The 115343-nt window shown below is 38.4% G+C and carries 121 protein-coding genes (2 of these 121 only partly in view); 53 read left to right on the plus strand and 68 right to left on the minus strand.

Annotated features, from left to right (window positions below):
- From tgtA to CRG89_RS05740, 13 genes are all read left to right on the plus strand, one after another.
- Positions 1 to 903, plus strand: partial view of a tRNA guanosine(15) transglycosylase TgtA gene (gene tgtA, locus CRG89_RS05680; RefSeq protein ID WP_103287328.1) — the 3' portion only. 714 nt of this gene lie to the left of the window's left edge; the window shows 903 of its 1617 coding nt (coding positions 715-1617); the start codon falls outside the window, past its left edge; its stop codon occupies positions 901 to 903.
- 124 nt (positions 904 to 1027) lie between these two features.
- Positions 1028 to 1327: a hypothetical protein gene (locus tag CRG89_RS05685; protein ID WP_103287329.1), complete on the plus strand. Its 300-nt coding sequence runs from the start codon at positions 1028 to 1030 to the stop codon at positions 1325 to 1327.
- A 211-nt stretch (positions 1328 to 1538) separates the two neighbouring features.
- Entirely contained in the window at positions 1539 to 1805 is a 267-nt protein-coding gene (locus CRG89_RS08780; protein WP_148695161.1) for a hypothetical protein, read from the plus strand.
- 15 nt (positions 1806 to 1820) lie between these two features.
- Positions 1821 to 2378: a hypothetical protein gene (locus CRG89_RS05690; RefSeq protein ID WP_103287330.1), complete on the plus strand. Its 558-nt coding sequence runs from the start codon at positions 1821 to 1823 to the stop codon at positions 2376 to 2378.
- A 121-nt stretch (positions 2379 to 2499) separates the two neighbouring features.
- A complete protein-coding gene (locus CRG89_RS05695) occupies positions 2500 to 3009 on the plus strand; it encodes a hypothetical protein (protein WP_148695160.1) in 510 nt (169 codons plus the stop codon).
- Positions 3010 to 3448: 439 nt separating this feature from the next.
- Positions 3449 to 4957: a hypothetical protein gene (locus tag CRG89_RS05705; protein WP_148695159.1), complete on the plus strand. Its 1509-nt coding sequence runs from the start codon at positions 3449 to 3451 to the stop codon at positions 4955 to 4957.
- A gap of 90 nt (positions 4958 to 5047) precedes the next feature.
- Positions 5048 to 5419 carry a hypothetical protein gene (locus tag CRG89_RS05710; protein ID WP_103287334.1) on the plus strand — a complete coding sequence of 124 codons (372 nt, stop codon included), beginning with the start codon at positions 5048 to 5050 and terminating at the stop codon, positions 5417 to 5419.
- An 8-nt stretch (positions 5420 to 5427) separates the two neighbouring features.
- Positions 5428 to 6471 (plus strand): hypothetical protein, encoded by a 1044-nt coding sequence (locus CRG89_RS05715; protein WP_103287335.1) that lies wholly within the window; start codon positions 5428 to 5430, stop codon positions 6469 to 6471.
- 18 nt (positions 6472 to 6489) lie between these two features.
- On the plus strand, positions 6490 to 7842 hold the full coding sequence (locus tag CRG89_RS05720; protein ID WP_103287336.1) for an AAA family ATPase: 1353 nt from the start codon (positions 6490 to 6492) through the stop codon (positions 7840 to 7842).
- A gap of 55 nt (positions 7843 to 7897) precedes the next feature.
- Positions 7898 to 8137, plus strand: coding sequence for a hypothetical protein (locus tag CRG89_RS05725; RefSeq protein ID WP_148695158.1), 240 nt, complete (start codon positions 7898 to 7900; stop codon positions 8135 to 8137).
- 14 nt (positions 8138 to 8151) lie between these two features.
- Entirely contained in the window at positions 8152 to 8559 is a 408-nt protein-coding gene (locus CRG89_RS05730; protein ID WP_103287338.1) for a hypothetical protein, read from the plus strand.
- Between the two features lie 30 nt (positions 8560 to 8589).
- Positions 8590 to 9462, plus strand: coding sequence for a hypothetical protein (locus CRG89_RS05735; protein ID WP_103287339.1), 873 nt, complete (start codon positions 8590 to 8592; stop codon positions 9460 to 9462).
- 19 nt (positions 9463 to 9481) lie between these two features.
- Positions 9482 to 9700, plus strand: a complete 219-nt coding sequence (locus tag CRG89_RS05740) for a hypothetical protein (protein ID WP_103287340.1) — start codon at positions 9482 to 9484, stop codon at positions 9698 to 9700.
- Positions 9701 to 9705: 5 nt separating this feature from the next.
- Here the strand turns inward: CRG89_RS05740 and CRG89_RS05745 are convergent, their stop codons facing one another.
- Positions 9706 to 10935, minus strand: coding sequence for a phage terminase large subunit (locus tag CRG89_RS05745; RefSeq protein ID WP_103287341.1), 1230 nt, complete (start codon positions 10933 to 10935; stop codon positions 9706 to 9708).
- On the opposite strand from CRG89_RS05745, the gene CRG89_RS05750 reads away from it, so the two are divergent.
- The gene (locus tag CRG89_RS05750; RefSeq protein ID WP_103287342.1) at positions 10934 to 11383 is read left to right on the plus strand and encodes a hypothetical protein; all 450 of its coding nucleotides are present in this window, start codon (positions 10934 to 10936) and stop codon (positions 11381 to 11383) included. The two genes, CRG89_RS05745 and CRG89_RS05750, sit on opposite strands and share 2 nt — an antisense overlap.
- Here the strand turns inward: CRG89_RS05750 and CRG89_RS05755 are convergent.
- Entirely contained in the window at positions 11352 to 11570 is a 219-nt protein-coding gene (locus CRG89_RS05755; protein ID WP_103287343.1) for a hypothetical protein, read from the minus strand. The genes CRG89_RS05750 and CRG89_RS05755 overlap by 32 nt on opposite strands.
- Before the next feature lie 61 nt (positions 11571 to 11631).
- Positions 11632 to 11871 (minus strand): hypothetical protein, encoded by a 240-nt coding sequence (locus tag CRG89_RS05760; RefSeq protein ID WP_148695157.1) that lies wholly within the window; start codon positions 11869 to 11871, stop codon positions 11632 to 11634.
- A gap of 49 nt (positions 11872 to 11920) precedes the next feature.
- On the opposite strand from CRG89_RS05760, the gene CRG89_RS05765 reads away from it, so the two are divergent.
- From CRG89_RS05765 to CRG89_RS05775, 3 genes are read left to right on the plus strand one after another with little or no spacing between them, the layout of a single operon-like run.
- A complete protein-coding gene (locus CRG89_RS05765; RefSeq protein WP_103287345.1) occupies positions 11921 to 12937 on the plus strand; it encodes a hypothetical protein in 1017 nt (338 codons plus the stop codon).
- 33 nt (positions 12938 to 12970) lie between these two features.
- Positions 12971 to 13837 (plus strand): hypothetical protein, encoded by an 867-nt coding sequence (locus CRG89_RS05770; protein WP_103287346.1) that lies wholly within the window; start codon positions 12971 to 12973, stop codon positions 13835 to 13837.
- An 11-nt stretch (positions 13838 to 13848) separates the two neighbouring features.
- Positions 13849 to 14253: a hypothetical protein gene (locus tag CRG89_RS05775; protein ID WP_103287347.1), complete on the plus strand. Its 405-nt coding sequence runs from the start codon at positions 13849 to 13851 to the stop codon at positions 14251 to 14253.
- Between the two features lie 79 nt (positions 14254 to 14332).
- On the opposite strand, the gene CRG89_RS05780 is transcribed toward CRG89_RS05775, so the two are convergent.
- Both CRG89_RS05780 and CRG89_RS05785 read right to left on the minus strand, forming a co-directional pair.
- Positions 14333 to 14626 carry a 4Fe-4S dicluster domain-containing protein gene (locus CRG89_RS05780; protein ID WP_103287348.1) on the minus strand — a complete coding sequence of 98 codons (294 nt, stop codon included), beginning with the start codon at positions 14624 to 14626 and terminating at the stop codon, positions 14333 to 14335.
- A gap of 92 nt (positions 14627 to 14718) precedes the next feature.
- Positions 14719 to 14943 carry a hypothetical protein gene (locus CRG89_RS05785; RefSeq protein ID WP_103287349.1) on the minus strand — a complete coding sequence of 75 codons (225 nt, stop codon included), beginning with the start codon at positions 14941 to 14943 and terminating at the stop codon, positions 14719 to 14721.
- Between the two features lie 133 nt (positions 14944 to 15076).
- Here CRG89_RS05785 and CRG89_RS05790 point away from each other — a divergent pair, with 133 nt between their 5' ends.
- Positions 15077 to 16333: an MBL fold metallo-hydrolase gene (locus tag CRG89_RS05790; protein WP_103287350.1), complete on the plus strand. Its 1257-nt coding sequence runs from the start codon at positions 15077 to 15079 to the stop codon at positions 16331 to 16333.
- 75 nt (positions 16334 to 16408) lie between these two features.
- On the opposite strand, the gene CRG89_RS05795 is transcribed toward CRG89_RS05790, so the two are convergent.
- From CRG89_RS05795 to CRG89_RS05840, 11 genes are all read right to left on the minus strand, one after another.
- Positions 16409 to 17101, minus strand: a complete 693-nt coding sequence (locus CRG89_RS05795) for a class II aldolase/adducin family protein (RefSeq protein WP_158648748.1) — start codon at positions 17099 to 17101, stop codon at positions 16409 to 16411.
- Positions 17085 to 17750 (minus strand): class II aldolase/adducin family protein, encoded by a 666-nt coding sequence (locus tag CRG89_RS05800; protein WP_103287352.1) that lies wholly within the window; start codon positions 17748 to 17750, stop codon positions 17085 to 17087. Before CRG89_RS05800 ends, CRG89_RS05795 begins: the two co-directional genes overlap by 17 nt.
- Before the next feature lie 4 nt (positions 17751 to 17754).
- Positions 17755 to 18939, minus strand: a complete 1185-nt coding sequence (hypD, locus tag CRG89_RS05805; RefSeq protein WP_217349405.1) for a hydrogenase formation protein HypD — start codon at positions 18937 to 18939, stop codon at positions 17755 to 17757.
- Between the two features lie 12 nt (positions 18940 to 18951).
- Positions 18952 to 19287, minus strand: a complete 336-nt coding sequence (locus CRG89_RS05810) for a HypC/HybG/HupF family hydrogenase formation chaperone (RefSeq protein WP_103287353.1) — start codon at positions 19285 to 19287, stop codon at positions 18952 to 18954.
- A gap of 106 nt (positions 19288 to 19393) precedes the next feature.
- Positions 19394 to 19732, minus strand: coding sequence for a hypothetical protein (locus CRG89_RS05815; protein WP_103287354.1), 339 nt, complete (start codon positions 19730 to 19732; stop codon positions 19394 to 19396).
- A gap of 9 nt (positions 19733 to 19741) precedes the next feature.
- Complete coding sequence (locus CRG89_RS05820) at positions 19742 to 19942, minus strand: hypothetical protein (RefSeq protein ID WP_158648749.1); 201 nt, start codon at positions 19940 to 19942, stop codon at positions 19742 to 19744.
- 75 nt (positions 19943 to 20017) lie between these two features.
- On the minus strand, positions 20018 to 21070 hold the full coding sequence (gene hypE, locus CRG89_RS05825) for a hydrogenase expression/formation protein HypE (protein ID WP_197706711.1): 1053 nt from the start codon (positions 21068 to 21070) through the stop codon (positions 20018 to 20020).
- On the minus strand, positions 21071 to 21310 hold the full coding sequence (locus tag CRG89_RS05830; protein WP_103287356.1) for a HypC/HybG/HupF family hydrogenase formation chaperone: 240 nt from the start codon (positions 21308 to 21310) through the stop codon (positions 21071 to 21073).
- A gap of 408 nt (positions 21311 to 21718) precedes the next feature.
- Positions 21719 to 23125, minus strand: a complete 1407-nt coding sequence (locus tag CRG89_RS05835; protein ID WP_103287357.1) for a glycerate kinase type-2 family protein — start codon at positions 23123 to 23125, stop codon at positions 21719 to 21721.
- A 1023-nt stretch (positions 23126 to 24148) separates the two neighbouring features.
- A complete protein-coding gene (locus tag CRG89_RS08785) occupies positions 24149 to 24301 on the minus strand; it encodes a hypothetical protein (RefSeq protein WP_158648750.1) in 153 nt (50 codons plus the stop codon).
- A 52-nt stretch (positions 24302 to 24353) separates the two neighbouring features.
- Positions 24354 to 24575: a hypothetical protein gene (locus CRG89_RS05840; RefSeq protein ID WP_103287358.1), complete on the minus strand. Its 222-nt coding sequence runs from the start codon at positions 24573 to 24575 to the stop codon at positions 24354 to 24356.
- A 154-nt stretch (positions 24576 to 24729) separates the two neighbouring features.
- Here CRG89_RS05840 and CRG89_RS05845 point away from each other — a divergent pair, with 154 nt between their 5' ends.
- The 6 genes from CRG89_RS05845 (at position 24730) to CRG89_RS05870 (ending at position 29178) form a co-directional block, all read left to right on the plus strand.
- Positions 24730 to 25491 carry a CRISPR-associated protein Cas4 gene (locus tag CRG89_RS05845; protein WP_103287359.1) on the plus strand — a complete coding sequence of 254 codons (762 nt, stop codon included), beginning with the start codon at positions 24730 to 24732 and terminating at the stop codon, positions 25489 to 25491.
- Positions 25492 to 25550: 59 nt separating this feature from the next.
- On the plus strand, positions 25551 to 26291 hold the full coding sequence (locus CRG89_RS05850; protein WP_158648751.1) for a hypothetical protein: 741 nt from the start codon (positions 25551 to 25553) through the stop codon (positions 26289 to 26291).
- A gap of 132 nt (positions 26292 to 26423) precedes the next feature.
- Positions 26424 to 27851: an ammonium transporter gene (locus CRG89_RS05855; protein WP_103287361.1), complete on the plus strand. Its 1428-nt coding sequence runs from the start codon at positions 26424 to 26426 to the stop codon at positions 27849 to 27851.
- A gap of 143 nt (positions 27852 to 27994) precedes the next feature.
- Positions 27995 to 28228: a hypothetical protein gene (locus CRG89_RS05860; protein ID WP_103287362.1), complete on the plus strand. Its 234-nt coding sequence runs from the start codon at positions 27995 to 27997 to the stop codon at positions 28226 to 28228.
- A 161-nt stretch (positions 28229 to 28389) separates the two neighbouring features.
- The gene (locus CRG89_RS05865; protein WP_103287363.1) at positions 28390 to 28587 is read left to right on the plus strand and encodes a hypothetical protein; all 198 of its coding nucleotides are present in this window, start codon (positions 28390 to 28392) and stop codon (positions 28585 to 28587) included.
- 60 nt (positions 28588 to 28647) lie between these two features.
- Positions 28648 to 29178 (plus strand): hypothetical protein, encoded by a 531-nt coding sequence (locus tag CRG89_RS05870; RefSeq protein WP_103287364.1) that lies wholly within the window; start codon positions 28648 to 28650, stop codon positions 29176 to 29178.
- 56 nt (positions 29179 to 29234) lie between these two features.
- On the opposite strand, the gene CRG89_RS05875 is transcribed toward CRG89_RS05870, so the two are convergent.
- Both CRG89_RS05875 and CRG89_RS05880 read right to left on the minus strand, forming a co-directional pair.
- Positions 29235 to 29966 carry a hypothetical protein gene (locus tag CRG89_RS05875; RefSeq protein WP_103287365.1) on the minus strand — a complete coding sequence of 244 codons (732 nt, stop codon included), beginning with the start codon at positions 29964 to 29966 and terminating at the stop codon, positions 29235 to 29237.
- Positions 29967 to 30304: 338 nt separating this feature from the next.
- Complete coding sequence (locus tag CRG89_RS05880; protein WP_103287366.1) at positions 30305 to 31480, minus strand: acyl-CoA dehydrogenase family protein; 1176 nt, start codon at positions 31478 to 31480, stop codon at positions 30305 to 30307.
- A 33-nt stretch (positions 31481 to 31513) separates the two neighbouring features.
- Between CRG89_RS05880 and CRG89_RS05885 the strand changes: the two genes are divergently transcribed.
- Positions 31514 to 31951, plus strand: coding sequence for an SRPBCC family protein (locus CRG89_RS05885; RefSeq protein WP_158648752.1), 438 nt, complete (start codon positions 31514 to 31516; stop codon positions 31949 to 31951).
- A gap of 310 nt (positions 31952 to 32261) precedes the next feature.
- Here CRG89_RS05885 and CRG89_RS05890 read toward each other — a convergent pair whose 3' ends face one another.
- Positions 32262 to 33464, minus strand: a complete 1203-nt coding sequence (locus CRG89_RS05890; RefSeq protein ID WP_103287368.1) for an acyl-CoA dehydrogenase family protein — start codon at positions 33462 to 33464, stop codon at positions 32262 to 32264.
- Between the two features lie 233 nt (positions 33465 to 33697).
- Between CRG89_RS05890 and CRG89_RS05895 the strand changes: the two genes are divergently transcribed.
- From CRG89_RS05895 to CRG89_RS05925, 7 genes are all read left to right on the plus strand, one after another.
- On the plus strand, positions 33698 to 36055 hold the full coding sequence (locus CRG89_RS05895; protein ID WP_103287369.1) for a thiamine pyrophosphate-dependent enzyme: 2358 nt from the start codon (positions 33698 to 33700) through the stop codon (positions 36053 to 36055).
- 11 nt (positions 36056 to 36066) lie between these two features.
- A complete protein-coding gene (locus CRG89_RS05900) occupies positions 36067 to 37896 on the plus strand; it encodes a DUF6537 domain-containing protein (protein ID WP_103287370.1) in 1830 nt (609 codons plus the stop codon).
- A 77-nt stretch (positions 37897 to 37973) separates the two neighbouring features.
- Entirely contained in the window at positions 37974 to 39242 is a 1269-nt protein-coding gene (locus CRG89_RS05905; protein WP_174672474.1) for a thiolase C-terminal domain-containing protein, read from the plus strand.
- Positions 39243 to 39249: 7 nt separating this feature from the next.
- Complete coding sequence (locus tag CRG89_RS05910) at positions 39250 to 40434, plus strand: thiolase domain-containing protein (RefSeq protein ID WP_103287949.1); 1185 nt, start codon at positions 39250 to 39252, stop codon at positions 40432 to 40434.
- Positions 40435 to 40504: 70 nt separating this feature from the next.
- Positions 40505 to 41077, plus strand: a complete 573-nt coding sequence (locus CRG89_RS05915; RefSeq protein WP_197706710.1) for a Zn-ribbon domain-containing OB-fold protein — start codon at positions 40505 to 40507, stop codon at positions 41075 to 41077.
- A gap of 4 nt (positions 41078 to 41081) precedes the next feature.
- Positions 41082 to 41534: a Zn-ribbon domain-containing OB-fold protein gene (locus CRG89_RS05920; protein WP_148695153.1), complete on the plus strand. Its 453-nt coding sequence runs from the start codon at positions 41082 to 41084 to the stop codon at positions 41532 to 41534.
- A 66-nt stretch (positions 41535 to 41600) separates the two neighbouring features.
- On the plus strand, positions 41601 to 42485 hold the full coding sequence (locus CRG89_RS05925; RefSeq protein WP_148695152.1) for a metallophosphoesterase: 885 nt from the start codon (positions 41601 to 41603) through the stop codon (positions 42483 to 42485).
- 185 nt (positions 42486 to 42670) lie between these two features.
- Here the strand turns inward: CRG89_RS05925 and carB are convergent, their stop codons facing one another.
- Together carB and carA are read right to left on the minus strand one after the other, a co-directional pair.
- Positions 42671 to 45964 (minus strand): carbamoyl-phosphate synthase (glutamine-hydrolyzing) large subunit, encoded by a 3294-nt coding sequence (gene carB, locus CRG89_RS05930; protein WP_103287373.1) that lies wholly within the window; start codon positions 45962 to 45964, stop codon positions 42671 to 42673.
- A 5-nt stretch (positions 45965 to 45969) separates the two neighbouring features.
- Complete coding sequence (carA, locus tag CRG89_RS05935; protein ID WP_103287374.1) at positions 45970 to 47130, minus strand: glutamine-hydrolyzing carbamoyl-phosphate synthase small subunit; 1161 nt, start codon at positions 47128 to 47130, stop codon at positions 45970 to 45972.
- Between the two features lie 85 nt (positions 47131 to 47215).
- Here carA and CRG89_RS05940 point away from each other — a divergent pair, with 85 nt between their 5' ends.
- Positions 47216 to 47722: a hypothetical protein gene (locus CRG89_RS05940; protein ID WP_103287375.1), complete on the plus strand. Its 507-nt coding sequence runs from the start codon at positions 47216 to 47218 to the stop codon at positions 47720 to 47722.
- A 430-nt stretch (positions 47723 to 48152) separates the two neighbouring features.
- Here the strand turns inward: CRG89_RS05940 and CRG89_RS05945 are convergent, their stop codons facing one another.
- Together CRG89_RS05945 and CRG89_RS05950 are read right to left on the minus strand one after the other, a co-directional pair.
- Positions 48153 to 48884 carry a hypothetical protein gene (locus tag CRG89_RS05945; RefSeq protein WP_148695151.1) on the minus strand — a complete coding sequence of 244 codons (732 nt, stop codon included), beginning with the start codon at positions 48882 to 48884 and terminating at the stop codon, positions 48153 to 48155.
- Positions 48885 to 48897: 13 nt separating this feature from the next.
- Entirely contained in the window at positions 48898 to 49530 is a 633-nt protein-coding gene (locus tag CRG89_RS05950; protein WP_103287377.1) for a hypothetical protein, read from the minus strand.
- 298 nt (positions 49531 to 49828) lie between these two features.
- Here CRG89_RS05950 and CRG89_RS05955 point away from each other — a divergent pair, with 298 nt between their 5' ends.
- A complete protein-coding gene (locus CRG89_RS05955) occupies positions 49829 to 51070 on the plus strand; it encodes a nicotinate phosphoribosyltransferase (protein ID WP_158648753.1) in 1242 nt (413 codons plus the stop codon).
- On the opposite strand, the gene CRG89_RS05960 is transcribed toward CRG89_RS05955, so the two are convergent.
- Positions 51067 to 51441 carry a hypothetical protein gene (locus CRG89_RS05960; protein WP_148695150.1) on the minus strand — a complete coding sequence of 125 codons (375 nt, stop codon included), beginning with the start codon at positions 51439 to 51441 and terminating at the stop codon, positions 51067 to 51069. The two genes, CRG89_RS05955 and CRG89_RS05960, sit on opposite strands and share 4 nt — an antisense overlap.
- Before the next feature lie 725 nt (positions 51442 to 52166).
- A complete protein-coding gene (locus tag CRG89_RS05965; protein WP_103287380.1) occupies positions 52167 to 52472 on the minus strand; it encodes a Rieske (2Fe-2S) protein in 306 nt (101 codons plus the stop codon).
- A 37-nt stretch (positions 52473 to 52509) separates the two neighbouring features.
- On the opposite strand from CRG89_RS05965, the gene CRG89_RS05970 reads away from it, so the two are divergent.
- From CRG89_RS05970 to metG, 3 genes are all read left to right on the plus strand, one after another.
- Positions 52510 to 53751 (plus strand): adenosylhomocysteinase, encoded by a 1242-nt coding sequence (locus CRG89_RS05970; protein ID WP_103287381.1) that lies wholly within the window; start codon positions 52510 to 52512, stop codon positions 53749 to 53751.
- A gap of 149 nt (positions 53752 to 53900) precedes the next feature.
- Positions 53901 to 54833 carry an MBL fold metallo-hydrolase gene (locus CRG89_RS05975; RefSeq protein ID WP_103287382.1) on the plus strand — a complete coding sequence of 311 codons (933 nt, stop codon included), beginning with the start codon at positions 53901 to 53903 and terminating at the stop codon, positions 54831 to 54833.
- Positions 54834 to 54871: 38 nt separating this feature from the next.
- A complete protein-coding gene (gene metG, locus CRG89_RS05980; protein ID WP_103287383.1) occupies positions 54872 to 56587 on the plus strand; it encodes a methionine--tRNA ligase in 1716 nt (571 codons plus the stop codon).
- A gap of 26 nt (positions 56588 to 56613) precedes the next feature.
- Here the strand turns inward: metG and CRG89_RS08790 are convergent, their stop codons facing one another.
- The gene (locus CRG89_RS08790; RefSeq protein WP_158648754.1) at positions 56614 to 56775 is read right to left on the minus strand and encodes a hypothetical protein; all 162 of its coding nucleotides are present in this window, start codon (positions 56773 to 56775) and stop codon (positions 56614 to 56616) included.
- Positions 56776 to 56828: 53 nt separating this feature from the next.
- Here CRG89_RS08790 and CRG89_RS05985 point away from each other — a divergent pair, with 53 nt between their 5' ends.
- Entirely contained in the window at positions 56829 to 57377 is a 549-nt protein-coding gene (locus CRG89_RS05985) for a nicotinamide-nucleotide adenylyltransferase (RefSeq protein WP_103287384.1), read from the plus strand.
- 30 nt (positions 57378 to 57407) lie between these two features.
- Entirely contained in the window at positions 57408 to 57545 is a 138-nt protein-coding gene (locus CRG89_RS08795) for a hypothetical protein (RefSeq protein ID WP_158648755.1), read from the plus strand.
- Positions 57546 to 57943: 398 nt separating this feature from the next.
- On the opposite strand, the gene CRG89_RS08800 is transcribed toward CRG89_RS08795, so the two are convergent.
- Both CRG89_RS08800 and CRG89_RS08805 read right to left on the minus strand, forming a co-directional pair.
- The gene (locus CRG89_RS08800; RefSeq protein ID WP_158648756.1) at positions 57944 to 58084 is read right to left on the minus strand and encodes a hypothetical protein; all 141 of its coding nucleotides are present in this window, start codon (positions 58082 to 58084) and stop codon (positions 57944 to 57946) included.
- A 78-nt stretch (positions 58085 to 58162) separates the two neighbouring features.
- Complete coding sequence (locus tag CRG89_RS08805) at positions 58163 to 58276, minus strand: ATP-binding protein (protein WP_231911527.1); 114 nt, start codon at positions 58274 to 58276, stop codon at positions 58163 to 58165.
- Between the two features lie 993 nt (positions 58277 to 59269).
- Between CRG89_RS08805 and ilvC the strand changes: the two genes are divergently transcribed.
- Positions 59270 to 60289: a ketol-acid reductoisomerase gene (ilvC, locus tag CRG89_RS05990; protein ID WP_103287951.1), complete on the plus strand. Its 1020-nt coding sequence runs from the start codon at positions 59270 to 59272 to the stop codon at positions 60287 to 60289.
- 95 nt (positions 60290 to 60384) lie between these two features.
- Here the strand turns inward: ilvC and CRG89_RS05995 are convergent, their stop codons facing one another.
- From CRG89_RS05995 to CRG89_RS06005, 3 genes are all read right to left on the minus strand, one after another.
- Complete coding sequence (locus CRG89_RS05995; RefSeq protein ID WP_103287385.1) at positions 60385 to 60723, minus strand: hypothetical protein; 339 nt, start codon at positions 60721 to 60723, stop codon at positions 60385 to 60387.
- Positions 60724 to 60905: 182 nt separating this feature from the next.
- Entirely contained in the window at positions 60906 to 61109 is a 204-nt protein-coding gene (locus tag CRG89_RS06000; protein WP_103287386.1) for a hypothetical protein, read from the minus strand.
- A gap of 132 nt (positions 61110 to 61241) precedes the next feature.
- Positions 61242 to 61676, minus strand: coding sequence for a cobalamin B12-binding domain-containing protein (locus CRG89_RS06005; protein WP_103287952.1), 435 nt, complete (start codon positions 61674 to 61676; stop codon positions 61242 to 61244).
- A gap of 102 nt (positions 61677 to 61778) precedes the next feature.
- Here CRG89_RS06005 and CRG89_RS06010 point away from each other — a divergent pair, with 102 nt between their 5' ends.
- On the plus strand, positions 61779 to 62117 hold the full coding sequence (locus CRG89_RS06010) for a muconolactone Delta-isomerase (RefSeq protein ID WP_103287387.1): 339 nt from the start codon (positions 61779 to 61781) through the stop codon (positions 62115 to 62117).
- 137 nt (positions 62118 to 62254) lie between these two features.
- Here the strand turns inward: CRG89_RS06010 and CRG89_RS06015 are convergent, their stop codons facing one another.
- The 5 genes from CRG89_RS06015 to CRG89_RS06040 form a co-directional block, all read right to left on the minus strand.
- Entirely contained in the window at positions 62255 to 62665 is a 411-nt protein-coding gene (locus tag CRG89_RS06015; RefSeq protein WP_148695148.1) for a hypothetical protein, read from the minus strand.
- Positions 62666 to 63000: 335 nt separating this feature from the next.
- Positions 63001 to 63189 carry a hypothetical protein gene (locus CRG89_RS06020; protein ID WP_103287389.1) on the minus strand — a complete coding sequence of 63 codons (189 nt, stop codon included), beginning with the start codon at positions 63187 to 63189 and terminating at the stop codon, positions 63001 to 63003.
- A 19-nt stretch (positions 63190 to 63208) separates the two neighbouring features.
- On the minus strand, positions 63209 to 63442 hold the full coding sequence (locus tag CRG89_RS06025; protein WP_148695147.1) for a hypothetical protein: 234 nt from the start codon (positions 63440 to 63442) through the stop codon (positions 63209 to 63211).
- Between the two features lie 77 nt (positions 63443 to 63519).
- Positions 63520 to 63723, minus strand: coding sequence for a hypothetical protein (locus tag CRG89_RS06030; protein WP_103287391.1), 204 nt, complete (start codon positions 63721 to 63723; stop codon positions 63520 to 63522).
- An 854-nt stretch (positions 63724 to 64577) separates the two neighbouring features.
- Entirely contained in the window at positions 64578 to 65585 is a 1008-nt protein-coding gene (locus tag CRG89_RS06040) for a uroporphyrinogen decarboxylase/cobalamine-independent methonine synthase family protein (RefSeq protein WP_103287953.1), read from the minus strand.
- A gap of 48 nt (positions 65586 to 65633) precedes the next feature.
- Between CRG89_RS06040 and CRG89_RS06045 the strand changes: the two genes are divergently transcribed.
- Positions 65634 to 67016, plus strand: coding sequence for a hypothetical protein (locus CRG89_RS06045; RefSeq protein ID WP_103287393.1), 1383 nt, complete (start codon positions 65634 to 65636; stop codon positions 67014 to 67016).
- 23 nt (positions 67017 to 67039) lie between these two features.
- On the opposite strand, the gene CRG89_RS06050 is transcribed toward CRG89_RS06045, so the two are convergent.
- Complete coding sequence (locus CRG89_RS06050) at positions 67040 to 68050, minus strand: uroporphyrinogen decarboxylase/cobalamine-independent methonine synthase family protein (RefSeq protein WP_103287394.1); 1011 nt, start codon at positions 68048 to 68050, stop codon at positions 67040 to 67042.
- A 65-nt stretch (positions 68051 to 68115) separates the two neighbouring features.
- The gene (locus CRG89_RS06055) at positions 68116 to 69021 is read right to left on the minus strand and encodes a methylenetetrahydrofolate reductase (RefSeq protein ID WP_103287395.1); all 906 of its coding nucleotides are present in this window, start codon (positions 69019 to 69021) and stop codon (positions 68116 to 68118) included.
- A 1010-nt stretch (positions 69022 to 70031) separates the two neighbouring features.
- Between CRG89_RS06055 and CRG89_RS06060 the strand changes: the two genes are divergently transcribed.
- From CRG89_RS06060 to CRG89_RS06080, 5 genes are all read left to right on the plus strand, one after another.
- Positions 70032 to 70220, plus strand: coding sequence for a ribbon-helix-helix domain-containing protein (locus CRG89_RS06060; protein ID WP_103287396.1), 189 nt, complete (start codon positions 70032 to 70034; stop codon positions 70218 to 70220).
- A gap of 321 nt (positions 70221 to 70541) precedes the next feature.
- Entirely contained in the window at positions 70542 to 70823 is a 282-nt protein-coding gene (locus CRG89_RS06065) for a hypothetical protein (RefSeq protein WP_103287397.1), read from the plus strand.
- Positions 70817 to 71041, plus strand: a complete 225-nt coding sequence (locus CRG89_RS06070; RefSeq protein ID WP_103287398.1) for a hypothetical protein — start codon at positions 70817 to 70819, stop codon at positions 71039 to 71041. The genes CRG89_RS06065 and CRG89_RS06070 overlap by 7 nt, the downstream gene beginning before the upstream one ends.
- A gap of 183 nt (positions 71042 to 71224) precedes the next feature.
- A complete protein-coding gene (locus CRG89_RS06075; RefSeq protein WP_103287399.1) occupies positions 71225 to 72082 on the plus strand; it encodes a hypothetical protein in 858 nt (285 codons plus the stop codon).
- 70 nt (positions 72083 to 72152) lie between these two features.
- Complete coding sequence (locus tag CRG89_RS06080; RefSeq protein ID WP_103287400.1) at positions 72153 to 73670, plus strand: ATP-binding cassette domain-containing protein; 1518 nt, start codon at positions 72153 to 72155, stop codon at positions 73668 to 73670.
- A gap of 55 nt (positions 73671 to 73725) precedes the next feature.
- On the opposite strand, the gene CRG89_RS09000 is transcribed toward CRG89_RS06080, so the two are convergent.
- From CRG89_RS09000 to CRG89_RS06105, 5 genes are read right to left on the minus strand one after another with little or no spacing between them, the layout of a single operon-like run.
- On the minus strand, positions 73726 to 74472 hold the full coding sequence (locus CRG89_RS09000; RefSeq protein ID WP_197706709.1) for a DUF1616 domain-containing protein: 747 nt from the start codon (positions 74470 to 74472) through the stop codon (positions 73726 to 73728).
- Positions 74454 to 75107, minus strand: coding sequence for a hypothetical protein (locus CRG89_RS06090; RefSeq protein WP_103287401.1), 654 nt, complete (start codon positions 75105 to 75107; stop codon positions 74454 to 74456). The genes CRG89_RS09000 and CRG89_RS06090 overlap by 19 nt, the downstream gene beginning before the upstream one ends.
- A gap of 5 nt (positions 75108 to 75112) precedes the next feature.
- A complete protein-coding gene (locus CRG89_RS06095; protein WP_103287402.1) occupies positions 75113 to 75796 on the minus strand; it encodes a hypothetical protein in 684 nt (227 codons plus the stop codon).
- Positions 75797 to 75802: 6 nt separating this feature from the next.
- Positions 75803 to 76012 carry a hypothetical protein gene (locus CRG89_RS06100; protein WP_103287403.1) on the minus strand — a complete coding sequence of 70 codons (210 nt, stop codon included), beginning with the start codon at positions 76010 to 76012 and terminating at the stop codon, positions 75803 to 75805.
- A 59-nt stretch (positions 76013 to 76071) separates the two neighbouring features.
- Entirely contained in the window at positions 76072 to 76995 is a 924-nt protein-coding gene (locus CRG89_RS06105; protein ID WP_103287404.1) for a hypothetical protein, read from the minus strand.
- Positions 76996 to 77099: 104 nt separating this feature from the next.
- Between CRG89_RS06105 and CRG89_RS06110 the strand changes: the two genes are divergently transcribed.
- Positions 77100 to 77672 carry a hypothetical protein gene (locus tag CRG89_RS06110; protein ID WP_103287405.1) on the plus strand — a complete coding sequence of 191 codons (573 nt, stop codon included), beginning with the start codon at positions 77100 to 77102 and terminating at the stop codon, positions 77670 to 77672.
- Positions 77673 to 77906: 234 nt separating this feature from the next.
- On the opposite strand, the gene CRG89_RS06115 is transcribed toward CRG89_RS06110, so the two are convergent.
- The 7 genes from CRG89_RS06115 to CRG89_RS06145 form a co-directional block, all read right to left on the minus strand.
- Positions 77907 to 79820, minus strand: coding sequence for a PQQ-dependent sugar dehydrogenase (locus CRG89_RS06115; RefSeq protein ID WP_103287406.1), 1914 nt, complete (start codon positions 79818 to 79820; stop codon positions 77907 to 77909).
- 1358 nt (positions 79821 to 81178) lie between these two features.
- Positions 81179 to 81862, minus strand: coding sequence for an IS5 family transposase (locus CRG89_RS06125; RefSeq protein WP_103287408.1), 684 nt, complete (start codon positions 81860 to 81862; stop codon positions 81179 to 81181).
- Positions 81852 to 82049, minus strand: coding sequence for a transposase (locus tag CRG89_RS08810; protein WP_158648758.1), 198 nt, complete (start codon positions 82047 to 82049; stop codon positions 81852 to 81854). The genes CRG89_RS06125 and CRG89_RS08810 overlap by 11 nt, the downstream gene beginning before the upstream one ends.
- Positions 82050 to 82118: 69 nt before the next feature.
- On the minus strand, positions 82119 to 82901 hold the full coding sequence (locus CRG89_RS06130) for a CDP-alcohol phosphatidyltransferase family protein (RefSeq protein ID WP_103287409.1): 783 nt from the start codon (positions 82899 to 82901) through the stop codon (positions 82119 to 82121).
- Positions 82882 to 83652: a phosphocholine cytidylyltransferase family protein gene (locus CRG89_RS06135; protein ID WP_103287410.1), complete on the minus strand. Its 771-nt coding sequence runs from the start codon at positions 83650 to 83652 to the stop codon at positions 82882 to 82884. The genes CRG89_RS06130 and CRG89_RS06135 overlap by 20 nt, the downstream gene beginning before the upstream one ends.
- 20 nt (positions 83653 to 83672) lie before the next feature.
- Positions 83673 to 84791, minus strand: coding sequence for an iron-containing alcohol dehydrogenase family protein (locus tag CRG89_RS06140; RefSeq protein WP_103287411.1), 1119 nt, complete (start codon positions 84789 to 84791; stop codon positions 83673 to 83675).
- A 6-nt stretch (positions 84792 to 84797) separates the two neighbouring features.
- Entirely contained in the window at positions 84798 to 86300 is a 1503-nt protein-coding gene (locus CRG89_RS06145; RefSeq protein WP_103287412.1) for an oligosaccharide flippase family protein, read from the minus strand.
- Between the two features lie 498 nt (positions 86301 to 86798).
- On the opposite strand from CRG89_RS06145, the gene CRG89_RS06155 reads away from it, so the two are divergent.
- The 3 genes from CRG89_RS06155 to CRG89_RS06165 all read left to right on the plus strand — a co-directional run bounded on the left by CRG89_RS06155 (position 86799) and on the right by CRG89_RS06165 (position 91611).
- Positions 86799 to 88208: an alkaline phosphatase family protein gene (locus CRG89_RS06155; RefSeq protein ID WP_103287414.1), complete on the plus strand. Its 1410-nt coding sequence runs from the start codon at positions 86799 to 86801 to the stop codon at positions 88206 to 88208.
- Between the two features lie 30 nt (positions 88209 to 88238).
- Positions 88239 to 89810 carry an alkaline phosphatase family protein gene (locus tag CRG89_RS06160; protein WP_103287415.1) on the plus strand — a complete coding sequence of 524 codons (1572 nt, stop codon included), beginning with the start codon at positions 88239 to 88241 and terminating at the stop codon, positions 89808 to 89810.
- Between the two features lie 142 nt (positions 89811 to 89952).
- Entirely contained in the window at positions 89953 to 91611 is a 1659-nt protein-coding gene (locus tag CRG89_RS06165) for a phospholipase D-like domain-containing protein (protein ID WP_103287416.1), read from the plus strand.
- A gap of 6 nt (positions 91612 to 91617) precedes the next feature.
- Here CRG89_RS06165 and CRG89_RS06170 read toward each other — a convergent pair whose 3' ends face one another.
- Both CRG89_RS06170 and CRG89_RS06175 read right to left on the minus strand, forming a co-directional pair.
- Positions 91618 to 98259: a LamG-like jellyroll fold domain-containing protein gene (locus tag CRG89_RS06170; protein WP_103287417.1), complete on the minus strand. Its 6642-nt coding sequence runs from the start codon at positions 98257 to 98259 to the stop codon at positions 91618 to 91620.
- Between the two features lie 148 nt (positions 98260 to 98407).
- A complete protein-coding gene (locus CRG89_RS06175; protein WP_103287418.1) occupies positions 98408 to 98932 on the minus strand; it encodes a hypothetical protein in 525 nt (174 codons plus the stop codon).
- Positions 98933 to 99004: 72 nt separating this feature from the next.
- On the opposite strand from CRG89_RS06175, the gene CRG89_RS06180 reads away from it, so the two are divergent.
- Positions 99005 to 99235 carry a CopG family transcriptional regulator gene (locus CRG89_RS06180; RefSeq protein ID WP_103287419.1) on the plus strand — a complete coding sequence of 77 codons (231 nt, stop codon included), beginning with the start codon at positions 99005 to 99007 and terminating at the stop codon, positions 99233 to 99235.
- 37 nt (positions 99236 to 99272) lie between these two features.
- Here the strand turns inward: CRG89_RS06180 and CRG89_RS06185 are convergent, their stop codons facing one another.
- Both CRG89_RS06185 and cysC read right to left on the minus strand, forming a co-directional pair.
- A complete protein-coding gene (locus CRG89_RS06185) occupies positions 99273 to 99704 on the minus strand; it encodes a hypothetical protein (RefSeq protein ID WP_148695141.1) in 432 nt (143 codons plus the stop codon).
- A 32-nt stretch (positions 99705 to 99736) separates the two neighbouring features.
- Positions 99737 to 100303, minus strand: a complete 567-nt coding sequence (gene cysC, locus CRG89_RS06190; RefSeq protein WP_103287421.1) for an adenylyl-sulfate kinase — start codon at positions 100301 to 100303, stop codon at positions 99737 to 99739.
- 133 nt (positions 100304 to 100436) lie between these two features.
- Here cysC and CRG89_RS06195 point away from each other — a divergent pair, with 133 nt between their 5' ends.
- Positions 100437 to 101750 (plus strand): cellulase family glycosylhydrolase, encoded by a 1314-nt coding sequence (locus CRG89_RS06195; protein ID WP_103287422.1) that lies wholly within the window; start codon positions 100437 to 100439, stop codon positions 101748 to 101750.
- A gap of 672 nt (positions 101751 to 102422) precedes the next feature.
- On the opposite strand, the gene CRG89_RS06205 is transcribed toward CRG89_RS06195, so the two are convergent.
- From CRG89_RS06205 to CRG89_RS06265, 14 genes are all read right to left on the minus strand, one after another.
- The gene (locus CRG89_RS06205; RefSeq protein ID WP_103287424.1) at positions 102423 to 102746 is read right to left on the minus strand and encodes a hypothetical protein; all 324 of its coding nucleotides are present in this window, start codon (positions 102744 to 102746) and stop codon (positions 102423 to 102425) included.
- Positions 102747 to 102879: 133 nt separating this feature from the next.
- Complete coding sequence (locus CRG89_RS08815; RefSeq protein WP_158648759.1) at positions 102880 to 103056, minus strand: hypothetical protein; 177 nt, start codon at positions 103054 to 103056, stop codon at positions 102880 to 102882.
- A 1426-nt stretch (positions 103057 to 104482) separates the two neighbouring features.
- Positions 104483 to 106111, minus strand: coding sequence for a hypothetical protein (locus CRG89_RS06210; RefSeq protein ID WP_148695140.1), 1629 nt, complete (start codon positions 106109 to 106111; stop codon positions 104483 to 104485).
- Between the two features lie 242 nt (positions 106112 to 106353).
- Complete coding sequence (locus CRG89_RS06215) at positions 106354 to 107025, minus strand: nucleoside/nucleotide kinase family protein (protein ID WP_103287426.1); 672 nt, start codon at positions 107023 to 107025, stop codon at positions 106354 to 106356.
- Entirely contained in the window at positions 107012 to 107995 is a 984-nt protein-coding gene (locus CRG89_RS06220; RefSeq protein ID WP_158648760.1) for a glycosyltransferase family 4 protein, read from the minus strand. The genes CRG89_RS06215 and CRG89_RS06220 overlap by 14 nt, the downstream gene beginning before the upstream one ends.
- A 235-nt stretch (positions 107996 to 108230) precedes the next feature.
- Positions 108231 to 109205 (minus strand): nucleotidyltransferase family protein, encoded by a 975-nt coding sequence (locus tag CRG89_RS06225; RefSeq protein ID WP_103287428.1) that lies wholly within the window; start codon positions 109203 to 109205, stop codon positions 108231 to 108233.
- Between the two features lie 16 nt (positions 109206 to 109221).
- A complete protein-coding gene (locus CRG89_RS06230; protein ID WP_103287429.1) occupies positions 109222 to 110427 on the minus strand; it encodes a glycosyltransferase family 4 protein in 1206 nt (401 codons plus the stop codon).
- 25 nt (positions 110428 to 110452) lie between these two features.
- Positions 110453 to 111577 (minus strand): glycosyltransferase family 4 protein, encoded by a 1125-nt coding sequence (locus CRG89_RS06235; protein WP_103287430.1) that lies wholly within the window; start codon positions 111575 to 111577, stop codon positions 110453 to 110455.
- A gap of 34 nt (positions 111578 to 111611) precedes the next feature.
- Positions 111612 to 112673, minus strand: a complete 1062-nt coding sequence (locus CRG89_RS06240; protein ID WP_158648761.1) for a glycosyltransferase — start codon at positions 112671 to 112673, stop codon at positions 111612 to 111614.
- 109 nt (positions 112674 to 112782) lie between these two features.
- Positions 112783 to 113073, minus strand: coding sequence for a Rossmann-fold NAD(P)-binding domain-containing protein (locus tag CRG89_RS09005; protein WP_197706708.1), 291 nt, complete (start codon positions 113071 to 113073; stop codon positions 112783 to 112785).
- Positions 113074 to 113118: 45 nt separating this feature from the next.
- Positions 113119 to 113319 carry an NAD-dependent epimerase/dehydratase family protein gene (locus CRG89_RS09180; RefSeq protein ID WP_197706707.1) on the minus strand — a complete coding sequence of 67 codons (201 nt, stop codon included), beginning with the start codon at positions 113317 to 113319 and terminating at the stop codon, positions 113119 to 113121.
- Between the two features lie 71 nt (positions 113320 to 113390).
- Positions 113391 to 113678 (minus strand): GDP-mannose 4,6-dehydratase, encoded by a 288-nt coding sequence (locus CRG89_RS09185; RefSeq protein ID WP_103287434.1) that lies wholly within the window; start codon positions 113676 to 113678, stop codon positions 113391 to 113393.
- A gap of 13 nt (positions 113679 to 113691) precedes the next feature.
- On the minus strand, positions 113692 to 114588 hold the full coding sequence (locus CRG89_RS06260; RefSeq protein WP_103287435.1) for an aldo-keto reductase family protein: 897 nt from the start codon (positions 114586 to 114588) through the stop codon (positions 113692 to 113694).
- A protein-coding gene (locus CRG89_RS06265) for a Gfo/Idh/MocA family protein (RefSeq protein WP_103287436.1) crosses the window boundary here: on the minus strand, positions 114581 to 115343 show its 3' portion. 338 nt of this gene lie beyond the right edge of the window; only the last 763 of its 1101 coding nucleotides appear in the window; the start codon falls outside the window, past its right edge — the gene reads right to left on this strand; the stop codon is at positions 114581 to 114583. Before CRG89_RS06265 ends, CRG89_RS06260 begins: the two co-directional genes overlap by 8 nt.

Here is a 115343-nt window from a genome sequence, read left to right on the forward strand (position 1 = left end):
GCAGTTGCTCTTGGTTGTGACACATTCGACTCTGCATCCTATATCCTCTATGCTAAGGATGGGAGGTATATACTTCCAAATGGTACAGTAAACATTGATGAACTTGAGTATCTGCCATGTATATGTCCTATATGCTCAAGCATAGGTGTAAAGGAGTTAAGGGATATGAGCAGAGATGAGAGGATAGTAAAGATAGCATTGCATAACCTTTACACCATAAAGAGGGAGGTGGATAATGTGAAGCAGGCTATAGTTGAAGGTAGGTTATGGGAGTATGTTATACAAAGGTCCCTTTCACATCCAAAACTTGTAGAGGCAAATAATACACTGGTAGAGAGTGCAGAGTATCTTGAACAGTGTACACCGATTTTCAAGGATAGAGCACTCTTCCTATCTTTACCAATAGATCAATATAGACCAGAGTTGACTAGGTTTAGGAGGCTCATATGCAGTAACATAAGGAGTGATAAGAGTACGCTTGTACTCCTAATTGAGCCAGAAGAACATCCATTCTACACATCTAGCAAATATAAGATGATCAAAGATGCAATAAATGCTATACACGATAATGATCATATTAATAATAATAATAAGATAGGAGATGATGTACAGATAGCATACTACTCCCCATTCCTAGGGGTAGTACCAGAAGAGGTATCTGATGTATACCCTGCATCGCATATGGTGAGTGTTAGATCTGTGAAGTATTATGAGTTCCCAACAATGATCGATTCTATAATACACTTCATAAGGAGTAACAGGTTCAAGAGAGTGCTAATAGAGGTTGATGAGAGATCTATACAGTTCATGAGAAGTATCAATGATAAACTACAAGAGGTTGAGATAGGATATTGTTTGAATATTGAGGATATAATAGCATTTATCAGATCAAAACAATGGTGATTTCTAATTATAACCACAAACCATATTAGCTCATAGATCGATAGTATTAACTTTCTTTTATATCTCCTTTGAAGATGTAGAGACTCTTGAATACACTAGCATGGAATGTATCTTACAAGGTAGAATGCTCTACATACTAATAACTGAGGCAATGCCATGGTTATCTGATGAGGATAAACAAAGGATAAAGTTGGGCGTGTTATCATATACCAATAGAAAGAATGGGCGAATATCAAACAAGTATGGAGTTAAAACAGCTAGAATATTCAAGTTGAATGATGAACAGATAAGAGAGGTAGCAAAGAAGAGCATCTATCTTACACTCTGGAGACAGGGTAGGAAGATACCATTTGGTCAGATAATGCGGTTCAATAGAGTTATAGACTTACTTAACTGGCTAGTGCATCATCAATCACAAATATGAAATAATCATTATATCATTTCTTCCTTTATTTTTCTTTATTTATAATATCTTTCATGATGAGATTAATAATGATAATAAAAGAACTAGTATTAATTGATATTAATACAATGATCTGTTTACCAACACAATTGATAATAGATACTTCTACATTCGTGTGTGCAACATTTGGAATACATAAGGTTTGAATGTGCAGATGATATGAACTGTAGTGGTGAGTAAGGTTATGTTAAACAATGACTACATAAAAGATAATTCTGAATATAAACGATGCCTTATTAATCCTAGATATAGAGCCTCGAGCAGTCATGGACGTTATGATCTAACAATCATTAACAAATCAGATAAAGAGATTTTGCATATACATTACAACGCTGAGAAGAGTGAATATAGGATAGAAGAATGCGAAGAGGTAGTAATAGAGGCATGTAGAGTAAGATGTTATGAAGTTCAGAACCCCATACTTAATGATATAGGATGAGAGGGTGGATATCGTATGAGTTTAAACAAAAGATACTTAGACAGTGATACGTATATACTTGTATCCTTTACTGCTTTAAAACATCATTTTTATCCATCTGATATACCAAGTAATGATATACTGAAGAGAGGTCAGTATATACATGATCTGATAGAGAGGGATTTGCAAAGCAAGATCAAGGGAATCTTAAGAGAGATTAATCTTATAACACCCTATTGTATAATAGGCAATAAAAAAGTCTTACTAGCAGGGCATATTGATGCAATTAATGTTGATTATGGGTTAATATATGAGATAAAGAGTTTGCAATACTGGCAAGGATACAAAGACTTGGTATTATTACAAACATGTTTTTATGCTGAGCTGTATGAAAGGTTTAAAGCAAATTGCAAATATGACTATCTGCCTGAGTTAACTGGTATAGTAATCTTGCCTTATACATATAAGTTAGATGGCAAGAAAATAGTTGATCTAAGCTACACACTAGAACAATTCAAGAAGGATGAGATCTTTCAGTTAAGAGATAGAGTGAGAATGCATATAGATGCATATATCTCTGATTTGATTATGTAGAGAGGTATAGAATTAGCAAGGGTGAAATAATATGAAGATAGAGGAATGCATTCACCCAGCAAATAAACTGGTTTTTGATGAGGAGAAGGGAGAAGTAATATGTTCTTCTTGTAGTCTTATCTTGCAGGATAGAATAGAGAGGGATATGTCTAAAGATTTAAGAATAGGTATAGATGAATTGGATAAGAATAAAGAAGATTATGCTGATATAAGGCATAATGAAGGACATATACATCCACTTAACAAAAGACTAACCCTTGGCACAATATACATGGGAGGTATGCACCTTGATGATGAGGGTATATATCAAGGAATTTTAAAGAAGCAAGCAAGGTTAATCAAGTTGGATCAGAGATGTAAGTATAACATGAAGGATATTGCTCTTTATAGGCTTATATCAATATACAGCAATAGACTCAACATACCAGCATGGTATCTATATGATCTTCTGTTAGAATGCAAGAGAGTTACAAAGGGACAGGGGTATGTAAGGGCTTTTAAGAATAGACTCAAGCAAAGATATGCAAGGAGTGATAGTTACAAGGAGTTGAGCCAACTGATAGATGATATATATGAAGTTAACTATGCTGTCTACATCAGACTATATAAGAAAGGAAGAAATAAGAAATAGTAGATGAATAATTAGGTGATATAAAAATAGATATGCAGATTAAGAGGAATAGAGAGATGAAGGTAACATTCATGATAAGATTTCCAGACCGTCCAATATTAAAATCACCAGAAGAAGGTTTAAGGTATAATGTAAACACACGTATAAGACCATACATTCTCGAAATGGGACTTTTTACATCAATCATCTACTTGCTTATTATTTAATATATCTTTACTTTTATTTATGCTGAGGTATAAAGCATACAGGATAGAGAGAAGTGTTATTAGAACATATTTTAGAGTATCATCAACTATGCCCATTGCTCTTAGGGTTGAGTAAAGAGCAAGTACAACTATCAAGCATATTAACAGTGGCTTAGTATTCTTGACATCCATATTTACTTTTATAGTGTCTAAAACCCAGGCTTTTATACATGTATGGATGGGTAAATAAAGATATGTTAAAAGCAGGACAAGTCTTAAAGATAGAGGGTATTGCAGTTTATGCAGGCTACTCTCTCAATGGTTACTACTTTACCTATGAAGCATTACAGAATATAAACATAAACGTGCCTCTTTATGTTGAACATGTTTACGATAGACAGGTTGGAGAGGTTAGACTCTTTACATCAGATGATGGCTCATATCTTGCTTATGAGGGTACTGTATGGCTTGGTTCACTGACAGAGCAGGAGGTGAGTAATCTAAAGGCTGGGCTCTACAGGGTTAGCATAGGGGTTGAGGTTCATGAGTACTATGTAAGCCAGCATGTAAATGGTGAAAATGTTGAGGAGTTTATTCTTATACATTCTATAAAACCGTTTGAGTTAAGTTTAGTTGAAAACCCAGCATTCCCTCTAACAACTCTCTACATGCAGAATGCAAAGAAGGTAAAGGTAAATGCTGATGAAATAAAAGAAGATATTCTTATCTTGAGGAATAAGATGACAGACGCAGTACAAAGGGCAGGTGCTATAAACATAATACCTACAATAACAAAACATGATAGTAAGACAGTAGATAAGGGGGATATAAATAGAGATATGACAGAAGATAAGCCAGTTATATCAACCAACTCAGATGTAGACAATGTGCTTGAGAGCCTTAATGCCTTTGTATCTAGGCAGAGAGGACATATAAAGTTCACAATAAATACCATAGATGCAAGCCCATTTGAGACAAGATCAGAGATGGGGATAGTACCAAAACCAAGGCATATAAGTGCTAATTTAGAGGAGTTCTTAGCAAGAGGTAGAGTAGAGGGCAAGAATGCAACTTGGATAGTAGTGCCAGTAGTTGATTGGGAGACATTCATCGATGGCACTACTCCAGCAGATGCAACACAGAATATAACGGAGGTAACTGCTCCAGTCTCCTACAAAGGTTATAGACAGAGTGTAACAGATCTGGCAAAGGTTGCTAGTCCAGTTGATCTAGTTGGGGAATTGGTTACCCTTGAGAGAGATATGATTGCTTATGAGATCGATAAGGCTATCTTTGACCAGAGAGGAGAGATAACCACATCTCCATTGGATGCTACGTCAACACTAGATCCATCTACAGTTTTAACAGCAATAAGGCAGATAAGAGCAACTGGTAACATGAACGATCTTATACTACTATGCCCTCCAAAGGTATTCCATGATCTTATGGGTAGCCCTGAGATAAGCAACTTCATAGAGTATGGAGAAGGTAATACGCTTAGTGCAAGAGATGGTATAAATGAGTTCTTCATATATGGTGTGAGGGTTAGGATGACCAGCAAGGAGATTACTGAGACGGTAGGTAATAGTAGCAAGTTAGTCAGTATCATGTTCCCTGCAGGTGCTATAGGTGTAGCAATAGGCAATCTAGAGGTAGAGATATTCAGAGATGGAAATGCATTAAAGGATGTTATAACCATAAAGAGACCATTTGCACTTAAGTATCTGCTGCCTGATCAATGCATAAAGATAAGATCAGATTAAAAAAGTCTCTTACTCAATTATCTTTCCTCCTTTATTTCTTTCTTTATTTCTTTCTTTTGTTTATCACTCTATGGTACTATAAAAAAGGATATGCCTAGTATTGCAGGTAAACCTATTACCATATCTGCCTTATCTGAGAGGCTTTTGAAGGGAGGAGAGAATACGGTAGAATGGGACAACTCTGCATTTAAATGGGTATATCAGATATCAAAGTCATTAAACATGAGGATATGGACCCTGACTCTAGTTGAACCTACTAGCATAGACATATCATCAAGTGTATATACTAATCTTTTCAATGCATATAAGAATAACTCAACCCTTTCTTTTGTACTTGATCTTCCATTTCATAACTTGGGTGCTCTTACAGTTAAGGTTTACAGTCCTCCAACCGTCTCTTATTCCAACACAGATAAGGGCACTATAAGGGTTATAAACGTTGAGTTGATAGAGGCACTCTAAATATAGATATGAATATAGGTAGACTATTCAGGATTTTTAATAGTACTACTAAGAATAGTGTTACAGGCATAGTAGAGCCATATGTTGGAGATGTAGTTACCAATGTATCCAATAGGGTCTTATATGATCTATACATATCAAATAGCATACTGAGGGCTAACATTGATTATATGGCTTCCAGCACATCTGATCTCATCCTCAGAGAGAAAAGAGGAGATGAAGTAGTTGATGCCAGTATAAATATAAATCTTGAAAACATAATTAAGGAATTTATCATTTATGGTTATTCCATTCAGCACTATAACAGGAAGAAGTCAATGCTGGAGAGTATAAACATGTCAGATATACAGTATCCAATCTATGAGGATGGAAGACTTGTAGGATTTCAGTATTCAACTACCAAGGTAATTCTTGACCAATATCCCAATCTTATAGTAATAAACTCAACCTCTTTTAATGATACATTAAGCAATAAAAACTCATTACTTTATCCTCTAGTTGCTCCTCAATCATTAACATACAAAGGCAAGACATATACCTATAGACTCATTGATATGATTAGAGCTGTTGAATACTCAACAATGCATGCGCTTGTTAAGGGCATGAATACAAAACACTTCCTGTTATTTGAGCCTGATACTGATCTCAATGCAGTAAAGACATCGTTGGAGGATTTAGCAAATGGCAATAGTGACCTCATCTTGGTTGATAGTCTTAAGGACATAAAAAGGTTAAGCCATATAGAGAGCAAGAATTTTGGAGAGTTACATGAAATCATCGTTAAGTTCTTGAATATTGCAACACAAAACTCATTTACCCTCTTGCTTATATCACAAAACTTCACTGAATCAAGTGCAAAGGTAACCAAGAGCCTCATAGATGAAAGGATAAACCAGTATAAGGCTACTGCCATAAATGCTCTAGAAGAGTACTTCAACATTGACCTTATTGTTACTGAAAGAAGAGAGTTCACTTTTAATGAGGTCATGGATATGTATAAGGCAGGGCTATTAACTCAGGATGAGGCAAGGCGGCTATTGGGTATTGGTTAGGTTGATAGGTGTATAAGTATGGTTGATGAGAGCATCATCCTCAAACTACAGATAGATGATAGTGCAAGTACTCAGATTGAAAAGATCAATGGTCACTTTGATAAACTTAATGATAGGATAAAGAGTATAGATAATAATGTTAAGGCTCTTGGTATAGTTACTGTCTTTAAGAATGCCACAGATATCTTAGAGAAAGGTAATAATGCAATGCTAAAGTATGAGAAAGGGTTATTAGAGATTAGAAAGAAAGAGGAAGAGTTAGCTAATCAGAAGGGAGAGTTACAGAAATTGCAGGTTAAGTTGAATGAAGCTCACGACCCTGCTGTATTAGAGAGATATAGGGAACTACAGAACAAGATAAAGATAACTGAAGAGGAATTAGCAATTAAAAAGAAAGAGTTGAATAGTGATCTTATTAACCTGATACAAACATATATGCAGTTAGGTGGTTCCACCATACCCTTACTCATAGCAAACCTTAGCAGGTTATCAGGCATCCTTTCAGTTGTTAGAGGTGCATTAATCTCTACATTCATAACCAATCCAGTAGGATTAGCAATAATGGGCATAACTGGAGCAGTATTAGCCCTTAATGAAGCATTTGGATTCCTACCATTCAAGATTAGTGATGCATTGAATCCTATGAAGAGCCTAAATGATGTAAGAATGGATGCTCTTGCCACAGAAGTGAGGAGAGTAAGCACTGAGTTAGAGGATATAGGCAAAAAGGCAGATGAGGCTAGCAAGAAATTTGAGGAATTGAGCAAGAATTTTATGAATACAACTGGGTTAGGAGATTTAGGCAAGGAGTTTGAGAGGATGGTAGGTAAGGACATAACTAAAAGGTTGGTTATATCAAAACCTGAAGTCTTGATAGAGCAGATCTTGGATTCTCCAGAGTTCATAAGGGTTCTGACAATGCATAAGGCTGGAATCATACCAGAGAGAACTATAACTAGTAACATACTGGAATTACTAAAGAGGCACGGCTTACCTACAGGCTTTGTTGATGAGGCAAAATTAAAGATTGAGATTATGTTAAGGGAAAGACTAAATAGTTTATCTGAAGAACATAATAAAGATATCACTGATCAAGTTAATATATACTCAAAACTCAAGACAGAGGTTATAGACACAAATACAGCATTATCAAAGTTCATGAATCAGATAATAATGTTAAGAAGGCAATTAGAGACAGAGATAGAAAGGATGAGGTCTATGCCTCTAAGTATACCTATATCATCAGCTTCATCAAGCCTATCTAACAAGATACAGAGCAATCCATCTAACCCAAAGAGTCCTGCTACAATTAACAACATAGGTTCAAGGCAGATTATAGGACAATTTACAAGTGGTATGTATACTTATTAATTAATAAGAGAGGGTAAAAAGAGATATGACTGTTACAGTTGATCAGGTAAAAGCTTTGCTTAAGATTGATAGTACTCAATTTGATGCCTACATCTCTACAACCATAAATAATACTTATGTAATCTATGACTATCTTGATGCTCTTGGTGCTTCAGCAGAGCATAAGGATGAGGTAGTAAAGTATGCAAGTGCGTATAGGATAGCAAGGCAGATAGGTACATTCCCTAAGAGCATGCAAGAGGCTCTACTTGAACATCTAAGGGGTTTATTGAGTAAGTATATCCTTGCAACATAAAGGGGTATATAGACATGGGTAGATATGATAACTATCAAGAGTTCAAGACCCTAGTTAGTAATTTATGTAGTGCTCAAGGCTTTAGGTTTGTAGAGGCTTTTGAGCATGCTCCATTGATGGATAAACTTGTAATCCTCTCTCTGGTTGAGGAGTCTGAAGGCACTAGCCATGTTGATAAGAGTAATTATAGACTTAAGTATTATGTTGACATTATAAAGTTCACATCATCAAGTACTGATCTTGGTGGAATACTTGGATTTATAGATGCTCTTATAAACTCTCTAGACTCAACAGATACATACAAGACCTATAAGGTTGAATACAGATATGCACCATATGGACAGGAAGATATTGCAGTAAGGGATGATAATAGTATAGTCATGCATGCCAGAGTTATTATCGAGGCTAGGTATGTAAGATAGCATAAATGAGATGGAGAGGTAAATATAGATATGCCTAACAGAGTTGCAGTGTTAAGCAAGGCTTTAAATGGAGCATGGGCTAGTAGTATGTATCAACTTAATGGTGTTCAGGAAGTTGAGGTTAAGATGCCTAATAATGTGGTGCTTTTAGAGGATATAAATAGCAGGGATGCAGCCATAGTGAGAAGGGGTAACTTTGATGACATTGAGGTAAGCATAAAGGGTATCTTCGATCCCTCAAGGGGTATGACACAGTTGCTTAGAGGAATTCTTAACTACTCATCTACCACCAACCCTGATATAGGTGTAAGGTATAGACATCTGTATACTGTCTATGGTGTAGATAACAGTATCAATGTTCTGCAGATTTACATAGACAACACCTCTAGCCCTATTGCAATTGATCAAGCAATAGTTAAGAGTATAAAGATAGACATTTCAGGCACTGATCTAGCAAGATATACAGTTGATGCAATAGGCAAGTATGTATCTGGCGTATCTGTTACCTATAATACTGAAGCGATTAGACCAATTTATAGGGTTACTGGTACTAATAATGTGTTTAAGGCATCAATATCTTTAGATGCAAAGCATAGACCAATTTACTCAGTTAATGGGGATGCAAAGATCATAGGCTTTGGTAATTATGATATTAATATTGAGTTGGAGAGTAATGATGCAATCCACTTCACTAGAGCAAGGGATAATGCTAGTACTACTTTAAACCTTAACCTGTATGGTGATACCCTAGGCACTGGCAACTATGGGCTTGAGTTCAGTCTACTCAATGCTTATGCAGTAAGTGCATTACCAGTTAAGGCTGGAGAACACATAATGCTGAAGGCAAAGTACATAGGTAATCTTGGCACATTTGCTATACATAATGGCAATAGTAATCCATGAGGTATAAATAAATAATGATATGAGTATAGATGAACTAAGAGAAAACCTTTATTTCTTTATTGAATTAGCCATCTCTGAGGCTAGAAAGACTAGATCGCTTGCTATTACAAGGGATGTAATTAAGATACTGCAGACTCAGATAAAGATAGAGATAGAGATAGCAAAGCTGCAAAGGAAAGAAAATAAGAACAATTTAGATAGACTCAATGAGATACTTAATAATATCTTAGATGATTAACTGAGTTAGTATAGTATTCGTGCCTGCCTCTTTGTGTTATCTGCATAGGCTAGCATCAATGCATAGAGTAGATCATCAATACCAGATAAAGTTGTTAACTTACCTGTCTTAAATACTGCTTCCTTCATCTGCCTGATTAACATAAAGCATTTTGAAGATATGAATAATTGTTTATTCTGTATTGCATACATTGCTTTTATCATTGCATCCCTCTGCTTATCTCTATTCCAGATTATTCCCTTTGGTTTATAACCTAGTTGAATAAGATATTCCTCAATACCTCTACCTACGCCAGTCGAATCAACAACTATAGATATGCTTTGATCTGGATTTATGCCCTTACTAACTATCTGGTTATTCACCTGATCCAGATACTGCCCCTGTCCTTGATACTCATCCAGCACATATAACAAATTACCTTTTTTATTGCAGTATAATATACCCATGTAATCTGAATAACCCCCAACATCTATGTAAATAGTATTAATGTCTAGTTGTAGATCAGTATCAAGGATGACTTTACTTATATTGAATATACCTGTATGGTCATCAATATACTCAGCCTCATATTCTTGCTTATAGTAGATGCCTAGGCTTTGCTCTTGCATAGCAAGGAATTCCTTAGATATCAATGGATTCATTGATGATGGTATCCTAAATTTATGCCAATCATTAGAGTTTGATGTAGATGTATAGATCTGATAGAATATATGGTCTTTCTTATATGGAGTAGAGATTAGCCATAGATATCCTCTTGTAGTGCTTATTGTAGGGAAGAGTACACTTGTAATAAGTTCCTCATCTATAAAGTTAGCCTCATCAACTATTACAAGATGGGCAGTATATCCTCTTATAGTGTTGGGTGATGATGGAAGTGATATTATCCTTGAACCATTAACAAGTTTTAACTCTGTCTTGCTCTTGCTCTCTATTAACATATTCAAGGGGTCTATGTTGATGAACTGTATTATGTAATCAAAAAGGTGTAAACTCTGCCTTAGCGATGGTGATACTATTAGTGTAGTGGTATTTGCATGTATAATGGCATGACTAAGGGCCTTCAATGCTGTTATTGTAGTCTTACCTATCTGCCTACCTCCTAGAACTATGCAGTTACCTTCAACACTAAGCATATCTATCTGATAATCAAACAGTGTTATTCCGTACAATCTACTTATCTTAAGGGCAAGCTTAAAGCATCTATTACACACATCATTTTTTATATAGACTAGCATGTATGTAGATGGGATAAATATAGATATGAGTCTAAAGGTACTTGATCTAAGTCATGAGCATACTGACTCCTGTAACCATGAATATGAGGAGTCAATAAATGTTTATGTCGAGGTATTAAAGAAGATTGATGCTTTACTTGGTTATGCTTACTCATCTGAGATAAATGTTCTGATAGAAGCACTGATAGATAGGCAAGGAGAGAGGTTTTACAGAGAGGATATTGGGCTCCATGTATTACAGAAGGTAAACAAAATAATAGTTAAGAGGAAAGATTATGCCAAATATGAGCCTATAATAGATATGGCTTATTCTATAAACAAGGGGATTATCGTAGAGATTATTGAAGATAATAAAGAAGTAGATAAGAGAGATGATGAGAAGGAAATAAATATTATAGAGGTTATTGGCCATACTACTAATAGATCCTTATCTCAGGCTCAGGATTAAGCCCATAGCTCTGTAAGATTTGTTTATTATATTCCTCTATACTGTAATAAATTCCAGCTTTATCCTTTTCATTGTCCCTTTGCTTACCTTCTACACCTATCCTTTTATCATCCTCAACCCTTGCATTATTACACATTAGCAAGATATCAATCTCATGCTTATTGAGGGCAAGTATCTCATGAGGCAACTTACCATACTTCTCTGCAAGTCTATCTATATTTGCAAGTAATCTTACTTTATCTTCCTTTCTACTTGATCTGAAAAAACTCTATTATCTTGCTTAGACTATTCTCATTGAGCCTATCCATTATATTTTTGTATGCCTTGAGCAGGTCATCCTCCTGCATAGCCTTAACCTCTTCAACACTCTTGCCTGTATCTAAGGCTATCAATTCATACATACCATTAAGGTAAGCCTTTAGGCTCTCTTTCTTCCTTTCTTCCAACTCTCTTATCATCTGAAGTAAGAATATAGTAGGTATTGCCATATCTATATTTAGCCTCGCTAAGATCATTTAGATAGGCTAAAAATAGATAATGAGGATTCCATGCTATAACATAAGCAAGCCTGCAACTGATACAGCAATGCTTATAACTCTTGATGGTGATAATGTATCAAGACACTATACTAGCCATATGCATACCATCTATGGTATGGATTTTATTTATCTCAAATGGAATAATACAAGCTCATACCCTAAAACTTTTAGTATAGGTTATCTTAATCCAAATGATAATTATGGTGCAATTATAGGGATAGGGTATTTACAGGCATCGGGAGCAACTGGAGCATGCATGTTACCATGTTTCTTACCTGATAGAGCATTACCTCAAATCTATATAGATAATTCTAATGGTTTAAGCTCTATAAACACAACACCTAATTGTGTAGTTAGCATATCTCCATATATAAAGGGCTTAATGCAATATAACAGGATAAGCAATCCAGCAACAGGAAATTACTATTACACATATAACTTATCATTATTTGATCTCTTTAATATCATCTCTATGAATTATTTGGTTAATACTTTCGTTAGAACTAATGCAAATAATGGCAATGTTAACCCTACAAGTTCTGTTCCTGTAGGACTTATACCTCTTAATGATTTAACTGGATTCACAGTTATGAACACATTACAATCAAATTCTTTGGCATACTATACAAGCAATGGTGGAGGCATGTTCTTATACGTTGGAAGTAAGGCAGGCAGTATCTTAAACTATGGTATTAGATTGGCAAAGTACTATGGTAGTGAACTAGTTACAGAGATAGGAAGCATGGCTATGCCATTACTTGCTGGAAGCAGTAGCAGTTCAGTTGAGATAGAGGCTAAATACAAGTGCCAGTTAACCTTTACATATTTCTATGTTGATGCTACTGATATAGGCATAATAGAGGTAGATGGGGTAATTGTTAAGCAATTTACCAGTTCAGATGGGCAGATGGCAACCTACTCAGTGAACTTGGAAGCAGGGCAGAGGGTAAAGTTTTACAGCAACAGTATAAGAAAGTTCACAGTATGGTTAAGAGAGATAAATCTCTTAGAGTAGTTGATATGTTATTGAGCTAGTGAGTGAATAGCTATGCCAATAAAGACTAGCATAACATTCCCTGAATTATATGGCTCATCAATAGCAATGACTAACCCTAACCTTATCTATGTTCTTGATAGGAAGACTAACGTTAATAATCCATCGCTAGATTTTGTTATAGGTAATGCAGGGAATCCATCAAGTAATCAGGTTATGACTGCTATACCAAACAGAGGAGATATGATTCATGTGCTTAAGATAAACCATAGTCTTAGCACAGGGTTCCAGCAATTCAACATAGACATATCTGGTTTGAATAATAGCATATCCAATAGTATTAATTTCAAGTACCATCTTTATATATATAATAGGTATGTGCACTCTCAATCTACAGCACAAAACTTGAGCACTTTCTATAATTATAGCATGCTTGTGCCAGTAACAAGCTGGAAAGGCAAACCTATGATGCAAGGACACTTATTACAAACATGGGTCAATGGTACCCTTTATTATCTAATGCTGGCAAGGTTTTTAACAGTGGAATCATATGATAAAGATATATCTACATTACCTGTGCTGATACATAATCCTACATCTACTGGCTCCTATTTTGCTAATACCTATGTCATCTATTCTCCATTTGTAATTGTACCTAGCGTAGCATATAATGGTAGAAAGGGCATATTCTATATTCTTAAAGGTTACTTAAGTACTCCAGGCCAAAACCTCTTCCTTGATTACAATAATCAAACATTAAATATAGCAACTGCTGGTTATGAATCAACGGATAAGAGACTTGTAATTAAGTATAACTCAAGCACTAACATCTACACCTTTAATCTAGTTCTAACTGAAACAGATTTTATAAGATTCAACAATTGCTATGGTGTCTTTACTAAAATCGTTATAAATGAATAAGTGATACAGGTATGGCTAGAAGTAAGAATTACCTGCCTAGGATAAGCATACAAGTGCCTATAGAGATAAAAGACCTTATAGGCAATACTATAAGAGAAAATATAAGGGCAAAAACACCAGTAAAGACAGGTGCATTAAGAACCAGCATAAGGTATGAGATAAAGGATAACTTGCTTGAGTTTTATGCATTACAGTATCTCATATTTCTTGATAGAGGTACAAAGAAGCATTCTATAAAGATAGCAAGAGCTAAAGCATTGCACTGGATAGATGAGGTTACAGGAGAGAATAGATTCAGCAGGGTACATGAGGTAGATGGAATTAAACCATTTCATATCATTGATGAGGTTGAGATAGCTAGAGTTGCAAAGGATACATTAATCAAAAACCTAAAGTACTTGATCAAGATTGAGTAAGTGATTGATTGATCAATTAATAATTAAGATGCTATACTTATCAAAAAGAAATAAAAGAGTTGTGTGTGCTTGGGTAAGCCTACCCCTCATCCCAGCCCTTAGTGAATCTTCCAAACTTGTGCAGTGGTACTGGCTGGCCTGGTGTGTACTCTAATGGCCTCATCCAGAATATTGCTGTTGTTGGGCAGACTGCTATGCATGCACCATCTGAGATGCATCTCTCAGGATAGTGCACGAATGCCTTGCCCCTCTTCCAACCCTCTACTGGCTTGACCCTTAGCACATCTGGTCCTAGTGCAGTGCATATCTCAACGCATAGAGCACAGCCTATGCATGTCTGCTCATCTATGTCTGGTAGTATTGCTACTGGCATATCTGCTCAGCCCTTCTACGGAACTAAAATATTTAAACTCTTTGCATTTTGTACAACGGCGTTTTATAACTGGTTAAAAAAATAAAATAATATTACTTGCTCATCCTGACTACGTCTATCTCGCCATTCTTTATCCAGCTCAGCAACTCTTCGGATGTTGGTTTCATGCTATGATTGCCTTGTAGGTGCAGTGCTACCATGGCGTAGTTTATCTGATTTAGGAGTGGTTTGTACTTGCTCCAATCGTCATTACCCTTTGCCTTGTTGCGTATATCTGCTGGTATTGAGTTCCACCACTCCATGAACTTCCTAGCCATCGTAGATGGATATATCCATGCAGTATATTAAATTTTTGGAACTTTTCTCCCTATAAGAGAGGTATGAGCAATTCATGTTAGATGACCCACTCACTCAAAAGGTTTTAAATACGCTTCTACTCCAACAAGATGGTTGAAGGTAACAGTACTAGGTTCTGCAAGAGAGGTTGGAAGGTCAGCATTCCTAGTGGAGACTGATAAGGTTAAGGTGCTATTGGATTATGGTATACTGCTAAGGCATGAACCTCTCTTCCCAATGCATGTTAAACCAAAGGAGATTGATGGTGTAGTGCTTACACATGCGCATCTAGACCACTCTGGATGTATACCAGCACTCTTCTTAAGCAAGGAGATACCTGTATATGCTACCCAACCAACGATGGAGTTGGCTAAGGTACTCCTGCTTGATATGATAAAGATCTCTGGCTTCTATCTACCATTTGAGTACATGGAGGTTATGGGCATGATAGACTCTGCAAGAACATACTTCTACAGGGAGGAGTTTGAGGTTGGGGATCTCAAGATCACACTACACAATGCCGGGCATATAGTTGGGAGTGCGTTCATAGTTGTTGAGCATGATGGTAGAAGGTTGCTATACACAGGGGATATAAATGCTAGAGGCTCTAGGATATTGGAGAGTGCAGATCTTGATGTTGGTAGCATAGATCTACTCATAACAGAGAGTACTTATGCGATGGAGGATCATCAACCTAGGGATGAGGCTGAGAGGCTATTAGTAGAGTTTGCAAACGAGGTTGTGGAGAGGGAAGGGGTACTCTTTGTACCAGCATTCTCGGTTGAGAGGGCACAAGAGATAGCATGTGTGCTTAGAGCATTCAACTTCAAGCATAAGGTAGCAATAGATGGGATGGCTATAAAGGCAAATGAGATAATGCTTAGGCATCCAAGGTTCTTGAGGGATGCTAAATTCTTCTCAGATGTGATGAACTGGATTGAATGGATAAGGGGCTGGGGTGGGAGGAAGAGGATGATAAGAGAGCCATGTGTCATAATCTCTCCAGCAGGAATGTTGGTTGGAGGTAATGCACTCTTCTACATGGAGAATCTTGCTGATGATGAGAGGAATGGTATAGCGATGGTATCATACCAAGGAGAGGGTACTCCTGGAAGGCTACTGCTGGAGCAAGGTATAGCAATGATAGAAGGCAAGGCTAGAAAGGTTAAGGCTGAGGTTAAGAGGTTTGACTTCTCTGGGCATAGTGGGAGGAGGGAACTATTCGAGATGGTTAAAGGTATGAGAGGTAATCCAAAGGTATGGACTGTGCATGGTGAGCATGATACATGCATAAGGTTTGCTGAAGAGATAAATAGTAGTATAGGGCTGGAGGCATATGCACCTCTTGCTGGAGAGAGTATACAGGTTTGATGTAAAGCAACCATATATTAACAATTTATAGTGAGTTATACCATCTATCATACATACCAATTGAATCCTATTTACTTACTTACTTGCCTTATCCAATCTATATGCTATGGTAACACACCTTGCCCACTCCTCTAGCAACTGTACATGCATTACAGCCTCATGTATGCATCTCCCTATACCTATTACACCATGGTCCAATAGCACTAGAATCTTCACACCATTGCTTATGCTGAATGCATCTCCAACAAGCCTTGCAAGTGCCCTTGAGCCTAACTGTCTATACTCAAGGATGAGAAGGTTATGTATTACAGGAGGTATACTCAATGGTAATTGCTGTGATGGGGATGACGATAAGCCTGAGCAGTTTAAGCCGAATACTCCAGTATGCCCATCAACCTCCACTATTCTAAGGGTCTGGATTAGTGCATGTGAGTATGGTGAGTGTGCATGGGATACTGCACTAACATCATCCCTAACCCTGTATATCTGGGTGTGGAATGGAACCTCTATAGATGGTCTAAGATCACCCCTAAGCATGTTACCATCTATATCTATTAGCACTAGATCATCAACTGTAAGATGGGATCTAGGGTAGCCTGATGGTGTTATCCATATATGCGATGCATTGCTCCCATCCCTAAGCCTTACACTATGGTTGCCTCCTCCAGATGATACATAACCCTTTGAGAATAACGTCTTTACACATGATACAAGTTCGCTCTTTATGTAACCCTCATCCCCTCTACCACATTCACATATGCCTGACAATGCTCCTACCACCAAACTTTATAGCCCTAGCATACCTAGCGCCTAGACTCCTTAACCTCTCAAGTGTTATTGGGTACCTTGCACCTCCAAACACATTTGCTATTACCTTGACCCTTGCCCACTCATCCATTATCTCCATGAATGCCCTTGCTTCATGTATACATGCTCCCATGCTGTAGACCTCATCTCTATACACTATTATCCTTACAGGCCTAAGGGGCTCCCCTAAACTTGCCATACCTATGCTCTCTGATGAACCATCATTAACTATGATGATATCGCTAAGCACAAGTGTAGCCTCCGCATGTACAGTATCTATTATACCATCTCTAGTTGCTGCATATATCACTGGGCTCCTTGCATGGAATACTGCATTGATATCCTGCCTCCTCCTGTATATTGAGATGTGTGAAGCATAGTCACCATCTTTAGCATCTTGATCTATAGCATATTCTTCAAAACCCTCAGGCCCCTTGAAGATTACCCTGCTAGAACCTGGAAGTCTTGCACTTGCACCATGCTTTAGTAGGAGCAGACCTTTAAGGATCAATCCTCTAGAGCATACATCCAACTCCCTGAGCAGAGAATCCATACTGCTATGACATAACCTGCAGAAGCTGTTGCCTAGGAAGTATATGCTCATGCCCATCTACTTATAGCCTACATATTGAGTTTATAAGTCCATGCTCAGCCCATATCTTGCATGTACCCTCTTGAGATACCATCGTTGGGCCCTTTGGTGTTGATGGTGTACACTCCTTCATGTACAATGGGCACTCTGGAGGGTCACATAAGCCTAGTATAACTTCACCACACCTTGCACCTGCAACAAACTCCTCCCTAACATCCCTTCTCCTAAGCGAGTATCTATTGCGTGCATCTATGCTGCTATACTCGTCCTTGAGCATGAAGCCACACTCAGGTATCACAGCAACGCCCCTAAGGTATCCATCTCCAAGGTCAAATACACTATCCATACTCTTTTGTGCAACTATATTACCTTCCCACGTTACAGACCTCGTATACTCATTCTCAAGCATGGGCTGATCCTCCCTTATCTGCCTGAGTAGCATTAGGATACCAAGCAGTATGTCTATTGGTTCGAAGCCACAGAATACCTGAGGCTTCTTGGTCTCTAGGAAGTACCTGTAGTAAGGCTTCATGCCTGTGATTGTTGATGAGTGACCAGGATTTATTATTCCATCTATACCTAGCAGGGATGATCTCATCACTGCACCTGCTATGGGAGGCATGTAACGGTATGATACCATTAGGCTGAGATTGCTAGGAATGCCTTTCAACACCTCATATGCAGTAGGTGGAGCAGTTGTATCGAAACCAACAGCAAAGAAGATGAACTCTTTATCTTGTTCCCTTCTAGCCTTGAGTACGGCATCATGCACACTATAGACAAGTCTAACATCCCCTCCCAATGCTCTAGCATCCAGCAGACTATACCCCTTTGAGCCCTTTGCTCTTGACATATCCCCATAGGTGAGTATTATCTTGCCCTCAAGTGCAAGATCTATCATCGCATCTATATCTGCTGCAGGGGTTATGCATACCGGGCATCCAGGTCCTGCCCTAACTTCTACGTTCTTAGGCAATAGAGATCTTATCCCATAGTGGGTAATACTCCACTCATGAGAGCCACATATATGCATGAAGAGTAGTTGCTCATCTATCTCATCAGCATACTCATGTATCCTTTCAACTATCCTCTTTGCTAGAAGAGGATCTCTGAACCTTGAGAGAGTCTCATGCATATCATGCATTCCACTACTGCTTGTTACATAATCATCACTACTATCACAACCACTAACCACTACTACTACCACCTCCCATCTTCATCAATAATGACTACTACCATTTCTCTTACCATCTTCTCCTAACCTTATACCCTTACGTGCAACAGCTATTGAACCTAGGGGACACTCACTTGCTATAGAGCATCGTTCACACTTCCATACAAGGTTCTCCTCCCAGTACCTTATAGCATTGTATGCCTCCTCTAGATTAAGTATCTGTATGGCATAACCAGCATGTACAAGAACGTAATCTCCAACCTTAACGCTTGAAGCAAGTTCTGCTATATTTATATCATCCCTGATTACACCAGCACCAAAATCAACCTTAGCATAATCGCCATCTATGCCTATCACCATGCCAGGGAATGCTAGGCACATGTGGTAAGTAATAGCATTCTTGTATAAATAATTTGTATGAATAAGTTAGGGTAAGATAAGAGGAGGATGAATGTATTAATTGATCATCAATTCATTATGGTGAAACTCATCTCTTAATATCCATAAGATCATTGATCAGTCTTAACATATCCTCTACATACTCATATCTGCCTTCAGCAACAACCCTGTTGCAGAGATACACTAGATGCTCCCATGTCTCAAACAATCCATGAGCCTTGATCCACTCAAGCCTATACTTCCAAGCATCTGCAAGATACTCCTCATGGAAGTGCTTTCCATCATTTGCAGAGTATGCATCTACTATCTCCTCAAACGCAACCAGGAGTGCGTATGCTGATGCTACATACTTGCCATTCTTTATACCATCCATTGCAACATCTAGCATATATTTTGCAAGTAGCATATGCCATCCATATGTACTCATGTCCAGACATCAAATTCCATGCCTCTCACTAACATCAATGTATCTGCTCATGCTGTAGAGCATTGGTCTACCACAGTGTACAGGCACATCAGTCTTGAATCCACATACACTACATACAAGATACTCTTTCTTGTGGAACTTGCCCTCAAGTACCCATTGCATAGGCTTATCATGATGGATAGGCACCTCTATGCTTTGAGTACATATCATGCATACCAACCTGAGAGTGTTATGTTCTGATGGTGCCTTGAACATGTATACAGCATGCACCTCCTACCTATCGAGTCAACATATCCTAGGCACAGGGTCCCCAGATGGCTTGATTATTATCCTTGTACCCCCAATTATGGTTCTCATCGCAACAGCATAGAACTGATCTGTTGCCTCCCCTATTATCTCAGCATCTCTACCCTCATCACACTCCCTTATCGCTTCAAGCACATGCTCAGCCCTATCTGGAGTTGCTGCTATGCATACCTTGCCCTCATTACCAACCTCTAGAGGATCTATACCCAAGAAGGATGCTGCTGCCCTAACACTCTCCTTTATAGGTATCTTATCCTCATATACCATTATCCCAACATGTGACTTCTCTGCCCACTCGTTAAGTAGGTTCGCAACCCCTCCCCTCGTAGGGTCCTTTATGCATACTACCCCTCCTGCCTCAAGTGCTCTATCGATAAGCCTGTTCAACGGGCGCACATCTGAGCATATGCTGCTTGCAAATCCATAACCCTCCCTTGCTGAGAGCACAGCCATACCATGATCCGCTATACTGCCAGAGATTATTATCTTATCCCCTGCCCTTAAGTTGGAGTCTAGCAACCATCTTATGCTTCTATTCACATACCTAAGGTTGCTATCTAGCAATGGGTTCCTTACGCCTATGCCAGAGGTGTTGACTATCAGCCTATCAAGGGAGCCTCTCTCAACAACCTTTGTATCCCCAGTCAGTATATCAACTCCAGCCTCCTTGCATGTATGCTCTATGCTATCAAGTATCCTATCAAGATCGTTCAAGGATAGCCCTTCCTCCATCACCAATGCAAGTGATAAGGCTAGAGGCTTGCCCCCTATGCATGCTATATCGTTAACTGTGCCAGATACTGCCAACCTTCCAATATCGCCACCATTGAAGAATAATGGTTTAACAGTGTACGAGTCTGTTGTAAAGACTATCCCATCGCATATGCCAGCATCATCAAGTGCTGCTAGAGGAACCTCAAACTCCATGTATGGTTTGAGTATCCTAAGTATATGGTTCTGGATGAGATTGTGCATAAGACTTCCTCCAGCCCCATGCATCAACGTTATCCTATCCATGCTAATGCTAACCATCTACAGATCATACTCCTCCTTTAAACTATCTCTGAAGATTGAGCATATCTGCATAGCATGATCCCTGCTTACTACCCTAACTCCTATACCAGAATGTACAATTATGTAATCTCCTACGTTAACATCTTGCAGGAATAGTATGTTTACATCTATGATACTACCATCCACCATACTCTCTGCCTCTGCTATCGCACCATCATCTGATACATGGGTTACCCTTGCTGGGAATGAGATGCACATACCATATCTTCTAGCAAGTAAGATTTAATGTTTGTTAATAACTATTGAGGATGTCCTCCTTCTTCATTGCCCTTATAGCAGGTTCTTGCACTATCAGCAATCAAGGAACTAAGTTATATGCTATCATATTTTGTTTTGCTATAATATGCTCCATCTATTACCTCTTACGTTATTCATCTTAATTCATAGCACCAATTGCAATGCATTAAAAGAGAAGAGTGTTTCCCTATGCTAACTAAAGACTCATTATATTTACCAATCCATAATAGCATAATCTCTAGATATATTAAATAAAAAGATCTTGAAGTTATGCAACAAAGCAAAAAGCACCATTGAGCACTTGTGTTGTAACATTTAGGATAGTTCCATGCTAATACGATATTGACAATATTTATGCTAACATCACACTCATATAACAAGTACGATAATAACATCGTTAAGATTTGTCCCAGTTGGTCCTGTTATTATGCTATCGCCAACAGCATCGAAGAACCCTGCAGAATCATTACAAGCAAGATAAGAGTCCATATCTAAACCAATTGCAAAGGCTGATGAGAGTGTCTCTCTATCTATGATTGCTCCTGCATTGCTGCTATTCCCATCGATACCATCTGTACCTATTGTAAGCATAGCCCAATCCATTGGGCCAAGCATCCTAGCAGATATTAGTGCAGATAGTGCTAGTTCTTGGTTCCTCCCTCCCCTTCCACTGCCAGTAACCTTAACATGTGCTTCCCCTCCTGCTATCATTGCTACTGGCTTTGAGAACGGTCTAGCATGATTAGCAACCTCATATGCTAGAGATGCAATGAATGAGCCTATCTCTCTAGCCTCGCCATGAATCTTAGTGCTTAATATCCTAGCATCTATACCCATCTCTGAAAAGTACTCTTTGACCTTCATACAAGCATATGCATTATCAGCAACTATGAAGTTCCTTACCCTATTGAATATAACATTGCCAGGCTTTGGTGTTTCCCTTATAATACCCGCTACTCCATCCTCTATAACCTTATTTACATTCTTGCTTACTTTATCCCAGATCTTGTACTTCTTCATAACAAGCATAGCATCTCTAAACGTTGTGCTATCTGCTGCAGTTAGACCAGAGGCTATGGTATCTAGCCTATTGCATGGTACATCAGATATTATTATTGATATTAAATCTGATCTGAGCATCTCAACAAACCTCCCTCCTTTGACTTGGGATAGGTGCTTCCTAACTGCATTGATCTCATCTATCCTTGCTCCAGAGTTCAAGAGCAACATTGTAACCTCCTGCTTCTCCTCAAGCGTTATGTTGTATGGCTTTACTAGAAGAGAGGAGCATCCACCAGATACAAGGAATAGCAGAAGATCATCACTACTAGCATCCCTTGCTAGATCTAGCATACGCTCTGTAGCATCTATGCTGCTCTTGCTAGGGATAGGGTGGGTGCCCTTGAGTACAGTTATCCTTCCATCTCCTATCTTACTGCTACTACACTCAACATAATCTGGGATTATTATTATGCCAGATGCTATCCTATCTGCAAGGATCTCATCAATAGCATGAGCCATGTCTAGTGCTGCCTTACCACAACCTATAACATACACTGCTCTATACTTGCTAATATCTATGCGTTCACTGTTTATGATAAGGTATGTGTGATCACTAACATCAGCAGTAGTAGTAGCATCCTCAACCCTAACAGCACTCTTTATCAGATTTCTGGCATTGCATGATTCAAGCATGTACTCTACAGCATCCAATAGAGTTGCCCTTGCTTTAACATCTCCTCTGCTTAACAATGAGTCTCTGTTACGTATATACATAACAGATAACTATGTGTAAGCAACCTATTACTATTACTACTATCACCGTTAAATAGATAGTAGATTTTGTATAGAAAGAGGTATTTGTATCTCTCAATCCTCTTTTCATCTATTATACCAATGCAACTGTAACTATATCCGTTATATTATAGCCTGATACCTCTTATTCAGCCTATATCCGCTCTATTCATGCAAAGCCAAAATTTAAACCCCTCTGTCAGATGCTTTATAAAGGTTTGAGCTCTGCTAGTCCTATTATTGCTCTCTAGCCTATTCATTGAATAGCTTCCTCCTTCATACTGCTATCTCCTATACTCATATGCTGCTAGCATAGCTAGCATACTCACTCACCTACACTCCTAGTATTTATACCTCTCCACCTAGTAGCGTAGTCTATTTATTAATTTAATAGAGGAAGGAAGGAAAAACTAAAGGGTTATGTTCTTCCTCTTAACTACATTTATACTATGCTATTATACATTCATTTTCTCACTATTCAATTCTACCCTACTACCCTTCTCTCCAACTCTTAATCTCAATGGTTGGCAACATCCTCTAACCTGTAAGGAGAATTAGGCTAGATCATTCCATGGTATTCCTTGGTTAGTTTCAAGCTTATCCCTTTGCATCATATATAGATCCTTTAAACTCGATAAATGAGTGATAGTAACTTCTCTTAATGATCAAAGAGCAGATTAAAGAATAATAGAGTACTAATGCTATTATTATTACCTCTATAGCTGTTGCTATTACAGTATGAGGGCTTTAGCAACATTATTCTTCTTACTACTAGTACTACCTCCTATTACTGTTGATGCTAATGCTACCTTTACCGTTACTATCTTCATCTAGGCTACTGCCTCTTTTACTAATAGAGATGGTTACTGCTCCAACTCCTCAACCCCTCTATACCTGCAGCATCTATAACATGCTCAACCTCCTCAATAAGGAAGAGCTCAACTCCTCCTTCTGCTTCTGTTATCCTTGCTGATTCTTGCTAAGCCACGATACCTGCTGCTCTTACTACTCATTATTGCCATAGCTTGCAGATACACTTACATTAGATGGACTTGTTTGTATTACAGCACTCAATACATCTATATCCTCCTTCTGCTTTCTATCTGGCCATCCATCCACAAGTCCAAATGGTCCTGTAGGTTTGCCAGAGTATCTCATCCCTTTCCTTTATGTTTAATTACTAGGTAACCTACATGCTGGATGCCATACTCTAAATAGTGCAATCCCTTGCTTTCTTCATATAGACCTGTGTCTTGTATGGCCTATTCTCATTCTTATGATAGTAGAGTACCTTTATACCATGCTTAAGGTGTATAACCTCTATTCTATCATTCTGCTTAACTATACCATCATAATCTCTTAGATACTCCATAAGTTCATCCCTGCTCATGTTGATTAGTTCATCGCTTGACCTTATCCTTACCCTCTTCATTCATAACATATCTGCATCTCCAAACAATAAATATTTTTTAGCAATAGTCTGGATTTAGAATATATTCTAAAAATAACTTTTTCTGTTATATTTTAATCAATTCCACTCTTTTGTAAGAAACATTTATAGCAAAATCTTATAATTAATAAGTATATTGAAGAGAGAGATTATAAGCGATATTTATGATATGATAAGGAAGGGAATAGAAAATTATAGGGCTGCTACCGACGTTGTTACAAAGACTGATATATATGATATAATTGAGGATACTTTCAACTCATTGTTAAAGGTAGAGGATGATGCTATATCAGTTGAAGAGGTTAGCCGCTGTCTTAGAGAGGCATACTTTGAGCGTAAGAGTCCTATGGAGCGTACACAGAAGCAGATGCTTGAGGTTATAATACAGAGAGGTATACTGAACACATTTGCAAAGCCCGTTAGGGGTGAGGTGAGCATAGAGAGCAGTGATGATAACTATGGCAAAAATGTGAAGATAAGACTTGTAGGCACTGCAGATAGGGTTGAGGATGACTGTGTTGTGATGTTTAGAATAGTTAAGGAGTTACCAGAGATCCCATATGCAGAGCACTTCATGCAGATGAATGCGTATCTACACATATTCAACAAGGAGGAAGGGGTGATAGCGTACTTTGATAACGATGGCAATGAGGTAGAGTTCATAGTACCAAAGAATGAGGCGCTTTATAAAGAGACTATACGAAGGGTTAGGATACTGCATACACTGCTTAAGAACGGTGTAGTGCCAGTGGTTGAGCCATCCAACATGTGTAGTACATGCCCATACAATGAACTATGTTACTACCCATCAGAGGATAAGGAAAGGATTGGCTTCTGGTCAAGGGGTAGATGGAGTGAGTTAAGGAAGCAAGGGAGTAGAGAGGAGAAGGTCTGGTAGCAGCATGCTATGATGGTCTGTGGTAGGAGGTCTGGTGCATGTCTTTAAGGATGAAGAGGATGAAGGAGAAAGAGAGGAGGGAGAGAAGGAGGAGGTACATTGTAGTTATAGGTATAGCAGTAATTGCAATTACAATAGTAGTGTATTATGCCAAGGAGACTGGAACATACAAGAATAGTAGAGCATGGAGTTTTGACTCATATGCAAAAGGGGTCATACCAGAGGGCTTCTCTTCAGCAGATAAGCATTGGAGTATAGTAGCAGATCATGATCTTGCGTACTCTAAGCCAAATGTGATCATGCATTCAAGTGGCAAGGATGGTGATAATGCTAGTGATAATAGCAGCAGTAGTAGTAACGATGATGGTAGTGATACAGATACCAATGCTGATACATCATTTTACCTCTACTCCCTGCTGATAAACTCTGAAGGGGTTTACAGCAACTTTAAAGCAAGTGTTAATGTGAAGATGACAGGCAATGGAAGTGCTGGTCTAGTATTCAGGTTCATAGACTCTTCACATTATTTTGTCCTCATGATAGATGCAGCAAATGATAGGTTCTCACTCTGCAGGATGGACCCTGGAAGACTGCTATGCTTACAGGATGCATCGGTAAGTATAGAGAATGATAGATGGTACCATATAACAGCACATGTATCAACACAAGCCATAGTAGGCTATCTTGATGGTGAACCTCTCCTAAAGAGGTATGATCAGCACTACATGAGTGGTATGGTAGGGTTATGGGCTAGAAGTAATACTAGTGCTTTCTTTGACGATCTTCAAATATACTATTAGGAAACATTCTATGATAGTTTCTTAACACTTCTTTATTATAATATTATATTCTGATGATGATTATATTTATTATCATAGTTACTTGCATAAAAATGAAAAAATCATTTATAATATATTCTGGTTATAAATCTAATGAATAGGATATCTTTAATCAAGAGAGTGCTACTCATTACAGCAGTTGCAGTACCATTGATTGTAGGCTTAAGTATGAATCAAGTGTTTGGACAGTTCGGTGAACTGCGCCTCCCCAAGCCTGAGGAGATAACAGAGTATCATTGCTCTGGTAACCCTCTGCCATGTATAGATCCTGGGGATACAGCATTCATGTACACAGCAGCTGCCCTAGTCATGATAATGACCCCTGGAGGAGTAGGCTTCCTATATGGAGGTTTGACTAGGAGGAAGAATGCTGCTACAGTTATACTTCAAGCATTCTTGGTATATGCAATAGTAAGCATACAATGGGTGATATGGGGATACTCACTCACATTTGGGCCTGATGCTACAGGACATGGGTTCATAGGTTCGTTTGATTGGGTAGGGCTCAACAACGTACTACATAATGCACCAGCAGATGTATATGCTCCAAGCATACCCCATATAGCATTTGTGATGTTCCAGTTGATGTTCGCAGCTATAACACCTGCACTAGCAGTTGCAGGATATGCAGATAGGGTAAAGATGAGTGCATTCATGATACATGTAGTGCTATGGAGTACGTTCGTATATGACTTCGTTGGGCACTGGAACTGGTCACTGGGAAGTCAAGGAACATCCATTGGTTGGTTAGCAGCACTAGGTGCACTTGACTTTGCTGGAGGCACTGTTATACACATAACATCTGGCTTTGCTGGTCTAGCATCTGCAATGTATATTGGTAGGAGGATAGGCTATGGGAAGGTTCCATTCACACCACACTCAATACCATTCGTACTACTTGGAGCAACCCTTCTATGGTTTGGATGGTTTGGATTCAACCCTGGAAGTGCAGGGGCAGCTGGTGCACTTGAGAGCCAAGCATTCCAGAATACAAACGTTGCAACTGCAGTTGCTGCACTATGGTGGATGTTCCTGAGCTGGGCACATACTGGGAAGACCAGTGCTGTTGGTGCTGCAAGTGGTGCTATAGCAGGTCTAGTAGCTATAACCCCAGCCTCAGGCTTTGTAGGTACATGGGCATCTATAATAATAGGCTTTGCTGCAGGGACCATATGCTTCTACTGCCTTCTTATAAAGAATAGAGGCAGGATAGATGATGCCCTTGATACATGGCCTATACATGGTATGGGTGGTGTTGTTGGTGCACTCTTAACAGGTACGTTTGCTGAGAAGCGTATAAACCCAGTAGGTGATGATGGTATATTCTTTGGCAACCCAATGCAGCTTGCTGAGAATGCAGCAGGTGCAGCTGCTGCAGCAGCATGGGCATTTGGTATAACCTTACTAATATGGAAGATACAGGATGTAATATGGCCTGGAGGAGTAAGGGTCACGCCTAGAGAAGAGGAGATCGGGCTTGATATAGCACAGGTAGGAGAGAAGGCGTATGCAGAGGAGTAGGCTGCTTGTTTAGCCTAAATGTGGATACTAGATAAATGAAGATGCTGATGATGACAATGATGGAGATGATAATAGGTTACCGATTAAAATGCATCTTTGTTTTTATTTACTTTGTTTTAGTGATCTGATTATGATGAGTGGCTATGGATAGATGGATGGTATTCATCGTATCCCAGTTTGTTAGCGCTACACTAGGCTTCTTGTGGGGTGTATCTACAGGTAACCTACTCTTCATATACATAGGAGGTTTATTCTTTGCTATAGGAGTATTTGCAGTGACTAGATGGGGATATGATAGGTTCTTCAGACGCAAAGACAAGGATAGAGATAAGAAGGGGGGAGGGGAGAGGAGAAGAGGAGGAGGCAGAAATAGATGAATTAATGGATGAATATATTTTTCATTTAATACCAGAAATAAAAAGTACCATAACAATTGATCTTTACAATACTAGCCTGAATTCAATGAATATGGTTAATTTACATCTAACATGTTAAAGAATAATAAAAATATATTAACTTTCTTAACCAGATAGATTCTATGGCCGAAGCAGGTATAGCAATATTCATAGCGGCGATGGTAGCATTAGGTATAGTAACTGCTATACAATTCGCTGAAAGAGCTTATAGATACAGGAGGATAGCCATGGGTTTACATGCTGGTACATATGGCTTCACGTACGAATCCTCAAAAGAGTATGGTGAGAAGACCACAGACTCGCCAGCAGAGAAGCAGTAAGAGTAGAGATTCCAGTGTTGCAGTAGTGCAGTTAGTAGATGCTGTATAGGTAGGAGATGTGTGTATTTAGAAGAGGATATTTGTATAGAGGAGGAGATGATGAGGGTTAATCTTGATGATGATGAGCATATAATAGCCATACTACCAAAGGTATGGTTGAATGAGACTGGGCTATTGGGATTGTTGAAGAGGAGTAAGGAGGGGATCCTTGCTATGACCAATAAGAGTCTTGTATTTGTAGCAAAGCGTATGGTAGTTACAAGGGATGAGATTAGTAGGTATATAGATCTTGATGAGAGGATAGTTAAGGTATCTAATATAAAGGGCTACTCTGAGAGGGACCTCGATGAGGATATATCCAATGAGAAAGATAGTGTATTGATACCATTAATCTCAATAATAGATGTAAGAGAGGTGAAGGTAAGGAGATCCAAGTTCCTTAGGGTAACATTCATCACCAATGATGGCAAGAGCAAGACATACGATTATGGTATTGCAGAGAGCATAACAAGCTACCCTATAAGGCAACCACTGCTCTTCTATGATATAAGTTGGGAACCATGGATAAGGTTGATAAATGCTTATAGATGATAAAGGATGGAAGATTGATGAAGAGTGCATAAGTAAGGTATTATTGATGATAAAGGCTACAGATATGAGCTAAGGATCTTCATGGCTTCTCTCACTATGTTAGTATCATAATCTTTATCATCATCGTCACTACTACTATTATAATAATTATAATCTTTTGTAGGTTGTTTATCTTCATTCCCTACCTTTACATCACTACTCTTCACATAACCCTCTCCACTCTTCCTATCTACTCTCTCCTCTACTTTATATAGTATATCAACACCACCATATAGGAATGCTACATCACTTACGCTCTTCCTGTACTTGAATATCTCTAGTTCATAGGACTCACCCTTTGTGATACACAATGCTAGATCTACGTACAACTTCCCATCATACTCAGCCTTTAACCTCCTATAGTTATCTGATATATCAAGTAACTTGAGGAATACCCATGTATTCTGGAGTATTCTTGATCTGCAATACATTATAAATGCATATTTCTTACCCTTCTCCTTATTACCTATGCTATGAACCTCATCCCTCTTATAATCTCTACCCTCATCTACCCCATCCGTCTTAACCTCCTCTTCTCTCATACCATCATCACCATCTTTTATCTTAACCCCAACCTCTACAAACCTTATCTTTATCTCATCATCTGGCCACAATTTGATAATCTTGTCCCATGCCTCCTTTAACCTCTTTTTATCGTTGAATAATAAAAGTATACATGGATATACTTGGCGAAGGCTATAACCTAGTCCTATGAATTCATCAAACCATCTAGTATTGTAACTTAACATTATATTATATTATTGGTATTATTATTTAATATTTGCTTGGAGATAAAAATAGTGAACTGATCGATCTCTTGGATGATTCCATCCAAGAGAGGGAGAGCATAAGGGTGCTCAAGGAGGCTATTTAAGGTTTGGATGTGGATCATAGAGTTAGGAAGGATATGCTCATGGGGCTTGAGTTAGTTGATTCACATCATGTATCATGCTCATCATGCTAGCTCTCAACGCTTCTCCTTCCTTCATCCTTTCCTCTCTCATTTCTCCCTTCCTCTCTCTTCTTTCTTCATCATTGTTGAGATGTTTAATTCCATCTTTCAATATGATCTATCAGCAGCAACTCATCATCCATATGCCCTATAATCCTTGCCCAATAAACTTGATGCAATCTTCAACTTGAGTATCTCATCTGTGCCTTCATATATCCTGCATACCCTGTTATCTACAAGGTGCCTTGCTGGTCTATACAGGTATGACCATCCTCTTCCTCCATATATCTGCAATGCTCTATCGGCAGCATCGTATGCAGCATTAACAGCAAACAATTTTGCTTCAGCAACAGCAAGATCTGCTGCCCTCTTCTTTACCTCATCACCTGGCTCTCTATCCCATCTCTCCTTCATTAGGAGAGCATGCCTTACCATGCTCCTTGCTGCTTTATAATCAAGCTCTATCATAGCTATATGCTCCTGCACCAGTTGGTGCTTCCCTATAGGCTTCCCATACTGTACCCTCTCCTTAGCATACCTTACTGCCTCTATAAGGCAGTCTTTTATGCTCCCAACACATCCAGCAGCAACACTCAGCCTACCATCTATGAGTGCCTCCTTTGCTATCTTCCATCCTTCACCCTCCTTACCAATCAGATTACCTCTAGGCACTTTGTAGTCCTTGAGTTCAAACATGCCTGTATCTGTTGTTGGTGTACCCATCTTTGCAACTAGAGGTTCCCTCTCTATCCCTTCCCTGTCAGCATCAACTATGAATGCACTCATCCTCATGCTGTTACTACTATCCTTTGCAAATACTATAATTGCATCAGCTATAGTAGCGTTTGTTATCAAGTACTTTGTGCCATTGAGCAGATAATAATGCCCATCTACATCCTCAACGCTATGGTATGTTGTCTTCATCTCAAGAGGGTTGCTACCAGCATCTGGCTCTGTCAATGCAAATGCAAATATCTTATCCCCTCTAGCAGATGGCTTCAGGTAACGCTCCTTCTGCTCTTCACTACCATAACGCATCAATAGCCTCTGCGCAAGTGATGTATGCACTGAGAAGAAGGATCTTATGCCACTCCCTTCCATGCCTATACGCTCTAGTGCCTTTATGTATGTTATGTTATCTGCATCCCTGCCACCATAATCCCTTGACACTATCATGCCTAGTAGATTGTACTTCTTTGCTAAAGGTATGAGCATATCGTTATGCTTCCTCTCAAGGTATGCTAGATCCTCTATAGGTCTGAGTTCTCTACAGAACTTATCAACATCCTCCCTAAGTCTATCAGCCTCCACAATACTTTTCTAACCCTTGCAATTATATATTTTGTGCATATAGAGTTGGAGAGGAGGTATGCATTTGATGGTATAGAGCCCAATACACTCTGGAGTAGATTGAAGGATGTACAGAGGATAGCAAGATGTATACCTCATGCAGAGGATGTGTATGTTGAGGGCTCTATACTCAAGGCTAAGGTAAAGCCACCATACTCATTCATAAGGGGGAGGCTAAGCATAGAGAGTGAGATATTAAGCATAGATGAGGATATGAAACAGTTAAAGGTAAAGGTTAAGGGTTCATCTATAGGCTCATCGTTCGATGCCATGCTTATGATCTCATTTATGCAGGATTGTTTGATAGCAAGTGTTGTTGCTGATACACATGGGTTGCTCAGGACCGTACCAAGGTCTCTCATACAGAAGGTTACAGAGGACGCTGCAGATATGTTCATGTCATGTATAAAGGCAGGTATTAGCGTTGGTTGAGTGATCTATCTTTGTATGCTTATTAGAGATGCAAGAGATGCAAGGCTGGCTGATTATATGTTAACTATTTAGATTGCTTTATTGATCATACTATTATGATGTTAAACAGGAGCTAACTCATTACGGATCTCCATACCATCAATATTATGGGGCTGATTTAATTCAATTTAGTTTGGTGTAGCATACATTGTAGATATTGTCATTAGTGGCTATGGATTAATGTTATATTTATATTATATTATATTATTTATTATTGATAAGCATGGCATCTTCATTCAAGTATTATTCTTCTTCATGATCATCATGATAATCATGAATCAGATTCGTCTGATCTCCTTAATAGTCTATGTGATATTATAAGCCTCATTATCTCCGATGTACCTTCCCCTATACTCATCATCCTTGCATCCCTCCAGTGCCTATTAACATCGAACTCATCAACATACCCATATGCGCCATGTATCTGTATTGCCTCATCACTCACCATCTTTGCTGTCTCAGATGCAAAGAGCTTTGCCTCTGCAGCCTTCAATGCATAATCATCTAACCCATTATGCTTAGCCCATGCTGCACTTAAGGTTAGATACCTTGCTGCAGAGATCATCATATGCATATCTGCAAGCTTCTCTCTTATCATCTGAAACTCTGCTATTGGCTTACCGAATGCTTGCCTCCTCTTGCTATACTCTAGCGACTTCTCGAATGCTATCTGTGCTATACCAACGGAGAGTGCTGCTATCCCAATCCTACCAGTATGAAGCATCTCCATGGCATAATGGTAGCCTTTACCCTCCTCTCCCACTAGGTTCTCCCTTGGAACCATACACTCATCTAACTGCAACTCCACTAGGGGAGAACCTCTAACACCCATCTTATCCATACATCTACCAACCTTTAAGCCAGGGCTATCCTTATCAACTAGGAAGAGAGAGTATCCATTATCTGTTACAGCAAATACAAAGTATACATCTGCAACACCCCCATTTGTTATGAACCTCTTCCTCCCATCTATTATGTAGTAGTTGCTGTTCTTACCATCACCATCAAGCCTAGCCCTTGTCTTTACTGCTTTTGCATCTGAACCAGCCTCAGGCTCAGTTAATGCAAATGCCCCTAGCATCCTACCATCTATGAGTGGCTTCAGATACCTCTCCTTCTGCTCCTCGTTACCAAACATCTCTATGCCAGAGCATACCGTACAGTGTATTGCAAGTGAGAGCCCAGTGCTTGCACATGCCATACCAAGCATCTCTAGAGCAGAGATGTATATTGGGTATGGTAGTTCAAACCCTCCATACCTTGCCTTGAATGGGATCTTACAAAACCCATGATCTGAGAGCCTCTTAACACTCTCAATTGGGAATACCCCTTCGGCATCTATCCTCCTTGCATCTGGCATCACATACCTCTCCATAATATCGCCTAGAGACTCTAGCAGTTGTAGTGCATGATCACTCTTTGGCTGATAGAAGATGCTCAAAGCCTGCCTTAACTCTTGCTTGAAGAGTGTCATCTATATCTAGATACCTAGATTATGTATTAACCTTTTTGGGCACATCACATCTTATGTCATACCAACTGGTTACCATCTATTTACCTTTCTATTTTTCATTTATATAATTATAACATGTAATACTTACACTAAAGCATGGATTGGAGTTAGATAGTAGATCAATCTAGCATCCAATAGATAGATTATACATTATTAAAGGTAACGTTAATGAATGGGGTTAACGTAAATATTTTATGATAACAAGAGAGAGGTACATCCCTCCTAAGGGTGCTGAGGATAGGATAAGGAAGAGGAGGGATACACTAGATCTACTACTAGCAAGGAAGGGGGAGCGTATAGTTGTTGACGCTCCTCTAGCAATAATAAGGGCAGCGTTAGAGTCAGGGATAAGTTATGCTGCTGGCTATCCTGGTGCACCAACAGCAGACCTAATAGATATGCTATCAGAGTCAAGCACGTTACTGAAGGATCTAGGCATATTCTTCGAGTCATCAACCAACGAGGCATCTGCTGCAACAAAGTTACTTGCATCAGTGTACGATAGGATACATGGGTTTGTTAACTGGAAGGTTGTTGGGACCAATGTTGCTGCAGATGTACTTGCTCACATAACCTCATCTGGTACAGTGGGCTCCGCTGTGATAGTGGTTGGGGAGGATTATGAGACTGAGAGTACTACAGTTGAGATGAAGAGCTACATGTACGGCAAGGGGTTTGCTATCCCAGTTATAGACCCTATAGGGAGCCCAATGCATGTATACAGGCTAGCAAAGCATGCATTCAGGCTCTCAGAGTACTCAAACATGCCAGTTATGCTACTTCTAAGACCAATGGCAGCAAACTGCATAGGCTCTATAGTATGTGAGGATGATATAAAGAGGCCAGAGGTAAGCGTTAAGGATAGGAAGAGCATATGGGAGCCAGATCTGAGCAGGTATACGTTAACAGATACCGCAAAGTTGCATGCGGTAGAGAAGTACAGTGAGAGGATACCCAGGGCTATGGATTACATAGCAAGCAATAGGCTTAACGACTACATAATTGGTGATAGCAGAGAAGAGAAGAGTGGTAGTAGAAATAGCATCAGTAGTAGCAAGGGTAGCAATATAGGGTTCATAACCCATGGTGGAATATTCAACTCTTTTATAACAGCCATGTATGAACTTGGTAGGGCAGATGTGAGTGGGAGTTGTGTATACGATCTACTCAACCTTAACGTTGTTTATCCTATAGTGCCAGAGGAGATCATAAGGTTTGCTGCTGACAAGGAGATGCTCTTTATAGTGGAGGAGGGAGCACCATTCTACATAGAGGAGAGTATAAGGAGCATACTACATGCTGCAGGTATCAACAGCAAGGTATATGGCAAGATGAGCAATGGAGGGTTCATACCACCTACAGGTGCATTGGATGTTGATGCACTGCTTGAATCATTGTCTAGGATGCTCTCGCTTGTAGAACCTTACTATACCATGCCTAGGGAGAGGCTCTCAGAGATCATGAAGCATAAGGAGAGGGCTATAAGGAGCACGCTTAAGGTGAGGGTTGCAAGGAACCCAACGTTCTGCACTGGCTGCCCAGAGAGGCCTATATTCACTGCAATAAGATGGCTTGATGAACGTTTTGGGAGGAGTATATACACTGGGGATAGCGGGTGCTACACAATGGCACGTCTACCTCCATTTGAGGCATCAGATACATTTACAGGTATGGGGACCTCCCTTGACTCTGCACTTGGGTTATCAAAGTTATACAAGAGGAGGGTTATAGCAGTAATGGGCGATGGTACGTTCTTCCATAGAGGGGTAACTAATGTTGATAACCTACTATATAACATAAGCAATGATAGCGATGTTAACATAATCTTCATCATATTTGAGAACTACTGGACAGCAATGACAGGGCACCAGCCAAACCCTGCAAGCAAGGTCCATAGCACTACTACTGCAACAACCCAAGGAGAACCTTTAAGCATGAACTATGCTGGAGAGTTCCCAACAAGAGCAAGTATAGAGTCTATACTAAGGGCACATGGGGTAAGATGGATAAGGAGAGTAAACCCATTCGACTTCTATAGCACGCTTGAGACTATGCTCGAGGCATATATGGTAGAGAAGGGTGTACGTGTCATAATATGTGATGGTGAGTGTACACTAGCAAGGATGAGGAGGGAGCAACCAGTAATTGAGAGCATGATAGATAAAGGGAGGAGGGTTGAGCAGGTCAAGTACAGGATAGATGAGGAGATATGCTCTGGCTGCTTCCCATGTGAGAAGTACTCTGGTTGTCCAAGTGTAACCATGGTCAAGAACCCAAACCCATTGAGGACAGGTTACATAAAGCAGACTGAGGATACATGCACTGGTTGTGGTATATGTGGTATAACCAGCATATTTGGGCTCTGTCCATCAACCTACAGGGTAAGGATAGTGTATAACCCAACAAGGTGGGAGAGGTTCATGCATAGACTGAATATGTATGCTATAAGGATGCTTATGGGGAGAGGAGCAAAGGTGGATGGATGGAAGGTAGAGAGTAGGGGTGAGAAGGGGATGATGGGGAGGCAAGATGGTGTAGGAGGTGGCATCTAGGGTGAGATACGATGCTCAGTAGCAGGCTAAGGGTGTATAGAGTGCTTGTACCATCTGTTGGAGGTCAGGGTGGAGGCACGATAAGCGAGGTACTATACAGGGCAGTGATTATAGAGAGGGAGAGGATTGCAAAGGAGAATGGCATGCTTGATAGGATAGCATATAGGACAGACCTCGAGTATAGGTACATGATACCAGGGCTTGCACAGAGGAATGGCTCCGTGTATAGTGCTGTAGCCTTTGTATCCCCACTCGAGTTTGAGTTGCCTGAGAGGGTGGTAATTGCTGAGAGGTTTCATACCGCTAGTGTTGATGTTATGGTAGCGCAAGAGCTTGCAGAGGCTGTTAGGTTTGCAGGTGATGGTCTACTCAAGGCTGACTCTACAGCAATAGTCAATGAGCATAGGTTTTTAACAACCGTTGAGAAGATGCCCATAACAAAGAACCTGATCCCTGTAGATGAGCAGATAGCAGTGCTCAAGAGGCTAGTTGGGCGATATCTTGGTATAGATGCACATGAACTTGCACTTGCACATGGTATGAAGCCTGTGTATGCAAATACCATACTACTAGGTGCTCTTGCAGCATCAAATGCACTACCAATAAGCAAGGACTCATATATAGATGCTATAGAGGAGAGGTTCTCTGGTAAAGTCATGGATGATAACATAGAAGCATTCAAGATAGGTTATAAGCATATCATGATGATGTTGTTGGAGGATAGCAACAGAGATGCTGGGGTTATGATGATGAGGAAGAAGAGGGAGGTAACTGCAGATACCACAGATATAACTGAGCAGAGTATGGAAGAGATACTCTCTAGGAACCATAGAAGGGTTATGCTCTCAAGGGGTAAGAGGGATGCTGATAGGTATGTAGAGTTGATCAAGAGGTTGAGTGCTAACAACAACAATAATGATAGTAGTAATAACGATAGAAGTATACCAGATACTCTCATCAAGATAATTGCTGAAGGTATAGGGCAACTTGTAGAGTTCGAGGGCTGGCACCATGCAGATAGGTACATGAGGATGGTGCTGGCTATTATTAACATAGATAGGGAGAGGGGCGATGGTACGTTCAGGCTTAGTAGGATATATGCAATGCACCTTGCTGGAAGATTGATGAGATGGGAGGGACCATTTGAGGTTGCAAGGATAAAGTCAAGGAAGGTTATAACAGATACACTCCATTATAGAGATGCATATGGCAAGGGAAAGGATGTTATAGTTAAGGTTGAGGCACTGCTACAACCAAACGTTGAGGAGATGTATGGTATGGTACCAAAACGCATCCATGATACGATATGCAGGTTGATCCCTTCATGGCCAGAGTATATAGAGAGGAGGAGGTACGATGGTAAACCCATCTCAATAGACCTAACAAGCATAGGAGGTTATATCAGACTCTGGTTACTCTGGAAGCTCTCGTTCATGCACAAGCACTCTGTAAGGTACAACAAGGAGATGGAGTTCGTTGAGCACTTCACAAGAGTGGTTAAGGATCTAGCCATGATAGATTATGAACTTGCATGTATGGTTGCAGATTATGCACAGTACATAAGGGGCTTTGCACATGTTAGGGCAAGGAACATCGATATATTCAACACTCTAGTTGAGTATGTTGTAAGGAAGGGGTTGGAGATGGATGATGCATTGGCATACACTGATCATAGGATAACAAAGGCATCACTAAGGGCAGCAATGAACCTCATCACTCTAGATGGTGAAGGTAAGGATAAGGTGATCAAGTTCATGGACGAGCTCTACACATTGTTCAAGGATGGTGAGTATAACAAGATCTATGCTAGATTGGCTATGAGGCAGTTGGTACCGCTCTGAGCACCTTCTATGGGGTGTTATATGGGTAGATGCACGATCTTCAACTTAAAGGATGGTGATGAGGATGATCTTTACTGATGATTATAGAGGTGATGGATATCATACCTAAAGGGGAGAGGGTAGGGATAGTTGGTATAGGCTATGCTGGTTTTGCTGAGAGGGCATCAACCAAAGATCATCCATCCAATTCAGATACTACTAATACTAACACTAGCACTAGCACAACACGCTACTCCTACAAGGAGCTCATGTTCCTTGCTGCAAGGATGGCGTATGAGGATGCAGGCATCATAGTTAGGAAGGAGGATAGAATAAGTTTCATATGCTGCACGGAGGACTTCTGGGAAGGCAACATGATATCAGATGAGTATATGCCAGACCAACTTGGTGCTGTGCTAAGACCATTATGCACAGTTGCTGCAGATGGGCTATATGGGTTGATAACTGGGTTCATGCAGATAAGGTCAGGGCTTGTTGATGTAGCTGTTGTTGAGGCTCACAGCAAGCTCTCAGATGTTGTAAGCAGGAAGGAGATAGTAAGGTTTGCCCTAGACCCTGTGTATATTAGAGGCATCAATCCTGATATAGATCCTTACTTCATTGCAGGCTTGGAGATGAACAGGTTCCTATATGAGACTGGCAATAGCAGGGAGTCATGTGCGAATGTTGTATCGAAGAATAAGGGTAATGCTCTAGCAAACCCAAGAGCATGTTATGCTTCAAATGTGGATAGCAGTACTGTTCTCTCATCCCCTGTTGTAGCATACCCTCTAACCAGCATGGAGGTAAGCAACTATGCAGATGCATCTATAGTTGTTGTACTTGCATCTGAGCATAAGGCAAGGATGCTCAAAGGTAGCACTAATGGTATTGTATGGATAGATGGTGTAGGCTTGTGCTCAGATACACCATGGATACATGATAGGGACCTTGCAGATGCTACCTATGCATCCCTTGCTGCAGAGATGGCATACAGGATGGCTGGTATAGAGATTGATGAACTTAGCAAGTACATTGATCTTGCTGAGATAGATGATACGTTCTCATACAAGGAGTTGCAGCATATGGAGGCTCTAAGGTTATGCAGGAAGGGTGAGGCAAGCATGTTGGTCAATGAGGGGTGTACAGCAAGGGATGGTGATATGCCTGTTAACCCATCTGGTGGCTCGCTTGGTGTAGGTTACCTTGTTGAGGCTACAGGCATGCATAGGGTTCTTGAGGCTACTCTACAACTTAGGGGCAGTGCTGGGAGCATGCAGGTGCAGGGTGCAAGGAGAGCACTAGTGCAGAGTTGGAGAGGCTTACCAACAGCATCTGGTGCAGTTGTTATTCTCAGCAATCAATGATGAGGTTATGGTGGGTAAGAAGAATATGGTGATCAAGCGTAAGGTTGCTGTAGTTGGTGCTGGTATGACGCTCTTCAGGAGAAGGATGCTTGAGACAGGGAAGGAGCTCTGCTTTGAAGCAGCAAGCATGGCAGTAGAGTCAGCAGGTATATCTATAAGGGATGTGGATGCTGTAGTGCTTGGCTCTGCACCAGATGCATTCGATGGCGTGCATATGAAGGGTGAGTACCTGCTTGATGGTGCTGGAGCTGTTGGCAAGCCATACACAAGGGTATTCGTTGGTGGAGGTACTGGTGTCTTTGCACCAATAGCAGGATGGTGGCACGTTGCCTCTGGCCTCTTCGATACATGCTTGGTTGTGTGTGAGGAGAAGATGTCATCGTTGCATCCACATCCCCAGTATGCTTTCTGGGGCATATTCGATCATACACTTGAGAGGCCTTTGGGTATCAACCTCCTCTGGATATTTGCTCTAGAGATGCGTAGGTATATGCATGTTTATGGGGTAAGCGAGGAGGAGATAGCACATGTTGCTGTTAAGAACAAGCGTAATGCACTTGACCATCCATGTGCACAGCTTGCAGCAAGGATAACTGTTGAAGATGTTATGAGATCAGAGCCTATAGTGTGGCCAATAAAGAGGTTAGATAGTAGCCCTCCAAGCGATGGTGCTGCTGCAGTAGTACTTGCATCTGAGGATACTGCAAGGAAGATATGCAAGGAGCCAGTATGGATAGATGGTGTAGGATGGAGCATAGATAGTGCTTACTGGACAAATAGGGAACTGGCATATCCCGCATACCTTGCAGAGGCTGCAAGGATGGCATACAGGATGGCTGGTATAGAGGAGCCGAGAAGAGAGATAGATGTTGCTGAGGTGTATGATCCATTCTCATACAAGGAGTTGCACCATCTAGAGGGGTTAGGTCTTGCAGATAAGGGTAAGGCTGCAGAGATGACAGTTGCTGGTGTTACAGCAAGGGATGGTGATATGCCTGTTAACCCATCTGGAGGTTTGCTAGGTGTAGGTAACCCAATAGCAGCTGCAGGGATGATGAAGGTATGCGAGATATTCTGGCAGTTGAGTGGCAATGCAGGTAAGAGGCAGGTGAAGAAGGATGTTAGAACTGGATTAGCACAGGCATGGGGCGATCTAATGCAGTTCAGTTCTGTTATAATAATGAGATCATGATGGTAGTAAGGATAGAGATGAGAGGTTGAGTTGGGTTGAATGAGGGAGATTGGGAGGATAGGTAAAGGGTATGAAAGAGGGAATGGCAAAGAAAGGGCAGGATATTAGTGTTAGTGCAAGTGAAGGTAGAGAACCTAACACACTAGGTAGCAACAACTACGCTGGGATAGAGGTTAGAGAGGGTGATCTGAGGGATGGCAAGTATATGAGCATAAGGTACTCAGCAAGGTTCAGATACAGATGGGATACAGGTATAGCAGTAGGCAGGTTCCTTGAGGGGTTGAGGAGTGGAAGGATTGTAGGGAGCAGATGCAAGGTATGCAAGAGAGTACTTGTACCACCAAGGATATTCTGCGAACTTGACTTTGCTCAGATTGATGATTGGGTATACGTTTATGATACTGGGTGTGTTAATACATACTCCATATCATACATAGATAAGCAGGCTAGGAGGATGAGCAATCCAGTAATAGTTGCTGTAATAGAACTTGATGGTGCATCCCAAGGAATGGGTATAATGCATCTCCTTGGAGAGGTTAGGCCAGAGGATGTGCATGTAGGCATGAGGGTTAAGGCTGTATGGAGGAGTAGGGAGGAGAGGAAGGGTGCTATAACCGATATAGTGTACTTCAAACCATTGTGATGTGATGGATATGAGCAACATCGATGGTTACTGGCATGATAGCATAGAACTCGATTACGTATATACTCTAGGGGTAGCAGGAGAGAGGTTCTTTAGGGAAGCATTGAATGGGAGGATAATGGCAAGTAGATGTGATGAATGCAACAGAGCATATCTACCACCAAGGCTATACTGCAGTAGATGCTTTAAGAGGTTGGATAAATGGGTTGAGGTAGAGAAGAGTGGCATACTCTATTCATACACATATGTTAATGGTAATAGTGATGATAATGATAGTTATAATGATGGTTGTACAGCCTATGCCCTCGTTCGCTTCAATGGTGTTGATGGTGGCCTAATATGCAAGGTTATAAACAAGATCAAAGACCTCAAGATAGGTGTTACAGTAGCAGTTGATCTTAAGGTTAAGGATGATGGGATGGTAGAGTTTGTTGCAGAGATGGATGTTGGCAAGTAAGTTAGTTAGTGTGATGGTATGAAATACAAGTTAACCATTATTTACCTCTAACACCATCTATTTACTATGCTTAGAATTAGGATGATCAAGGAGCATCCACTCCTTATAGTTGAGCATCATGGTGAAGATACAAGGATAGATGATGAGGGAGAGGAGAAGAGGGAGGGTGGAGGAGAGGGGAAGAAGAGGGATAGGGATGGGGAGAGGAAAGAGAAGGGTGATGATGGCGCTTATAAATGGGCTAGATACCTTGTAGCAGCAGACCTACACATAGGGTTTGAGCATAGACTCAAGGGAGTAAGGGTTATGGATGATGGTTATGTGCATGAGATGCTTGATGAGATACTTTCAATAGCAGATTATGAGCAGTGCAATGGCATAATACTCCTAGGGGATATCAAGGATAGTATCAAAGGTATGAGTGTAGAGGAGCGGAAGAATATACCTTTGTTCATAACCGAACTTGCAAGGCATGTTGATGAACTCTACATAGTGCCTGGGAACCATGACTCATACTTGAGGCTATTGCTTCCAGATCATGTTAGGTTGATGAGCAGTAAAGGTATGCTTATTGATGATACACTCTTCATACATGGTCATACAATACCTAAGAGTACTGGGGTTAGGAGGATCATCATGGGCCATCTACACCCTGTAGTCTCAAGGAGAGATAGCATACTAGATGGGGAGAGGGTATGGCTCATCCTAAAGGTTAGGAGCCATCATGAATACGATGAAGGTAAGCATGACATGCTTGAGGTTATAGTGGTGCCAAGCTTTAACAGGTACATAAGGCCTTTACATGCCCATAAGGTTGATGCTATCAATACATCAACCACACTTACCAAGATCATCGGTGGTAAAGGTATAGCAAGGGCAGCTATAGTTACGTTAGATGGCTCTGTTATTGGGGATGAGAATACATTGAATGATATCATACTATCAGTATAGATGTTGTTGTTATTGCTTATTTACTTCTTATTGCTCATTGCTTATGTTTGATTGTTTATGGTTACTGCTAATTACTGTTTGTTGTTGTTGGATTATGATTAGTTTCAATTTATACACTGGCATATTCACTTAACATTACCTTACCATCATCATTATAATTAACAACCACATCCTTCATACAAGCCTTATAATAGCTTGTAGTGTTGTAGTGGTTTTACACTTGGCTCATTGCTTCTCATCCACTCAAGTGTCTTTATGAAGAGGTTAGCAACATCCAAGTTTGTGAATACAGGTATGCCCATCTCAACTGCCTTCCTCCTTATCATATACTCATCCTCAAGCATCTCAGCATACTTCTCTATAGTTAGTGTGCTTGGCACGTTTATGATGAAGTCTACTGCTCTAGCATGGAGTAGATCAGCAATGTTTGGCTTCCTGTTAGGCTCGCTTATCTTGTACACTATCTGCACATCCTTGAACCCATTCTCAAGCAAGAACTCTGCTGTATGCTCAGTAGCATATATGCTGAAGCCCATTGCTTTAAGAGTAGATACTATTGGGAGTATCCTCCTCTTCATCGCTCCCCCTACTGTTATAAGCACTGAGCCCCTTGATGCAAGGCTATACCCTGCTGCCATCAATGCTTTAGATAGTGCATCGTAGAATGTATCTCCAAAGCATGCAACCTCTCCAGTTGACTTCATCTCAACACCAAGCACTATATCTGCACCCTCCAACTGCATGAATGAGAACTGGGGCACTTTAACAGCAAACCCCTTTGCATTTATCCATGGTTCATCCATCTCTGGCAATGCCTTGCCTGCTATAACCCCTGCTGCTAGAGTGATCAGGTTTATGCCAGTGAACTTCGATACATAAGGCATAGATCTTGATGCTCTAACATTACACTCTATAACGTATACATCATCCCCCTTGACTATGTACTGAATGTTGAATGGACCCTTTATCCTCAATGCCCTTGCTATAGCATACGTATACTCCCTAAGCGTATGTATATGTTTGCTGCTTAACCTCCATGGAGGGATAACCATCATAGCATCCCCAGAGTGTATGCCAGCACTCTCAACATGCTCTATAATAGCGCCTATGAGAACATTACCATTACCATCTGCAACACCATCAACCTCAACCTCTAGAGCATCTGTGATGAACTTGCTTATCACTACAGGATGCTCAGGGCTAACCTCTGCTGCCATGCTAAGGTAATGCTCAAGGTTGCTCTCATCCCATATTACACGCATAGCAGAACCACTAAGCACGTAAGATGGTCTAACAAGTACTGGGTAGCCTATGCTCCTACAGAACCCCTTAGCCTTATCTATGCTTGTGAACTCCTGCCATGCTGGTTGCTTTATCCCTAGCATATCTAGAAGTGCACTGAACTTTGCCCTATCCTCTGCCCTATCTATATCATCTTTGCTTGTGCCAAGTATCCTTGCACCATGTTCTGCAAGTTTTGGTGTGAGGTTGTTTGCTACCTGCCCTCCAACACATGTAACTATCCCTTCTGGCATCTCCTTCTCATACACATCTAGAACCCTCTCTAGGGTTAGTTCCTCAAAGTAGAGCCTATCGCTCACATCGTAATCTGTAGATACAGTCTCTGGGTTACAGTTTATTATAGCAACCTCTCTGAAGCCGTGCTCCTTCAGCCCCCAGACCATGTTAACAGTTGCCCAATCGAACTCAACGCTAGAGCCTATCCTGTACGTTCCTGCCCCAATAACTATAACCCTACCATTACCATTAGAGTTAGTAGCATTAGCATCTGTAGTGTTAGCAACAGCAGCATCCACATCCCTTGCTTGAACCTGTATATCATCTGCAATCCCACCATAGGTCATGTACAGGTAGTTGGTCTTTGCAGGCCACTCTGCTGCAAGTGTGTCTATCTGCTTCACAACTGGTACTATCCCCCTTGCCTTCCTGAACCTCCTTACATCATCCTCATCCATCCTTAGATATCTTGCTATCTGCCTATCTGAGAACCCAAGCCTCTTTGCCTCCCTTATAACATCCTCATCTAGATGCTTAAGGCTCTTCAATGCATTCTCCATCTCAACTATATTCTTGAGCCTGTAGATGAACCATGGATCTATAGGTGTTAACCTTGATATCCTCTCAACACTCCATCCTAGCCTTAAAGCATCGATAATGTTAAGGAGTATCTCATCATCTGGATTCATTATAGCATCCTCCAACTCCTCCTCACTTCTAAATACCTTAACCTCTCTCCTAAGCACTCCATCAAGTCCTATGTCAAGCATCCTGTATGCCTTCTGGATTGCTTCCTCAAATGTCCTTGCTATTGCCATAACCTCCCCTACTGACTTCATCTGTGTACCTAACTTCCTATTCGCTCTATCAAACTTCTTAAAGTCCCACCTTGGTACTTTTACAACAACATAATCAAGGGATGGCTCGAAGCATGCTGTAGTCATCTTCGTTATCTTATTAAGTAACTCATCAAGAGTATAGCCTAGAGCAAGCTTTGCTGCCATGTATGCTAATGGGTAGCCTGTAGCCTTGCTTGCTAGTGCTGATGACCTTGAGAGCCTTGGATTTATCTCTATAACAGCGTAACGCTCAGAGTTTGGCTCTAGAGCAAACTGTATGTTGCATTCTCCAACAACCTTGCATGCTTCAACCGCCCTTATCCCTACACTCCTAAGCATATGGTACTCATGGTTGTTTATGGTCTGGGAAGGGGCAATTACAATGTTATCTCCCGTATGGACCCTCATTGCAAGTATATTCTCCATGTTGCATACTGTTATTGCATTGCCCTTGTAATCCCTCATTATCTCATACTCTATCTGCTTCCAGTGCCCAATGTACTCCTCAAGCATAACTTGGTGTATCATGCTTGCTGCTAAGCCTCTCTGCACTATCTCATACAACTCATACTCATTATGTGCAATCCCTGAACCCTTGCCCCCAAGAGTGAATGCTACCCTTATCATCACAGGGTAGCCCAAATCCTTCACTATTGCTAATGCCTCATCCATGCTATGCGCTGCCTTGCCTCTAACTATCTCTATGTTGTTGTTGCGCATAGTCTGCTTGAAGAGTTCTCTATCACTTGCAATCTCTATAGACTCTACTGAAGTGCCTAGAACCTTTACACCATATCTATCAAGTATGCCCTGCTTCTTGAGCGCTACACCACAGTTTAATGCTGTCTGCCCCCCAAACCCAAGCATTATACCATCTGGCCTCTCCTGCTCTATAACACGAGCAACCATAGTTGGGGTTACTGGAAGGAGATAGACTCTATCAGCAAGCCTTGTATCAGTCTGTATGGTTGCTACGTTTGGGTTAACCAGTACTGTCTGCACGCCCTCCTCGCTTATAGCCTTTAAGCATTGGCTCCCAGAGTAGTCGAACTCCCCTGCCTCCCCTATCTTTATCCCCCCACTCCCAAGAACTAGAACCTTCCTTACACTCTGTAATGGCATTACAACTAACCTCCTCTCATCATATCAGCAAGCATATCGAAGATGTACATACAGTCATAGGGTCCTGGTGCTGCCTCTGGATGGAATTGAACAGCTATTATAGGTTTATCATTATGGATTATACCTTCAACGGTCTTATCATCAGCGTTAAGGAACCATACATCGAAGTTGGTGCCTTTAAGGGTATCTGGCTTTACACAGTAGCCATGGTTCTGGCTTGTTATGTAGCATCTCCCATCCCTTAGGTTTATGCATGGCTTGTTCTGTCCCCTATGCCCATACTGCAACTTGTAAGTCTCTGCACCAGATGCAAGTGCAAGTATCTGCTCCCCTAAGCATATACCAAGCACTGGCATATCTCTATCAAGAAGGTCTCTAGCAAGTTCTATAGTTTCTCTGCACAACCTTGGGTCACCCGGTCCATTACTCAAGAGCACACCATCAGGCTTGTATGAGAGTACATCTGATATGCTTGAGTTGTATGGAAGCCTAACAACATTGTAGCCAGTACGGAGCAGGTTCCTTATTATGCTGTACTTTGTACCAGTATCTATTAGCACTACAGTACCATTAGGCTCATCTACACTGTATTCTATAACCTGCTTGGTTGATACCTCCTCAACGAAGTTTATCTCATCATACCTTTGAGCATTCTTAAGTTCCCTCTTGAGATCCTCAATGCTTATATCATCCTTTGATACCTCTAGCACGCCCATCATAACACCTTTAACCCTTAGACGTTTGGTCAACTCCCTAGTATCTATACCATGTATTCCTGGGATATGCTCTTCATAAAGCCATTGGTCTAATGTCTTTGATGCTGCCCAGTGGCTAGCATAGGGGGAGAGTTCATGTATTATCAATGCTTTAGCCTGTATGCTATCAGCCTCGAAGTACTTTGGTAGCCCAAACTTATCCCTTATGCTGTATGATGGTACACCATAGTTCCCTACCAATGGGTATGTCAAGCATAGCATCTGACCCCTGTATGATGGGTCTGTTAGTGCCTCTGTATACCCAACCATGCCTGTGTTGAATACAACCTCCCCAATAACCCTGCACGGGTAGCCAAATCCAATACCCTTGAATATGCTACCATCCTCAAGCATCAAAACAGCCTTGTAGCCATCATACACCTTACGCATCGCTTGAATTTTGACCCTCATCCACTTCTATGCGCCTTTTATTTAATCATTTCTAGCATTTGGTGATGATAGTTCACTTATCAAGAATAAGCATAATATGGAGCGTATGGGCTTCTTTCCAGCAAGGGGTGATACGAACCAACTGCTCATGGATGTTGCTAGATATATTGCGTTAAAGATCTTCTTCTCTCTAGGCATCATAGAGGGGATAAGGCTTGCTATGAAGAGTGAACTTGTTGTATGCAGGCAGGATAGCATAACCAAATTTGCAAATGTTAGTGAAGGCTATAGATCCGTATATGGTGTATGCATCAAGCATGGTAGAAGGTATACGCTTGCTATATGCCTTGATAGGGATCTCTCTATACACTCATATCTAGATATGCTTGAACTAGCAAGAAGGGTATCGCATGAGATAACCCATCTCTATGCATTTGAGAACCATGCTGAGGATGCTAGGAGGATACACTACTACATAGATAGTGCAGTGAAGGAAGGGAGAGAGGTTGAGATGGTAGCATACAGGGATATGCATGTAAAGATAGATGGTAAGGTTATAAGCCTCAAAGTCTACGATGTGAAGGAGACGTGTAGAAGGGCATTACAGCAGTAGCACTACAACAACCACATCCTTAATCTTCCTTCTACGAATTAAAATCAGTTGAGTACTATCTATATCCTCTCCTCTCCCTTCCCTCCTCCTCTTCTTTCAACTCATCTAATGTATCTTTCAGGGTCTTCCTAATCTCTTCCATCTCCCTTAGGCTTGGATAAGTAGTATAGTACAATCGGGCATCTCAAGCAGGTATGCTTCCCTGCCTACATATCTTCTCCCTAACCCTCTTGGGAGGTATACCATTATCCACTCTTACTATCATATTTACTGGGGAATGGGATTGGTTTGAATCTTCCTAGATATGCTAATACGAATTAACATAATACTGTGCTGAAACATCAGTACAGGTTGAGAAGGATGCCATGTTTAGAGTGTAAAGATGTTCAGGCACATGATTCTTTAAAAATAATAAAAAGATTGTATATGCTTAGCGTATGCTCTCTGCTATCTTGAGCATCTCCTCTACTGGGAATGTTGACTCGATAGTGTAAAAAGTTCTATCCTTCTCATGGTAGAATGTTACAAAGCCTGCCCGTACCTCACTAAGCTCTTCAACAACCTTCTCACTCTTATCTCCATCATTTATTATAAATACGTTGTAGCCCTTCATAGGTTCTCTAGCACTACCTACATGCCCATTAACCTCTATCATCCTTACCAATGGTATAGTGCTCTCTGGCTTATCTATGAGTTTGGCAGCATCTGGTATAACACTATTGTATGATTCAATATCCTTCTTGAAGTATTCAACTGGATCATTGATAACCATCTGAGCATATTTATCACCATTCTTTGCTGCCTGCTCTAAATCAGTCACAAGTATAACTATAACATCCTTTGGATAACCTAGTTGTACTCCATGACACATCTCATACTTTGCATAGTATAATGCAACTCTATTATAAACTGGAGGCAGGGAGTATGATAATGCATCTACTACTTCCAGTCTGTACCCTTCAGGAAGATACGTTGGTTCCCTTACTGGGAAGTTAAGTTTAACATCATCTAGAGATTTTGGATCGCATCCATATAAATTAGCATCTGCACTTACATTGGTTGATGTAGGCAGTAATACACTATTGCTACCATCTATAATTGCTAATACCATTACCAACAATGCTGATACTATAACTGGTATTACAAATACCATAGATCTCATAATACAATCACCTCTACTCATATGGATATGGTATCCATATATCTTGATCATTGGTGCACTCATCGGTAGTGTATGTCCTTGGACCTGTACCAACTTTGTCTATCTGAGCATTGCCAGGGGCATTGCTGTACTTTGCAAGCCAATCAAGTACATATCCTCCAGTACTTGAGCATTTGTAGTTATTGCTCTCGCTGAAATACCTCCAATCCCTTATATTCCAATCATAGAACTTCAACTGATCAAACAATCCTGGCATATCGCTAACTCCTACGCTATACAACTCTTTTGATCTTGCATTGCTTCCTGCAGCTGTACCATTAGTCAGTTTTGGATCAAAGCACCAGTTGTATGTCTGCCCATAGGTTGATGCTGTCCAACAGTTACTATTAACTGCGTTCTGTCTTACAGTAGCATCTATCCAGGTTTGGGATGATACATCAACAGTTAGATTATGAACTGCTGCTGGATAGCGTGAATCACCAACATACACTAGTGATAACTTCCTTATAATGTTACTACTATCCTTATATGCTAGCCAACCAGCACCTATAGTACCTTTCTTATCCTTATTAACTAGATAAACATAAACCATATAATCCCTATGTCCAGCAAAACCCTGTGTACTTATATAAGGAGATGTTATCATTATTTACCTTTTGCACCTCCCACTCCTAGATAGTCAGTAGACACCCCATTGGATGAGTCATACGATGCAGCATTAGCAGTTACAACACTTGCTGCTGTTACTACTGTCATGATAATACTTATTATTGCTGTTTTTATTAAATCTTCCTTCATTAGGCTAAGAAAGTAGCAGGTGATATATAGTAGATTAGTAAATTATACAGATAAATCAATGAGATTAAACTACTATTGTTGGTTAATAGACATGTATGCTAATTATATTGGTTTTTAACCAACCTTCTCCTTCTACTACTACACATATGACTATGGATGCTGCTGATAAGCATAGTGATCTGAAGGATAGGCTATTCTGGATTGCTAAAGAAGAGGAGATAATACAAGGCAAGACAACTGATGTGTACTTCCTCTACACCCAGCAGGTTCTAAGACATGTAGGGAAGAACCCTAGAGTTACCATAGAGGTGTTTGCAAGGCACCTTCCAGTAGAGGGTAACTGGGGTATAGTGCTTGGCATATACGAAGTGGCAAAGTTGCTTGAAGGGAGGAAGGGTGTCAACGTAAAGGCTATGGAAGAGGGTGAGATCTTCCAAGTATCACCAACAGTTTATGAGCCAGTGCTCCAGATAGAGGCTAACTATTCAGATATAGCAGTGCTTGAGAACCCAATCCTAGGATTCCTCTGCTCATCATCAGGTATAGCAAGCAAGGCAGCAAGGATAAGGCTTGCAGCAGGAGATAGGTTGCTCTTCTCCTTTGGCACAAGAAGAGCACATCCTGCTTTAGCACCAATGATAGAGAGAGCAATATACATAGCAGGGTTCGATGCTGTATCCAACACGCTTGCTGGTGAACTTATGAATATAAAGCCTATAGGTACCATGCCACATGCACTTATCCTTGCATTTGGTAGCCAGAAGGATGCTTGGAAGGCCTTCGACTCTTCAATGCCAGAGGATGTGAAGAGGATAATGCTCATAGATACGCTCTATGATGAGAAGGCTGAAGCAATAATGGCTCTAGAGTTGTTAGGCGATAGGCTGTATGGTGTTAGGCTTGATACCCCATCAAGCAGAAGAGGTAATAGGAGGAGGATAATAGAGGAGGTTAGATGGGAGTTGAGCATAAGAGGGGGTAGGCATGTTAAGATCTTTGTATCTGGAGGCTTGGATGAGCAGGAGATAGAAGAGTTAAGAGATGTGGTTGATGGCTTTGGTGTTGGGACTAGTGTTAGTGCTGCTCCTCCAGTTGACTTCTCATTCAAGGTGGTTGAGGTTGATGGTAGAGCAATAGCAAAGAGGGGTGATATGGCTGGTAAAAAGCAGGTATACAGGCTAGGCTATAGGGATGTTGTAACACTTGCAGGCTCTGAGGCGTCTAGGAGGCTTGAGGAGCAAGGATACAGGATGCTACTTAAGGATCTTATAGTTGATGGTAGAATTGTGCAGAAGTTTAAGAGTGTTGAGAGGTTAAGATCTGAGGTTATGAGTAGGTTGAATGAACTTGCTAGGGAAGAGGAGAGGAGCGTAACATGGCTTTACTAGATGTAGTGAGCCCTTATGTGTATGCTTAGGATATCAGCATACTCTGTAGTGTAGTTGCAGTGTGGGCAGATGAGTAGACCTTGAGCCTTATAGGTATTGTTAGCATCCTTACTTTCTTCATTGCTACTACCTTCTATGTATAGTGTAACCTCCCTTCTAGGATGATCAACATACATTGAATAGTTAACCCTTCTCATGCTCATGAATGATCTTATGGCTGAGCATAACTCCTCTACATCAATATGGGCAAGTTCATCCAACATTATCCTATCTTGCTTGAGTGCTGGTATAGCAGGGAGATGCTCAGCAACATATGCAGCAAGGTCTAGCATGAGCCTCTTCCTATCCTTGTTTACAACTATGCTAATCATAATTATTATACATGCTCTGAAGCATATCTTAACCTTACTATCGAAGCCTAGATACAAAAACAACATAGAGTTTTGTAGATACGCTATGATGCCTATATGCTGCATTTTGTGCTATCCCTTTTATGCCCTGCTTTATCACTCATCTATAGCAAATAAGAATAGGTCCTGTCTCAGCGTCATTATACAGTAAATGCAATCTCTACTGTATGCTCTATACCTTTCTCTATGTTAATATCTATGCTACTAAAAAACTTGCTTAGACCTTAAGGAAGCTCGCTAATAGGTTGTAATTTATCATCCAGCCTATCGCTTGCTACCACCTATTGGAATAGGTTTGCCATGGAGTTGAATCCTAGTAACTTTACTGGTATAAAAGAGTCCTACTGTAATTATATGCATCGTATTACTGAAATGAGAATGTCAAGATAGCAGTAACTGTGTACAATCTAGACGAATGATCTATGCATATATGTTGGATTTATCTTGACAATCCCCACTGAAACTCGCATCTCTTCTGACTTTGGTTATTGTATCTTTCATGCCAACAGTCATTAGAGTATACGCTTCTACATAGGATGGTGTGTATATATTGCTATACCTGTCTGCAACCTCAGTACTAGTCATTCTTTGCCAGCATTAGAAATATTTAGTTTTACTGTATTGTGTAAGTAATAATTAATCTAAACAAAGATGATTCCAATTCTACTCTGTATGATTCGTTACAATCACAACTCAACGTATATCTCATCCCCTCTAACCTCAACCCTATAGGTCTCAAGCCTTACACCCTTTATATGATCTAACAACCTTCCATCCTTAACATTGTAATGCCATCTATGCATGAAGCACTCAACAACCTCACCATAAAGGGTACCATCAGCAAGTGGTGCATCCTGATGCCTACAGTAAGCCTCTGTAGCATAGTAATTGCCATTAACGTTGAATACTGCTATATCCTTCCCGCTTATTCTAAACTGCTTGCCTCTGCCTATGGGTATCTCATCCTTCCTTGCTACCCTGAAGAGTGGCATATGAAAGGTTTAATATGCCATTAATAAAACCATTCGCATGCCTAAGGTTGCAGACCCAAGACTTGCAGATAAAGGAAGGTTAGCGTATGAGTGGGCTAGTAAGCATATGTCCATACTTGCTAAGAGCATAGATAGGCTAAAGGATGAGAGGCCATTGCATGGCATAAAGGTAGCATTCTGCCTCCATGTTACAAAGGAGACATCAATGCTTGTTATGGGTGCAAAGACCCTTGGGGCGGATGTGAGCCTTTGTGCTGCTAACCCATTGAGTACACAGGATGATGTTGCAGCATTCCTTGCCTCCCAAGGTATAGATGTTTATGCATGGAGGGATGAGAGTATGGATGAATACTACTCTTGCATAAGATCCGTACTTGCAAATAGACCTGATACCATAACAGATGATGGTTCTGATATGCATGTACTCTACCATAAGGAGTTCAAGGGTAAGAGCAACTACAAGCCTATTGGGGGTACTGAAGAGACAACAACTGGTGTTATAAGGTTGAGGGCATTGGCAGATGAAGGGCAACTAGCCTATCCTGTTATAGCAGTTAACAATGCATACACTAAACATCTATTCGATAATAGGTATGGTACAGGGCAGAGCACGATGGATGGTATATTGAGAGCAACAAGCATACTCCTTGCTGGGAAGGTAGTTGTTGTGGCAGGGTATGGATGGGTTGGTAAGGGTATAGCAAGTAGGGCAAGGGGCATGGGTGCTAGGGTTATAGTTACAGAGGTTGATCCAATCAAGGCTTTAGAGGCACACATGGATGGGTTTGCTGTTATGCCAATGGATGAGGCAGCAAGGTATGCTGATATCGTAGTTACTGCTACTGGGCAGATAAACGTTGTTAGGCAAGAGCATATCAAGGCTATGAAGGATGGTGTTATTCTTGCAAATGCTGGGCACTTCGATGTTGAGATAGATGTTAGATGGCTTGAGAGCAATGCTAGGGAGAGGAGAGTTGTTAGGGATAACCTTGAGGAGTACAGGATAGATGGGAAGAGCATATATCTAATAGGCAAGGGTAGGATAGCAAACCTTGTTGCTGCTGAGGGTCATCCACCAGAGGTCATGGCTCTATCATTTGCAAATCAGTTGCTCTCAATAGTGTATATAGTGAAGAACCATGCTATGATGAAGAATAAGGTGTATGGTGTACCAGAGGAGATAGATAGGCAGGTTGCGATCAATGCTCTAGAGGCTATGGGTATAAGGATAGATGAGCCTACTAAGGAGCAGTTGGAGTATGCAAAGAGATGGTTATAGATAGATAGTCATTAAAAGTAATAGTAAGAAAGGAAGGAAGTTAGGAAAGAAGGAAAGGAAGTAGGTAGATAGATAGGTAAGTAAAGTAGGCAAGGAGTTAAATAGTTGAATGGTTATGCTATGATCTATTAATGGTGGATAGATGAATAATGATACTCAATAGCATAGATATTGATCATGGTAGAGGCAAGGTATACCTTGTTGATACAGTTGCTTTAGGGAATGTAAGGGCAGTAGCATGCTATCTCATAGTTGATAGCACTGGCAAGGTAGCACTAGTTGATACTGGCTATGCATCAAGCATAGATGAACTGCTCAGATCCCTTGCTACATTGAATATAGGCACCAAGGATATAGATTGGATAGTGCCAACACATCTCCATCTAGATCATGCTGGTGCTGTTGGGCATATAGCTAGAGGTAGTAAGGGTAAGGGTAAGATAGTTGCACATGAAAGGGCTGTTAAGCATCTCATAGACCCTAGCAGGTTGATAGCAAGTGTGAAGCAGGTGTTTGGGGATTATGTAGAGTCATTCGGCTATCCTATAGCTGTTGATCCAGAGAATAATACAATAATAGGTGTAAGCAAGGGTGGTGAGCATACAATCAACCTAGGCAGTGTTGAGTTAAGATGTGTGACTGCAGAGGGGCATGCACCACACCAGATAGCAGTATACATAAATGGTAGCAAACCTATGCTTATCACTGCTGATTCTGTAAGCATGCTCTACCCAGACTATCCATGCTACATACCTACAACCCCTCCTCCATCATTCGATGCTGATGAGGCAATAGCAACTGTTGAGAGGTTGAGTAGTAGGCTAGATGTTGAGATGCTCTTCATGCCACACTTTGGTATAAGCAGTGAGCCAGATGCTGTATTCAATGCAACTATAGAGGGTATCAATGAGTGGGTTGGTATCATAAGGCAGTTACTGAGCGAGGGCTACTCACATAAAGCAATAGAGGATAGGATGGTAGAGCATGTTAAGTATAAGAAGAGTGGCATGTCTCCTCCCTCCTATATAATCAACTCAATAAGGAATAGTGTTAAGGGCATAATAACCTATCTTACAAGGTGATCTATTGGTTTATTTAACGTATTTGTGCTATATGGGGTATGAATAATAGTAGCAATAACAGCAATGAGAGGAAGAGGGTAATAGTGACCAGTGCACTCCCATATGCTAATGGAGAGATCCACCTAGGGCATGTAGCATCAACCTACCTTCCAGCAGATATAATGACAAGGTACCTTAGGCTCAAGGGTTATGAGGCATACCATGTATGTGCTAGTGATGACTTTGGCACACCAATACTTATAAAGGCTGAGCAGGAGGGTAAGAGTCCAGAGGAGTATGTTAAGCATTGGCATGATAGGGATGAGCAAGACTTTAGAGCCTTTGGTATCTCATTCGATATATTCCATAGTACAAGTTCTAAGGAGAATGTTGAGTTCGTGCAGAGGTTCTTCCTCAGCCTCTACAGCAAAGGCTACATATACGAGAGGGAGGTTGTTCAATACTACTGCCCATACGATAAGAAGTTCCTGCCAGATAGATACGTTATAGGAAGGTGTCCATACTGCAATGCAGATAACCAGTACTCAGATTCATGTGAGAACTGTGGTAGGGTACCAGAGCAGATCCTTGAGCCCAAATGTGCAATATGTAAGAGGGAGCCTGTAAAGAGGGCTAGCATACACTACTTCTTTAGGCTATCTGCATTTGCTGATAGGCTCAAGGAATGGCTCAACACCAATGGTAACCTACAGCAGGATGTTAAGAACTATGTGCTTAGATGGATAGAGCAAGGGTTACAGGACTGGGATATAACTAGGGATATAACATGGGGTGTTAGGATCCCTATAGATGGTGAGGGTAAGGTACTCTATGGCTGGTTCGATAACCACCTATGCTACATATCAACTGCACTACTCCTAGCAAGGATGAACGGGCTTGTAGATGATGATAATGATAATGCAAGAGAGTTCTGGAACTCAAGTATAATATACCACTTCATAGGCAAGGATATAGTATATCATCACTACCTCTTCCTACCTGCCATGAGGCTTGGTGATGGGAACTACAAACTCCCAGACTACATACCTACTAGAGGGCATCTCATGCTTCAAGGGCAGAAGATCTCAAAGAGCAGGAACTGGTACATAAGCCTTAGGGAGTTCATAAACGCATTCAACCCAGACTACCTTAGATTCTATCTAGCATTGATAACGCCATACAGCCAAGAGGATCTTAACTTTGATTGGGATGAGTTTGCATCAAGGGTTAATACTGAGTTGATAGACAATATTGGTAACTTCATAAATAGAGCACTCAACCTTGCAAAGAGGTATGGTGTATCAACTATCCCAACTCAGTACGATGATGGTGATAGAGAGAGCATAAATGCTATAAAGCATATAGCGCAAGATGTTGGCTCACTGATAGAGAGGAATGAGATAGATAAGGGCTTGAGGAGGATAGTTGCATTTGCATCATACTTCAACCAGTACTTTCAGAACAAAGAACCATGGGCAAAGGTTAAGAGCCAAAGTAAGGATGATAAGGCAAGTGCACACAACTGCATATACATATCTGTTAATGCTGTAGCATCGCTAGCAGTACTCCTTGAGCCATACATACCATTCTCTGCAGAGAGGATATGGGAGCAACTTAAGATGCAAGGTTCTATACACGAGCAGAGATGGGACGATGCATCAAGGCTCATGGTAAGAGAAGGGCATATTGTTGGTGATGTAAAGCCATTGTTCAAGAAGATAAGTAGAGAGGAGATTGAGGCTCAGAAGAGCAGGTTAGGCAAGCATATAGCATAATGATCAGTTGTTAAGCATCATGTTGTTTATGCATCTATTCCTAACCTCGTAGAGTCCTCATCATACACCTTATCTCTCATCATCCCTTTGATCCTCTCAAGATTAGCCTTATGCTCATCACTACCAACATGCTCATCAACAATTGCATCATCAATCTCAATATTGCATATGTTACACTTCACAATCATAACTACCATCCCTTGAATGCAACTTTTATTTATTTCCAGTAGAGAGTTGATATATGGAGAGGGCTTTGATGATAGGAAGGTTCCAGCCATTCCACAATGGGCATCTGATGCTTGCTAGAGAGGCACTCAAGGAGTGTGATGAACTTATAATAGCAATAGCAAGTGCACAGTTCAACTACCTAGAGAAGGATCCATTCACTGCTGGGGAGAGGGTATGGATGATACATGATGCTTTAAAGGATGAGTATATTGATGGTGGCAAGAGCATGATTGAGAGATGCTACATACTTGCTATACCAAATGATGAGAATAATGCTAGATGGTATGCCCATCTAAGATCTTATCTTCCTCCATTCCACCTCGTATATACAGGGAATGAGTATGTAGCGATGCTCTTGAGCAAGGAAGGGATGAGGGTCAAGGTCCCAAGGTTATTCAACAGGGATGAGTACAATGCAAGCAGGATAAGAACGTTGATGCTTGAAGGGAGGGAGTGGAGGCACCTTGTGCCAAAGGCAGTTGCTAAAGTTATAGATGAGATCAATGGAGTTGAGAGGCTAAGGATAATTGCTAGGGCTGAGAGCAGACCTCAAGAATGGTAAGTGTAATAATACATTGATGTATAGATAGATATGGATAAGGTTAGAGGGATTAGGGCATGTCCTATATGCCCATTATGCAATGGGAGGAAGTTCAGGATAGTTGCTAGATATGATGATGGTAGTGTTATGCTTGAGTGCTTAAGATGCTCAAATAGAATACTGGTATGATTTCAACTTGTTTATCAACGATTCCTGGCAACTCATTAGCATAACCTTATCTCTGTAGGTCTTTCATGCCTTTATCTGCCTAGCAGTACTAGCATCTATTCGATTATAATGAAGCACTTTTGCTATCTTGGTTATATTATTAATTCTATCCCTAAAGAATTCTATTGTAGGTTCAAACTGTCTTCGTTAATAACTATCAATGCATCATAGTGAGATTGTATTCTTATACAATTCAACTCTGGATTGCTGCTATAATAATCTAACACATAATTAGTTATACCTTCTTACACGAGCATCTTCCTACATATCTCCTTTACATATCTATAATCATTAGAAGTAGGATCTTCTAGTATATACACTTCACTCCTTCTCATGTACCTTCAGTTATACGGCTTATCCTAATGGGTCTCTCCCATCTCCAATGCTATAGTGAGATCCTCTTGTGGTATCCCTTCCTCTTCCGTTACCTTCAACTCCTCAGTTATGTAACCATGGTTCTCTTCATCATACTTAAAGAGATAAGCACTTAGATGGTCCATAGGCAGGTACTCATCCTCTATATAGCCTAACTTTCTCCAAGCGCATCAATAATGTTAAACTCTTCTAGGAGAATACCACTATGAGTTGTGATGAGTACTTACACCACTCCTAGCAAGCATTGCCAAGAGCCTTGCAACATTCCTCTGTAGTCTTGGATAGAGGTGTACTTCAGGCTCCTCAAGTATCAACATGCTATATGGCCTTACTACATATAAGATACAGAGCAAGAGGAGCAAGTTCAGCTATGTCAGATGCAGCCTTCAACTGGGATAGATAATCCACAACTCTTATACATGAACTCTGCTACAATACCTCTTTTATCACTAACATAAATATCTATGCTGCAAGTATATGATTATCAAAAATCTATTATTTGTCCGAATTCTTTAGGTATCTTATAATTACTGTGATAGTATTCGTCTGGTAAACGTATCAATTCTGCTAGGAAATCTGCAGATGTTCCTGTGAGTCGTGGCATCTCTTTAGATAATACTGGTACCTAGCAGAGTACTCTATGATTGCACTTGCACGGCCCTATATCTTGTAATAGTCAGAACGTGATGCAGACATATAACTGATCTGTGATGATACTAATATTTTATTATGTATTATGTATTCTATCGTTAATACCTTTTCTGATTTGGATATTCTGCCAGGTTTTATTATATTTTCATCTCATCGATACTCTCAATAGCAACAAATCTTCTAGTTAGTAACTTTATTTATTATTGAATCTACATCGCCACAGTTACTACCTCTATGTATATCATCTAGTACTCTCTTATGGAAATACATTTAATTGTAATAGTTTTGTTTAGTTCTTATCTTTTTAAACGTTTTATTATTCATGCTTCTGAAACTATTAATAAAGTATTCTGAAGATCTACTTATTCCCTTGTACAATGCATATAGAAGCATAGCAGTGTATGACTTGCCAGAGCCATTAGGTTCTATGAATACAGTTAATGGTTTGATCTCAACGCTGCCCTTAATAAGAGAACCTAAACCCTCAAACTCAACATTACCTTTGCTTACAGTTCTGGCAGTCTTGTAACAGCACTAACTTGCCTATCCTTACTTAAATTCATTTATTTATACTAGGGTATCTGCTATAGGCTGCCTATTGGTTGGTCTGCTAAGGCAAGGCAATTGGTATTAATAGGCTCTACTGCTATGCTATGGCAATGGCTACAAGTAAAGCAACACAATCAAGCAGAGTAGCAAGGCAATGGGTTGATGATCAAGTATCTTTAGAGCCTATAAGGAATGAGACAGTAGCAGTTCTAGGCTATGGGATACAGGGCAATGCTCAGGCAAACAACCTTAGAGATTCAGGCATAAATGTGATTGTAGGGTTAAGGAAGGGCAAGAGCTATGAGCAGGCAGTGAAGGATGGGCATGATGTAAGATCTGTTAGCGATGCTGTCAAGGCTGCAGATATTATAATGGTCCTCATCCCAGATATGGAGCAGGCTAGAGTATACAAGGAGGAGATAGAACCTTATCTGAAGGATGGTAAGGCGTTATGCTTTGCACATGGTGCTGCCATACACTGGCGATGGATAGTTCCTCCAAATGGTGTAGATGTATTCATGGTTGCACCAAAGGCACCAGGACAGAGGCTAAGGGAGCTCTACCTTGAGAACTTTGGTACTCCAGCACTTGTAGCAGTGGAGCAGGATGCTACTGGTAGGGCATGGGATAGATGCTTAGCAGTAGCAAAGGGTATAGGATGCACAAGAGCAGGGGTTATAGAGACTACATTCAAGGAGGAGGTTGAGACTGACTGGTTTGGGGAGCAGGTTAACCTGTGTGGAGGTGCGCACTCCCTAATACTTGCTGCATTCGAGACGCTTATAGAGGCAGGTTACAGACCAGAGGTAGCATACTTTGAATGCTTGCATGAACTGAAACTCATAGTTGATCTGATCCAGAGGTATGGGATAACTGGGATGTATGCTAGGGTAAGCGAGACAGCAAGGTATGGAGGCTTGACTAGGGGACCTTACGTTATAGATGCTAGCGTAAAGGCAAGGATGAAGGAAGTGCTCAAGGATATACAGGAAGGAAGGTTTGCTGAGGAGTGGGTTAGCATATACAAGAAGGAGGGCAAGAATGCATTTGAGAAGTACATGAGAGCATTGGAGGAACATGAGATTGAGAAGGTTGGGAAGAGGATAAGGTCAATGATATGGAGAGAATGAGCACTTCTTATACTCCCATATAATTTATTTTATCTTCCTTAGCAGAGTCTTTGGTACATCTAGATCTATCACAGGTTGTGAGTTTATTACATATATTAGTTCGCCAAACGGGTCACTTCGCTGATCTCTCTATTGATATTATTATGAGTTTCATCCTTCGTTGCTCCATTCTCTAAACTGTAAATATTCCAAGCATCAACCACAGATCTGCTTATACTTACATCAGTAGCATAATCTAACAGCTCTGAAGGGTCTGGTAGCGGTATAATAGGAAGACCTTTGAGTTCTTTAGGAGTATGGACAGCAAAGAGTGTTGTATGAGCAGTTTGGTATATAGTCATATTAACTACTACTTGCTTTGCATTGATTATTGCATAGGATGCATCATCTTCAGTTATATTTTTCGCCAGATCATAATCAACATCATTACTCATATAGAAGATCCTTCAGTATACTAGCAGCAGGGATCAATCTTATCCTTACTAATAATAGAATGATCACAACTTATATGTCATATTCGAGGAAGTATGGGTTTAAAACTCCCTAACATAAAGAAATACACTATCGTATGTATTATGTATTACTATTTTCTTCCTATTTACTTTCTTATATATATTTATATGCTAGAAAACATTGCCTTGAACCTACTCCATAGAGATCTGAACTCATCCTCGCTTATCCTATCATCGTAGAGTGCATCGTCAAGAGTATCTATGAACTGCCTCACCATATGCAACCTTCTCTTGAATGCATAGTATGAGTAGATGCCAACTACTCCACCTATTATAGGCGATGTGTATGTAAGCAGGGTATCGATCATACCATATCTTCACCATCCTACTATAAATCAAGTAAGGTTAATGATCCATACAGATAGATAAGCAGTGGTAAGAGTAGCAATAGTAGTATTGATGCAGATAACATCTATACGTAAGAGGTTTATAGCAGAGCCTTACTTATTCAATCTCTTCTTCCTTACCTCTTCACTAATGAACTCTATTATCCTGCTTAAAGGTGTGCCAGGGCCAAAGTTTCCCAATATACCTTCCTTCTCAAGTAGAGGCTTATCCTGCTCTGGTATTATGCCCCCTCCTAGTAAGATTATATCATCCCTGCCCTTCTCCCTTAGAAGCTTAGCAACCCTTGGGAATAACGTTAGATGCGCTCCATTCAAGAGGCTCATCGCTACAACGTCCACATCCTCATCTATTGCCATCTTCGCTACCTGCTCTGGTGTGCAGAATAAGCCTGAGTATATAACCTCCATACCAGCGTCCCTAAACGCTCTAGCAAGCACAAGGGCGCCTCTATCATGCCCATCAAGCCCTAGTTTTGCTACAAGTATCCTTATAGGTCTCTTCTCTTTCTCCTGCTCTTGCTTCTGCATATACATTGCATCACTTGTATGGTATATATCTCTTTATTAGGATAAGAGCTTATATAATACATGGATGAATAAACTTAAATCGTTAATACTTGTAATATTCTTATGCTCTACCTAGTGATAGATAGGGTGAGGATAAACTTCGAGCCTACAGATGTCTCGCTGGCACAGTTGAAGATGCTTGCACAAACATTCAAGATGTATGAGGATTACAAGGCTGCAGGGAAGTTGAAGGCTGCTTATGCATTTGCTGATACACCTGGAGGAATAAGCATATGGGATGTTGAGAACAATGAGGAGTTGCAGAGGATACTCTTCCTCCTCCCTAGCATGCCATTCATGGAGAGAGAAGTTAAGCCATTAACAAGCATGGAGAGTGTAAACAGTATAGTTCATGAGTTGACAGAGATAGTTAAGAGTATGCCAAGCAAGCCTAGTGTGTAAAACATCACTAAATTTTATTTATAAGCAAATAAGCAATACTATGCTTGGAATGCATCATGTTGCGTGAATATGATCTACTAAGAATAAACCTGAAGATAGTTAATGGTGTCTTATAAATCAGTTATTATGCTATCTACTCATGTATAGATGTCTAACCTACTAGTAGCACTATCCCTATCATCACATCCAATCATACCTACCATCTCCATTCTCATCAACTCAATGCTATTCATTGCTATATCCTTCATGTATAATGTGTAGAGCTTCTGCTGTAGTTGGAATAACGCTATGAACATCTCTCCATATGTTGGCTTATACTCATTGAAGGCTCTATACAATGCATCGTCTAGGATGTTGAATAGTTCTTGAACCTTAATTGCACTTGGTAGTGCATTCTTGCTAGTATGAGGGTAATACTTTCTATCATCATCCTTAATACCTACTCTATCTGACTCATGCTCATATCCATAACCACAGTCATGCTCATTAACAGACTGTTTACAACAGTTTTCATCACAATTATTGCATGTGCAGTTAGATCTTACCATTGAATATAGTATTATGGGGTTCATAATTAAGAATAACTAGGATATAACAGATTACTATATCTTATTTCTATCTATTCGCTCTATAATTATTTATATAATTTGGTGATGATACTGTAGATTGATGGGAGAGGGTATTAATAATAGTGTTGGTTAATAATCATAGCATGTCTATGCATGTATTCATGCAAGAATTACCAACTTTCACCATAACTATCAAGTAAGCATATTCCCTCTTCCCTCTACTCTCCATCTAACAAATATATATGATCATTCAACTGACTCATCTACAGGATAAAATAAATATTTGATATTCGTTACAATAACTTTCAACCATTCTAGCCATTACATGTATAGTCATCATCAGATCTGCTGCTAGCATGAACGTTAATATCAATAACCAACTTGTCCAAGTATGCTAAGATAGATGCTGAGTTGACATCATATGTTCTAACCATTCTCCTTATATCATGTTTGAGTATTGCAATCTTTACATCCAATGGTGAGTACTTTGGACCATGTACCATATTAATCGCCAACGTAACACTATCTACTTATACCATCATAGAATTTATTGCATTCCATTATCCTATTATGTATATCAGTTGATAGATATGAGACCCATGATAATGCATCATCTACAAGCATGCGAGTATTTGGATCTGATGATCTTGCAACGTATCTTAGTATTGATTGGAGATGAAGTAAGGCATTACTCCATCTAATCAATTGTGATTCTGGTATTGTTGCTATATGCTCCTTCATACATATCAATTCCATAATCACCCATAATTATTGTATTGTAGGTTGTTGTTACAATGAGTAACTGATTGATTAACTAAATAAAGTGATAGATACTATTTACTGCTATTGTCATTAACCTTGATCCTCTTCAACATCCATCTAGCAGCTCTCTTCTTCTTTACAAACTCTCTTGCTCTTCTGCTCCTATATTCAAGAGCAGAGATCTTCTCATCAAACTCGCTCCTATTAGCCTGAATATACATATAAGCCTCAAAGAATGGATTGCCATTTGTACTTGTAAACTTGATGCGCTTCATATGATTTAAATTACTAAAATCTGGTTATTAGCAGATTCTTTCTTTCGTTCTTTCTCTATAGTTATTCTTCATGCAGCATGAATGTAATATTCATAGTTATGGTTATCCTTAACTCTATCATAGGCATCTTTAACATTAACTTACTCCGAGCCTTCATATCTAACTGACCACTACAATAGAATGGTTGATTAATGGCTTGAACCAATATAATCACGCGATGATGAGACCTGGGGTAGTAGAGCATGAGCGATGATGCAATAACGATGGTCTCCTGAGCATAATTCTTATATAATATTGTTTATTAGTTAATAAATAAAGAGAGGAAGGATATCTATCGAGGTATTATCAGCTCTTTCTATGCCTCCTAGCATATATCAATCTTAATGCAAACATTGCTCCTGCTATACCCATTATACCAGTAACTACCTTCACAACACTGAATGATATTGTAAACTCTTGTATCCAACCTCTGTGCTTAGTACCGCTCTATATGTACCTATAGTATTTGTATCGCATCCTACACCTTTGACACTCTCCATTGTAGGAGATTCTCGGTTTGTTACCCTGAAGGGCTCATCCTACCGAGTTCTGGGCTTTGCAACCAGCCCCTGCTATGTACATATAGCCCATAGCCCGCTTCTTCCTTTTTCCTTCTTTCTTCTTGTCTTACTTCTTTAGTTAGTTCTCCTCGAGTTGGCGACTCGCCAAATACTATTTCCTCATATAAGTATTTAAATATATGGACAATTCATCCCCATGGTTAAAACCGTAGGCTTTCTTGTCAAGTATTATGTAATTTCTAATATAGAAAAAGCAACAAACGTATAAGAATTACTAGTATTATTCTTTGCAATTCAACTGAATGCCTTCCTTGCAAGTTCAGCACCCTTGACCATGACCCTCAACTTCTCTACCGCTATACTCCTGCTCCTTGTTCTAAGCCCACAGTCAGGGTTAACGTATATATTCTCAGCCCCAAGTATGTTTGCTGCATAAACTATCCTATCCCTAACCAGTTCTGGACTCTCTATATCATCAACATGCACATCAACAACACCCAAGCCTATCTCCTTGCTGTAGCCATACTCCTTGAACTCTTTAAGCACTTTATAGCCCCTCCTGGAATCATCGTCTAGCCCAAGGTTCCATGTATCCCTGTTTGCAAACTCCAATGCGAACTGTTGAGCATTTATATCCATTGCATATGGTATCAATGCTCTATACTCATTCCCACTATAGCATATATGCACTACAAACTTTGCATCTATACCCTTTGTGCACTCATTTATAGCATCTACAGCAATCCTCATCTCTGATGGGTGTGTGGTCATTGCAGGCTCATCTATCTGGATGATCCTTGCACCATGATTAACAAGGTCTTGAATGAGTGGTCTTATCATCTCCCTTGCAATATCCATTACAAACTCCTCCTTGCTGTTGTAGAACTCGTTGTATGACCAGTCAGCAAGAGTATATGGACCAGTTATGGGTATCTTTACATCCTTCCTTGCATGTGTCTTGACGAAGAGGAACTCGTTAAGATGGTAGTTGTTCTTCAACGCTACCTTTGCTACACATCTAGCCTTCTTGTAGTACTTGTTATCGAAACTTCTTACCTCCCCAGCAAATATGAAGCCTTTTGCATACCTTATAGGATACTCATACATCTCTACTCTCCTAACCTCACCATCATAAACCACATCAAGTCCTATATCCTCCAGCAACCTTATGTTGATGTAGGCAGCATCATTCCTAGCCCTCTCCTTATCCTCCTCACTTACCTTGTTATGCTTAACGTAGTCAAGTAGCCATGATGGTTTCTTGAGCGAGCCTATCTCTTGACATAGGAATAGCATTGGCATGGATGCTTCTCTCACATGCTATAAAATAAACTTATTGCTATAATAGCCATGTATAACTATTTCAACCTCCTCCTCCTACTATATGTGATGGTACTCTTTAGAAGAAAGGGTAAGGGAGATCAAGGGGAGGGTAGAGGTAGAGATAGAGAAGAGGAGGATGTTAAATCTCAACACAAGGATCGATCCTATCTGGAGGTAAACCTTGAAGGGTTGATGGCAGTGCTTGATAGATTGGATATGGAAGGTAGTGGTAGTAGCAAGAGTATGGATAATACATCTAATGTTAGAGAAGCCATAAAGATTGCTAGGAGGTTTAACCAGCATATAGACTCATTGAAAGGTATATCTGAGGGCTTGAGGAGGAGAGTGGTAAGGGATGAGCTCACTCTACAATTAAAGGGCATAGTAGAGAGGGCAAGGGATACTATAACAAATGTTATAGTTGAGGTTAGCAAACCATTACCTGAACCAGAGGGTGTTAACGATATAGCACTTATCTCTGATAAGGCTAAAAGGATGCTGAACAGGATAGGCGATGCCTCAGGCTCCCATAGGAGGATACTATACGAGTTCTTCCCTGCTGAGGCTAGAGCATTGAAGGATATACTCATTGCAATGAAGAGGGATGTTGATGTGCTTGATAGTATTGCAAAGAGCATAGATGAGCATGCATCATCACACTCAAGGTGCAGGGATAGAATTGTAAGGCTTATGCAGATGGAGCAGGAGATCAATGCCTTTAATGTAAAGATGAAGGAGATGAGGGAAGAACTTGATACCCTTGAACAGGAGAGGGCAGAGGTTAAGAGGATGAGGGAAGCAATACTCAAGACTAGTGAGTATATAGAACTTGAGAGGATCATCTCTAACGCAAGGATTGAGTATGATAGGCTCCTAGCAGATGTAGCAAGGGACTTCTCTAGGCTGAGTAGAGCGATAAGCAAGTATGCATATGAGATAGGGTTTGAAAAGGAGAAGTATGAAATGCTCAAGGCTGTTATGGATGAACCAGCAAGGTTGAAGGATGTTAATGCAGATGTGATGAGAGATGTACTTGGAAGGGTGAGCGATGGTATAGCATCTGGAAGACTGCATCTGAAGAACCCTGATAAGGATATAGAGAATGTGTATAGTCTAATGGATAGGCTTGAGTACTACATAAACAAGTGCAAGGAGTATGAAGGGATCATGAGTATCTACGGTGGGAGGATCATGCCATATAAGGATAGGCTTAAGATCATTGATGGTGATCTTGAGCGTGTTGAGAGGGAGATGGGGAGGGTAAGGGGTATGCTTGAGGAGTATAGCAAGAGGGTTGACTCCCTCAAATCAGCTATGGATGTAGAGGTTCAACAACTTACAGATGAGATATATAGGATTTATGGATTAAACGTTAGGATAACTTGCTTAAAGCACAGCCATACTCCATAAATAAATTTATGATTATGCTATGGCTATAGGATTAAACCATTCTGTTTAGCGGTCAATAACCTAGCTATCTTGCCTAGCAAGCTGACCTTCTTAACAGCAAACTTGTAAGGCAGGTACTCAAGGCTGTTATTTGTAGTAAGTATTATATGCTTAACATCAATCTTACCAAGCATGAAGTCCAATGCACTTGCCATACTCTTAGCCTCCTCCATCCTTGTGTTCATTGCATCAACTATACCTATAACAAGATCCACATCAATGTTGTAATCAATTAGGGATGTTAGTTTCGTGCTAGATGTATCTATACCTAGCCCATCAACCTTCATATCTAGCAGTTCATCGAATATACCTGCTATATTACCAAAGTAGAAGTATATGTACACCTTACTACTAACACCCTTCTTAACCTTGCCCATGACATCCTTTATTAGTGCAAGTCTATCCTTAATCTCTGCCTTCTCTTTACCATTAAAGTCATATGCTATAGATGGTGCATTAAACTGTATTATCTCAACCCCTTCCCTAGCAAGTTTCTTTGCCTCAGCATTGAGCATATCTGCTACTGCAAATATGTAATCCTCATAACTCCTGTAATACCTATTCTCATTAAGCATGGTGAATGTGTATGGATCTGGCAATGATGCTACCTTCCTATCCTCCTTCATCAGATCTAGAGCAAGCATGGACTTTGCTATGCTACCATATCCATCCAACTCATCATGAACTATCAACCTCCTATAGAATGTGTTGGTCTCGAAGAACCTGTTCAATGGACCAAGCGAGATACCCTTTACCCTTGCAAATGGCCTGAATATATCATCCCAGTCTATCATTGGATCTGCTATATAGGTTAGCCCAGCACGCCTCTGTACATTCATCCATGACCTCTTGCCCTTCCTGAACAGCTCTGCTAGGTTTGGATGGTTCTTCCTTGTTGCTGTAACTAGGAGTTGTGATCTAGGATATATGCCTACAGCATAACTCTCTATACCTGCCTCTGATGGGATACCTTTGCTCTTACCTTTAACCATCATCCCTCACCATTAGGGGGTTAATACACTCAGTAGAGGCATCATCCCTACTTATTCTCTTAATATCTTCACTCATGCTTCCATCCTCCATTTTCACCCTCTTTTTCTTTATACTCTACTCCTACGGTATCACTTCCCCTTTGCACGGTGCCTCTCTGATATGCTTTACCATACATCACTCTCTTAAGGATATTTATACCATCATTAAAACTATTTGGTGATGTTATCATAACCTCCCCACATAGGCTGTATGCTTCAAGCACAAATGACTCTACATCATGCTCATACCTACTCCAATCAAGGTTTATACTTGATGCACTTGCCTTGTTCTTTGGAGATGGTACCATTATACATGGCACTATACACATATTATTAGCCTTTACCCTATCGGCAAGAGATACTAAAGGCTCAAGCGAGGAGAGACTCTGCGTTATCAGACCATGGGGCTCTGCACTGATCTTCCTGTTCAACTCATCCTCGCTGTAGTTCTCAGCATCTATCGAGAGGTATAACCTTATATGCTTGGAGAAGCCATGCTCGTTCAGGAATTTAACAACGCTACTGGGCTTCAATGCAGAGTCTATGCTTGAATGCCTTGGCTCATCACCCTTGATCACAAGTAGGCCATCTATGCCAGCAATTATCGCATCTGTAACAAGTTGAAGGATAGCATTAGTATTCCTATCTCTAACCCTTATGCTACACCTTGCCCTCAACTTATGCTTCTGCACTATCTCTCTTCCTATGCTTATACTTGAGAGTCTTGGGATACCAAGTACTGAATCGGTAACGTGGATCATATGTGCTAAGCCATAGAGCATCCTTACCCTACAGTAGAACCTTTCAAGATCACTACTCAACGATTGTAGATCGAACCTCTCCCTCTTGGGTGTATTGGGATCATTATAATTGCTATTGCTAAGACTAGCCATTATCCTTGGCGGGTTCATCTCGTATGTTATCTTCATCCTCATCCTTATGGTGCAACCAATGGCTAACGCATCCAACTATATAATGCTTAGTGCATCCACAGATAGGGCAACGCCTTCTTTCTACCTTCATACTATAGGTTGAACATCACTACTTATTAGGGTTTAACAACCTAATGGGTAAGATGGAGGCTATTATATACAATATAATGGCTAAGAGCCTGAATGTAGTAAATCTTGGTATACAATATTGCTACTAACCAGATATTAATTAGCATATTAAAAGATATACTTACAATAATAACATATTCCTCAATGGCAAAGGAGTTTAGGTTAGAATAGTTATCCATCAAATACCTACCATATGTAGATGTTGAACCTTGAACCAACCACACCAAGCATGCCCACCATAGACTAGCATAACCATGAACTATCCTCTTGAATTATAGGTTACACCCTTCCATGTCATTGGACATTACACAATCACGTTGAATGAATCCTCAATTGTATTATGTACTGAACGTATCTTGCCTAGAGATAGTATACTATCACTACCCCTTATCTGAAGACTGCTCTGAACTATAGTATTTGTAGACCAATTATCCATACAAGCCTTATCCTGTTTGCACTAGCCATTATCAGTAGATGTTGCTATTAGTAAGCGTGTTTAGTTATTCAATGTTAGCAATGAGCATCGCTTGGTTGCTCAACGCACTTCTTTATCTACATGGCTTTGTACCTCCAGTAGCATATACACTTTCAAGCATGGTAATTGTTAGGACTGTTATCATAGATAGCAAGCTTGTTATTGTAAGTTTATTAATCATCGAAGATAAATCGTTGTAGATATTGCACTGTTCACAAATGTAATATACATTCTATAACTATACGATAGATTATATTATCACTAACTTAGTATAATTTCTGACTGTATTTACCATTCATGTATTATAATGGCAATTTATTACCTGTAGATGACTAAGTATACCATATTTTACATAAATATGTAATTACTATATAAAACTTAAAATATAGTTCAAAGAAATAGATGGTGCATGGCTAGAGAAGACTGGGATTATATACCATTGCCTAAGGAGATGCTCAAAGAACTCGATAGATACCTTGCTAGTAGCGAGGCAAAGAGGTATGGTATAAGGAGCAGGGCAGAACTGCTTAGATTCATAGTAAGAAGGTTCATGGATGAGCATCTATTGCAACCTACTCAGGTTAAGCAGCGTATCTAGTACTTATTATAGGTGAAGGTAAAATACTTCCAACAAAATTGAATAAAAATTTTACTTCTAAATTTATATATATTAACGTTATAGTTTAAATATTTTGACAATTTAGAGAAAAATATGAATAGAATTCCCATATTTAGGGATAAATACAGTAAAGCTGACAACATGGGGTATAAAATAAAAATACAGGATCTTATTGGGATTTTTCTCCATACATGGAGAAATATCAGCATAGACTGCATTCATCCCATCTTTAGCAGGTTAACATTGGTAGAGAGAGTGCAGATAATTCATTCATCATCTCTTCTGACAAATAAACTGCATATGAATAAGGATACAATAACTAGGCTCATGAACCTTGGTATAGTGGAAGAGGACGAAGAAGGGGTTATAACGTTAACAGACAAGTACATTAGGTATCTAGATGAGGTATGCAGATTCTTAAGCAGCAGATGCAGAAATGCATACATCGATGATCCATACTCTCTCATGCTTGATAGCAATGCATATGCAATAACCTCTTGGGTAGGCACCATGAAGGAGAGCGAACTTGTTGAGATGCTTAGTGTTGTTATGAGTATATGGGGTGAGATGCTGCTATGGTAGTATCCATGCATATACTGGATGAGGATCTTAGGATACAGATGGCATACATATTAGGTGTGTTGGTAGGCAAGGGCTTGGATGATCCAAAGGCTATATGCATGCTCCTAAAGGAGTGGGTAAGGATAAATGAGCCAGAGGTTGAAGATAAGGATGTAACTACAACTATAGCAGAGATTGTGCAAGTGGTGAAGAGGATAGAGCGCTGGAGGTACTGTTAGGAGGTGCAAGTAAATGGTAAATAATATTAACATTCCCCATATTAGGAGATGTAAGTCATGTTCTTACATAAAAGAAATATATGCTAGTGACTTATGCAAAAGATGTTACTATAGATTCTATATGCGCTGGTGGAGGGCAAAAAATAAGAAAGTTCCCATAATAAGGGAGGATGAAGTATAAGTATGACTCTAGAGGCTCTAGCATCATACAACATAAAGAAGCAACAACTCCTTGAGGAGTATAGAAGGTTCAACAGGTTAAAGGCTAATGATATAGCAGAACTTGCAGAGGAGTTGGAGCTTATGGGCTACCCAATAGATAGGATAGTTGATAAGCTGCTTAGGGATCTAGGGGAGGAGATCTCTAAAGCAGTTATACTCAAAGCAGTGCCAGAGAAGTATCTGAAGGTAAAGGGCAAAAACAATAACAAGATGGGTAATGATAACTACTACAATTCAGTTGAGGGATATGGTGATTATGGGCATGGTATAGAAGGTAGGGCTATTGATAGTGAGTATGGAGGTGGTTCAGGAGTTGATTACAATGGTGATGGTGGTGGAAGAGGAAGTAGCAAGGAGATACTTCTAGCAATAACAGATGCACAGATAACTTTAGAGGATCTATTGAGCATGGTTAAGGATCTTACAAGTAAGTTAAGGAACAACCCTGCTCTGTTGAAGCAGTTAGAAGAGGAGCAGGAGGAGGTTAGATCACATATAGCAGGAATGAATGAGAGCGTCAAGGCTATACGCTCAATACTTGATGAGATAAAGAGCAGTAAGGATCTTGATATGAGGGCATACATAAGGGAGTTACAGGAACTATGCATACACCTACTCTCGCTATCATACTCCTACAGGCATATAGCAAAGGTATTTGGCATATCAGCAAAGTGGGTTAGCAAGATAGTTAGAGAGCGAAGTATAGAGCATCTTCCAAGTGTGTACATAAGGGTTGATAAGGATGTGAAGGCAGGAGAAGAGATAGATATACTGCCATATGCTGTAGCATTGTACAAGAAGAAGAAGCAAGAGGAGTAACAACTAAGCATAAGAACCTAATTTTTATTGTACCTAACCATATACTTTTTATCATTTCTAAGGATCCTTCATGCTATTCTCCATAGATGTTGTATTTGAGCAAGACTATCCTAGAACAGATAGAGCAATAGATGTTGCTCAAGCATTTGGGATAGCCCTTAACACAAGGATATTCAGAGTGCTAGATGCTGTAAAGGTTGATGTTGAGCCTGGGGATGTTGTATACATAACTGGCGAGTCTGGATCTGGCAAGTCTATACTGCTTAGGACACTTGCAGAACGTATCTCTAAACATAAGATATTCGGCAAGGTATGCATTGCTGATAACATCAAGATAGATGAGGATGAGATACTTGTGGAGAGCATAGGTTCTAGCACTGATGATGCACTGAGGCTACTAAGTAGCGTTGGGCTTAACGATGCGTATCTATTCCTTAGACGCTACAGGGAGTTGAGTGATGGGCAGAGGTACAGGTATAGGGTAGCAAAGGTTCTAGCAAGAGAGAGTAGGTATGGAGTGCTAGTATTTGATGAGTTCTGCTCAACCCTAGATAGGGATACTGCCAAGGTTGTTGCGTACATGCTCCAGAAGATTGCAAGGGCAAAGAAGAAGACCTTGTTGATTGCAACTGCACATGATGATCTTGCTGATGATCTCAAGCCTGATGTGCTTATACGCAAAGGCTATGGCTCTAGGATAAGCATAGAGTATGGTAGAGGTAAGAGCATAGGCAGGTTTACTGTTAAGAATTATGATGGTAATAGTAGTAGTAATAGTAACAGTAGTGTTACTATTACTGCTAGTAGTAATGTGAAGGATGGGAGCTATGGTTCAGATCATGAATGCTCCCTCCTCAAGCATGTTAGGATAGAGAAAGGTTGTATAGATGATTGGCATATGCTAGAGGAGTACCACTACAGGGGTAGTAGACCTTATGGAATAAAGCATGTATTCAATGCAACTCTCAAGGGGGAGGTTGTAGGCATCATACTCTACAGCATGCCAGCACCATCTTGCAGGGGAAGGAACATAGCGCTTGGAAGAGTACCTAGCATAGGGGAGGTTAACAGGGATTTTATAACTATAAGCAGAGTAGTTGTGCTACCAAGGTTTAGAAGCATAGGCATAGCAAAGATGCTTGTAAGGCATACAATGCCTCTAGTAGGGAAGAGGTATGTTGAGAGCATAGCTGTTATGGGTAGATACAATCCATTCTTCGTCAAGGCAGGGATGAGAGAGATAGTATATGAGCCTGATAGGAAGTATGTTAGAGTACTGAAGGAGTTGGAGAGTTATGGGTTCAATTGTAGGCTAGCAGCAAGTAGAGATTACTGCTACTCAATTCTGCAAGGTATGGATGATGATACTGTAGAGGAGGTTCTGAACGTAGTGAGCAAGGTAAGGTTTGCTGTAAGTAATGCAATTGGTAGGAGTAGAGAGTACTCAACCACTGCACTACATGATAGGCATATACTTGCCAAGGCAGTAGCAAACATTGCAATGCTTGCTCAGGAGAAGCACTACTACATATGGGAGAATCCTGAACTATCTGTAAAGGTTAGTAAGTCACACCTAACTGGTTGTTAGACATTCTAAATAAACCGTTAACAAGGATATTTTGATTATCTGAATTTTCATCCTCCTAATCATCATCCTCCTCTCCTCTCACAGTTTTAACATTCATCATATACGCTCTATAAACACTTGCCAATGCAAGTATTATGCTTAAAGCACTCATAGATGCAACAATTGGATCAAGCCTTATGCCCCATGGACTGTAGTTCAATAGGAACCCTGTCAATGGAACAACAGCAAGGCTCAAACCTATACTCAACGCTACCCTCTCTATTACATCCATCTCTCTGCTAGGGAAGAGCAACTGCACTAGAGCATAGCCAGGGATGAAGAGCACAAAGGCCCCTCCTACAACTATCCTTACAATGCTCCATGGTATTGCATCTGGAAGCACATATATTGTTAAGATGGTTACAGCAGTGACTATTACAGTTATCCAGAGTGTCATGCTCAGATACATATTCTTCAGGTAATCCTTGAATGATGTTATGCTTGAGTTGTATAGCATTATAGCCTTCTTATGTGCAAGCCTCCTAACAGCATCTAGAATATCATCTATGGTTATTGATGAAGAGGAAGAGGAGGAAGAAGAGGAAGAAAAGAGCCTTGTCTTGATAAGATCGTTGTTCATCAGCATATCAACTATATCCTTAACCTTACTACAGTTGTTCCTTACCGCATAGAGCACGAGTTGCTCAAGCATATCATCCCTATCCTCTATCTTGAGGATCTGCTCTATGCTCTTGTACTTGATCTTATTATTCTTATCCTTGCCTGCCCCTACCTCTTCTTCCTCTACCTTACGTTGAACCATATCTGATTCCACACACTCCTCCTCTCATTCATACTATCTAGCCATGAGAACTCGAATACTCTACTCTCTGGATTGTACCTCCATAGTTCCATGACAAGCCTGAAGTTCCTCCCATCTTTGCTCTTAACATCTGTGCTTATCCTCTCACCATTGATGAGCATCTCCTTAATTACAACATATCTACCCCCATCATCGCCACTCTCCCTTGTAACAGTTGCTACACTCCACTTCAAGGGCATAGTTATTGTTGCATCATTAGCAACAACTTGCCTCATCTCATATACATGCTCCACGGGGCTTGGGGTATGCATGTTATCATCTGGTATTGGCATATCAGCATTGAGTAACTTTACCCTTATGGCTATGTACTCTGCACTCCCCATCCTGTTATACACTTGAATATGCCAGAGGACCTCATCCCCCAAGCCTATATCAGGAGTGTTTGAGGGATAGTAGTCTGAGGCCATCATCCCTCTACCTAGAGTGCTTAGGCTCATAAACCTCTCATAATTCCTTGGCACAGATGCAACATATGCTATGCTCATGCTTACTGCTATAAGCACTGCTAATATGATGAGGAACTGCCTAGACCTTAATGGTTTAACTATGTATGAATCTATAACTCTCCCTACCATCTAACTCACTCCTCCTTTACCTCTCTCACATCCATCTCCATCATCCTTGCCTGCATGTAACCCTTCAGGTTCACATATAGTATTGTAGAGGCTACAGATGATGCTAGAGCGCCTATCGGTGCATATACGAGTAGGTTCATGTAGAACCTCTCTGTATTCTCCCTTACCTTCTGCTTATGTAATGTTACAGCATCATCTGCTATAGAGTTGAGCATATCTATAGCAGTTGCAAGACACTCATCCCTGCTTGAGCATGACCCTGGAAGATCACCATGTTCAACCTGCCTTATTATGCTGAGTGCAGCATTGAGCCTCTCAACTAGATGTGAGGTATCTGTACCAGCAGAGTCTGCCTCCCTTATCTTTGTAAGTGCTTGATGCACAAGGTCATCTATATCAGATGCATATGCTAAGGGAGTAGTAGGAAGAAGAAGGGGATGAGGAGGAGTAGGGATGGTTACTATGTAGTTGATGTGGTTATAATTATTAAGATTATGATCTTGATGGATGGTTGTGGTGAATTGTACCAGTAGTAGTGGTAAGGCAAGTACCATTAAGTAATAATAGTAGTAGCGGTATGATATTCCCATTCTCTTAGTCATCAACCTCAGCTGTAGCAGCCTCTTCCCCTTCATCCCTATCCCTATTCCTATCTCTCTCAGTACCCCCTCTTCCTCTACCTTACCCATTCCACATCACCCTATTATAGTTGATATCCTTATTGCTGCTATTACAAGGAATGTTAGACCAGAGCCTATAGCAATTATTCGAAGCCTCTTAACATCGATGAGCACCTTCATCCTCCCATAGTATGGTGCAAGTAGTTCAGATGTTATGAGCAGTATTATTGAGGATACTGCAAGCCACAATCCTATATCCCAGAGATTGAATGCAAATGCGTACATAACAGATCTACCACCATATATACACCCAACCTATCCTATACTCCTGCATATGCATAAATCTATACCATCTCCAAAAGCGAGTACACTGTATCAACCCTCCTCTTCCCAATACTACTCTCCTTAACCATGACTGCCTTGCCAGTGCTTTTGCTTACTGCTAATGCTATGCTTGAGCAGATTGGGCATAGTGCTGTGCTTATACCATGCATGCTAGAGCATATCATTGCAGTATCCCTACCCTTCACAGTAACCCTAACAGTATCATCCTCTCTGCTTATCTCAACTCTATCTGCAAGCATGAACTCCTCAATTAAGAGCCTCTCTATGCTCATGCTCAACTCATCCATGCTCATTAAAGCAAAGTTTGAATCTAACCTGCTCTCAAAGAGGTCTATCAGGCCTTGTGCTGGTGCCTTTATGAGCATGCCTGAATATTGGGATACTGCTGCTGGAGTTTCACCTCTAGCGGATGTATCCTTGCTACCAATGGTATTGCTACTACCTCCATTACTACCCTGTCCATCCCATCCCTCAAGGTACTGACCAAGTTGGATTATGTTCCCTTTTTGCATTATACCATCTTTGTTTACGAAGATGTAGCCTTGGGTAAAGCCTCCAAGCCTGAGTTGTCTTGGATAGAATAGCACTGCCTTGGTAATATCTATATTGTAACCAAGGCTTGATAGTGTAGAATCAATACTCTTACTGTATGCCTCTACCACTGCCCTGAATAAATGGGCAGGGTAGTAGCGTGATGATGTTATATAGTATATAACTGAGCCCCAGAATGTTAGTCCTAAACCTATGAATGTTAGTATGAGCGAAGTGTATATGTAGGAGAAGAGTAATGCTATACCCCCTACTACAAGCATGGGGAGTGCAAATGTAAGCCTTCTAATATCATGCCTGTTAAGCCTTATTATGCTTGCTTGAGGATGATGAGCAACATATTTATATCGCTTATCCTCTACCTGTTCAGTCATTCTTATACTTACCTCTTCTAAGCTTCCCCATATTTATTATTAAGCCTTATGTGTGTTATCTTTCATACTTTATTCTTCAATATAACATAAGCAATTATAACATTATGTCAGGCAATAATAGCGTTAACATACCTACAGCAGGGATAGGAGAAGGTGAGCATACTCTAGAGTTCTATGCCATGGATATGTTGAGTGTGAGAGGTAGCATAAGACTTCTAAACTTCAAAAGGATATCTCTGGATGCTGTTGCAATAGAGTTTGGTAACCCTGTAGTTGTTAGGGATGGCCTTACATTCGTATCCTCATCAACACCAATAACCGTAAGCACACCATACACCCTGCTTAAGGTACAGTACCAGATAGTACCTGCTGGCAATACCCCATCAGATACAGCATGGATAACATCTACAGGGAATAGTGTAACATTCAACCTTCAACCAACGCTGCAGGATGGCCCATACACCATATTCTATAGAGCAACCTCTGGCAACAAGTTTGGTAGTGTTAAGAGCATGACAGTAGTGTTGGATAACACTCCGCCAACTGTTAGTGTAAACATAGAGGATGGTGCTATGCTTACTGATGATGATGTTATAACTATAACTGCTACCGATAATGGCTCTGGAGTAGCAAAGATATTCTATAGGATAGATGGAGGAGAGTGGCAATCTAGTTAAATAATATAACTAAATCACAGCATACCTCCTTATTTATTTATAATATAATAGTTTATTTAATACTTTGTTGTGCTTTGTTGTATAACTATGAGATCTGCAATATATGTGGGGTCTACTTCATAGATCTAACATGACATGGTACTAGAAACGTTAAGAATGGCTATGTTATCAAGTTATGTAACAAAGCAATTGCCAATATTAAATAATATGCAGATATATTCTAGATGATGGCCATTAATAATGTAGTGTCCTTATGAGGTTACTCATCTTGAATATAGAAACAAGAATAAGCATCGCAAGTATAGATATAAGAAGAGCGTTTTCCATAAACTCAGGAACAACAGTAAATGCTAATGTAGCCTCTTTATCATCGTACCTTATCTTGAGAGTAATCTTACTATCTTCCCTACCAAATGTATATGAATGTATAGTTGAACCTACCTTACCTTTCTCTGATAGCAGTACTATACCATCATCCTTAACTATTGTTAGATCATATTCCACATCATTCATGGTTAAGAGTGTCTCCTTATCTATAAGTTCGATGGAGAATATGGTTGGACTAACATTGCTTAACTTACCATCCTCTACTGGGAATACAGATAATCTAACTATGGTATTAGGATCTAGTCTATCATCATCGAAGAACAAGGTCTCATAGGTAGATGTTTTAGTAACCATATCCTTGGCTATTGATACGAACGTATAAGACTCAGAAGCATACATGTAATCTTCATCTCCTAAGAATTCTATCCTCATGACATGCTTACCAGTTAAATCTAGTTGATAATTTATCGATGCAGAACCATCATCCTTAGTTCTAACTGTACCTATAACCTGATCATCCAATATAAAGTTTATCGGTTTATAGAAGATGGGATTACCGTTGATATCAAGCAATACTGCTTTGAATGATATAACATCTCCTTCATAATAGATAAGGTCATGCTTAAGGTGTAAAGATACAGGTTTCCTTTTATCCGCAATATTTGTATTATTCATATCTGTATAGAACTTTATCCTGTATATCTTATTAGCAAGAGTTGATACATATATATCTCCATTACCATCAACTTCTATATCTGTAGGTGTTTCTCCTATTTTCAATGGATAGACATGGAATTCAGATATTCTAGTATAATCTGGTGGAGCTAATTTCACTCTATTCAATGAATTATCATTTAGAGTTAAGAAGAATAGATCGTTAGTAAACTCTGGATATTTGCTTCCTGTATAGAATATCATTTGAGTTGGTGCAGTTGTTATATGACCACTCGACCATAGAGGTTTGACATAATTAGAAGGATTAAAGTTGTATTTAGCAAACTCTTCTTCTTTTACTATAGGCTTATCATATCCCAGTATTATAGGCCAACCATAATCCTTACCCTTATAAAGTATATTCAATTCATCATCTGACTCAGGACCATTCTCTGTAACATACGGTAATCCCGTAATAGGATGAAATGCTATGCCCCATACATTCCTATGCCCTATAGTATATATTGGAGAGTTAGGATATGGGTTATCAATAGGTACGTTACCATCCCTATCTATCCTTAGTATCTTGCCTTCAAGCGCATCTAGACCCCGCTTGAATGGGTTATCAAGTATACGCTTTCTTGATTGAGGAGAATCGTCAGCATCTCCATTTGTTATGTAAAGTAGACCATCTGTACCAAACTCGATAGGTCCACCGTTATGGTTCTTATTTGCTGGTATCTTATCTAAGAGTATCTTCATATTGGTTAACCTTTTTTCTTTATGATCATAAACAAATCTAGATACCTTCTTGTAATATTTCTGATCCACTGGATCTTCATATGTCCAATACAAATATACATAATCATTACTTTCAAATAATGGATCTAATGCTAGACCAACTAAACCCATCTCAAAAGATGGGTCTGGTTCATTTATTCTTAATAACGTAGTTAATTTATTATTAATAATATCTAACAGCTTAATCTCACCACCACGCGTAGCACAGATTATGGTATTGCTATGATGTAAGAATTCAAATATGAAGCCACATTTTCCTATCTCTTCTATTTCGTATTGTATTACACTTTGAGCATGTGAATAAGGTAAGAATACTGTAATATTTAATAATATAACTAATATTATTGTTTGAAATGATCTCTTCATATTTAGTTTAGAAAAAATTTGGAAGACTATTTATATCTTTCTATTATATTAAAGATGTTGTTAAGCCATTAAGTATCGCCCAGTTGTATATTTGCTGTGAAGGCTTTTTAGGAATCCTTACTATTGAGTCTAGGCTTGAATTGTATGGGAAGTTGTTGTAGAAGCGTCTAAGCTTAGCTTTGAGAATGCCGAACCACCTCTCTGATACGGTTCCTCATACCGAAGGTCTCACGCCATAATGGTTTTATACCTAATACTCTAAGCCAAGTTTCTTGAAGGCATCAGGATACCAAGGTCCTTTATCAACGAGGAAGAAGGGTTTGTTCTCACAGCACTGTAACACCTTCTTAAGGAAGAGCTCAGACTCTAAGGATTATCTTGTGAAGCTACATCTAAAGCCAAGACCTTCTTAGTATTCACATCCCTAGCAGCCCAAAGGATGAGCTGACGACCTACAAGCTTAGTCTCATCAACAGCTATACATCTCCTATACCTGTGCTCAGGCTTCGGAAGAACCCTCGTCAAGGCTATGAAAGCATCATGAACAGCAACATAGGATAAGCAGCCTATGAGCTGGGAAGCCCTCCTATAAGATAGACCTGTGAAGCAGAGCAACGCTGCAAAGACCTTCTTCTCCAGAGCAACCTTATTACTCTGAAAGACCCCTACTCTCCCTAACCCTATTCACAGTCACACCTAAAGCTGACATAAACAAAGGCTGGACTCACCAAATGTTAAAATCAGAGATCAACCATCTTGATAAGGTGGTCAAACCTTATCTTAACAACATCCACTATCTGGTATCTAGATCCATATAGCCAGATATATTATATATGTAGCAGAAATTTCTACAGGTGTTGAACGACATCAGATAGAGGGGCATAACCCCTTTAACCAACAACAATATATGATATATAATATATATGATATATCATATATCATATATTGTCTGGAATACAACGGTCTAGTTGTATCATCTACCATTATAATGCTCAAATAGTATGCGTATATTGATGTCATATCAAAGGATATCAAGGCATATGTAAGGATGCCATCATTACGGAGAGTAACGTTTATTATTTGACCATGCCGTAACGCCTGATAAATGAACACACGTGCGCAAGGCATGTGGAGATGACATGAGATGCGTGAAATATAGAACGCCTCCTAGCTCTAATATTACATGAATTCGACAGGAAAACCTAGAACTTTAATGGTATGAGTGAAATTCAATCATTTTTGCTTATATATTTTACCCATTAATAGTGTCAAGATAAGAATTTAGTGCTTTGTTGCATAACTACTTTATTGGTTAATTATACATGGATATCTACCTTATCTTAATTGCATTCTACTACTTATTTTGATGTTATGTTAAGGAATAGGTTGTACAATGATACCTTCAGTGTTAACTCTTTAACCATATTCATATACTTCTTAGCCATAACATGCTCACTAAACATCCTTTTAAGGGAAGAGAATACTGACTCTACTGCTATCCATCTATAGCCATATTGCACATTACTCTTCCATCTCTCATAGTCATGCTGCTCTAATACAGTGTATTGCCTAGGATGATCATAATATCCATCTATGACTGAGTTCCTCCTTACTCTTATAGCAGTTCTTGCATTATCAGCAAGGAACTTAAAATTATCCTTGCTATCGTATGCTCCATCTGCTAGCACCCTCTTCACCTTATTATGCTTCAATACACTGCTTACTAGTTTTCTTAACCTTCTAGTAGTATGTACCTCTTCTGTAGTAACATCCAAAGCAAGTATCCTCTTGCTTTTAATATCTACTGCCACATGTATCTTAATATAACCACGTCTTACCTTCCACCTATGCCTTAACCATTCACCTCTATTTGCTACCTTTATGCCAGTATCATCTACAGCAATGATGATATCTCCTCCATCTTCATTATTATTATTGCCTATGCCTATACTCTTACCATCATCTATCTGTATGTTAAGAGCCATTACCCTCCTATATATGGTAGTATAATCTGGTATTGAGAATGGTAGCTTATCCTCCAATACTTAGTATACCTTCACACTGCCTATATGGTAAGTTAAGGTATACCTTGATGTATGCTACCATGATGATGAATGAGTTAGGGTAGATGAACCTTCTACCCTCCTTACCTCTATTCATCCTCTTTAGCTCAGAACGCCAATTGCATAATGCATTAAAAGATAAGAGGATCTCCCCACGCTTAACCAATGATTCATTATACTTACCAATCCATAACCTAATCTCATATGAGTATATTAAAACTATCTCGCTAGGCAGTTATACAACAAAGCAGTTATTGATGTATTTTTTTTTGTCTAATGAGTATGCTTTCTTTATAATAGTATACATAATTACAAAGAGATTCACACAATAAGCTGATCCAACTAATAATAAGAAGAGGTCTAATATATTAAATATAGCAGCAATAAGCATAGTTAAAGAATATGCACCAGAGTAATGGAATATATTCTCTATTAATTTCTTCATAATATTCCCGTTAATGGTTGGTTTCATATCATCAAAATTCTTGCTTATCACACGCCAACTATTCCTTGCAGCCCATGATGCCAAACTTACTATAGCAGTAAGGGAACCAATATATAAAAATATATTACCGTTTGTAGTAGAAATTATATTATTTAATATATATAGGGTAATCATGTTTTCATTTGCTAAACCAGATAATCCTACTCCAAGCATAAATAGTGATAATACTAATATTATCTCTCCACTCCAGACATCAAGTACGCTTCCTAACGTTGTAGAACCTCTTACTCTTGCTATATTACCATCAACACAATCTAGTATTATTGCCAATTCTATAAGTAATGCTCCTAATATGAACATTATGTAGTCTCCTAATGCTAATAGCAAGGAACCTATTACACCAGTGAATAAGAAGAGTAAAGTGACCTTATTTGCAGATATATCGAAATAGAGAAAGAATATTGCTAGATAATATGAGATTGGTCTTCTAACATAGTATGTCCATATCCATCCTTTCTCATGAGCCTTCGTCTCTAAGTATCTCTTCTTTAACTCATCTATACTTACCTTCATGGCATCCACCTCTTTCTATATCATATGCTATCTTCTTTGCATTGTTAAGGTCCTCTATCGTGTCTATCTCAATGCATGGTAAACCTCTGGTACTACACTTATAGAAGCAATCCTCTCTATTAGCAATCAATCTTATAGCATCCTCATAATAGAGGTTATATTTTCCTTCTTTGAATAGAGATTCTATACTTCTCACCACTTTATGTATCTCTTCACCTGTAAGTTTCATGATGCCTATGTACTCCCCATCAGCCTCCTCTACAGGAATATTCTTACTTATATCCTTGATTATACCATTGCTATTAACCTTGACCTTCATCTCTTCTTCACCAACTTGCTTATGATCATCTACAACAAGTACAGAACCATCTAGCATCAAGAGATATTCAAGTATCTGTGGATGAAAGAGGACATCGCTGTTAAGTAGTATAAAATCTCTATCCATGTACTCTCTAGCAGTATAGAATGAATATATATTGCCCAGAGCAGGTTTATCATTTATTATAAACCTAAATGTTATGCTATTCTGTTTATAGTTAATCTTTACATGCTCTCTAAGTGAATTTGCTGCATGACCAGTTACAACTATTATATTGTTTATTCCATAGTTCATCAGGGCCGATACTGCCATATCAAATATAGTTAATCTTCCAACCTTAAGCAATGTCTTTGGTATGTTATCTGTCAATGGTCTTAGTCTAGTGCTATATCCTGCTGCAAGTATCACTGCCCTATCTACTCTATTTACCATATCAATCACCGTCCCCTCTATTATCTTATATCTTGTAATATTGCTTTACCATAAGCTAGCCTTAGAGCGTTAATGAGCATCGTATCATCTCTAATCAGATCTAATATAGTGAATCTGCCCTTCCTTGTGTATGGAGCAATCCTTATAGCCTCCATGAACTTCTCTACTGGTATACCTATTGAATCGAATGTAGTAGGAAACCCAAGTCTCTTATATACCTCTACTATATCTGTGAAATCTGATCCTCTCAATGCCATTGCAAATAATGTTGAAAAACCAACCTGTATACCATGGGGCTTAGGATTTGCTAGCAGTCTATCAAGTGCATGACTAATCAAGTGCTCTGCTCCACTAGCTGGTCTAGATGATCCTGCTATGCTCATTGCTATTCCGCTTTGTATCAACCCTTCAGCAAGGCATGTTAGGAACTTGCTATCATATATCAACTTGTCTTCGCTACAATCATCACCATTATTACTACTATTATTATCTTTACCATTCTTTAACACATAGTAGATGAACCGTTCAGCAGCATTCCTTGATAAGATCTCAGCAAACCTATCTATCTGTTCATCTTTATGCTCATGTGCAAGCCTCCAATCCTCAACAGCAGATATGTTTGAGATTAGATCCCCTACACCAGCAAGTATAGTATGCTTTGGTGCACTCTTCACCACATCTATATCTACTACTATGCCTATTGGAGGCTGCGATCCTTTACTCTCAATACTCTCAAGTCTTACAACTGCGATAGGTGAAGAGATGCCATCATTAGATAGAGCTGTAGGGAATGCTAACATTGGTATATTCATATTACTGCATGCGTACTTTGCTGTATCTAGAACTTTACCCCCTCCAATAGCCAGTACTAAGGATACTTCATTCCTTGATATAGTATGTTCTATACTGCTTATAGCATGTATGTCATTACTGCTTATGCATAATCTTACTATTGCACTAGAGTCTAACATCGTTGCTATATCATCTGCTATTTTACGTGTATAGCCTGTACCAGATACTATAAGATATCTATCTACTGTTATACCCTCCTTCTTAAGTATATCTTCAAGTCTATCCCTAGCATTCTCTTCTATGTAGAAGAAGTTTGGTATCCTTATGCTTCTTGCTGAGTTACTCATTAAGAATCACCTACCTCTTGCAATAAGCACACTTATTATAGTTGATATCTCCTTTCTGGTTATAGCCTTAACTGCTAGAGAGAAGAGCATGTGAACTGATAAGGCTAGTATTAATGATATTAATGTGTTACCATAAACAACAAGCAGTATATAGCCTAAGGTGAATGCCACTACTATAGATAATGGTGCTCTATAAACGTTCATAGAGAGTGTGAAACCCTGCCTGCTTATAAGCATGTATGAGAGTACTAGATTTGAGAGAGAGCCTACTAGTAGGGCAATTGCAGCACCCTCGATGCCTAGGATAGGTACAAGCAAGGGTGTTAATGCTACTATTATTGCAGATGAGATGCTCTCCCTCATTGCTATATCCTTTGCCCTGTTTATTGCATTTAGCATTGATGCCATAAGATTGCTTGTTGAGTTTATGAGATATGCTATAACCAGTATCCTTAACGCATCGCTAGCCTCTACATATGAATGTGATATCATCCTTAGTATATAGGTTGGTTCTATTAGCAATAGAAGTACAAGGAAGCCGTTGAGTACAAGTGCTATCCTCATAGCTATACTGAAGAGATGTTTGACTCCATCTCTGTTACCCTTTACAATCTCCTCAGATACCGTTGGTAACAGCATACTTGCAATAGATATCATAACCTGACCAACAACGTTAGCAATAAGGGATGAGATACCATAGAATGCTGATAACTCTACACTATATGTTCCTATTGTTAATACACCTATCTGGTTCCTTAAGGTTCTTAACCCTGTAGCTATGTAATTGTAACCAGAGAATGTTAGTAAAGCCTTTATGCTAAATTTATTTTTGGAGTCATCAGCCTCTACCTTTACATCCTCTCCTCTCTCCCTTCTTACATAATGTTTGGATACACTCCTCATTATTATGTAACCTATAACAGAATTGATGATCGATGCTATAGAGAAGCCAACAATTATGGCAAGTGCTTCAAACCCATTAATTGCTAATGCTATAGATGCTATAAGCCTAGATGCTTGGAATATAACAGTTGTGAGCAGCACATACTGAGTCTTGTGATATGCAGTATATATTGATGATATAGATGCTACTATGGCATTTGCAGGTATGTATGATAAAGAAGCTAGAGATATCAAGAATGCCATACCTTCACTACTGCTATAGATCATGCTTATACTATCGGATAAGAGGAAGAGTATTATACCTACAATAGTACCTATCAGCAACGAGATAATGAGACCTATATTTATAATCCTCCTACTCTCTTTATACTCGCTCTTTGCATTATGCTCAGCGATATACTTTGTAAGTGCTGTCTGTACTCCCGAGCCTGTGAATGCAATTATGGATGTCATCAATGCTATAACTATCATCGCTTGACCTATATGCACTGAATCTAGCATCTTTGCAAGTATTATCCAGAATACTGCCCCAACTGTTGATGTTGTTATATTCCCTAGTAAGAGGTATAAGGAGCCCCTTGCTAACCTTTCAAATGGATTATCCATATTATTACCTTCCTCTTACAGTTGTTACATTTATTGTTATCTTCATGCTGTGAGTATAGTATATGCCTTTTAGATTTAGCCTTATTACAAGATTGCTATTTAACAGTCGTGAAGGGTATATGTACAAACGGCTACTCACAACCACTACGCCTTCTAGCCATATGCTTATTTTAGCGAACTCCTTAATTGTAGAGAATCTAGCAAGAACTCTTGTTAATTGCTTATTATATACCTGCCATCTGATAAATCCTACTGAAATTTTCTTATCGATGCTTAACACTCTATACAATAAAGACTTAGATACAAACCCTAATAACATACTTATTATATATTGGTCTTGCTCTTTCATGGTTAATACTACTAGAATTATTCAAGTATTTAAGTCTCTTGTATATAGAGATATATAATTACTGTACTATATCACCTATTATATAACTTGAGTTATGTAACTCCAGGACTACGTATATTTAAATACAAGTACTCTCACTCTATCATAAGATGAAGTTACTTGTTATAGGCTTAGACTCCATGCCTGCAGATCTGCTCTTCAGTATGAAGGATGAACTACCAAACATAGGCAAGATGATTAATAATGGTATAGCAGGAGTACTTGAAAGCTGTCATCCACCCATCACTATACCAGCATGGATGGTCATGATGACTAGCAAGAGTCCTGGTAGCCTAGGCATATATGGGTTCAGGCATAGGAAGGGTTACTCCTATAATGAGGGATGGATAGCAAACTCTTCAAGTATAAAGGCTAAGAAGGTATGGGACTATCTAGCAGAGAAAGGGTTAAGATCATGCCTTGTTGGTGTACCGCCTAGTTACCCTCCATACCCTGTTAATGGTAACCTTGTATCATGCTTCATAACCCCATCAGAGAAGGTTGATTACACATATCCTAAAGAGTTGAAGCAAGAGGTGGAAAAGATAGTAGAAGGCAGGTACATGTTCGATGTTGTATTTCGCACAGAGGATAGGGATACCATACTAAAGGATCTATATGAGATGACTGAGAAGAGGTTTAAGGTGATAAAGTACTTGCTTAAGAAGGAGAGATGGGATTACTTCATGTTCGTTGAGATAGGAGTAGATAGGCTTCATCACGCATTCTGGAAGTTCCATGACAAGAATCATCCAAAGTATGTGCCAAACAACAAGTATGAGAATGTTGTAAGGGAGTACTACAGGTTCATAGATGGTAAGATAGGTGAACTTATTGATGCTGTAGATGATGATACATGTATAATGCTTGTATCAGATCATGGGACAACAAGCATGAAGGGAGCATTCTGCATAAATGAATGGCTTATAGAGAAGGGTTATCTAGTGCTTAGGAACTATCCTGATAAGGTTACAGATCTCGACAAGTGTGATGTTGATTGGAGCAAGACTAGGGTATGGGGATGGGGAGGCTACTATGCTAGAATATTCCTCAACGTTAAAGGTAGAGAGGCTCAAGGTGTTATACCAAAGGAAGAGTATGAAGAGTTCAGGGATGAACTTGCAAGAGAGATTATGAGTATTAGAGGGCCAGATAATGAGCAATGGGATACCAAAGTATACAAACCTGAACTGCTCTATAGAGAGTGTAATGGGGATAAGCCAGATCTCATGGTATACTTTGATAATCTGTACTGGCGTTCCGCTGGTACTATAGGACATAAATCACTTTATCTATCTGAGAACGATACAGGACCAGATGATTCTGTGCATTGGTATGATGGTGTATTCATACTCTACAATAAGAGTAAAGGCAATGGAGGGGTAATGCTTAATAGATTGAGCATATATGATGTTGCACCAACAGTACTGGAGATTATGGGTCTAGAGCCAGCAGATGGAATGGAAGGCAAGGTTATAGATGAAGCAGTGAATTATGTTAATGGAGTAAAAGTGAGGTAAAAGGAAAGAGAAGAGAGAAGGTGGTCTGTTATGGCAGTGATTGTTCTTGCATTGGATGGTTTTGATGTAGACCTTCTCAAACTAGATGAGTTTGGTAATACTAGAGATATATACAAAGAGTACCATTCGTCATTACTTGAGAGTACTCTACCATATCTAACACCATCAGCATTTGTAAGCATGCAGACAGGGAAGAGTGTTGGTAAACATGGAGTCTCTGGCTTCCTTAAGTTCGATGGTAAGGAGACAAAACCATATACTGGTTCAGATATAAAGGATGTTACATTCTATGAGATTCTACATGCAAAGGGTAAGAGATGCTTCCTATTCAGCATGCCTTATAGTTATCCTCCAAGGATAGCTGGAGATATAGTATTTGACTGGCTCTCAGTTGGTGCTGCAAATATACACGAGTGTGTTTATCCTTCAACGCTTCTAGAGGTCTATCCGGAGTTGGTAGATTATGAACTATTCCCTGATAAGGCTAATGGCATATATGAGTTCATGCTTACAAGTAAGAGGATGAATGAGAATGCTATACAGGTTATAAAGCATGCTATAGCATCGAAGAGATATGACTTTTACTTCTTCCTGATAAGGCATACAGACTGGATACAGCATACCCTACTAAAGCAGATAATTGATGGGGAGAAGAGGAAGGAGGTTAATGTAGCAAAGGAGGTATTTGCAAAGGTAGATGAACTAATCAGGTACATTGTTAGTAATATGCATAGTAATGACTCATTACTTATACTATCTGATCATGGCTTCAAGGTGTACAATGAGAGGTTCTACATAAATGATTGGCTGAAGGAACAGGGCTATTTAGTTACATCTGAAAAAGTAACCTACTCACTTGAGAAGACAAGGTATCCCTTCTTATGGGATGAGTTCTCTTCCAATATAAAGACAGCAAAGGCTCCAGCACTGCTTAGCAAGCTAGCAAGAGAAAATAAAACCTTGGCAAGCATAGCATCAAGGTTAAAGCCAAAGATAGAGGATATGCTAAATACAAAGTTTGTAGTAGGGCAACCAATAGATATTGAGAAGTCACAAGCGTTCTCTGTAGAGGATAGTACTGGAGCAATATATGTTAACAGGAACCTTTCAGAGAATGAAAGGGAGAGTATAAAGAAGGAGATTATTGCAAAGATAGCAAATATAAAGGAGATCAACGTTTACGATAGTGCAGCGATATATGGCAAGAATACACCATACTCTGTTGCTGATATCTATCTAGAGTCATCTCGTTACTGGATAAGAAGAGGGTTAGAGGGTACTATATTCTCTAACATGTATATAGCACATCATAGGAGACAAGGGGTACTTACACTTGTTGGTGAGGCATTCTCTAATGCTGCAAAGAATGCAAGGATAATGGATATTGCTCCTACAATACTGCATATAATGGATTGTCCAATTCCAAATGATATGGAGGGTAGGGTACTCGTTGAGGCACTATCAGATAGATATACCAATAAACAGATAATGTACTCTGATAATAGGATTAGGAATGTTGATGAGCAGAAGCAGGATACAGGCTTATCAGAATCTGAACAAGAGATAATAGAGGAGAGACTTAGAAGGTTAGGGTATATATGATACAATCATAAAGAAAAATACAGGGAAAGTTCAACATTATTGCGTCTATACTAAGGTCTCTTACAACAAGAGTGATAGAATTAGTTAGTTCACTGCTATAGGTAAAACTGCTTTAATATCTTTGGCGAAAATAATTTAAACTATGAAGAGAGATGTTTGTGGGATGGGAATCAAAGAATACTCGTATGTGTCACTATCAAAGAAGATTAGCATTATTATAATATCAATAATAGGCTGTTCGATGCTTATCACATCTACTATACCGGTTTATGCTTCTACGACCAATTACAACTATGCTCCATACTTCACTGCTACTGGCTCTAACTTTGTAAGCATACCTGATAAGCAAGAGCTAAGGTTAACAACAAACTTTACAGTATCAGCATGGTTCAAAACAACCATGAATAACAACTCACAGGTAGCAATAATAGTAAACAAGGGAGGGTTTGGTGCAGATGGTTCTAATGTTGTAGATATGAACTATGGTATATGGCTAACAGGATCTAACCAAGGTGTTATAGGCAAAGTACAAGCAGGGTTTGAGGATGCTAATGGTAGAGATTACTTTGTCACTTCTCCAAACACATACAATGATGGACAATGGCATTATGTAGTACTAACATATGATGGCTCTACACTAAGGCTATATGTAGATGGTTCATTAGTATCATCTCTAAGCACTAATGGAGCAGTACCAGATTACAACTGGGATACTCCATTAACTATAGGAAAGAATTCATTAGATAATAGCAGATACTTCATAGGCGATATAGATGAAGTTAGAGTATACAACAGAGCATTAAATGCTCAAGAGGTTAGTGATGCATTTAGTAAAGGAATATTCACAACAGATAGATTAATTACTTATGTAAGCATGCCAATATTATTGAACAACCAAGATTATTACTTTGACGTATTAGAAGCTATAAAACAAGCAAAAAGCAAGATACATATACATGTATATCAAGTCGAATATACCTCTGATACGACTAAAAGGCCACGAATACTCTTAGATGAATTGGTAAATGCTAAGAATAGAGGTGTAGATGTAAGGATATCATTTAGTGATACTTCTTTGAACTTGACAGATCTAAAAACATTCCTAAATAATAAAGGAATTCCTTATAAGATACATGATTCGCATGCAAAAGTAGTAGTGATAGATGATAAAGTGGTTTATATAGGTTCGTCAAACTGGCGAACAAGTTCATTACAATACAATAATGAAAATAATCTTAAGAGTAATAACATAGATCATATAAATAAAGCAAAGACATATATAGATAAGATATGGTATGAGAACAAAACTGTTAATTATACTGATGATAATCTGCAAGGTAACTATTACTCAGAGGTATTCTTAACTGGAGGATACTATGATAGTGTGAAAAACGCCTTAGATAATGCAAAAAATAGGGTCAGGCTCATAATGAAATGGTGGAAAAATTATACTACAGATCCAAACGATACAGCGTCAGAATTAACCAGAGCATTGGCAAATGCATATAAAAGAGGTGTAGATGTCAAAGTCATAATAGATGATACCGTTCCTCAATCTGTAAGAGATTATTTAAAGAGCCAAGGTATTCCAACAAAATTAGATCCTAGCTCATCACAATCAACACATGCTAAAAGCATATTGATAGATAATAGAGTATATATAGGATCGCATAACTGGAATGGTGGAGAGAAGAGTACATGGGAGACTGGGATAGCGCTAATTAATCTAGAAATACAAGATGAGTACCAACGATATTTTGATACTTTATGGAATAATAGTAGTAGAATAATCTCTCCTTGATTTTTATTATAAATCCCTTCCTCTACTCCATTTCCAATCAAAGTACTCAATTACCTTCTGTAATATAAATGGACTCTTCAACTTTACACTGGCCTCGTTAGTACTAGCTAGTTGAATATTCTGCCAATTATGGGAGCCTATATATGTTGTATCATCTACAACTACTAGTTTTATATGTGTACGTGGAGGTTCACCTTCATCAGATTTTACAGGAATTCCTTTAGATTTCAAGTATGATACTATTCCTCTATTATCTGGAATTCCATCATTATTACCATCAAAGTCATAATCAACTATTACTTTAACATCTACTCCTCTATTCTTAGCATCATTAAGTGCTGTTAATAGCTGACCAGCCATATCATAGTTACCATCGGCAACAAACATTATTATCCTTATTTGGTTTTTAGCATTCTGTATAGCATTGAGTACTGAATTGAAATATCCATCGCTAACCATCACATTATCATAGCTATCATCAGCAAATGATCTTGATCCACTACCAATCCATAATCTATCAAGATATTTTGTGGCTCTATCTATAATATTAGGATTATAACTCTTTACGAATATCTCATGATTATTCCTTAGCCCATTATTGTTTATATTACCACTACCAATATATACAAATTTATCATCGATGTTTATTATTTTTGCATGAGTAGATACTGTCTTATGCTGTATGCCATTGTTAGTTAAAAATGGTTTAAGATCAGGATATACTATCTCAGATTCATAGTAATACATAAGTCTTACATCTACTCCTCTATTCTTTGCATCATTTATAGCATTAAGTATTACATTAGGTCTATAGTTTGATCCTGCACTATTTTTGTACTCCATCCAGAATACGACAACATGTATCTTTCTTTTAGCATTATTTATCTCATTAAGTAAATCAAAATAGAAACGATCCTCTATATTTGTTGCTCCTGAGAGTAGTAATTCATGGCGCATATCCAGATGTATTACTAATCCATCACTAGCAAATACACCATTATTGTATGCATCATTAACCTCTTGCTCTGTTGATGCTCTGTTGTATACTCTAACTTCATCTATCTCGCCTATGAAGTATCTGCTATTATCTAATGAATTCTTTCCTATAGTTAATGGCTGATTACCTGTATTGTCTGGTACTGCTCCATTAGTGCTTAGAGATGATACTAATGAACCATCTACATATAGCCTTAGTGTAGAGCCATCATATGTTAGTACTACATAATGCCATTGTCCATCATTGTATGTAGTTGAAGAGTATACAAAGTAATTGGTACCACTGGAACTCTCAAATCCTCCTGCTACTCTACCTTGTGGTGCCTGATCATTTGTACCTGTTAACCATATACCATAGTTCATGTTCTTGCCGGGATCTTCGCTCCCGAATCCACCTTTATTAACTATCATAGCCACATTAGTAAAGGTTGAGTTTGTCCTAAACCATGCTGATACACTGAACTGTTGCTGTAATCTTAATGAAGGATCGTCTGTAACATTAAAGAAATCACTTCCTTTTAAGGTGAACCATGGATAATAATCATATGCAGATGTATTTCTAACGTGTACATATACTGTTGCTTGACTGGATTGTATACCATCGCTAACAGTTAATCTAAACCTCAAGGTAGTTATAACATCTACAAATGGTGCAGTGAATGATGGTGTTGGTGAAGTAGGATCTGATAATGTTACATTTGGTCCCTGTATCTGTTCCCATTGGTATGTTATAGTATCACCATCTGGATCATAGCTAGATGAGCCATTTAAGGTGACTAGAGTACCTTCATCTACTGTCTGATCTTGACCAGCATTTGCTATAGGTGGTGCAAAACCTGCTTTTATTACTAATCCATCACTAGCAAATACACCATTATTGTATGCATCACTAACCTCTTGAGCATTTAATGCTCTGTTGTATACTCTAACTTCATCTATATCGCCTATGAAGTAGAATCCATTAACATTTGTTAATGCTGTCTTTCCTATAGTTAATGGAGTATCCCAGTTGTAATCTGGTACTGCTCCATTAGTGCTTAGAGATGATACTAATGAACCATCTACATATAGCCTTAGTGTAGAGCCATCATATGTTAGTACTACATAATGCCATTGTCCATCATTGTATGTAGTTGAAGAGTATACAAAGTAATCTTTACCACTGGAACTCTCAAATCCTCCTGCTACTCTACCTTGTGGTGCCTGATCATTTGTACCTGTTAACCATATACCATAGTTCATATCTGGTCTATCTAATCCATCGCCATTACCAAATCCTCCCTTGTTTACTATTATTGCTACCTGTGAGTTGTTATTCATGGTTGTTTTGAACCATGCTGATACTGTAAAGTTTGTTGTTAACCTTAGCTCTTGCTTATCAGGTATGCTTACAAAGTTAGAGCCAGTAGCAGTGAAGTATGGAGCATATCTATATCCTCCAACTATATCCCTTATAGTTACTGTTACTTCACTACTACTTGATGATGTACCATCGCTAACAGTTAATCTGAATCTTAACACTGTATCGCTATTAACAGATGGTGCAGTGAATGATGGTGTTGGTGAAGTAGGATCTGATAATGTTACATTTGGTCCCTGTATCTGTTCCCATTGGTATGTTATAGTATCACCATCTGGATCATAGCTAGATGAGCCATTTAAGGTGACTAGAGTACCTTCATCTACTGTCTGATCTTGACCAGCATTTGCTATAGGTGCATCATTGACAGGATTTATGGTTATTGTTACTGTAGCGATATTGCTATCTGATATTCCATCGTTTACCTTGAATGTGAAGACATCTAGGCCGTTATAATTCGCATTAGGCGTATAGGTTATATTAACACTACTGTTATCTATTCTAGTCATTGAACTTAATGAACCATTTGTAGGATTAGTTACTATTGAGAAAGTTAATCTATCATTATCTATATCTGTTGCAGTTAATGTTATCTGAATAGGTGTATCTTCGTCTGTGGTTACGCTAGTTGGATTAGCCATAGGTGGAGTAAAGCTCTGTAGCGCTACTAATCCATCACTAGCAAATACACCATTATTGTATGCATCACTAACCTCTTGAGCATTTAATGCTCTGTTGTATACTCTAACTTCATCTATATCGCCTATGAAGTAGAATCCATTAACATTTGTTAATGCTGTCTTTCCTATAGTTAATGGAGTATCCCAGTTGTAATCTGGTACTGCTCCATTAGTGCTTAGAGATGATACTAATGAACCATCTACATATAGCCTTAGTGTAGAGCCATCATATGTTAGTACTACATAATGCCATTGTCCATCATTGTATGTAGTTGAAGAGTATACAAAGTAATCTTTACCACTGGAACTCTCAAATCCTCCTGCTACTCTACCTTGTGGTGCCTGATCATTTGTACCTGTTAACCATATACCATAGTTCATATCTGGTCTATCTAATCCATCGCCATTACCAAATCCTCCCTTGTTTACTATTATTGCTACCTGTGAGTTGTTATTCATGGTTGTTTTGAACCATGCTGATACTGTAAAGTTTGTTGTTAACCTTAGCTCTTGCTTATCAGGTATGCTTACAAAGTTAGAGCCAGTAGCAGTGAAGTATGGAGCATATCTATATCCTCCAACTATATCCCTTATAGTTACTGTTACTTCACTACTACTTGATGATGTACCATCGCTAACAGTTAATCTGAATCTTAACACTGTATCGCTATTAACAGATGGTGCAGTGAATGATGGTGTTGGTGAAGTAGGATCTGATAATGTTACATTTGGTCCCTGTATCTGTTCCCATTGGTATGTTATAGTATCACCATCTGGATCATAGCTAGATGAGCCATTTAAGGTGACTAGAGTACCTTCATCTACTGTCTGATCTTGACCAGCATTTGCTATAGGTGCATCATTGACAGGATTTATGGTTATTGTTACTGTAGCGATATTTGATTGCAAGCCATTGGAATCTATCGCCCTATATGTGAAGGTATCAATACCGTAATAGTTTTGATTTGGTGTATATGTTACAGTACCATTACTAGCATCAAAGTTGGTTAGTGAGCCATTAATTGGTGTATTAACTATCTCAAATGTTATAGTATCACCATCTGGATCACTAGCAATTAATGTAATATTTACAGGAACGTCCTCATCTGTTGTTATTGAGAGATCTCCTGCTGTTGGAGGTTTATTTACTGCATTAACCTGTATAGTAACAGTAGCCTCATTTGAATAGGCATTGTTATTATCCCTTGCCCTATATGTGAAGGAGTCAGTACCTATGAAGCCTGGATTTGGTGTGTATGTAACTTGAGCACTCCTAGCATCTATTTGTGTTATAGTGCTTAATACACCATTACTAGGAGGAGTAACTATCTCAAATGTTAAGATCTCATAGTTATCTGGATCAGTAGCAGTTAATGTTACATCTATACTAGTATTCTCGTTTGTACTTACATTCTTGCTATCTGCTTGAGGGGATGTAAAAGTTGCACTCATAAGTAATCCATCACTAGCAAATACACCATTGCTATATGCATCACTAACCTCTTGAGCATTTAATGCTCTGTTGTATACTCTAACTTCATCTATATCGCCTATGAAGTATCTGCTATTATCTAATGAATTCTTTCCTATAGTTAATGGAGTATCCCAGTTGTAATCTGGTACTGCTCCATTAGTGCTTAGAGATGATACTAATGAACCATCTACATATAGCCTTAGTGTAGAGCCATCATATGTTAGTACTACATAATGCCATTGTCCATCATTGTATGTGTTTGGAGAAGTGACAAAGTAATCTCTACCATTAGCATCCTCAAACCCTGCTTGTACTTTGCCTATAACACCTTGGTTAGATCCTGTTAGCCATATACCATAGTTCATATCTACAACATTAGAACCATCTGCACCAAACCCTCCCTTGTTTACTATTATTGCTACCTGTGAGTTGTTATTCATGGTTGTTTTGAACCATGCTGATACTGTAAAGTTTGTTGTTAACCTTAGCTCTTGCTTATCAGGTATGCTTACAAAGTTAGAGCCAGTAGCAGTGAAGTATGGAGCATATCTATATCCTCCAACTATATCCCTTATAGTTACTGTTACTTCACTACTACTTGATGATGTACCATCGCTAACAGTTAATCTGAATCTTAACACTGTATCGCTATTAACAGATGGTGCAGTGAATGATGGTGTTGGTGAAGTAGGATCTGATAATGTTACATTTGGTCCCTGTATCTGTTCCCATTGGTATGTTATAGTATCACCATCTGGATCATAGCTAGATGAGCCATTTAAGGTGACTAGAGTACCTTCATCTACTGTCTGATCTTGACCAGCATTTGCTATAGGTGCATCATTGACAGGATTTATGGTTATTGTTACTGTAGCGATATTTGATTGCAAGCCATTGGAATCTATCGCCCTATATGTGAAGGTATCAATACCGTAATAGTTTTGATTTGGTGTATATGTTACAGTACCATTACTAGCATCAAAGTTGGTTAGTGAGCCATTAATTGGTGTATTAACTATCTCAAATGTTATAGTATCACCATCTGGATCACTAGCAATTAATGTAATATTTACAGGAACGTCCTCATCTGTTGTTATTGAGAGATCTCCTGCTGTTGGAGGTTTATTTACTGCATTAACCTGTATAGTAACAGTAGCCTCATTTGAATAGGCATTGTTATTATCCCTTGCCCTATATGTGAAGGAGTCAGTACCTATGAAGCCTGGATTTGGTGTGTATGTAACTTGAGCACTCCTAGCATCTATTTGTGTTATAGTGCTTAATACACCATTACTAGGAGGAGTAACTATCTCAAATGTTAAGATCTCATAGTTATCTGGATCAGTAGCAGTTAATGTTACATCTATACTAGTATTCTCGTTTGTACTTACATTCTTGCTATCTGCTTGAGGGGATGTAAAAGTTGCACTCATAAGTAATCCATCACTAGCAAATACACCATTGCTATATGCATCACTAACCTCTTGAGCATTTAATGCTCTGTTGTATACTCTAACTTCATCTATATCGCCTATGAAGTATCTGCTATTATCTAATGAATTCTTTCCTATAGTTAATGGAGTATCCCAGTTGTAATCTGGTACTGCTCCATTAGTGCTTAGAGATGATACTAATGAACCATCTACATATAGCCTTAGTGTAGAGCCATCATATGTTAGTACTACATAATGCCATTGTCCATCATTGTATGTGTTTGGAGAAGTGACAAAGTAATCTCTACCATTAGCATCCTCAAACCCTGCTTGTACTTTGCCTATAACACCTTGGTTAGATCCTGTTAGCCATATACCATAGTTCATATCTACAACATTAGAACCATCTGCACCAAACCCTCCCTTGTTTACTATTATTGCTACCTGTGAGTTGTTATTCATGGTTGTTTTGAACCATGCTGATACACTGAACTGCTGCTGTAATCTTAGCTCTTGCTTATCAGGTATGCTTACAAAGTTAGAGCCAGTAGCAGTGAAGTATGGAGCATAGTTGTAAGGGCTACCTCCACCACTTTGTGCCATAGCATGATAATTATTATTATTCTGCAGAAGCAGTAAACCAGTAACCTGAAATAGAAGTATGGTTGCTAGGGTAATAGCAGTACCCCTATACCTATTCATCATAACATGATAACTGAATGATAGATGATTATAAGGTTTTTGTAACTTATATTATGTAATTCAAATTATGTAACATAGTACATTTTTATTCTTCAATTAATTATATAATTAAGGAAAAAATATGACATTTAACCCTGTTTAAGTTAATTGCTTACTTTAGATACTTGTTATAGAATAACCAACTAGCAATAGCAGATGAGCCTATTAGTCCTATAACCCCTATGCTAGACTCTGGGAGCACGTTGAAGCTTACATAGAAGAACTGCCAGAACGCCTTGTTAATTTCATCCATCTCTCCTGGTTCTACACACTCACACTCTCCACTCCAGAACTGGCAGAATACCATGTACTTACCATGCATAATACTAGCATCAAAGTCATCTGGGAATACAACTGTAAGAGAGTTATCTGGTATACCGTTATTGTTAAAATCTCCAACGCTAAACGTTGAGCCTATAGCATAGGAGTTACCTGCTGGATCTTCTATCTCTAGCACACCATTAACACCTGCAGGATGTGCTGGTTCATTGAAGCATGTTATTGTAACTCTCTCGCTAGTATGTATGTTGCTAGGCTTAACTATTATATCCTGCTCAAACGGCGCTGCATATATCTCATTTACTGTAATACTCAATACTACTACGAGCAATACCGTTGCAAGTGAAGTATGGTTCATTAATAGAATATATTAGAGCCAAGTATATAGAGATAGCGTTTACTTTATATATACAAATATTATAGCATTACTATGGATAAGATTCAAGTAAGTATATCAAAGGGACTTTATGAAGAGATTAAGAAGAGGTTTTCATGCAAAGGTAGCAAGTTTAGTAGTATAGATGAGTATATTGAGTATCTACTCTTATATGCAATGAATAATATTAGTGATGAACAGAAATTAGCAAAGCCTATAGATGAAGAGGTAGATGAAGAGGAAGAAGAGTTAAAGGAAAGGTTAAAGAGGTTAGGTTATATTTGATGCTAAGTATATCGGACCAACCTTAAATTCACTATACTCACTTGCTAGTCAGTGCATTAACAAGTAGCAAGAGAGAAGATTTAAAGAATTCTAGTGCTTTACTCTCATCATTGATTGTTGAGGTTCTCATCAATGCTGATAAATCATCCTTTACAATAGTGAACCCTTCTAACTTCTTTATAATACTATTGAAGAGGTTCTCTGTCCTTATTGCTATACTTTTATCTACTCTACCCTTGGGGTCTGTGAAACATAAGGCTAAGCACTTCTTTGCTCTTCCATTATCATCCATTATAAAACCTAGGAGTATTCCTACTTGCATATCCTTGCTAACGTTCACATAGAAATACTTACCCTTCATATGCCTGGACTTCTCATCCCATATTATAACATTGCCAACACTCTCCTTTATAAGATCCTCTATAAAGCGAAGTATACTAGTAGAGGCATCATTCATATTGCTTACCATATTACTCATTAATGATATTAACCTTCATTTTATTATTTAGCCTTTACATTTCTCTCCTCTTCTGCATCTTCTAGTAAATTTATGTAACCTAATCGATTCAGTTTAGTAAGTATTATATCAACACATTCCTCAACACTCTGCCTATCAGTATCTACTACTACCTCTGGGCTAAGAGGCTCTTCATATGGATCTTGTATGCCAGTCATATCTTGTATTTCTCCATTCAATGCCTTCCTGTACAGACCTTTTGGATCCCTCTTTATGCATGTATCTATTGAGCATTTAACATATACTTCAACAAATTCTTTTAGCTCTTCTCTAGCATATGCTCTGAACGCTCTATATGGTGATATCAAAGATACTATAGAGATTATGCCATTCCTTGCTAGTAACTTGCTTATATATACTACCCTTCTAGCATGTATCTCCCTATCCTGTTTGCTGAAGCCCAGATCTGGGCTAAGGTTTCTTCTAATATCATCACCATCTAAGAGTTCTGCTTTATAACCTAACATTAGAAGCTTCTTCTGAAGTTCTTTAGCAATCGTTGTCTTACCAGAGCCTGATAATCCTGTTAGCCATACAGTAAAGCCTTTCATACAATAACACTTTGTATGGTACCTTATATAGTTTAAGTAAGATAAGTTAGATAATTAATAATAAGGTTATTATTATGACATGTCTACTTGGTACAATAATTCCTAATAATGTGAATTATCTATTAATTATAATATGACTACTAGTATTAATATATCGCCAACTACTATGACTGCTGGAACTCATTTATTAGTATATTATGCTGTAGATAGAGTAGGCAATATACATAATATTAAGCAATTACAGGTAGTTAAACAGATAGATTTTGCTACATTACCAGTAACATCATACTATGGTATAAATAATAACGATAGAATACTAACAACCAAGAAGTATCCAAATAACTATCCAAACAGTAATCCCCCGTCTGTGCCATTTCCTAACCAATTGCCTGTAGCAACAAGGTTCCAAGATATCAAGGATATGAACCTCAATGTTATAAGGATAAATATGTACTGGGAAGGGTATAGATGGTATAAATCACAGGGTCAAGCACGTATCTTCCTTGATAGACTAAAGGAGATAGCAGACACAGCAGATTCTCTAGGCTTAGGCATCCTATATAACGTAATGCATCAGTGGAATATCTCCTCAGTACTATATGCATCATCAACTAAAACAAACAGAGGCGCAGGGTTCCCAGAGGAAGCACTCCAGCCATTGGGTCTGGTAAGACTACCAGATTCTTATATATCTAATCAGCCTATAGATGGTTCTTCAGATGTAGAGAAGGCACCAGTTAACATATTTTGGAAGAACTTTGTAAATAATTACAATATTACCATAGGTGGGGTAACAAAGCCAATATGGCAACATATATGGGATGATTACTTTAAAGACGTTGTTATGACAACTAAAGATCGTCTATCAACTATAGGGTACGAGCTGATGAATGAACCATTTGGAGGAACAAGTAATGTAACAGCTACACATTTTGATGGTATGGGAAGATATTATTCTTATATAAGTCAAAAGATCAGAGAATTAACATCTACAAAAAAGATATTCTTTGCAGAACTACTAACATTTAACTTTTCAGGAGTGGGGGGTAAAGGTAAAGGCTCAGCCAGAACAATACCTAAAGATGCAAATGGTAATATCATCAATGGTATAGTTTTTACAATGAATAGGTATGGTCAAGAAGGTTTTACTAGTAATACTATAGCAACGTTTGACGAAATTCAACCAGTTATGTATAGTTATAACATACCAATAGCGATAACAGAATGGAACAACCAATCCCAGTCCAATATAGAAATTACACTAACTGGTATGAAGAATTATTTACAGGAGATGAAAAGCCGAGGATATGGTTGGTTCTTCTTTAACTATGACCCGAATTTCCCATGGACTATAAAGGATAGTAACTATAATGATAAATGGAACAGTTCGAGGACTATTACGTTTAGGCAGATGTTATATGATGTTAAGAAACAAGTATATAGCTAGCAGAAGGTATACATTATTATTAACATAAATAGACCCTTTACCATTAACAACCTTTATGTGTATATTCTAAAACCCACCTAGCAGACCCTCGTTATTTTGTATATAATGTCTATATTTATTAGTAATTATTATATATTTGGCACACTTCATTTATAGCTCTATCTTCAAAATTGGTTACATCATTGAAACAAATTTTGCAGATACTTTGTTAGTGTTGTAATAATATTTTCGAGATTATGATATTTTGGATGTATGTATAACCACCTCCACCGAAGTCTTTCCACAAATGGTTACTAAGTAGATACTTTAATCCTATATCAAAATCGTCATTCTTTGCCCAATAACCAAACTTTTCTGTTACACCATCGGGGTTTACCGAACTTAATATTGCCATCTTATGTGCTAGGGCTTCTAACATAGCGGCTAGTAACCCTTCACGTATACTTGGTAATAGTAGAATTCAGCATTTATCTAATACTTTTTGCTTTTCTTCTTCTTTTATAAAGCCAAGGATCTCTAAGTTCTTTAAATCTTTGTACGTATAGACTATCTCTTTTCTTCATATATAACACTTTTTATCCATAGCTACAAATTTTAAGTCGGGGAATAGCTTTGTCGTCTCGAAAAATATCCAATATCTTTTATGAGGGTCCATTCTACCTACATAACAAATCAATGGTTTGTCACTTTTCTAATTAGTGATTCCTCAGGAATTGGATGAACCGGATTAGGTAGGTATTCAATATTAGTCGGCTCTATACCATAGAGCCTTCTTAGTTTATCAATATAAAATCTTGCCTGTGTTAATATAAGATCAGCACGTTTATAAGCTTGTCCAAAGATTACCTTGTTTATCCTAAATCTTAATTTGCTTATCCTATAATAAGGATCTACTGATGATAGAAGCTTGTAGTCGTGTTCATCAAATGGATCTTGAGCGTATATTATATGTTTACTTTTACGCATAGTTAATTCTGCTAATAATGTCTCAACCATAGCTTCAATACTAATATATATCAGCACTAATGTCTCTTATAATCCTTTTTGCTTCTCTATACTCCATAATATGTTTTAACATAGATTTAGTGTTAAAACTGTAAAGGGTATGTGATTATATTAAGATTATCTGCTACATACTCAGCAGAGGGTATCCGGGATCTCTCCATGTAATTATAAAAACCTCAAAACCAGACTTTGCTAGCGCTTTACCAAAGACTTTTACAAGCCAACCAAAACCACCATGCCTCTTGTCAGTAAAAGATTCAGAAGTTATAAAAGCAACTCTCATAATGCCTGCTATCCTCATGATTTATTTAACGATTTTGATACACCTGCTGGGGATTATCAAGATAAGACTGGTATCTATGGAACTGAACGTTAGTATGTTATATCAGATATGGGTATTATGCTAATAAAGGAGTTATGATGATTATGCTAACAGATAATAGTAGTAAAGATAGGTAGACATTCAAAACCAATAGGCAGATGATCAATAACAATAGTATATACTAGCAATATATTACTCTCCTAAAGCATCCAAACAGTACTATCAATCAATCATGATAATCCTCTTATCAAGTTGTATATCTATGAATACTACTGTTAGATCTGTTTAGATAATGGATGATCTTCAAGGAAAGTTGTTATAAAATGCTAAGTCTCCTCTTTATTTAACATTGTAAAACCATTCATGACTAATATCTCTAGCATAATACATAGACATGCTCACCATTAAGCTTTGTTTGAGTCCCATCTACTGCAACTACCCTTATACTTCTCAGGCTCCTTCAATATGCTCTTCAAAACATAGTATCATTAATTGCCTAACAGCTTCGTACTATAACCTTCCATCTGGATATACTCCTCAAGGATAAGCCAGAATAATGCATAAGTGAAGCAAGACCCCTACCCTCCAAAGGTATCTTATTCCTCTTGAATATGCTAACTCTCTTACTAGGCTAATAATGTAACCAGTTCTCTGAACACAAAATGTTACTGGGGAGAACCCTTAAGTTATGTTTTAATAGACCTAGTTAGAGTTGATAAGAGTTCGTGGTATTACCGTTAGCGATATTTGTATGTGTATGCTAGTATGTGTAATGTGCATACTATGTGTATAATATACACATAAAGAGTGTAGATGTTTACTCAGCTAGCGTAACTGATGTAGATCAATGCGTATAAATGCGAATCATCAGCCTCTTGCCAAAGTAATGATCAGAGGTTCAGAGTTGAACAGGATAGAGAGATTATTCAGGTACTTAAAGGAAAGAGAGGGCAATGGTATTCCACAACAAGCTAAGAGATCATGTAAAGGGATAAATAATGAACCGCAACCTCTTTAGCAACTTGTTCACAGTTTACTACTAGACCATAAGAAGTGGAGGTGGTTGACCATGCTTATACGTACACTACCCCAATAGATAATGATAATATGACATTTCATATACGAAACAGATAGCCCTGATTTAATATATACTAATGGTTATGTAACATACTCACTATTGAATATAGGTTTATATACAATATATGTGATCATTATTCTAGAATATGTCCAAATAACATACAAATAAACGTAGGATTATTCTTCAAGCCCTATAGTCGTCTAAATTTCTTGAAGATAGCAAGGTTCATATTCATCTAAAGACATTCCAGCTAAATAAGCAACTAACATATAATGATAAGTTACTGAAGATATTATCAAGTTATTATAATTCGTCATACAACATATACTAATTCCTAATCATAGACGGCGTAGTATAAAACGCAATGTGCCTATTTGACATAAAAATTACATTAAAATTATTACTATTTTCTATAATATCACTCCTTCCTTTTGATAGAAAATTTATAACCGATTGTGATGATAAAGAGATTTTATGAAACAACGGCTCACCATTTAAGAATCTATTTACCCAGTGGGTATAATCAGATTTCAGTTCGCTTAATTTAATTAAATAATCAGTCGATTCAACTGGTTTATATATAATAGGTATATTTGCAGTAAGATAAACTATATCATCCTTATTTATTACATTATATACTATTTTGATATTTTCATAATTGATATAACTCGAATATGCAGTAAAAGTATAATCAGGATTCCAATATGGTTGTGTTAATCCGCTTAAGCTATATATAAATATGAGGCAAAAGATAAGAATCTTTTTATTATACATTATAATTGTTAATATATTAGAAACTATTATTAAAGATAATATGAATATTGCGCCTTGGCCAAATAAATATCGACCTAAACCTCCTGTCTGAGAAGGGTTAGCCATAACAGAAATAAACGCTAATGACATCACTGTTATTATTAATATTACAAAATATATATTAAACGAAGAAAAAATATATTTATTATTTATAATAATTAGCTTAAATTTATTTAATATCCATACACATAATAGCGCTAGCATTGTTGCTAATAACAATGCAAACGAATAAGCATAGAATTTAAAACCCTCACTTAGATATTCGCCGCTACTAGCTATGCTAGTAGCTATGCTAGTAGCTTGTAAGGCATCAATTATCCTATTAAGTTGTGTATTAATACGTAATATAGAAGATGGTTCATACCAATATATTATTATAAGTACAGAAGTAAATATTACTATAGAAGATATATACATTGCAGATATTTTTTTAGTACTATAACTATATAATACTGAACCTATTATGAATATGAATAGTAATATACTTATTAATGCATGATAAATATTTGCTATTAGTACTACTATTGTAAATATTAATATTACAGATTTTATTGAAACATTATTTATTAAAATTACAAATAGATAGAGCGCGCTAATTGTTAATAATAGGCTTATACTTTGTGGTTGAGTTGCGGTAATAGTGAAGAATCCATAAGGTAGACCTATTATAAGTAGCGAACCTATGAATGGCATAGACCGAATTAAATAATTATTTATCATAATAATATTTTTACTAGTCTTATTGATGACAATATTATATTTACTTATAATTAGTAATAAAATAAATACACCCAAAATAATTCCAAGTAATTGTATTATTCCAATAATAAGATAGGCAAAGTTAATATCACCAATTATAAGTGTTAAATATCCTAATAATAATGGGAACGCAGGTAATGTAGCATAGTAAGGTTCTGTTTTCTTTAATATTCCTTGGGCCTCGTATATGAAACCACTCTCTATTATTTTATAAGTGGCTATTACATCTCTTGTACTATCATTTGCATAAGGGTAAAAGTTATTTATAGCACTAATGGTTAAAGTATATGTTATAGTTACTATAATTACATTAAACAAGTAAATTCTCAAACGTCTACTATAGTTTATATTAGTAAACAAAGTTATTATTAGAAGATTTACCATAAAAGCTATGGCACTTAGATAGAATATATGTAAATCTCCATGTAGTATACTGATAGCACTACCTATTATAAGGATTATTATAGTAGTTACTAATAGAAGTGTAATATGAGTAAAATCTAATGGTATAATTTTATATCTTTCTACTATTACCTGACTTCTTGCTTTATAAATTAAGAATATGAATAATGGTAGCAGTATTGCTACAAATACAATAAGCGATGTAAGAAAATTGAACTGTATCATTATGAAACCAGATAATTATTTAGATACTGTAATATAATTCTATTAACATCTTCCTTACTATACTTTGTTGTAGATATCTTGAGTGGATTAAATAATAATGAGTAATATTCGTAAGTATACCTTTGGATTTCTATATATGTAGACGGTTCAGCAATATTGCCCCGTCTATTAACTATTGTATAATAGTCTGCATCAAGGTATATTAGTAGTGTATCCTTAGGTACTAATCTTGCTATCATATTTGCCATCTTACTGGTTACGAAGTTTTTGTCATCTATAAAGTATGCTATATTAGCAATAGTATCAATAACGTATCGCTCGGCAATTACAACATAACCACTATTTATTAACATGTAGAATCGTAGTATATGAGGTATTATACTTATAAACTCTATAATAGACCATATAACTTTTGTATATCGATTCTTTAGAGAAAGTGCATAGAATTCTTTACCTACGTGATTTTTTTCTATCCTATATTTACCTAATTTAAATAACAATCTCCATAACAAGTAAGCAAGGGTATGTGGCGATCTGAGCCAGAACTTCTTGCATCTAATTCCTGATTCTGATAACCTCGCCAAGAGCATATCAGCTTGGGTAGTCTTACCTGCACCGTCTGGTCCAAAGAATATTATTGCCTTTACTTGTCTGCTATTATTGATAGACATCCCTTAATACGTCTATTATGTTATGTATAGAATATTTCTCCTTTATGAATCTAGATGCTTCTTTTCCTACTATATTATTATGTTCTAGTGCTTGTTTCATCTTTATATACAATTGTTCCTCATCTATCTTTTCAAGTAAGAATCCATTATGCCCATCTTTAATTATATAAGGCAGACTTTGTATCTTAGATGTTATTACTGGTTTCTCTAAAGCCATTGCCTCTAGTACTACCATAGGAGGATCTATAACTGGTGGATTAAGCCTTTCTCTCATTAAGGGAAATAGGAAAAGATCTGCAGCATTTATTAAATCGACCTTACTTTGCTCATCTAGTTCCTTGAGTACCACTGCTACATTATTAGATACACCTAGATCTCTAGCATAATTAATTATTGCTTTAGCGTTCTCTTCTTCTTTATACTTTTTAGTTTCTCTACCTATTATGAGCATATATGCATCGTAATGTTTTAAAAATCTCTTTAGAGCTTTTAGTACAATCTTATAGGGGAATCTATCTTCTACTAACCAGCCTAGATATAATATAACGTATTTGCTATTAATTACATTCTCTATCCCTATCTTATATTTAGAAGAATTAAGCGCATTAAGTATTTGTTCTTTAGTAATATTCTTTTTTACAAATATATTTGTATCTATAGCAGGTGGTATTATCAATACATTTTTATCGAAAGAATAGGTGTTAGCAAGGTACTCAGTAGTAAAAGCAAATCTTAGCATAGAATTACCGCTATTATTTTTTATATATTCTCTTTTATATATAAATGATGTTACAAGACTTCTTAATCTAGAAGAGGGTAATAGATAACTATATTTGATGATTATTCTACTCTTAATAATAGAATTGACTTTATTTGGTAAGATACCTGGATATATTATATGGATAATATCAAAACACTCTGAACCAACTATATCTTTTAATGCTGTATATGCTGCATTTGTATCATTCAAGTCACAATCAAAATGCCTATATAATATATTATTAGTATTGATAAATTGCTTGAAGATCTCTTTATCATATGTAGATGCTTTATTGAATCTTCTCGAATCTATGCTAGATACGACCGTGATACTATTATCAATCATTGATAATGCTTTGAGTATAATATAAGCGTAGGAAGCTTCTCCACTTGCCCATGTAGGATGTAAACCCCTTGCTAATACTAAGGTACGCATAGGAAGTCTATTAATAAGTGTCTCTTACTTTATGTTCAAGTAACTTTCTTAGCTGTCTTAACGAGATACTCTTAAGAATACCTTTCATCAAGGTAATATTGCCACGTTCTTCACTAACCTTTTTCATTAACGATTTCATAACAAATATTATAGGGAACTTGTATGGAAGAGTGATAAATCCATTAGGATAATCTCTATGTGTATTATATACATCTCGATTCAATAGATCTGCTATTTTACATATGATGAGATGATCAATTTCAAAAGCTTGCAGTGTTATTTGCTTGCATATATTCGCAGTAACCTTTAATACATCTATTGCATTATTAATGCGTGCAAAATTAATTATATCATCAATCCTTTTATGCTCTTCTGCTAATATAGTCAATGTGTAATAATCGCTTAATGTAAACAACTGCTCTTTATAGAAACTATGACAAGCTACTGCAATAATTTCAGCATAATTTGTAAGTGTATGAACGTTAGTATCATTAATATTCTTAACACACCTATGCTTCATTAATAACTCTCCGTCCAGATATGCTAAATTAGAAACAGAAGGATCTAGATAGAGATCTATATTCATATCTTTTCTCATGGTAGTGCATAGTGAATCCTTTATGTATTTAGAATAATTATGTTCTTCAAGTAATTTTATTGCTTGATTTAGGTCTTTATAATGGATAAGTATGTCGATATCTGATGGTATGTAAGAGAAAGGTTTTATTGTCTTGAATATTGCATAATCAATCTTATTGTTATTAAATATCTTTGATACATCAAGTAAGGCAGATACTGAAATATTATATAGCGAGTTAAGTGTAATACTCATATTATTTGTATGGATAGCATAGAGTAGATGTATCTTATTCAGTCTAGCTAAGGACATCATAGTATTGTCATATTCATTTTCTTTACCATTTATAATTGTAGGTATACCTAATGATCTTACTAGTTTAATAAATTTGTTATATGACAGCATCATAGGTTAATTACATCCTTTAAGAAATGGAATTATCTATGGTTTCTTCATATTGCTGTATAATCCTCTTTCCTATTAGATTTATATCATTTTTACTAACAACTTTTATCGCATTAATACGCATCTTACAAAGCAGCTCCTTATTACTAATAAGCATAAGTATTTTGTTTGCAAGGTCATCTGGATTGTTATTTCTGAATACTATACCAGCATCTCCCACGATCTCTTGACTACCACCTATATCAGGTACTATACATGGTAAACCATGTAGTAATGCTTCCATTATGGTTCTAGCATATGGTTCAGGCCATCTTGCTGGATGAATAAATACATCGTGTACACGATATAATAAATCTAATTCATTGTCATCTACATAGCCTTTGAACGTGATATTCGTATTAAGATCTAACTTATTGACTAATTCCATGAGAAATTGTTCATAATTATCTTTAGAGCTGCCTACTAAGGTTAGGTGTATACTATTATATTTATCTTTAATAATCTTTAACGCTTTTATTAATATATCTATGCCTTTATGATATGCTAATGTGCCAACATATAATACCTTAAACACATTGTTAATAACATTTACATAATCATCATTCTGATTAGGAAGTGCTAAATTATCTATAAAAACGAATTCTGGTATTACAGTTATTCTATCTTCTGGATAACCATACTTTACATAAAGTTTTTTAACTGTATTGCTTACTGCTATATACCTATCTAACTTTAAAGATAGCCTAGTTAATAATGGATATATCATAGCATAAGGTAGAATTAACAGGTTATGATTAGTAGTACTATTTCTTAAGCATCTTATCTTACATGATAGTCTATTACACTCATCATATATTGCGCTAGCAGTAGGGCAGAAACCAGCATAGTTATTCAATGTTGCTATAACTGGTCTCTTGCCTCCAAGTAATTTATATAGTCCTGCAGCAGCCATCGGGAATACATTATAAATATGATATATATCTGTACTATCTTCATTATGTTTCATAAATCTTGCTAAGGGTAATAATGTATGTAATTGCAATGCTGTGCCTCTATTAGGTAATACATTGATCTCTATATCCTTCAAATCACTTGGTGCTTTGTAATTCCCAGCAGACACTATCTTAACTTCATGACCATTATCTAATAACCATCTTGCTAGTAGTTCAACACTCTTCTCTGAACCGCTATAATAGTATGATGCGTGTACTAATGTTATTCTCATATAGAAATCTGCTTAGTCTATATTATTAGAGCCAATGCTTAATGTATGAACTCTCTACTATATTAGAATATAACTGCTCCAATCCATCAACTACTTCATTCCATGTAAGAATATTATTATTCTCTCTTACATCATGTTTAAAATCGACTGCTCTAACTATAGCATCAGCAACCTTGTTAGCAGTTATAGGAGGATCTATACCTATTGCTGAACCTCTTTTAACGAACTCTACCAATGCGCTTCTATTATTGACTATAGTTGGTATTCTCATTGCTATAGCTTCAACAGCAGCAATACCATACGATTCATACTCTGAGGGTAGCAAGAATACCTTAGCCCTAGCATACTCTTCTAATAGTTCTTCCCTACTTAAATTACTCTTGAATGTCACACTATCTTTAATGTTAAACTCTCTTACAAGTTTTATCAGTCTATCTTTATCTGGCCCATCACCAACTATTGTTAATCTGGCATCTTTATAACCATATTCTCTATGCAATATATGGAGTGCTCCTATAACCTTATCAAAGTTCTTGAACCTCTCAAGCCTACCAACGCTTAATAAGTTGAATCCATCATCTACTATACGCTTAACATTAAATATATCTTCACTTATACCATTTGGTATTACCATAACCCTGCTAGAATCTATGTTTAATCTTCTCATAACTATATCTCTCTCAAACTCAGATACACATATTATCATATCTGCTCTACTTCTTATCAGATCTCTAACAATTCTTATATATAGAGGAAGCAACATATTTCTGAATCTAGTAGATGCTCCAGTATGCATATGAGTAGTCAATACCAATCTCTGCCATTCTCTCTTTGCTATACATGCGTATAGTAAGGGAAATGCTTGAATGTTATGAGCATGAACTATATCAGCATCTGCAGCCTTCAATGCAGTAAGCATGCTTCTACTTGGTAAGTAGTATGCGTCGTTTGGAGCAAATGATCTGAACCTTCTAATAGTAACACCATTTATCTCCTCTTCTCCTCTTTCTGATAAATTACCTTTAGGATCTGTTGCATAAACCTCTACACCATAACCTCTCTTTACTAGCCTCTCTGCTATGCTCTTAACATGTGTCTCTACTCCTCCTATATGGGGATGATATCTAGGTGTTACGAATAGTATCTTCATTCTATTCTATCTACTATTGCTCACTTCTTGTATCTTATTCTCTCCTATTAGTAGTAGCAGCGGTTCTTGCATAGTACTCTCTTGTAGTCTCAGCCCTCTTCCATGTACGCATATCTCCATACTTAATTACACGCATCAATGCTATAAACTGAATGATCTGCAATTCAACCATAGTCCATATCTTAGATGCTATAGGCTTATTCCTTAGAGCAAATATCAATGGTATAGAGCCTAGAATAGTATAATCAAGCAGTAAGAATGCCTTGCTTGTTAGCATATCTATTATGCTGAAGATTGGTATTAACAACATGAGTATTGGTGATATAACTATCATAAAGAGGTTCATAGGAAGTATTAGCATGCCATACCATGATAACTTTGGATTAAAGCATAATCCTATGTTCTTCAATAACAGGTTTATATGACCCACTGCTCTCCTACTCTTAACCTCTACCCTCTCTTTAGCTGTTAGAGGACTTGCCTCATAGAATATGGAATCAGGATCATATATTGCTTTATAGCCTTGCCTCCTTATATTCAATGCTACATCTGCATCATCAGCAGATGTTGTTATTGGTCTTATAAGATCTCTCCTAAATGCTGAGAGTGTGTTAAATATATATGTTGAATCTATAATAGATTCTGCTATCTGTATCCTATGATGTATTGAGCGATAGTTGATCTCTAATCTTTCATTATTTGGTGCCATCACCCTACTAGTAACTGCACCTATCCTCGCATCTGCAAAGTTTGCTACTATCTCAGATATAGCATTGCTCTCTAGCATGCAATCACAATCATTCTTTATGACTATCTCTCCTTTTGCTATACTATATGCTTCATTACGTGCTGTTGCTACTCCTTTTCTTTCAGTTTTAATCAACCTGATGTATGGATGATGCATAGCATATTCAGCAACTATCTCCGGTGTTTTATCGTCTGAAGAATCAATAACTATTATCTCCATTCTGTCCTTAGGATAATCTATGCTCAATATATTCTCTAGTGTAGATGCTATTATCTTCTCTTCATTATATGTAGGAATAACTATAGATATGAATGGTTTATAGTTATAATTCTTTATTTTCTTCAACATGTCCCTGTACTTATCCTCTTTGCCCAGTAATAATGCTAATAGACCATAGACAGTGTAAAAAGACGTTATTATTATAGTAGGTATATGCCATATAATATGTTCTAACATATTATATCTGATTCTGTAATACAACAATCTCTCTTACAGTCTCGTCAACAGCTTCTTTGCTGTTATATCTTGCTCTCCATCCTAGAGCCTTTAACCTTCTAGTGTCAAGGAACATTAGATTTACATCTCTTCTCCAGCCTCTTCCATCACCACTATCACTAAATATGCATTTAACATCATGTAGGTTTAAAGCCTTAGTTACAATATCTGCTATAGTTATAACATCAACATAATCATCCGATCCAACATTGAATATGCTTACCCTATCATTACTATTAAGTCCTGTTAACATTGCGTCTATGCAATCACTAACATGTATGTACAATTTTCTCTGCCTCTAATTTCTAAGTATCTCTAACATTAATCTGTTTGCACTCAACTTCTTTATAAAGTCATATATTACACCATGAGTACTCGTGCCAATAACATTTGCTAGTCTATATATTACTGCTTTAAAGTCATACATATTTGCATATGAGCATATCATTGCTTCACACGCAGCCTTACTTGCACCATACATTGAAAATGTTGATATCATGCTTCCTTGCGTACTCTAATATGTTGAATGTTGCTAATATATTCTGCTCTAAATGTAACTTAGGGTTTATACTACTCAATCTTACATCTGGATTTGCTACAAGATGGAATAAAGTAATCATTACTAGAAAGAGCATTATCAAGAAGATGAGCATCAGTTACAAGATCAAGCTTGAAGAATCTGAATGAGCTATTAGAAGACCATCTGCTAATATGTGCAATATTACCAGTACTAAGATTGTCAATAACGTGAATGTTAAGGTTATCAGCAAGTAACCTATCTACTAGATGACTACCTATGAATCCTGCTCCTCCAGTAACTAGGATATTAGAATTGGCTAGATTCGTATTGTAATTCATATTATTTACCTACCTATTTACTACTCCTAACCATCATCCTATCATTAAGCAATCTGAATGTTTCTTCAGCATGTTTCTTGCTAGATACCCCTACCACCACAGATCTTATGTTTGGTAGTCTGAATAGGTACTCATATGCCTCTGCAGGCTTGAGATACCCTGCTGCTAGTGTACTCATTGCTATTACATCATGCTTACACTCTCTTAGCGCTTCTTCACACTCCTCTCTTGAAGGATTCATCTGAAAACCAACCTTGTTGAATGGAGCCATTATAACCTTCTCATCTATTGCCCATTCATTCAACTGCCTTACTAATCTAGAAAAGTTCTTGGTTACAAATCCTGCTTTAGCGTTATGTTTATCCTCAACATGCTCAATGAACAGCTCGAATATATTTCTTAGCCTTAATGCTAGTGCTAGATCCACAAGTACATCATGCAGGAATATGCATCTTACATTAACGTTGTTAAATTGCAATAATTCAACGTCTATGAATGTCTTTAGCAAGCCGTTGATATCCTTCCTTAGCATACTAAGACCTCCAGAGAATACTATCCTCATCTTCTCATGCATACTTGCTGGTGCAAGTGCATCTGTTATAGTTGCAACTATGCCCTTCTCTGTCATCTGTCTAACATACCCATATGCGTATGGAATGATGGGATAGAAGTTGATCTTGGTAGCAAGATCACTATGTTCAAGCATGTACTCTATAACTCCTTTGAGTTGGGGATGGGTGCTTGCAACAAAGCCTCTAACATTCATGCTATAAGCAAACTCCAAAAGGCTGATTATATTGCTAGCACTTGCTATTCCCCTCTGTCTTGCCCTCTCCTGCGATAGATGATCTACGCCCATCAACGGGTTATCTCCCAATAGTATAGGATCTATGCTGCTATTGTTAACCATTGTAATAATCAACCTCTAGCCAAGAGTTGTTCTTAGCACTATTGTATATAGCATCTATAACAGCCTGAACCTTTGCTGCCTCAAATACGTTTATCATGCTTTGTCTTCCCTCCTTTACACATTCAACAACATGCATATCCTCCCTTGTATACTCTACCCCTCCTATGTCTATAGATACGCCTTTAAATAGATCCTGTTTATATATAGTAGTTATTCCCTCTCTTATACCTAAACCATCTACTGCCTTACTTGCATCATCCAATGTTATCCTTATATAATCATCGTTAACGAGCATGGTGCCATTGCTGCCATGCACCTCTATGCTCATCTCTGGAAGCCTGTAGTTCCTTACACTCCAACTTGCATCTAGATAGCCTGTTAAGCCATTCTTGAACCTTAACATTGCATGTGCAAAGTCCTCAACCTCGCTCGAGTAATAACCTCTTGTAATAGATGCTACACTCATCACATCACCAAAGTACCATAAAAGCATATCAACCAGATGGCTTGCAAGTTCTAACAATACGCCTCCTCCACTCTCAGACCTCTTAAACCTCCATCCCTTGCCAGATGCAAATACCTGGGTAAGGTACATTGTACCCTTGACGTAGATCAACTCGCCTAGAACATTGCTTACTATAATCTCTCTTGCTCTTGCAAATGTATCTGTGAACCTCTTTGAGAATCCTACAGCATTTATTATCCCACCTACTAACCTGCATATCTCAATACACTCCTGCATGTTTGATGCTAGA

It is taken from the genome of Candidatus Nitrosocaldus islandicus (assembly GCF_002906215.1).
Lineage (GTDB): Archaea > Thermoproteota > Nitrososphaeria > Nitrososphaerales > Nitrosocaldaceae > Nitrosocaldus > Nitrosocaldus cavascurensis.

Coding starts and splice junctions, on each gene's coding strand:
- metG (WP_103287383.1), top strand. CDS start 54,872: ATGAATAATAGTAGCAATAACAGCAATGAGAGGAAGAGGGTAATAGTG.
- CRG89_RS05895 (WP_103287369.1), top strand. CDS start 33,698: ATGATAACAAGAGAGAGGTACATCCCTCCTAAGGGTGCTGAGGATAGG.
- ilvC (WP_103287951.1), top strand. CDS start 59,270: ATGGCTACAAGTAAAGCAACACAATCAAGCAGAGTAGCAAGGCAATGG.
- CRG89_RS05745 (WP_103287341.1), bottom strand. CDS start 10,935: ATGCTAGTCTATATAAAAAATGATGTGTGTAATAGATGCTTTAAGCTT.
- CRG89_RS05765 (WP_103287345.1), top strand. CDS start 11,921: ATGAGGATTCCATGCTATAACATAAGCAAGCCTGCAACTGATACAGCA.
- CRG89_RS06065 (WP_103287397.1), top strand. CDS start 70,542: ATGAATAAGGATACAATAACTAGGCTCATGAACCTTGGTATAGTGGAA.
- CRG89_RS06070 (WP_103287398.1), top strand. CDS start 70,817: ATGGTAGTATCCATGCATATACTGGATGAGGATCTTAGGATACAGATG.
- CRG89_RS09005 (WP_197706708.1), bottom strand. CDS start 113,073: ATGTTAACAGGACTTAATAGTAATGATAGGGTAAGCATATTCAATGTT.
- CRG89_RS05855 (WP_103287361.1), top strand. CDS start 26,424: ATGAATAGGATATCTTTAATCAAGAGAGTGCTACTCATTACAGCAGTT.
- CRG89_RS08815 (WP_158648759.1), bottom strand. CDS start 103,056: ATGAGGATAGCAGGCATTATGAGAGTTGCTTTTATAACTTCTGAATCT.
- CRG89_RS09000 (WP_197706709.1), bottom strand. CDS start 74,472: ATGGTTCAACGTAAGGTAGAGGAAGAAGAGGTAGGGGCAGGCAAGGAT.
- CRG89_RS05910 (WP_103287949.1), top strand. CDS start 39,250: ATGGTGGGTAAGAAGAATATGGTGATCAAGCGTAAGGTTGCTGTAGTT.
- CRG89_RS06205 (WP_103287424.1), bottom strand. CDS start 102,746: ATGGTTGAGACATTATTAGCAGAATTAACTATGCGTAAAAGTAAACAT.
- CRG89_RS05760 (WP_148695157.1), bottom strand. CDS start 11,871: ATGGCAATACCTACTATATTCTTACTTCAGATGATAAGAGAGTTGGAA.
- CRG89_RS05925 (WP_148695152.1), top strand. CDS start 41,601: ATGCTTAGAATTAGGATGATCAAGGAGCATCCACTCCTTATAGTTGAG.
- CRG89_RS06155 (WP_103287414.1), top strand. CDS start 86,799: ATGAAGTTACTTGTTATAGGCTTAGACTCCATGCCTGCAGATCTGCTC.
- CRG89_RS05965 (WP_103287380.1), bottom strand. CDS start 52,472: ATGCCACTCTTCAGGGTAGCAAGGAAGGATGAGATACCCATAGGCAGA.
- CRG89_RS05785 (WP_103287349.1), bottom strand. CDS start 14,943: ATGGCTAGGAAGTTCATGGAGTGGTGGAACTCAATACCAGCAGATATA.
- CRG89_RS06225 (WP_103287428.1), bottom strand. CDS start 109,205: ATGATGCTGTCATATAACAAATTTATTAAACTAGTAAGATCATTAGGT.
- CRG89_RS05810 (WP_103287353.1), bottom strand. CDS start 19,287: ATGTGCCTAGCATTCCCTGGCATGGTGATAGGCATAGATGGCGATTAT.
- CRG89_RS06095 (WP_103287402.1), bottom strand. CDS start 75,796: ATGGGTAAGGTAGAGGAAGAGGGGGTACTGAGAGAGATAGGAATAGGG.
- CRG89_RS05780 (WP_103287348.1), bottom strand. CDS start 14,626: ATGCCAGTAGCAATACTACCAGACATAGATGAGCAGACATGCATAGGC.
- CRG89_RS05875 (WP_103287365.1), bottom strand. CDS start 29,966: ATGTTAAGTTACAATACTAGATGGTTTGATGAATTCATAGGACTAGGT.
- CRG89_RS06180 (WP_103287419.1), top strand. CDS start 99,005: ATGGATAAGATTCAAGTAAGTATATCAAAGGGACTTTATGAAGAGATT.
- CRG89_RS06000 (WP_103287386.1), bottom strand. CDS start 61,109: ATGATCGATACCCTGCTTACATACACATCGCCTATAATAGGTGGAGTA.
- CRG89_RS09185 (WP_103287434.1), bottom strand. CDS start 113,678: ATGAATTACAATACGAATCTAGCCAATTCTAATATCCTAGTTACTGGA.
- CRG89_RS05940 (WP_103287375.1), top strand. CDS start 47,216: ATGGGCTTCTTTCCAGCAAGGGGTGATACGAACCAACTGCTCATGGAT.
- CRG89_RS06235 (WP_103287430.1), bottom strand. CDS start 111,577: ATGAAGATACTATTCGTAACACCTAGATATCATCCCCATATAGGAGGA.
- CRG89_RS06015 (WP_148695148.1), bottom strand. CDS start 62,665: ATGGTAAGATCTAACTGCACATGCAATAATTGTGATGAAAACTGTTGT.
- CRG89_RS06050 (WP_103287394.1), bottom strand. CDS start 68,050: ATGATGGTTAAAGGTAAGAGCAAAGGTATCCCATCAGAGGCAGGTATA.
- CRG89_RS06105 (WP_103287404.1), bottom strand. CDS start 76,995: ATGACTGAACAGGTAGAGGATAAGCGATATAAATATGTTGCTCATCAT.
- CRG89_RS05685 (WP_103287329.1), top strand. CDS start 1,028: ATGCTCTACATACTAATAACTGAGGCAATGCCATGGTTATCTGATGAG.
- CRG89_RS05835 (WP_103287357.1), bottom strand. CDS start 23,125: ATGTATATACGTAACAGAGACTCATTGTTAAGCAGAGGAGATGTTAAA.
- CRG89_RS05715 (WP_103287335.1), top strand. CDS start 5,428: ATGAATATAGGTAGACTATTCAGGATTTTTAATAGTACTACTAAGAAT.
- CRG89_RS05800 (WP_103287352.1), bottom strand. CDS start 17,750: ATGGGCATGAGCATATACTTCCTAGGCAACAGCTTCTGCAGGTTATGT.
- CRG89_RS05690 (WP_103287330.1), top strand. CDS start 1,821: ATGAGTTTAAACAAAAGATACTTAGACAGTGATACGTATATACTTGTA.
- CRG89_RS05735 (WP_103287339.1), top strand. CDS start 8,590: ATGCCTAACAGAGTTGCAGTGTTAAGCAAGGCTTTAAATGGAGCATGG.
- CRG89_RS05985 (WP_103287384.1), top strand. CDS start 56,829: ATGGAGAGGGCTTTGATGATAGGAAGGTTCCAGCCATTCCACAATGGG.
- CRG89_RS05950 (WP_103287377.1), bottom strand. CDS start 49,530: ATGATAACATCTCCTTATATAAGTACACAGGGTTTTGCTGGACATAGG.
- CRG89_RS05890 (WP_103287368.1), bottom strand. CDS start 33,464: ATGACACTCTTCAAGCAAGAGTTAAGGCAGGCTTTGAGCATCTTCTAT.
- CRG89_RS06185 (WP_148695141.1), bottom strand. CDS start 99,704: ATGGTAAGCAATATGAATGATGCCTCTACTAGTATACTTCGCTTTATA.
- CRG89_RS05915 (WP_197706710.1), top strand. CDS start 40,505: ATGAAAGAGGGAATGGCAAAGAAAGGGCAGGATATTAGTGTTAGTGCA.
- CRG89_RS06010 (WP_103287387.1), top strand. CDS start 61,779: ATGCTCTACCTAGTGATAGATAGGGTGAGGATAAACTTCGAGCCTACA.
- cysC (WP_103287421.1), bottom strand. CDS start 100,303: ATGAAAGGCTTTACTGTATGGCTAACAGGATTATCAGGCTCTGGTAAG.
- CRG89_RS05775 (WP_103287347.1), top strand. CDS start 13,849: ATGGCTAGAAGTAAGAATTACCTGCCTAGGATAAGCATACAAGTGCCT.
- CRG89_RS06060 (WP_103287396.1), top strand. CDS start 70,032: ATGGCTAGAGAAGACTGGGATTATATACCATTGCCTAAGGAGATGCTC.
- CRG89_RS05750 (WP_103287342.1), top strand. CDS start 10,934: ATGTATGTAGATGGGATAAATATAGATATGAGTCTAAAGGTACTTGAT.
- CRG89_RS06135 (WP_103287410.1), bottom strand. CDS start 83,652: ATGGTAAATAGAGTAGATAGGGCAGTGATACTTGCAGCAGGATATAGC.
- CRG89_RS06175 (WP_103287418.1), bottom strand. CDS start 98,932: ATGAACCATACTTCACTTGCAACGGTATTGCTCGTAGTAGTATTGAGT.
- carB (WP_103287373.1), bottom strand. CDS start 45,964: ATGCCATTACAGAGTGTAAGGAAGGTTCTAGTTCTTGGGAGTGGGGGG.
- CRG89_RS06020 (WP_103287389.1), bottom strand. CDS start 63,189: ATGGTACATGGTCCAAAGTACTCACCATTGGATGTAAAGATTGCAATA.
- CRG89_RS05945 (WP_148695151.1), bottom strand. CDS start 48,884: ATGAGATCTATGGTATTTGTAATACCAGTTATAGTATCAGCATTGTTG.
- CRG89_RS05705 (WP_148695159.1), top strand. CDS start 3,449: ATGTTAAAAGCAGGACAAGTCTTAAAGATAGAGGGTATTGCAGTTTAT.
- CRG89_RS05710 (WP_103287334.1), top strand. CDS start 5,048: ATGCCTAGTATTGCAGGTAAACCTATTACCATATCTGCCTTATCTGAG.
- CRG89_RS06170 (WP_103287417.1), bottom strand. CDS start 98,259: ATGATGAATAGGTATAGGGGTACTGCTATTACCCTAGCAACCATACTT.
- CRG89_RS08790 (WP_158648754.1), bottom strand. CDS start 56,775: ATGATTGTGAAGTGTAACATATGCAATATTGAGATTGATGATGCAATT.
- CRG89_RS06025 (WP_148695147.1), bottom strand. CDS start 63,442: ATGGAATTGATATGTATGAAGGAGCATATAGCAACAATACCAGAATCA.
- CRG89_RS06215 (WP_103287426.1), bottom strand. CDS start 107,025: ATGTCTATCAATAATAGCAGACAAGTAAAGGCAATAATATTCTTTGGA.
- CRG89_RS06055 (WP_103287395.1), bottom strand. CDS start 69,021: ATGAGGATGAAGATAACATACGAGATGAACCCGCCAAGGATAATGGCT.
- CRG89_RS05995 (WP_103287385.1), bottom strand. CDS start 60,723: ATGAGTAATGATGTTGATTATGATCTGGCGAAAAATATAACTGAAGAT.
- CRG89_RS06145 (WP_103287412.1), bottom strand. CDS start 86,300: ATGGATAATCCATTTGAAAGGTTAGCAAGGGGCTCCTTATACCTCTTA.
- CRG89_RS05850 (WP_158648751.1), top strand. CDS start 25,551: ATGAAGGAGAAAGAGAGGAGGGAGAGAAGGAGGAGGTACATTGTAGTT.
- CRG89_RS06240 (WP_158648761.1), bottom strand. CDS start 112,673: ATGTTGAAGAAAATAAAGAATTATAACTATAAACCATTCATATCTATA.
- carA (WP_103287374.1), bottom strand. CDS start 47,130: ATGAGGGTCAAAATTCAAGCGATGCGTAAGGTGTATGATGGCTACAAG.
- CRG89_RS05840 (WP_103287358.1), bottom strand. CDS start 24,575: ATGAAGAGGGTAAGGATAAGGTCAAGCGATGAACTAATCAACATGAGC.
- CRG89_RS05975 (WP_103287382.1), top strand. CDS start 53,901: ATGATACTCAATAGCATAGATATTGATCATGGTAGAGGCAAGGTATAC.
- CRG89_RS09180 (WP_197706707.1), bottom strand. CDS start 113,319: ATGATATCAACATTTTCAATGTATGGTGCAAGTAAGGCTGCGTGTGAA.
- CRG89_RS06130 (WP_103287409.1), bottom strand. CDS start 82,901: ATGAAGGTAAGTATAGATGAGTTAAAGAAGAGATACTTAGAGACGAAG.
- CRG89_RS06195 (WP_103287422.1), top strand. CDS start 100,437: ATGACTACTAGTATTAATATATCGCCAACTACTATGACTGCTGGAACT.
- CRG89_RS06100 (WP_103287403.1), bottom strand. CDS start 76,012: ATGTACGCATTTGCATTCAATCTCTGGGATATAGGATTGTGGCTTGCA.
- CRG89_RS06030 (WP_103287391.1), bottom strand. CDS start 63,723: ATGAAGCGCATCAAGTTTACAAGTACAAATGGCAATCCATTCTTTGAG.
- CRG89_RS08795 (WP_158648755.1), top strand. CDS start 57,408: ATGGATAAGGTTAGAGGGATTAGGGCATGTCCTATATGCCCATTATGC.
- CRG89_RS05770 (WP_103287346.1), top strand. CDS start 12,971: ATGCCAATAAAGACTAGCATAACATTCCCTGAATTATATGGCTCATCA.
- CRG89_RS05815 (WP_103287354.1), bottom strand. CDS start 19,732: ATGAGTACATATGGATGGCATATGCTACTTGCAAAATATATGCTAGAT.
- CRG89_RS05960 (WP_148695150.1), bottom strand. CDS start 51,441: ATGATTAGCATAGTTGTAAACAAGGATAGGAAGAGGCTCATGCTAGAC.
- CRG89_RS05740 (WP_103287340.1), top strand. CDS start 9,482: ATGAGTATAGATGAACTAAGAGAAAACCTTTATTTCTTTATTGAATTA.
- CRG89_RS06230 (WP_103287429.1), bottom strand. CDS start 110,427: ATGAGAATAACATTAGTACACGCATCATACTATTATAGCGGTTCAGAG.
- CRG89_RS06040 (WP_103287953.1), bottom strand. CDS start 65,585: ATGCCAATGCTATTCCTATGTCAAGAGATAGGCTCGCTCAAGAAACCA.
- CRG89_RS06075 (WP_103287399.1), top strand. CDS start 71,225: ATGACTCTAGAGGCTCTAGCATCATACAACATAAAGAAGCAACAACTC.
- CRG89_RS06005 (WP_103287952.1), bottom strand. CDS start 61,676: ATGCAGAAGCAAGAGCAGGAGAAAGAGAAGAGACCTATAAGGATACTT.
- CRG89_RS06045 (WP_103287393.1), top strand. CDS start 65,634: ATGTATAACTATTTCAACCTCCTCCTCCTACTATATGTGATGGTACTC.
- CRG89_RS05865 (WP_103287363.1), top strand. CDS start 28,390: ATGGCCGAAGCAGGTATAGCAATATTCATAGCGGCGATGGTAGCATTA.
- CRG89_RS06165 (WP_103287416.1), top strand. CDS start 89,953: ATGAAGAGAGATGTTTGTGGGATGGGAATCAAAGAATACTCGTATGTG.
- CRG89_RS05920 (WP_148695153.1), top strand. CDS start 41,082: ATGGATATGAGCAACATCGATGGTTACTGGCATGATAGCATAGAACTC.
- CRG89_RS08805 (WP_231911527.1), bottom strand. CDS start 58,276: ATGTTGATACTTGAGGAGCCTGAAGTACACCTCTATCCAAGACTACAG.
- CRG89_RS06260 (WP_103287435.1), bottom strand. CDS start 114,588: ATGGTTAACAATAGCAGCATAGATCCTATACTATTGGGAGATAACCCG.
- CRG89_RS06115 (WP_103287406.1), bottom strand. CDS start 79,820: ATGAAGAGATCATTTCAAACAATAATATTAGTTATATTATTAAATATT.
- CRG89_RS05955 (WP_158648753.1), top strand. CDS start 49,829: ATGACTATGGATGCTGCTGATAAGCATAGTGATCTGAAGGATAGGCTA.
- CRG89_RS08785 (WP_158648750.1), bottom strand. CDS start 24,301: ATGAGATACTCTGGCAAACCTACAGGACCATTTGGACTTGTGGATGGA.
- CRG89_RS06110 (WP_103287405.1), top strand. CDS start 77,100: ATGTCAGGCAATAATAGCGTTAACATACCTACAGCAGGGATAGGAGAA.
- CRG89_RS08800 (WP_158648756.1), bottom strand. CDS start 58,084: ATGGACCATCTAAGTGCTTATCTCTTTAAGTATGATGAAGAGAACCAT.
- CRG89_RS05900 (WP_103287370.1), top strand. CDS start 36,067: ATGCTCAGTAGCAGGCTAAGGGTGTATAGAGTGCTTGTACCATCTGTT.
- CRG89_RS05830 (WP_103287356.1), bottom strand. CDS start 21,310: ATGTGCATCTCATTCCCAGCAAGGGTAACCCATGTATCAGATGATGGT.
- CRG89_RS05720 (WP_103287336.1), top strand. CDS start 6,490: ATGGTTGATGAGAGCATCATCCTCAAACTACAGATAGATGATAGTGCA.
- CRG89_RS06160 (WP_103287415.1), top strand. CDS start 88,239: ATGGCAGTGATTGTTCTTGCATTGGATGGTTTTGATGTAGACCTTCTC.
- CRG89_RS05905 (WP_174672474.1), top strand. CDS start 37,974: ATGATTATAGAGGTGATGGATATCATACCTAAAGGGGAGAGGGTAGGG.
- CRG89_RS06140 (WP_103287411.1), bottom strand. CDS start 84,791: ATGAGTAACTCAGCAAGAAGCATAAGGATACCAAACTTCTTCTACATA.
- CRG89_RS06080 (WP_103287400.1), top strand. CDS start 72,153: ATGCTATTCTCCATAGATGTTGTATTTGAGCAAGACTATCCTAGAACA.
- hypE (WP_197706711.1), bottom strand. CDS start 21,070: ATGGTTAGCATTAGCATGGATAGGATAACGTTGATGCATGGGGCTGGA.
- CRG89_RS05970 (WP_103287381.1), top strand. CDS start 52,510: ATGCCTAAGGTTGCAGACCCAAGACTTGCAGATAAAGGAAGGTTAGCG.
- CRG89_RS05860 (WP_103287362.1), top strand. CDS start 27,995: ATGGATAGATGGATGGTATTCATCGTATCCCAGTTTGTTAGCGCTACA.
- CRG89_RS06210 (WP_148695140.1), bottom strand. CDS start 106,111: ATGGTAAATCTTCTAATAATAACTTTGTTTACTAATATAAACTATAGT.
- CRG89_RS05730 (WP_103287338.1), top strand. CDS start 8,152: ATGGGTAGATATGATAACTATCAAGAGTTCAAGACCCTAGTTAGTAAT.
- CRG89_RS06090 (WP_103287401.1), bottom strand. CDS start 75,107: ATGGTAGGGAGAGTTATAGATTCATACATAGTTAAACCATTAAGGTCT.
- CRG89_RS05820 (WP_158648749.1), bottom strand. CDS start 19,942: ATGATATGTACTCAAAGCATAGAGGTGCCTATCCATCATGATAAGCCT.